109 protein-coding genes, 2 pseudogenes and 1 riboswitch (2 of these 112 only partly in view) are annotated in these 112,660 nt (G+C 75.7%); of the genes and pseudogenes, 74 read left to right on the plus strand and 37 right to left on the minus strand.

The window, feature by feature from the left end:
* On the minus strand, positions 1-176 hold the beginning of the coding sequence (locus tag B9L22_RS10660) for an MMPL family transporter (RefSeq protein WP_338031504.1). The gene continues 2,071 nt to the left of window position 1, outside the view; 176 of the gene's 2,247 nt are visible here — the first part of the coding sequence; it begins with the start codon at positions 174-176; its stop codon lies off the left edge, out of view.
* Positions 177-297: 121 nt separating this feature from the next.
* Between B9L22_RS10660 and B9L22_RS10665 the strand changes: the two genes are divergently transcribed.
* From B9L22_RS10665 to B9L22_RS10700, 8 genes are all read left to right on the plus strand, one after another.
* Positions 298-1,791, plus strand: coding sequence for a replication-associated recombination protein A (locus B9L22_RS10665; protein WP_086150366.1), 1,494 nt, complete (start codon positions 298-300; stop codon positions 1,789-1,791).
* Positions 1,792-1,989: 198 nt separating this feature from the next.
* Positions 1,990-2,616, plus strand: a complete 627-nt coding sequence (rpsD, locus tag B9L22_RS10670; protein WP_021483439.1) for a 30S ribosomal protein S4 — start codon at positions 1,990-1,992, stop codon at positions 2,614-2,616.
* Between the two features lie 245 nt (positions 2,617-2,861).
* Positions 2,862-3,260, plus strand: coding sequence for a DUF948 domain-containing protein (locus B9L22_RS10675; RefSeq protein ID WP_034650677.1), 399 nt, complete (start codon positions 2,862-2,864; stop codon positions 3,258-3,260).
* Positions 3,260-3,619, plus strand: coding sequence for a hypothetical protein (locus B9L22_RS10680; RefSeq protein ID WP_086150367.1), 360 nt, complete (start codon positions 3,260-3,262; stop codon positions 3,617-3,619). The genes B9L22_RS10675 and B9L22_RS10680 overlap by 1 nt, the downstream gene beginning before the upstream one ends.
* A 66-nt stretch (positions 3,620-3,685) precedes the next feature.
* Positions 3,686-6,373, plus strand: a complete 2,688-nt coding sequence (alaS, locus tag B9L22_RS10685; protein ID WP_086150368.1) for an alanine--tRNA ligase — start codon at positions 3,686-3,688, stop codon at positions 6,371-6,373.
* Complete coding sequence (gene ruvX / locus B9L22_RS10690) at positions 6,370-6,906, plus strand: Holliday junction resolvase RuvX (protein ID WP_232322572.1); 537 nt, start codon at positions 6,370-6,372, stop codon at positions 6,904-6,906. Before alaS ends, ruvX begins: the two co-directional genes overlap by 4 nt.
* Positions 6,903-8,057, plus strand: a complete 1,155-nt coding sequence (gene mltG, locus B9L22_RS10695) for an endolytic transglycosylase MltG (RefSeq protein WP_034654989.1) — start codon at positions 6,903-6,905, stop codon at positions 8,055-8,057. The genes ruvX and mltG overlap by 4 nt, the downstream gene beginning before the upstream one ends.
* Positions 8,054-8,932 (plus strand): shikimate dehydrogenase, encoded by an 879-nt coding sequence (locus tag B9L22_RS10700; RefSeq protein WP_086150369.1) that lies wholly within the window; start codon positions 8,054-8,056, stop codon positions 8,930-8,932. Before mltG ends, B9L22_RS10700 begins: the two co-directional genes overlap by 4 nt.
* A gap of 15 nt (positions 8,933-8,947) precedes the next feature.
* Here the strand turns inward: B9L22_RS10700 and B9L22_RS10705 are convergent, their stop codons facing one another.
* Positions 8,948-9,658, minus strand: coding sequence for an A24 family peptidase (locus B9L22_RS10705; RefSeq protein ID WP_086150370.1), 711 nt, complete (start codon positions 9,656-9,658; stop codon positions 8,948-8,950).
* Positions 9,659-9,828: 170 nt separating this feature from the next.
* On the opposite strand from B9L22_RS10705, the gene aroC reads away from it, so the two are divergent.
* From aroC to aroB, 3 genes are read left to right on the plus strand one after another with little or no spacing between them, the layout of a single operon-like run.
* Entirely contained in the window at positions 9,829-11,046 is a 1,218-nt protein-coding gene (aroC, locus tag B9L22_RS10710; RefSeq protein WP_086150653.1) for a chorismate synthase, read from the plus strand.
* Positions 11,046-11,672: a shikimate kinase gene (locus B9L22_RS10715; protein WP_083385036.1), complete on the plus strand. Its 627-nt coding sequence runs from the start codon at positions 11,046-11,048 to the stop codon at positions 11,670-11,672. The genes aroC and B9L22_RS10715 overlap by 1 nt, the downstream gene beginning before the upstream one ends.
* The gene (aroB, locus tag B9L22_RS10720) at positions 11,669-12,844 is read left to right on the plus strand and encodes a 3-dehydroquinate synthase (RefSeq protein WP_086150371.1); all 1,176 of its coding nucleotides are present in this window, start codon (positions 11,669-11,671) and stop codon (positions 12,842-12,844) included. Before B9L22_RS10715 ends, aroB begins: the two co-directional genes overlap by 4 nt.
* A gap of 16 nt (positions 12,845-12,860) precedes the next feature.
* Here the strand turns inward: aroB and B9L22_RS10725 are convergent, their stop codons facing one another.
* Positions 12,861-13,628, minus strand: a complete 768-nt coding sequence (locus B9L22_RS10725; protein ID WP_061267279.1) for a glycerophosphodiester phosphodiesterase family protein — start codon at positions 13,626-13,628, stop codon at positions 12,861-12,863.
* Between the two features lie 197 nt (positions 13,629-13,825).
* On the opposite strand from B9L22_RS10725, the gene B9L22_RS10730 reads away from it, so the two are divergent.
* The 25 genes from B9L22_RS10730 to B9L22_RS10850 all read left to right on the plus strand — a co-directional run bounded on the left by B9L22_RS10730 (position 13,826) and on the right by B9L22_RS10850 (position 39,534).
* Positions 13,826-14,281: a type II 3-dehydroquinate dehydratase gene (locus B9L22_RS10730; RefSeq protein ID WP_086150372.1), complete on the plus strand. Its 456-nt coding sequence runs from the start codon at positions 13,826-13,828 to the stop codon at positions 14,279-14,281.
* A gap of 60 nt (positions 14,282-14,341) precedes the next feature.
* Positions 14,342-14,980 (plus strand): hypothetical protein, encoded by a 639-nt coding sequence (locus B9L22_RS10735; protein ID WP_086150373.1) that lies wholly within the window; start codon positions 14,342-14,344, stop codon positions 14,978-14,980.
* Complete coding sequence (locus B9L22_RS10740; RefSeq protein WP_233139998.1) at positions 14,977-15,459, plus strand: hypothetical protein; 483 nt, start codon at positions 14,977-14,979, stop codon at positions 15,457-15,459. The genes B9L22_RS10735 and B9L22_RS10740 overlap by 4 nt, the downstream gene beginning before the upstream one ends.
* Positions 15,460-15,566: 107 nt before the next feature.
* A complete protein-coding gene (efp, locus tag B9L22_RS10745) occupies positions 15,567-16,130 on the plus strand; it encodes an elongation factor P (RefSeq protein WP_021482610.1) in 564 nt (187 codons plus the stop codon).
* 33 nt (positions 16,131-16,163) lie between these two features.
* Positions 16,164-16,583 carry a transcription antitermination factor NusB gene (gene nusB, locus B9L22_RS10750; RefSeq protein WP_021482611.1) on the plus strand — a complete coding sequence of 140 codons (420 nt, stop codon included), beginning with the start codon at positions 16,164-16,166 and terminating at the stop codon, positions 16,581-16,583.
* A gap of 180 nt (positions 16,584-16,763) precedes the next feature.
* Positions 16,764-17,444 carry a bifunctional pyr operon transcriptional regulator/uracil phosphoribosyltransferase PyrR gene (gene pyrR / locus B9L22_RS10755; protein WP_086150374.1) on the plus strand — a complete coding sequence of 227 codons (681 nt, stop codon included), beginning with the start codon at positions 16,764-16,766 and terminating at the stop codon, positions 17,442-17,444.
* Positions 17,441-18,532: an aspartate carbamoyltransferase catalytic subunit gene (locus B9L22_RS10760; protein ID WP_086150375.1), complete on the plus strand. Its 1,092-nt coding sequence runs from the start codon at positions 17,441-17,443 to the stop codon at positions 18,530-18,532. Before pyrR ends, B9L22_RS10760 begins: the two co-directional genes overlap by 4 nt.
* Entirely contained in the window at positions 18,529-19,890 is a 1,362-nt protein-coding gene (locus tag B9L22_RS10765) for a dihydroorotase (protein WP_051028381.1), read from the plus strand. The genes B9L22_RS10760 and B9L22_RS10765 overlap by 4 nt, the downstream gene beginning before the upstream one ends.
* Complete coding sequence (locus tag B9L22_RS10770; protein WP_086150376.1) at positions 19,887-20,585, plus strand: hypothetical protein; 699 nt, start codon at positions 19,887-19,889, stop codon at positions 20,583-20,585. Before B9L22_RS10765 ends, B9L22_RS10770 begins: the two co-directional genes overlap by 4 nt.
* A 44-nt stretch (positions 20,586-20,629) precedes the next feature.
* A complete protein-coding gene (carA, locus tag B9L22_RS10775) occupies positions 20,630-21,868 on the plus strand; it encodes a glutamine-hydrolyzing carbamoyl-phosphate synthase small subunit (protein WP_233140003.1) in 1,239 nt (412 codons plus the stop codon).
* Positions 21,869-21,870: 2 nt separating this feature from the next.
* Positions 21,871-25,242, plus strand: a complete 3,372-nt coding sequence (gene carB / locus B9L22_RS10780; RefSeq protein ID WP_086150378.1) for a carbamoyl-phosphate synthase large subunit — start codon at positions 21,871-21,873, stop codon at positions 25,240-25,242.
* The gene (pyrF, locus tag B9L22_RS10785; RefSeq protein WP_085387981.1) at positions 25,239-26,108 is read left to right on the plus strand and encodes an orotidine-5'-phosphate decarboxylase; all 870 of its coding nucleotides are present in this window, start codon (positions 25,239-25,241) and stop codon (positions 26,106-26,108) included. The genes carB and pyrF overlap by 4 nt, the downstream gene beginning before the upstream one ends.
* Before the next feature lie 89 nt (positions 26,109-26,197).
* The gene (locus tag B9L22_RS10790) at positions 26,198-27,073 is read left to right on the plus strand and encodes a tyrosine-protein phosphatase (protein WP_086150379.1); all 876 of its coding nucleotides are present in this window, start codon (positions 26,198-26,200) and stop codon (positions 27,071-27,073) included.
* Positions 27,074-27,339: 266 nt separating this feature from the next.
* Entirely contained in the window at positions 27,340-27,651 is a 312-nt protein-coding gene (gene mihF, locus B9L22_RS10795; protein WP_021482878.1) for an integration host factor, actinobacterial type, read from the plus strand.
* 103 nt (positions 27,652-27,754) lie between these two features.
* Entirely contained in the window at positions 27,755-28,366 is a 612-nt protein-coding gene (gene gmk / locus B9L22_RS10800; protein ID WP_198947292.1) for a guanylate kinase, read from the plus strand.
* Positions 28,367-28,541: 175 nt separating this feature from the next.
* Complete coding sequence (gene rpoZ, locus B9L22_RS10805; RefSeq protein ID WP_031316460.1) at positions 28,542-28,820, plus strand: DNA-directed RNA polymerase subunit omega; 279 nt, start codon at positions 28,542-28,544, stop codon at positions 28,818-28,820.
* A gap of 121 nt (positions 28,821-28,941) precedes the next feature.
* Complete coding sequence (locus B9L22_RS10810) at positions 28,942-30,255, plus strand: phosphopantothenate--cysteine ligase family flavoprotein (RefSeq protein ID WP_086150380.1); 1,314 nt, start codon at positions 28,942-28,944, stop codon at positions 30,253-30,255.
* A gap of 63 nt (positions 30,256-30,318) precedes the next feature.
* Complete coding sequence (gene metK / locus B9L22_RS10815; RefSeq protein ID WP_034653075.1) at positions 30,319-31,515, plus strand: methionine adenosyltransferase; 1,197 nt, start codon at positions 30,319-30,321, stop codon at positions 31,513-31,515.
* A gap of 145 nt (positions 31,516-31,660) precedes the next feature.
* Positions 31,661-34,024, plus strand: a complete 2,364-nt coding sequence (locus tag B9L22_RS20035; protein WP_158097193.1) for a primosomal protein N' — start codon at positions 31,661-31,663, stop codon at positions 34,022-34,024.
* Positions 34,021-34,755, plus strand: a complete 735-nt coding sequence (locus B9L22_RS10825) for an HAD family phosphatase (RefSeq protein WP_233140006.1) — start codon at positions 34,021-34,023, stop codon at positions 34,753-34,755. Before B9L22_RS20035 ends, B9L22_RS10825 begins: the two co-directional genes overlap by 4 nt.
* Positions 34,756-34,785: 30 nt before the next feature.
* Positions 34,786-35,160: a hypothetical protein gene (locus tag B9L22_RS10830; protein WP_086150381.1), complete on the plus strand. Its 375-nt coding sequence runs from the start codon at positions 34,786-34,788 to the stop codon at positions 35,158-35,160.
* A gap of 99 nt (positions 35,161-35,259) precedes the next feature.
* Positions 35,260-36,213 (plus strand): methionyl-tRNA formyltransferase, encoded by a 954-nt coding sequence (gene fmt, locus B9L22_RS10835; protein ID WP_086150382.1) that lies wholly within the window; start codon positions 35,260-35,262, stop codon positions 36,211-36,213.
* Positions 36,210-37,892 (plus strand): RsmB/NOP family class I SAM-dependent RNA methyltransferase, encoded by a 1,683-nt coding sequence (locus B9L22_RS10840; protein WP_086150383.1) that lies wholly within the window; start codon positions 36,210-36,212, stop codon positions 37,890-37,892. The genes fmt and B9L22_RS10840 overlap by 4 nt, the downstream gene beginning before the upstream one ends.
* A gap of 131 nt (positions 37,893-38,023) precedes the next feature.
* Positions 38,024-38,251 (plus strand): helix-turn-helix domain-containing protein, encoded by a 228-nt coding sequence (locus B9L22_RS10845; protein ID WP_031316417.1) that lies wholly within the window; start codon positions 38,024-38,026, stop codon positions 38,249-38,251.
* Entirely contained in the window at positions 38,248-39,534 is a 1,287-nt protein-coding gene (locus B9L22_RS10850; RefSeq protein ID WP_086150384.1) for a type II toxin-antitoxin system HipA family toxin, read from the plus strand. The genes B9L22_RS10845 and B9L22_RS10850 overlap by 4 nt, the downstream gene beginning before the upstream one ends.
* Positions 39,535-39,636: 102 nt before the next feature.
* Here B9L22_RS10850 and B9L22_RS10855 read toward each other — a convergent pair whose 3' ends face one another.
* A complete protein-coding gene (locus B9L22_RS10855) occupies positions 39,637-40,248 on the minus strand; it encodes a GNAT family N-acetyltransferase (protein ID WP_086150385.1) in 612 nt (203 codons plus the stop codon).
* A 51-nt stretch (positions 40,249-40,299) separates the two neighbouring features.
* Here B9L22_RS10855 and rpe point away from each other — a divergent pair, with 51 nt between their 5' ends.
* From rpe to B9L22_RS10895, 8 genes are all read left to right on the plus strand, one after another.
* On the plus strand, positions 40,300-40,968 hold the full coding sequence (rpe, locus tag B9L22_RS10860; protein WP_009863278.1) for a ribulose-phosphate 3-epimerase: 669 nt from the start codon (positions 40,300-40,302) through the stop codon (positions 40,966-40,968).
* Positions 40,969-41,250: 282 nt separating this feature from the next.
* Positions 41,251-41,376, plus strand: a riboswitch (FMN riboswitch).
* Between the two features lie 158 nt (positions 41,377-41,534).
* The gene (ribD, locus tag B9L22_RS10865; RefSeq protein WP_233140007.1) at positions 41,535-42,680 is read left to right on the plus strand and encodes a bifunctional diaminohydroxyphosphoribosylaminopyrimidine deaminase/5-amino-6-(5-phosphoribosylamino)uracil reductase RibD; all 1,146 of its coding nucleotides are present in this window, start codon (positions 41,535-41,537) and stop codon (positions 42,678-42,680) included.
* Entirely contained in the window at positions 42,680-43,303 is a 624-nt protein-coding gene (locus B9L22_RS10870; RefSeq protein WP_086150386.1) for a riboflavin synthase, read from the plus strand. Before ribD ends, B9L22_RS10870 begins: the two co-directional genes overlap by 1 nt.
* Entirely contained in the window at positions 43,300-44,730 is a 1,431-nt protein-coding gene (ribB, locus tag B9L22_RS10875; protein WP_233140009.1) for a 3,4-dihydroxy-2-butanone-4-phosphate synthase, read from the plus strand. Before B9L22_RS10870 ends, ribB begins: the two co-directional genes overlap by 4 nt.
* Entirely contained in the window at positions 44,727-45,194 is a 468-nt protein-coding gene (gene ribH / locus B9L22_RS10880) for a 6,7-dimethyl-8-ribityllumazine synthase (RefSeq protein WP_043651624.1), read from the plus strand. The genes ribB and ribH overlap by 4 nt, the downstream gene beginning before the upstream one ends.
* A gap of 73 nt (positions 45,195-45,267) precedes the next feature.
* A complete protein-coding gene (locus B9L22_RS10885; protein WP_024839663.1) occupies positions 45,268-45,531 on the plus strand; it encodes a phosphoribosyl-ATP diphosphatase in 264 nt (87 codons plus the stop codon).
* Positions 45,532-45,640: 109 nt separating this feature from the next.
* On the plus strand, positions 45,641-46,495 hold the full coding sequence (gene hisG / locus B9L22_RS10890; protein WP_086150387.1) for an ATP phosphoribosyltransferase: 855 nt from the start codon (positions 45,641-45,643) through the stop codon (positions 46,493-46,495).
* A gap of 46 nt (positions 46,496-46,541) precedes the next feature.
* Positions 46,542-47,024 carry a PH domain-containing protein gene (locus B9L22_RS10895; protein ID WP_086150388.1) on the plus strand — a complete coding sequence of 161 codons (483 nt, stop codon included), beginning with the start codon at positions 46,542-46,544 and terminating at the stop codon, positions 47,022-47,024.
* A gap of 126 nt (positions 47,025-47,150) precedes the next feature.
* On the opposite strand, the gene B9L22_RS10900 is transcribed toward B9L22_RS10895, so the two are convergent.
* The gene (locus B9L22_RS10900) at positions 47,151-49,052 is read right to left on the minus strand and encodes a DEAD/DEAH box helicase (RefSeq protein ID WP_086150389.1); all 1,902 of its coding nucleotides are present in this window, start codon (positions 49,050-49,052) and stop codon (positions 47,151-47,153) included.
* Between the two features lie 409 nt (positions 49,053-49,461).
* Here B9L22_RS10900 and B9L22_RS10905 point away from each other — a divergent pair, with 409 nt between their 5' ends.
* The 10 genes from B9L22_RS10905 to B9L22_RS10950 all read left to right on the plus strand — a co-directional run bounded on the left by B9L22_RS10905 (position 49,462) and on the right by B9L22_RS10950 (position 60,113).
* On the plus strand, positions 49,462-50,082 hold the full coding sequence (locus B9L22_RS10905; protein WP_034656174.1) for a CDP-alcohol phosphatidyltransferase family protein: 621 nt from the start codon (positions 49,462-49,464) through the stop codon (positions 50,080-50,082).
* The gene (locus B9L22_RS10910; protein ID WP_233140010.1) at positions 50,079-51,047 is read left to right on the plus strand and encodes a DUF881 domain-containing protein; all 969 of its coding nucleotides are present in this window, start codon (positions 50,079-50,081) and stop codon (positions 51,045-51,047) included. The genes B9L22_RS10905 and B9L22_RS10910 overlap by 4 nt, the downstream gene beginning before the upstream one ends.
* On the plus strand, positions 51,044-51,376 hold the full coding sequence (locus B9L22_RS10915) for a small basic family protein (RefSeq protein WP_021483549.1): 333 nt from the start codon (positions 51,044-51,046) through the stop codon (positions 51,374-51,376). The genes B9L22_RS10910 and B9L22_RS10915 overlap by 4 nt, the downstream gene beginning before the upstream one ends.
* Positions 51,377-51,378: 2 nt before the next feature.
* Positions 51,379-52,812, plus strand: coding sequence for a DUF881 domain-containing protein (locus B9L22_RS10920; protein ID WP_086150390.1), 1,434 nt, complete (start codon positions 51,379-51,381; stop codon positions 52,810-52,812).
* A 177-nt stretch (positions 52,813-52,989) separates the two neighbouring features.
* Positions 52,990-53,472 carry an FHA domain-containing protein gene (locus B9L22_RS10925; protein ID WP_021483194.1) on the plus strand — a complete coding sequence of 161 codons (483 nt, stop codon included), beginning with the start codon at positions 52,990-52,992 and terminating at the stop codon, positions 53,470-53,472.
* 2 nt (positions 53,473-53,474) lie between these two features.
* Complete coding sequence (locus B9L22_RS10930) at positions 53,475-54,230, plus strand: MerR family transcriptional regulator (RefSeq protein ID WP_086150391.1); 756 nt, start codon at positions 53,475-53,477, stop codon at positions 54,228-54,230.
* Positions 54,231-54,355: 125 nt separating this feature from the next.
* Positions 54,356-54,829 (plus strand): bifunctional nuclease family protein, encoded by a 474-nt coding sequence (locus B9L22_RS10935; protein ID WP_024839673.1) that lies wholly within the window; start codon positions 54,356-54,358, stop codon positions 54,827-54,829.
* A gap of 213 nt (positions 54,830-55,042) precedes the next feature.
* Positions 55,043-55,633 (plus strand): MerR family transcriptional regulator, encoded by a 591-nt coding sequence (locus B9L22_RS10940; RefSeq protein ID WP_021482353.1) that lies wholly within the window; start codon positions 55,043-55,045, stop codon positions 55,631-55,633.
* A gap of 187 nt (positions 55,634-55,820) precedes the next feature.
* A complete protein-coding gene (locus B9L22_RS10945) occupies positions 55,821-59,219 on the plus strand; it encodes a pyruvate carboxylase (protein WP_086150661.1) in 3,399 nt (1,132 codons plus the stop codon).
* Between the two features lie 51 nt (positions 59,220-59,270).
* The gene (locus tag B9L22_RS10950) at positions 59,271-60,113 is read left to right on the plus strand and encodes an MBL fold metallo-hydrolase (protein ID WP_086150392.1); all 843 of its coding nucleotides are present in this window, start codon (positions 59,271-59,273) and stop codon (positions 60,111-60,113) included.
* Positions 60,114-60,170: 57 nt separating this feature from the next.
* Here B9L22_RS10950 and B9L22_RS10955 read toward each other — a convergent pair whose 3' ends face one another.
* From B9L22_RS10955 to B9L22_RS20745, 7 genes are all read right to left on the minus strand, one after another.
* Positions 60,171-61,418: a phosphatidylserine/phosphatidylglycerophosphate/cardiolipin synthase family protein gene (locus B9L22_RS10955; protein WP_228087359.1), complete on the minus strand. Its 1,248-nt coding sequence runs from the start codon at positions 61,416-61,418 to the stop codon at positions 60,171-60,173.
* A gap of 129 nt (positions 61,419-61,547) precedes the next feature.
* Positions 61,548-61,817 carry a Rho termination factor N-terminal domain-containing protein gene (locus B9L22_RS10960; protein ID WP_086150663.1) on the minus strand — a complete coding sequence of 90 codons (270 nt, stop codon included), beginning with the start codon at positions 61,815-61,817 and terminating at the stop codon, positions 61,548-61,550.
* Positions 61,804-63,432 carry a PQQ-binding-like beta-propeller repeat protein gene (locus B9L22_RS10965; protein WP_086150393.1) on the minus strand — a complete coding sequence of 543 codons (1,629 nt, stop codon included), beginning with the start codon at positions 63,430-63,432 and terminating at the stop codon, positions 61,804-61,806. Before B9L22_RS10965 ends, B9L22_RS10960 begins: the two co-directional genes overlap by 14 nt.
* A 70-nt stretch (positions 63,433-63,502) precedes the next feature.
* On the minus strand, positions 63,503-64,564 hold the full coding sequence (locus tag B9L22_RS10970; protein ID WP_086150394.1) for a tyrosine-type recombinase/integrase: 1,062 nt from the start codon (positions 64,562-64,564) through the stop codon (positions 63,503-63,505).
* 103 nt (positions 64,565-64,667) lie between these two features.
* Entirely contained in the window at positions 64,668-65,375 is a 708-nt protein-coding gene (locus B9L22_RS10975) for a histidine phosphatase family protein (protein ID WP_233140012.1), read from the minus strand.
* A 240-nt stretch (positions 65,376-65,615) separates the two neighbouring features.
* Entirely contained in the window at positions 65,616-66,095 is a 480-nt protein-coding gene (locus B9L22_RS10980) for a hypothetical protein (protein WP_086150396.1), read from the minus strand.
* Positions 66,092-66,625, minus strand: a complete 534-nt coding sequence (locus B9L22_RS20745; RefSeq protein ID WP_369824826.1) for a putative immunity protein — start codon at positions 66,623-66,625, stop codon at positions 66,092-66,094. The genes B9L22_RS10980 and B9L22_RS20745 overlap by 4 nt, the downstream gene beginning before the upstream one ends.
* Before the next feature lie 249 nt (positions 66,626-66,874).
* Here B9L22_RS20745 and B9L22_RS10990 point away from each other — a divergent pair, with 249 nt between their 5' ends.
* Positions 66,875-67,633, plus strand: coding sequence for a DinB family protein (locus tag B9L22_RS10990; RefSeq protein ID WP_086150397.1), 759 nt, complete (start codon positions 66,875-66,877; stop codon positions 67,631-67,633).
* A 30-nt stretch (positions 67,634-67,663) separates the two neighbouring features.
* Here the strand turns inward: B9L22_RS10990 and B9L22_RS10995 are convergent, their stop codons facing one another.
* Both B9L22_RS10995 and B9L22_RS11000 read right to left on the minus strand, forming a co-directional pair.
* Complete coding sequence (locus tag B9L22_RS10995) at positions 67,664-68,137, minus strand: hypothetical protein (protein ID WP_086150398.1); 474 nt, start codon at positions 68,135-68,137, stop codon at positions 67,664-67,666.
* Between the two features lie 12 nt (positions 68,138-68,149).
* Positions 68,150-68,494, minus strand: a pseudogene (locus B9L22_RS11000) (SAM-dependent methyltransferase); the annotation flags it as partial.
* 68 nt (positions 68,495-68,562) lie between these two features.
* On the opposite strand from B9L22_RS11000, the gene B9L22_RS11005 reads away from it, so the two are divergent.
* Positions 68,563-69,003, plus strand: a complete 441-nt coding sequence (locus B9L22_RS11005) for a pyridoxamine 5'-phosphate oxidase family protein (RefSeq protein ID WP_086150399.1) — start codon at positions 68,563-68,565, stop codon at positions 69,001-69,003.
* Between the two features lie 26 nt (positions 69,004-69,029).
* Here the strand turns inward: B9L22_RS11005 and B9L22_RS11010 are convergent, their stop codons facing one another.
* The 3 genes from B9L22_RS11010 to B9L22_RS11020 all read right to left on the minus strand — a co-directional run bounded on the left by B9L22_RS11010 (position 69,030) and on the right by B9L22_RS11020 (position 71,903).
* Positions 69,030-69,773, minus strand: a complete 744-nt coding sequence (locus B9L22_RS11010) for an SHOCT domain-containing protein (RefSeq protein ID WP_086150400.1) — start codon at positions 69,771-69,773, stop codon at positions 69,030-69,032.
* A 153-nt stretch (positions 69,774-69,926) separates the two neighbouring features.
* Positions 69,927-70,565, minus strand: a complete 639-nt coding sequence (locus B9L22_RS11015) for an FMN reductase (RefSeq protein ID WP_034656126.1) — start codon at positions 70,563-70,565, stop codon at positions 69,927-69,929.
* A 150-nt stretch (positions 70,566-70,715) separates the two neighbouring features.
* Positions 70,716-71,903 (minus strand): LLM class flavin-dependent oxidoreductase, encoded by a 1,188-nt coding sequence (locus B9L22_RS11020; protein ID WP_034656123.1) that lies wholly within the window; start codon positions 71,901-71,903, stop codon positions 70,716-70,718.
* 366 nt (positions 71,904-72,269) lie between these two features.
* Between B9L22_RS11020 and B9L22_RS11025 the strand changes: the two genes are divergently transcribed.
* Complete coding sequence (locus B9L22_RS11025; RefSeq protein WP_021483180.1) at positions 72,270-72,614, plus strand: RNA polymerase-binding protein RbpA; 345 nt, start codon at positions 72,270-72,272, stop codon at positions 72,612-72,614.
* 86 nt (positions 72,615-72,700) lie between these two features.
* On the opposite strand, the gene B9L22_RS11030 is transcribed toward B9L22_RS11025, so the two are convergent.
* The 10 genes from B9L22_RS11030 to B9L22_RS11075 all read right to left on the minus strand — a co-directional run bounded on the left by B9L22_RS11030 (position 72,701) and on the right by B9L22_RS11075 (position 85,017).
* Positions 72,701-73,519 (minus strand): polyprenol monophosphomannose synthase, encoded by an 819-nt coding sequence (locus tag B9L22_RS11030; protein ID WP_086150401.1) that lies wholly within the window; start codon positions 73,517-73,519, stop codon positions 72,701-72,703.
* Complete coding sequence (gene lnt, locus B9L22_RS11035; RefSeq protein WP_369824829.1) at positions 73,516-75,066, minus strand: apolipoprotein N-acyltransferase; 1,551 nt, start codon at positions 75,064-75,066, stop codon at positions 73,516-73,518. Before lnt ends, B9L22_RS11030 begins: the two co-directional genes overlap by 4 nt.
* A 491-nt stretch (positions 75,067-75,557) precedes the next feature.
* Positions 75,558-77,198, minus strand: coding sequence for an amidohydrolase (locus tag B9L22_RS11040; protein ID WP_086150402.1), 1,641 nt, complete (start codon positions 77,196-77,198; stop codon positions 75,558-75,560).
* A gap of 191 nt (positions 77,199-77,389) precedes the next feature.
* Positions 77,390-80,362, minus strand: coding sequence for an RNA helicase (locus B9L22_RS11045; RefSeq protein WP_086150403.1), 2,973 nt, complete (start codon positions 80,360-80,362; stop codon positions 77,390-77,392).
* A 51-nt stretch (positions 80,363-80,413) separates the two neighbouring features.
* The gene (locus tag B9L22_RS11050; protein ID WP_086150404.1) at positions 80,414-81,484 is read right to left on the minus strand and encodes a diacylglycerol kinase family protein; all 1,071 of its coding nucleotides are present in this window, start codon (positions 81,482-81,484) and stop codon (positions 80,414-80,416) included.
* A gap of 43 nt (positions 81,485-81,527) precedes the next feature.
* Positions 81,528-82,271 carry a twin-arginine translocase subunit TatC gene (gene tatC, locus B9L22_RS11055; RefSeq protein ID WP_043660075.1) on the minus strand — a complete coding sequence of 248 codons (744 nt, stop codon included), beginning with the start codon at positions 82,269-82,271 and terminating at the stop codon, positions 81,528-81,530.
* Positions 82,272-82,307: 36 nt separating this feature from the next.
* A complete protein-coding gene (gene tatA, locus B9L22_RS11060) occupies positions 82,308-82,601 on the minus strand; it encodes a Sec-independent protein translocase subunit TatA (protein WP_043660072.1) in 294 nt (97 codons plus the stop codon).
* A 125-nt stretch (positions 82,602-82,726) separates the two neighbouring features.
* On the minus strand, positions 82,727-83,053 hold the full coding sequence (locus B9L22_RS11065) for a hypothetical protein (protein ID WP_086150665.1): 327 nt from the start codon (positions 83,051-83,053) through the stop codon (positions 82,727-82,729).
* A gap of 10 nt (positions 83,054-83,063) precedes the next feature.
* Positions 83,064-84,071, minus strand: a complete 1,008-nt coding sequence (locus B9L22_RS11070) for a YafY family protein (RefSeq protein ID WP_086150405.1) — start codon at positions 84,069-84,071, stop codon at positions 83,064-83,066.
* Positions 84,064-85,017, minus strand: coding sequence for a YafY family protein (locus B9L22_RS11075; protein WP_233140017.1), 954 nt, complete (start codon positions 85,015-85,017; stop codon positions 84,064-84,066). Before B9L22_RS11075 ends, B9L22_RS11070 begins: the two co-directional genes overlap by 8 nt.
* Before the next feature lie 155 nt (positions 85,018-85,172).
* On the opposite strand from B9L22_RS11075, the gene B9L22_RS11080 reads away from it, so the two are divergent.
* The 8 genes from B9L22_RS11080 (at position 85,173) to B9L22_RS11115 (ending at position 91,885) form a co-directional block, all read left to right on the plus strand.
* The gene (locus B9L22_RS11080) at positions 85,173-86,342 is read left to right on the plus strand and encodes a DUF3866 family protein (RefSeq protein ID WP_086150406.1); all 1,170 of its coding nucleotides are present in this window, start codon (positions 85,173-85,175) and stop codon (positions 86,340-86,342) included.
* Entirely contained in the window at positions 86,339-87,112 is a 774-nt protein-coding gene (locus B9L22_RS11085; RefSeq protein ID WP_086150407.1) for a DUF4129 domain-containing protein, read from the plus strand. Before B9L22_RS11080 ends, B9L22_RS11085 begins: the two co-directional genes overlap by 4 nt.
* Positions 87,109-87,645: a hypothetical protein gene (locus B9L22_RS11090; protein ID WP_086150408.1), complete on the plus strand. Its 537-nt coding sequence runs from the start codon at positions 87,109-87,111 to the stop codon at positions 87,643-87,645. The genes B9L22_RS11085 and B9L22_RS11090 overlap by 4 nt, the downstream gene beginning before the upstream one ends.
* Positions 87,642-88,640, plus strand: a complete 999-nt coding sequence (locus B9L22_RS11095) for a MoxR family ATPase (protein ID WP_085387947.1) — start codon at positions 87,642-87,644, stop codon at positions 88,638-88,640. Before B9L22_RS11090 ends, B9L22_RS11095 begins: the two co-directional genes overlap by 4 nt.
* Positions 88,637-89,986, plus strand: coding sequence for a DUF58 domain-containing protein (locus tag B9L22_RS11100; RefSeq protein ID WP_086150409.1), 1,350 nt, complete (start codon positions 88,637-88,639; stop codon positions 89,984-89,986). Before B9L22_RS11095 ends, B9L22_RS11100 begins: the two co-directional genes overlap by 4 nt.
* A gap of 2 nt (positions 89,987-89,988) precedes the next feature.
* Positions 89,989-90,537, plus strand: a complete 549-nt coding sequence (locus tag B9L22_RS11105) for a hypothetical protein (RefSeq protein ID WP_086150410.1) — start codon at positions 89,989-89,991, stop codon at positions 90,535-90,537.
* A 111-nt stretch (positions 90,538-90,648) separates the two neighbouring features.
* Complete coding sequence (locus B9L22_RS11110) at positions 90,649-91,227, plus strand: Dps family protein (RefSeq protein ID WP_021483850.1); 579 nt, start codon at positions 90,649-90,651, stop codon at positions 91,225-91,227.
* Positions 91,228-91,396: 169 nt separating this feature from the next.
* On the plus strand, positions 91,397-91,885 hold the full coding sequence (locus B9L22_RS11115) for a VOC family protein (protein ID WP_086150411.1): 489 nt from the start codon (positions 91,397-91,399) through the stop codon (positions 91,883-91,885).
* A 27-nt stretch (positions 91,886-91,912) separates the two neighbouring features.
* Here B9L22_RS11115 and B9L22_RS20750 read toward each other — a convergent pair.
* Positions 91,913-92,512 (minus strand): annotated as a pseudogene (locus tag B9L22_RS20750) (hypothetical protein); the annotation flags it as partial.
* 127 nt (positions 92,513-92,639) lie between these two features.
* Between B9L22_RS20750 and argG the strand changes: the two are divergent.
* Both argG and B9L22_RS11130 read left to right on the plus strand, forming a co-directional pair.
* Positions 92,640-94,085, plus strand: a complete 1,446-nt coding sequence (gene argG, locus B9L22_RS11125; protein WP_086150413.1) for an argininosuccinate synthase — start codon at positions 92,640-92,642, stop codon at positions 94,083-94,085.
* A gap of 71 nt (positions 94,086-94,156) precedes the next feature.
* Positions 94,157-94,813 carry a YigZ family protein gene (locus B9L22_RS11130; protein ID WP_086150414.1) on the plus strand — a complete coding sequence of 219 codons (657 nt, stop codon included), beginning with the start codon at positions 94,157-94,159 and terminating at the stop codon, positions 94,811-94,813.
* Between the two features lie 114 nt (positions 94,814-94,927).
* Here B9L22_RS11130 and B9L22_RS11135 read toward each other — a convergent pair whose 3' ends face one another.
* Positions 94,928-96,349 (minus strand): UTP--glucose-1-phosphate uridylyltransferase, encoded by a 1,422-nt coding sequence (locus B9L22_RS11135; RefSeq protein WP_086150415.1) that lies wholly within the window; start codon positions 96,347-96,349, stop codon positions 94,928-94,930.
* Positions 96,350-96,441: 92 nt separating this feature from the next.
* Here B9L22_RS11135 and B9L22_RS11140 point away from each other — a divergent pair, with 92 nt between their 5' ends.
* Positions 96,442-97,983 carry a lipase maturation factor family protein gene (locus B9L22_RS11140; RefSeq protein WP_086150416.1) on the plus strand — a complete coding sequence of 514 codons (1,542 nt, stop codon included), beginning with the start codon at positions 96,442-96,444 and terminating at the stop codon, positions 97,981-97,983.
* A gap of 60 nt (positions 97,984-98,043) precedes the next feature.
* Here B9L22_RS11140 and B9L22_RS11145 read toward each other — a convergent pair whose 3' ends face one another.
* Entirely contained in the window at positions 98,044-98,664 is a 621-nt protein-coding gene (locus B9L22_RS11145; protein ID WP_061268434.1) for an L-threonylcarbamoyladenylate synthase, read from the minus strand.
* A gap of 74 nt (positions 98,665-98,738) precedes the next feature.
* Positions 98,739-99,719: a threonine/serine dehydratase gene (locus B9L22_RS11150; RefSeq protein ID WP_086150417.1), complete on the minus strand. Its 981-nt coding sequence runs from the start codon at positions 99,717-99,719 to the stop codon at positions 98,739-98,741.
* Positions 99,720-99,813: 94 nt separating this feature from the next.
* Between B9L22_RS11150 and B9L22_RS11155 the strand changes: the two genes are divergently transcribed.
* Complete coding sequence (locus tag B9L22_RS11155; RefSeq protein ID WP_233140023.1) at positions 99,814-100,743, plus strand: LysR substrate-binding domain-containing protein; 930 nt, start codon at positions 99,814-99,816, stop codon at positions 100,741-100,743.
* 6 nt (positions 100,744-100,749) lie between these two features.
* On the opposite strand, the gene B9L22_RS11160 is transcribed toward B9L22_RS11155, so the two are convergent.
* Positions 100,750-101,604: a UbiA family prenyltransferase gene (locus B9L22_RS11160; RefSeq protein ID WP_086150418.1), complete on the minus strand. Its 855-nt coding sequence runs from the start codon at positions 101,602-101,604 to the stop codon at positions 100,750-100,752.
* Positions 101,605-101,712: 108 nt separating this feature from the next.
* Between B9L22_RS11160 and B9L22_RS11165 the strand changes: the two genes are divergently transcribed.
* The 5 genes from B9L22_RS11165 to B9L22_RS11185 all read left to right on the plus strand — a co-directional run bounded on the left by B9L22_RS11165 (position 101,713) and on the right by B9L22_RS11185 (position 105,602).
* The gene (locus tag B9L22_RS11165) at positions 101,713-102,885 is read left to right on the plus strand and encodes a type III polyketide synthase (protein WP_086150419.1); all 1,173 of its coding nucleotides are present in this window, start codon (positions 101,713-101,715) and stop codon (positions 102,883-102,885) included.
* On the plus strand, positions 102,882-103,433 hold the full coding sequence (locus B9L22_RS11170; RefSeq protein WP_074806491.1) for an isoprenylcysteine carboxyl methyltransferase family protein: 552 nt from the start codon (positions 102,882-102,884) through the stop codon (positions 103,431-103,433). Before B9L22_RS11165 ends, B9L22_RS11170 begins: the two co-directional genes overlap by 4 nt.
* Positions 103,430-104,560 carry an NAD(P)/FAD-dependent oxidoreductase gene (locus tag B9L22_RS11175; protein WP_086150420.1) on the plus strand — a complete coding sequence of 377 codons (1,131 nt, stop codon included), beginning with the start codon at positions 103,430-103,432 and terminating at the stop codon, positions 104,558-104,560. The genes B9L22_RS11170 and B9L22_RS11175 overlap by 4 nt, the downstream gene beginning before the upstream one ends.
* 105 nt (positions 104,561-104,665) lie before the next feature.
* Positions 104,666-105,028, plus strand: coding sequence for an ACT domain-containing protein (locus B9L22_RS11180; RefSeq protein WP_034652603.1), 363 nt, complete (start codon positions 104,666-104,668; stop codon positions 105,026-105,028).
* 55 nt (positions 105,029-105,083) lie between these two features.
* Complete coding sequence (locus B9L22_RS11185) at positions 105,084-105,602, plus strand: hypothetical protein (RefSeq protein WP_143317248.1); 519 nt, start codon at positions 105,084-105,086, stop codon at positions 105,600-105,602.
* Positions 105,603-105,668: 66 nt separating this feature from the next.
* Here B9L22_RS11185 and B9L22_RS11190 read toward each other — a convergent pair whose 3' ends face one another.
* The 5 genes in view from B9L22_RS11190 to B9L22_RS11210 are tightly spaced (at most 1 nt apart) and all read right to left on the minus strand, a layout consistent with a single transcriptional unit that may run on beyond the window.
* The gene (locus B9L22_RS11190) at positions 105,669-106,304 is read right to left on the minus strand and encodes a GNAT family N-acetyltransferase (protein WP_086150422.1); all 636 of its coding nucleotides are present in this window, start codon (positions 106,302-106,304) and stop codon (positions 105,669-105,671) included.
* Positions 106,301-108,520 carry a penicillin acylase family protein gene (locus B9L22_RS11195; RefSeq protein WP_233140025.1) on the minus strand — a complete coding sequence of 740 codons (2,220 nt, stop codon included), beginning with the start codon at positions 108,518-108,520 and terminating at the stop codon, positions 106,301-106,303. The genes B9L22_RS11190 and B9L22_RS11195 overlap by 4 nt, the downstream gene beginning before the upstream one ends.
* Position 108,521: 1 nt before the next feature.
* Positions 108,522-111,050 carry a GNAT family N-acetyltransferase gene (locus B9L22_RS11200; protein ID WP_086150423.1) on the minus strand — a complete coding sequence of 843 codons (2,529 nt, stop codon included), beginning with the start codon at positions 111,048-111,050 and terminating at the stop codon, positions 108,522-108,524.
* On the minus strand, positions 111,047-112,597 hold the full coding sequence (locus tag B9L22_RS11205; protein ID WP_086150424.1) for a lysine N(6)-hydroxylase/L-ornithine N(5)-oxygenase family protein: 1,551 nt from the start codon (positions 112,595-112,597) through the stop codon (positions 111,047-111,049). The genes B9L22_RS11200 and B9L22_RS11205 overlap by 4 nt, the downstream gene beginning before the upstream one ends.
* A protein-coding gene (locus tag B9L22_RS11210; RefSeq protein WP_086150425.1) for a pyridoxal-dependent decarboxylase crosses the window boundary here: on the minus strand, positions 112,594-112,660 show its final stretch. It continues 1,499 nt past the right edge of the window; 67 of the gene's 1,566 nt are visible here — the last part of the coding sequence; the start codon falls outside the window, past its right edge; it ends in the stop codon at positions 112,594-112,596. Before B9L22_RS11210 ends, B9L22_RS11205 begins: the two co-directional genes overlap by 4 nt.

The following is a 112,660-nucleotide window of genomic DNA, read 5'->3' on the forward strand; positions in this document are numbered from 1 at the left end:
GCCCGCTCGCTGTCCGAGCCCGGGATCGTCGGCGCGCCCGTCGTCACACGGTCGAACACGCTCTCCCCGTGGACGCCGAACAGCGCCAGCGCGAAGCCGAGCGCTGTCAGCAGGACCCACACGACGACGGTGAGACGCGGGTGGCGGGCGACACGACGACCGAGGCTCGAGAACACGAGCGCCAGCATCCCACCCGCCCGCGCCGCGTGTCAGATCCCCCACGCCCCGGGGCGGGACGTTCACCCGACCACCTCGACCCGGCACCGCCGCGTGGGCGGCGGTGCGTAGGCTCGAGCCATGTCCACCGGTGATCTCTTCGGCGGCGACCTCTTCGGTGCCGCCACGTCCGGCGCTCAGGGCACGCCGCGACCCGGACCGGGGGCCCCGCTCGCCGTGCGCATGCGCCCCGCCACCCTCGACGAGGTCGCGGGCCAGTCCCACCTCCTCGTGCCCGGCTCGCCCCTGCGGCGGCTCATCCGGTCCGGCAGCGAGAGCGACGCGTCCGGCGGCCGCGCCGCGCCCGGATCCGTTATCCTCTGGGGCCCGCCCGGCACCGGGAAGACGACGCTCGCTTACCTCATCGCGACCGCCTCCGGCCGCCGCTTCGTCGAGCTCTCCGCCGTCACCGCGGGCGTCAAGGACGTGCGCACCGTCGTCGAGGACGCCCGGCGCCGCCTCGCCACCGGCGGCGAGGAGACCGTCCTCTTCATCGACGAGGTGCACCGCTTCTCCAAGTCCCAGCAGGACGCGCTCCTGCCCAGCGTCGAGAACCGCTGGGTCACGCTCGTCGCGGCGACCACGGAGAACCCCAGCTTCTCCGTGAACTCGCCCCTGCTCTCCCGCTCGCTCCTGCTCACGCTCCAGCCCCTCGGGGACGACGACGTCCGTGCCCTCGTGCGGCGCGCCGTCGCCGACGACCGGGGGCTCGGCGGCCTCGTCGCGCTCACCGACGAGGCCGAGGACCACCTCGTGCGCCTCGCGGGCGGCGACGCGCGCAAGGCGCTCACCGTGCTCGAGGCCGCCGCGGGCGCCGCGCTGTCCGACGCCCCGGTGCCCGTGCCCGCGACGGCCGTCCCGGCCGACGACGACGCCGCGCTCCCCGAGGGCGCGGCGGTCGGCACGTCCCACGCCGGCCCCCCGCCGGTGCCCGTCGACCTCGACGCGGTCGAGCGCGCCGTCGACGTCGCCGCCGTGCGGTACGACCGCGACGGCGACCAGCACTACGACGTCGTGTCCGCGTTCATCAAGTCGATGCGCGGCTCCGACGTCGACGCCTCGCTGCACTACCTCGCCCGCATGATCGCGGCAGGGGAGGACCCGCGCTTCATCGCCCGCCGCATCGTCATCGCCGCCGCGGAGGACGTCGGCATGGCCGACCCCTCGGCGCTCCAGACCGCCGTGGCCGCCGCCCAGGCCGTCCAGCTCATCGGCATGCCCGAGGGACGCATCGTCCTCGCCGAGGCGGTCGTGCACCTCGCGACCGCGCCCAAGTCGAACGCCGCCTACCTCGGGATCGACGCAGCGCTCGCGGACGTGCGGGCCGGGAGGGCGGGGTCCGTCCCGCCGCACCTGCGCGACGCGCACTACCCGGGCGCCAAGCAGCTGGGGCACGGCGCGGGCTACCGGTACGCGCACGACGCGCCGCACGGCGTCGCGGCGCAGCAGTACCTGCCGGACTCCCTCGTCGGATCGCGGTACTACACGCCCACGGACCGCGGGTACGAGCGGCAGGTCACGGAGCGCCTCGGGCGCATCCGCGACATCCTCGACCAGGACGGCCCCGCGCGCTGACGAGGTTGGGGACCACGGCGCCCCACGTGCGGTAGACTGCTCAGGTTGCCTTCGCGGCGACCACCTGGGACCTCGGCCCCGACCCCTCGCCCCTCCTCGCGGTGGAGCGCGCGGTCCATCGGCTGGTCCCGCACCTGGACCCGGTTCTCGGGACCGGGTGTGACGTCAGAACCCGAACGACAGGAATGAGACACCGCTGTGACGTCTGTCAAGCGCTCGCGCCGCCAGGTCCGCCTGAGCCGCGCCCTGGGCATCGCCCTCACCCCGAAGGCCGTCAAGCACTTCGAGAAGCGCCCGTACCCCCCGGGTGAGCACGGCCGCGCCCGCCGCCGCACCGAGTCGGACTACGCGGTCCGTCTCCGCGAGAAGCAGCGTCTGCGCGCCCAGTACATGCTCCGCGAGAAGCAGCTCGCGCGTGCGTACGAGGACGCCCGCAAGGACAAGGGCCTGACCGGTGAGGCGCTCGTCGAGAACCTCGAGATGCGTCTCGACGCCCTCGTGCTCCGCGCCGGCTTCGCCCGCACCATCCTGCAGGCGCGCCAGGCGGTCACGCACCGCCACATCCTCGTCGACGGCAAGATCGTGGACCGCCCGTCGTTCCGCGTGAAGCCCGGCCAGACCCTCCAGGTCAAGCCGAAGAGCCAGGCGACGACGCCGTTCCAGGTCGCGGCCGCGGGCGCGCACCGCGACGTGCTGCCGGCCGTCCCGGGCTACCTGGACGTCCAGCTCGAGAAGCTCAGCGCGGTGCTCACGCGTCGCCCGAAGCGCGCTGAGGTCCCCGTGCAGTGCGAGGTCCAGCTCGTCGTCGAGTACTACGCTCGCTGAGTCCCGCTCCGGACGCCTCGCTCACCGCTTCGTCGGCGAGCGGGGCGTTCGTGCGTCCGGGCCGGTGCGACGGCCCGCCCCCGCGAGCGCGCCGTCGCGCCGTGCCCGACGACGGTCCCCGCCCTGGTGCGGGTAGTGTTTCGCGGAGCCGTGGGTACGTCCGCGAGGAGCCCGCGGCGACGACCGTCCCGCGCACGGCGCGCGGGTGCCGCGCCCGCGGCACCGTGACTGGCACTGGAGGAAGAATGTCCCTGGGAGATGTGGCCGGCCTCATCGCAGCCGTCGCGTTCGTGCTGCTCGTCGGCCTGCTCGCGGTGCCGCTCCTCAAGCTCGGCCGCGTGCTCGACGAGGCGCGCGCGAGCATCAAGGAGGTCACCGACCACTCGGTGCCGATCCTCGACGAGGCCGCGACGACCGTCGCCACGACGAACAGCCAGCTCGTCAAGGTCGACACCATCACCACGTCGGCCGCCCAGGTGAGCGAGAACGTCTCCGCGCTCACGGGCCTGTACGCCGCCACGTTCGGTGCGCCGCTGGTCAAGGTCGCGGCGTTCACGTACGGCGTGCGCCAGGCTGCCGCGCGCTCGTTCGGCGGCCGGCGGTCGTCGGGCAGCTCCGCGAGCCGCGCCGAGGGGTCGCGCTGATGCGCCGGGTCTTCTGGATCGGCGTCGGGGTCGCGATCACGGTCGTGGTCGTCGTGCGTGGCAAGAAGGTCCTCGCGCGCTACGCGCCGGCGTCGCTCGTGGACCAGGCGACGGAGCAGGTGAACGGCCTCGGCGAGAAGGTCGTCGAGATCGCCCGCGACTTCCGCACGGAGTTCGCGCTCGCGCGCGACGCCCGCGAGCAGGAGCTCATGGCGGCGCTGCTCGCCGAGGGCCAGGAGGACCCGGACGCCGTCCGCGCGCGTCGCGCGGCCGGACGCCACGCGCGCCCCGCCGGCGCCGACCGGGACGCCTTCGACGACGCGGACGACGTCGAGGACCTGCTCGGTTACTCCTTCTAGGACGCCGAGCCCGCGGCGCCCACCGCACCACCCCGCACGACCACCGACCTCTTTCCGAAGGACATCATGCGCACCGCCGAGATCCGCAAGCGCTGGCTCGACTACTTCGCCGACCGCGACCACACCGTCGTGCCGTCGGCGTCGCTCGTCTCCCCGGACCCGTCCACGCTGTTCACCATCGCGGGCATGGTCCCGTTCATCCCGTACATGACGGGGGAGCAGACCCCGCCGTGGGACCGCGCGACGAGCGTCCAGAAGTGCGTGCGCACCCTCGACATCGACGAGGTCGGCAAGACGACGCGTCACGGAACGTTCTTCCAGATGAACGGCAACTTCTCGTTCGGGGACTACTTCAAGGAAGGCGCGATCACCTACGCCTGGGACCTCGTCACGGGCGCGCGCGAGGAGGGGAAGTACGGCTTCGACCCCGAGAGCGTGTGGGTCACCGTCTACCACGACGACGACGAGGCGCGGCAGCTCTGGAAGCGCATCGCCGGCCTGCCGGACGAGCGCATCCAGGCTCGCGGCAAGAAGGACAACTACTGGTCCACGGGCCAGCCCGGCCCCGCGGGCCCGTGCTCGGAGATCTACATCGACCGCGGTCCCGAGTTCGGCCAGGAGGGTGGCCCCGTCGTCGACGAGGACCGCTACCTGGAGATCTGGAACCTGGTCTTCATGCAGTACGCGATCGACGACGTGAAGTCCAAGGAGGAGTTCCGGATCGTCTCGGAGCTCGCGCGCAAGAACATCGACACGGGCATGGGCCTGGAGCGCGTCGCCTACCTGCTCCAGGGCAAGGACAACCTCTACGAGATCGACGAGGTGTTCCCCGTCATCACCGCGGCCGAGGCGCTCTCGGGCAAGCGCTACGGCGCGAACCACGAGGACGACGTCCGCATGCGCGTCGTGGCCGACCATGTCCGCTCGGCGCTCATGATCATGAGCGACGGCGTGCGCCCGTCCAACGAGGGCCGCGGCTACGTGCTGCGCCGTCTGCTGCGCCGCTCGGTGCGCGCGATGCGCCTGCTCGGCGTCGAGGACCGCGCCATGCCCGCGCTGCTCCCGGTGAGCCGCGACGCGATGGCGCCGTCGTACCCGGAGGTCGCGACGGACTTCGCGCGCATCTCCGACGTCGCCTACACCGAGGAGGACGCGTTCCGTCGCACGCTCACGGCCGGCACGACGATCCTCGACACCGCCGTGTCGCGGGCGAAGGCCGCGGCCGGCTCGGGCGGGACGCCGCTGCTCGGCGGCGACCAGGCGTTCGCGCTGCACGACACCTACGGCTTCCCGATCGACCTCACGCTCGAGATGGCCGCCGAGCAGGGCGTCCAGGTCGACGAGAAGGCGTTCCGCGCGCTCATGACCGAGCAGCGCCAGCGGGCGCGCGCCGACGCGCTCGCGAAGCGCTCCGGCGGCGTCGACACGGCCGCGTACGAGTCGCTCGCGTCCGAGCTCGCGGCGCCCGTGGAGTTCCTCGGGTACACCGAGTCGTCCGCGGCGGTGCGCGTCGCCGGTCTGCTGGTCGACGGCGTCCCCGCCCCGGCCGCGACGGCCCCGGCGGACGTCGAGGTCGTGCTCGACCGCACCCCGTTCTACGCGGAGGCCGGTGGCCAGCTCGCCGACCACGGCACGATCGTGCTCGACGGCGGCGCGACCATCGAGGTCGACGACGTGCAGCGCCCGATCAAGGGCCTGTCGGTGCACCGCGGCCGCCTGGTCGAGGGCACCGCGGCGCTCGGCGACCCGGGCACCGCGACGATCGACCGCGACCGCCGCAAGGCGATCAGCCGCGCCCACTCGGCGACGCACATGATCCACAAGGCGCTCCAGGAGTCGCTCGGCAAGGACGCGACGCAGGCCGGGTCGGAGAACGCGCCCAGCCGCATCCGCTTCGACTTCCGTCGCTCGTCCGCCGTGCCCTCGGGCGCGCTCTCGGAGATCGAGGAGCGGGTCAACACCCAGCTCCAGGAGAACCTCGAGGTCACGGACCAGCTCATGCCGATCACCGAGGCGCGCGCCCTGGGGGCGATGGCGCTGTTCGGCGAGAAGTACGGCGACACGGTGCGTGTCGTCTCCATCGGCGGCGACTGGTCGCGCGAGCTCTGCGCGGGCACGCACGTGCAGCGCACGGGCCAGCTCGGTCTCGTCACGCTGCTCGGCGAGTCGTCGATCGGCTCGGGCGTGCGGCGCGTCGACGCGCTCGTCGGGGACGGCGCGTACGGGTTCCAGGCGAAGGAGCACGCGCTCGTGGGCCAGCTCACGGGCCTGCTCAACGTGCGGACCGAGGAGCTGCCCGACCGCGTGAGCACGCTCGTGTCGCGCCTGCGCGACGCCGAGAAGGAGCTCGCCCAGCTCCGGCAGGCGCAGCTCCTCGCGGCGGCCGGCACGCTCGCCGCCGGGGCGGAGCTCGTGGACGGCACGCGCGTCGTCGTGCACGACGCCGGCGAGGTCGCGTCCGCGGACGACCTGCGCGCGCTCGCGCTCGACGTGCGCGGCCGGCTCGGCGAGGCGGAGCCTGCGGTCGTCGCCGTCGGCGGCGTCGCCAAGGGCCGCCCGCAGGTCGTCGTCGTGACGAACGCCTCCGCGCGCGCGGCCGGGCTGCGCGCCGGCGTGCTCGCCAAGGCCGCGGCCCAGACGCTCGGCGGCGGTGGCGGCGGCAAGGACGACATGGCCCAGGGCGGCGGCACGGACGTGTCCGCGCTGCCCGCCGCCCTCCGGGGCGTGCGCGACGGCGCCGCGGCCGGCGCGTGACCGGCCTGCCCGTGCAGCCCGCCGACGACGGGCGCGCCCCCCTCCCGCGGGGGGCGCGCCTCGGCGTCGACGTGGGCAGCGTCCGCGTCGGCCTGGCTGCGAGCGACCCCGACGGGCTCGTCGCGACCCCCGTCGAGACCCTCGCGCGCGACACCCGCGGCGGCGCGGCGGTCCCCGCCGACGTCGCCCGCATCGCGGCCGAGGTCGACGAGCGCAACGCCCAGGTCGTGTACGTGGGCCTGCCGCGGCACCTCTCGGGCGGGGAGGGCGCCGCCGCCCAGGGCGCGCGGGCGTACGCTGGTGCGGTGGCTCGCGTCGTCGCACCGGTGCCGGTGCACCTCGTCGACGAGCGGATGACGACCGTCAGCGCCCACCAGGCGCTGCACGCGTCGGGACGCGCCGGTCGCAAGCACCGGAGCGTCGTCGACCAGGCCGCCGCCGTTATCATTCTGCAATCCGCTCTCGAGGCCGAGCGGGGCGCGGGGGTGCGCGCCGGAGAACCTGTAGACCCGACAGGAGACCACCGACCGTGACCGACCTGTTCGAACGGCCCGCAGTCCAGGGCGAGCAGCAGCCCGCGCGCTCCTCGCGCGCCGAGCAGCGCGCGCGCCGGGCCGCGAAGAAGCGACGCCAGCGCCGGCGCCGCCGGGCCCTCGTGGTCCTGCTCGTCTCGCTCCTCGTGGTGGGCGGAGCGGGCTACCTCCTGCTCAACAACGCCTCCGACCTTTTCGGGTTCGCGAACCCGCTCGAGGCGAAGGACTTCGACGGCCCGGGGACCGAGCCCGTCGACGTCGTGATCGAGCCCGGGTCCACGGGCCGCGACATGGGGGCCGTGCTCACCGAGGCGGGCGTCGTCGCGAGCTCCGCGGCGTTCGCCAGCGCGTTCGAGGAGAACCCGAACGCCGGGAAGATCCAGCCGGGCACGCACACGCTGCTCCTCGGGATGTCCGCGAAGGACGCCGTCGCGCGTCTCGTGGCGAACGACTCGCGCGTCGAGACGAAGATCACGATCCCCGAGGGCTACACCGTCAAGCAGATCCTCGAGCGGTCGTCCTCCGTCACGGGAATCTCCGTCGCGGAGTTCGAGGCGGCCATGGCCGACACCGCCGCCACGGGGCTGCCCGCCGAGGCGAACGGCAACTACGAGGGTTGGCTCTACCCGACGACGTACGTCCTCGAGCCGGGCGACGTCACCGCCACGGGGATCATCCAGGGCATGGTGAGCCAGACCACGAGCGAGCTCGCCGAGCTCGGCGTCGCGCCCGAGCGCTTCCAAGAGGTGCTCACGATGGCGTCGATCGTCGAGTGGGAGGGCAAGAACGCGGAGCAGCGGCAGAAGGTCGCTCGAGTGATCTACAACCGCATCGAGGACGGCATGCCGCTCGGCATGGACGCGATCGACGTCTACGGGCTGGGCAAGCCGGCCGGCCAGATCACGACCGAGGAGTTCCAGAACCCCGACCTCCCGTACGCGTCGCGCGTCCACAAGGGGCTGCCCCCGACCCCGATCGGGAGCCCGAGCCGGGAGAGCGTCGAGGCCGTCCTCAACGCGCCGGAGGGTCCGTGGCTCTGGTACGTCACCGTGAACCTGGACACCGGAGAGACGAAGTTCACCGACAAGTACGCGGAGTTCGAGCAGTTCAAGCAGGAGTACCGGCAGTGGTTGGAGGAGAACGAGGGGTGAGCGCGACGCGCCCGCCGCGACGGGCGGCCGTCCTCGGTCACCCCGTCGCGCACTCGCTGTCCCCGGTGCTGCACCGTGCCGCGTACGACGCGCTCGGGCTGGACGGGTGGTCGTACGAGGCGATCGACACGACCGAGGAGCAGCTCCCGGCCTTCGTCAACGGCCTCGACGCCTCGTGGGCGGGTCTGAGCCTGACCATGCCGCTCAAGCACGCGGTGATCCCGCTGCTGGACCACGTCGACCCGCTCGCGAACGTCGTCGGGGCGGTCAACACGCTCGTGGTGCAGCCCACGGGCGGGACGCGACCGACGTTCGTCGGGACGAACACCGACGTGCACGGCCTCGTCGCGGCGCTGCGCGAAGGGCTGGGGGAGCGGGAGGTCCGTTCCGCCGTCGTGCTGGGCGCCGGCGCGACCGCCGCCTCGACGCTGGCCGCGCTCGCGCAGCTGGGCTGCACGGCGCCGACCGTCCTCGTGCGCTCGCTCGGGCGCACGGGCAGCCTCCAGCGCGCCGCGCACCGGATGGGCGTCGAGCCGCGGTTCGAGGTGCTGGACCCGGCGTCGCCCGCGCTCGTCGGCCGCCTCGCGCGCACGGACGCCGTCGTGGCCACCCTGCCGTCGCGTGCCGCCGACCCGGTGGCGGACGCGCTGTCCCGGGCCGGGGCGACGCCCGGCGGGGTCCTCCTCGACGTCGTCTACGACCCCCGGCCCACCGCGCTGTCCGTCGCCTGGACCGCGGGCGGCGGCACCGTCGTCGGCGGCGAGCGCATGCTCCTGCACCAGGCGGCCGAGCAGGTTCGGCTCATGACCGGCAGGACGGCGCCGCTGGCGACGATGGACCGCGCGCTCGGCTCCGCGCTCGGCGCCCCGGTCTGAGCCCGCCGGGGGCGCTCAGCCGCCGAGGACCGCGCCGGTCGTCGTCTGCCCCCAGCCGGCGGCAACGCCCGCGCCGAGCACCATGAAGGGGCCGAAGGCCACCGCGGTGTCGCGGCGAGCGCGCCGCGAGACCACCAGGCCGAGCGCCCACGCCCCGCCGAGCAGGAACGGCACGAGGAGCCCGGTGACGAGCTCGGCCCACCCCAGCCACGCGAGCGGGGTGCCGAGCGTGCCGGCGAACTTCACGTCGCCGAACCCCAGCCCGGGCGGGTGCGCGAGCCGCAGCGCGGCGTAGGCGCAGAAGCCCACGGCGCCCCCGGCGAGCGCGCGGACGAGCGGCTCCCCGTCGCCCGCCGCGAGCGACGCGACCGCGAGCAGCACGACGACCGCGACCCCCGTCGGGAGCACGATCACGTCCGGCAGGCGGTGGGTGCGCGCGTCGACCACGGCGAGCAGCGCACCGGCCGCGGCGACGACCACGACGGCGGGCGTCGCCCACGACGGGCCCGACCACCACGCCGCGGCCAGTGCCGCGAGCAGCGCGAGCGCCCCACCCGCCTGGCCCGCGACCCGGAGCTCCCGGGCGAGGTCGGCGCCACGGCGTCGTCCCCACGACCTCGGCGCGCCCGCGGTGACCACGGCCCTCCGTGCCTCGTCCGGTTCGTCGTCACCCGACCCGCGGAGCGATGCCGCGGCGTGCCTCGTCCCGTCCCCCTGCTGGACCATGCGCGGCACCGTAGCGCGCCCGCGGTGGCGTGGGACGTCGTCGTCCACAGACCGCCGCGTCGGCGGGCACGGCGCGGGCCGCGGCGTCACCTCAGCAGCCCTCGACCGCCGTCGGTCCGTACTGCGGGCGCCCGCCGGGACGGGCGCGCCGACGTGGGAGGATGGCGATCATGCTGCGTTGGTTGACATCGGGTGAGTCGCACGGCGAGGCGCTGGTCGGGATCCTCGACGGGCTGCCCGCGGGCGTCGAGCTCACGACGGACGACGTGCGCGCCGCGCTCGCGCGCCGCCGCCTCGGGTACGGCCGCGGTTCGCGGCAGAAGTTCGAGCAGGACGAGCTGCGCGTCCTCGGCGGCCTGCGCCACGGCGTGACCCAGGGCGGGCCGCTGGCCATCGAGATCGCGAACTCCGAGTGGCCCAAGTGGGTCGACGTCATGTCGTCGGACCCGGTGCCGCCCGAGGCTCTGCTCGTCGACGCCGGGACGGGCGACGTCCGGGAGATCGCGCGCAACCGCCCGCTCACCCGGCCCCGCCCGGGGCACGCCGACCTCGTCGGCATGCGCAAGTACGGCTTCGAGGACGCGCGCCCCGTGCTCGAGCGCGCCTCGGCACGCGAGACGGCGACGCGCGTCGCGCTCGGCACGGCCGCGGCGAAGTTCCTCGAGCAGGCGCTCGGCGTCCGGCTCGTGTCGCACGTCGTCGCCATCGGGCCGGTCGAGGTCCCCGAGGACGGGCCGGTGCCCGGCCCCGACGACGTCACGGCGCTCGACGCGGACCCGGTGCGCTGCTTCGACCCGGACGCCGCCGCGGCCATGGTCGCGGAGATCGACGAGTGCCAGAAGGCGGGCGACACCCTCGGCGGCGTCGTCGAGGTGCTCGCGTACGGCGTCCCCTCCGGCCTGGGCACCTACGCGCAGAGCGACCGTCGCCTCGACGCGCGCCTCGCCGCCGTGCTCATGGGGATCCAGGCGATCAAGGGCGTCGAGGTCGGCGACGGCTTCCGCACCGCGCGCCGCCGCGGTTCCGCCGCGCACGACGAGATCGAGCGCGGCGCCGACGGCCGCATCCACCGTCGCAGCAACCGCGCCGGCGGCGTCGAGGGCGGCATGTCGAACGGCGAGGTGGTGCGCGTGCGCGCCGCCATGAAGCCGATCTCGACGGTGCCGCGCGCGCTCGCGACGGTCGACGTCGTCACCGGCGACGTCGCCAAGGCCCAGCACCAGCGCTCCGACGTGTGCGCGGTCCCGCCCGCGGCGGTCGTCGCCGAGGCGATGGTCGCGCTCGTGCTCGCCGAGCAGGCGCTCGAGAAGTTCGGCGGCGACTCCGTCGCGGAGGTCCGCCGGAACGCCGAGGCGTACCTCGCTGCGATCCCCGAGCTGCAGCGCTGATGACGCCCGTCGCCCCGGGGACCCGCCCGGTCGTCGTGCTGGTCGGCCCGCCCGGCAGCGGGAAGTCGACCGTCGCGCGCCACCTGGCCGAGCTGCTCGGCCTCGCGCAGCGCGACACGGACGTCGACGTCGAGACCACGGCCGGGAAGCCGGTCGCGGACATCTTCGTCGACCACGGCGAGCCGCACTTCCGCGAGCTGGAGCGCGAGGCCGTGACGACCGCGCTCGCGACGCACGACGGCGTCCTCGCCCTGGGCGGCGGCGCGGTGCTCGACGAGCACACGCAGACCGCGCTCGCGGCGTACGTCGCCGCGGGCGGGACGGTCGTGTTCCTCGACGTGAGCCTCGCGCACGCCGCGCCGCGCGTCGGCCTCAACCAGGCGCGCCCGCTCCTGCTCGGCAACCCGCGGGCGCGCTGGGCCGCCCTCATGGAGGCGCGTCGGCCCGTCTACGAACGGGTCTCGACGCTGCACGTCGTCACCGACGCGCGCACGCCCGCCCAGGTCGCGCGCGAGATCCGCGGGCACCTCGCGGGCGACGCCGCGCCCGGCACCCCGGGGCGCACGACGCCCGCACCCGCGCCGGCCGACCCCGCCGGCACCCCGGTCGAACAGGAGAACGCGTGACCCCCGACGCCACCACCCCCGCCCAGGACCCGGCCGCGGCCGCGCCGACGCGCGTCCGGGTCGCGGGCGAGCAGCCGTACGACGTCGTCGTGGGGCGCCACCTGCTCGGCGAGCTGCCCGCGATGCTCGGCGGCTCGGTGCGCCGGGTGCTCGTCGTGCACCCCGCGGCCCTCGCCGCGACGGCCGAGGTCGTCCACGAGGACCTCAAGGCGTCGGGCTACGAGGCGTACGTCGCGGAGGTGCCGGACGCCGAGGAGGCCAAGACCGCTCAGGTCGCCGCGTTCCTGTGGGGCGTGCTCGGGCAGCTGGACTTCACGCGCACGGACGCGGTCGTCACGGTCGGCGGCGGCGCGACGACGGACCTCGGCGGCTTCGTCGCCGCGACGTGGCTGCGCGGCATCCGCGTGGTGCACGTGCCGACGACGCTCCTCGCGATGGTCGACGCCGCGGTCGGGGGCAAGACCGGCATCAACACCGCCGAGGGCAAGAACCTCGTCGGCGCGTTCCACCCGCCGGCGGGCGTCCTGTGCGACCTCGCGGCCCTGGAGTCGCTCGGTCGCTGGGACTTCGTCGCGGGGCTCGCGGAGGTCGTCAAGACGGGGTTCATCGCGGACGAGCGCATCCTCGAGCTCGTCGAGGAGCACGGCGACGCGCTCGCCGCGTGGGGCACCCGGCCGACGGCGGACGAGACCTGGGCCGTCGTCGCCGAGCTCGTCGAGCGCTCGGTCGCGGTCAAGGCGCGCGTCGTGGGGGAGGACCTCAAGGAGGCCGGGCTGCGCGAGATCCTCAACTACGGCCACACCCTGGGCCACGCCGTCGAGCTCACCGAGCGCTACCAGTGGCGCCACGGCGCGGCCGTCTCCGTCGGCATGGTGTTCGCCGCCGAGCTCTCGCGCCTCGCCGGGAAGCTGGACGACGCCGTCGTCGACCGCCACCGCGCGATCCTCGGCTCGCTCGGGCTGCCCCTCACCTACCGGGGCGACCGGTGGGAGCAGCTGCTGTCCGCCATGCGCCGCGACAAGAAGTCGCGCGGCGACCTCCTGCGCTTCGTCGTGCTCGACGACGTCGCCCGCCCGACGCGCCTCGAGGGCCCGGACCCGACGCTCCTCGCCGCGGCCTACGCCGAGATCGCGGCGGACGCTCCGGTGGGCCGGGGGCCGATCGCCCTCTGACGGATCCTCGGCGGGGTCAGGCCCAGAGCCCCCGGCCGCGGAGCACGTCGCGCAGCACGTCCGAGCGGTCGGTGACGATCCCGTCGACGCCGAGGTCGAGCAGCCGGTGCATCGTCGGCGCGTCGTTGACCGTCCAGGCGTGCACCGCGACGCCGGCCCGGTGCGCGGCCCGCACGAACGCCGAGTCCACGACCCGGACCCAGCCCTCGCGTACCGGCACCTGGAGACAGTCGACCGAGCGGGCCGCGAGGCGGGCGAGCGCGTCCGCCCGCGCGCGCCCCGCGAGCAGCATGCCCACGACCGCGCCCCGCGCGCCGGACACGGTCACCGGGCGCGAGAGCCGCGCCACGGTCGCCTCCCGCCGCGACGCGGCGAACGACGCGACGCACACGCGGTCGTGCGCGCGCGTGCGCTCGATCGCGCGCGCGACGGGCTCGGCCGCCGCGGCAGACTTGACGTCGACGTTCACGCGGAGGTCCGGCCACGTCCCGAGGACGTCCTCCAGCGACGGCACCGGCTCGCGACCGCCGATCCGGGCGGTGCGCACCGTGCGCCACGGGAGGTCGGCGACCAGGCCGCGCGCGTCGGTCGTCCGGTCCAGCGAGGCATCGTGGAGCGCCACCGCGACGCCGTCCGACGTCGCGTGCGCGTCCGTCTCGACGTACCGGAGCCCCAGCTCGCGGGCCGCCGCGAACGCCGCCATCGAGTTCTCCAGGCCGTCGCGCGAGAAGCCGCGGTGCGCGAGCGCCGCGAACGGGGCGTCGAGGTAGCGCGTGGCGCTCATGCGGCTGTCCGTGGACGAGCGCCGGACGGCGCGGCGACAGGCGCGGAGCGCAGGTGCGGGTGCCGTGCCGGCGGTCGGGGGCGGGCGGCGCTGAGGGTCACCCCGCCAGCCTGCCCGAGGCCGTGGTCCGTCGCCCGTCGGGAGCGGCCCCGGACGTGTCGCCGTCGCTCGCTCCGGCACGGCTAGGCTCAGGCGCCATGGAACGCGTGCTCGTCCTCAACGGACCCAACCTCGGCCGGCTCGGCGTGCGCGAGCCGGAGATCTACGGCTCGGCCTCGATGGCGGACCTCCGCGAGTCGGCGACGACGTGGGGGAGCGCGCTCGACCTCGCCGTCGACGTGCGGCAGACCGACGACGAGTCCGAGCTCGTCGGCTGGCTGCACGAGGCCGTCGACGCGCGGGCCCACGTCGTGCTCAACCCGGCCGCGTTCACGCACTACTCCTACGCGGTGCGCGACGCCGCCGCGCAGGTCACGACGTCCGGCCTGCTGCTGGTCGAGGTCCACCTCAGCAACCCGGCGGCGCGCGAGGCGTTTCGCAGCCACTCCGTCGTGGGGGCGGTCGCGACCGGCACGGTCGCAGGCTTCGGCTTCGACTCCTACCGGCTCGCGCTCGAGGCCGTCGCCGCGCGCCTGCGCGCGACCCCGGCTTGATCTGCTCTGATCAAGCCTCTGGGCTTGATGATCGACGAACAAGGGTCTAGCCTTGATGCCATGTACGTGCTGACCGTCGACCAGCGGGGGAGCACCGGTCGCCCCGACCGCGTCCCCGAGGTGCTCGCGCGCCTCGACGAGATGCTGGCAGGCCGCGGCGGCGTCGTCGTCCCGTTCGCCCGGACGGTCGGTGACGAGGTCCAGGGGGTCCTCGACGACCCGGAGGCCGTGGTCGAGGTCGTGCTCGACCTCCTGCGCGACGGCGGCTGGAGCGTCGGCCTCGGCGTCGGGCCGGTCGACGAGCCGCTGCCCGCGGTCTCGCGCGAGGCGTCGGGCACGGCGTTCGTGCGCGCCCGCGAGGCGGTCGAGCAGGCGAAGTCGCGCGCGGCCACGGCGCCCGTCGCCGTCCGCGGGGAGCCCGCGACGCGCGCCGCGGAGGTCGAGGCGCTCCTGCGCCTCCTCGCGGCGGTCGTGGACCGGCGCACCGCGCCCGGGTGGGAGGCCGTCGACGCGCTGGCGCGTGTGGGTGGGACCCAGAAAGATGTGGCTCGCGCGCTCGGCGTGTCCGAGCAGGCGGTCAGCCAGCGGCTGCGCACCGCGCTGTGGCCCGAGGAGGCGGCGGCGCGGCCCGTGGTCGCGAGGCTGCTGGGCGAGCTCCACGAGGGGCCGCCGGCGGATCGGCAGGAGGAGAAGGCGTGACGGACCCGGTGACGGTCGTGCTCGTGGTGCTCGTCTGGGTGGTCGCGCTCGCCGCGAGCGTCCTCGGCGGCGGCCCCGTGACCCAGGGGGTCCTGCGCGCGGCGGCGCGCGCGGGCGGCTCCGCCGCCCCGGGTCGCGCCGGGCGGCCTCGGCGTGGTGCCCCTGCGGACCCGGCGGCCGTCCCGGTGCCCCCGCCGCCCCCTCCGACGACGGGACCGATCGGGACGGAGGCCGTCAAGGCCCTGCGCGGCGGGACGTGGATCGGGATCCTCGAGCGGTTCGCGATCACGGGCTGCCTCCTCGCGGGCGAGCCGGGCGGCATCGCCTTCGTCGTCGCGATCAAGGGCCTGGGCCGCTACCCCGAGCTGCGCGAGCACCCCGTCGCGTCGGAGCGCTTCGTCATCGGGACGCTCGCCTCGATGTGCTGGGCGGCGACCCTGGGCGTCGTGGCGAACGCGGTCCTCGCCGTGCTCCGGTAAGATCGTCAAGGCCCATTTCCGCATCCCGCTCTCGTGGCCCCGTCGTGCCGTCCCGGCACGCGGCAGCGCGTCGACGGGACCGCTGACCCTCCGACAGGAAGACGAACGTGGCGACCACCAACGACATCAAGAACGGCACCGTGCTGCGACTCGACGGCCAGCTGTGGACCGTGATCGAGTTCCAGCACGTCAAGCCCGGCAAGGGTGGCGCGTTCGTCCGCACCAAGATCAAGAACGTCATGACGGGCAAGACGATCGACAAGACGTTCAACGCCGGCCTCAAGATCGAGACCGCCAACGTCGACCGCCGTGACTTCCAGTACCTGTACCAGGACGGCGCGGACTACGTGTTCATGGACACCTCGACGTACGACCAGATCACGGTGGGCGCCGAGATCGTGGGCGACGCCAAGGACTACATGCTCGAGAACCAGAACGTGCTCATCGCGTCGAACGACGGCCAGCCGCTCTACATCGAGCTGCCCGCCTCGGTCGTCCTCGAGATCACGTACACCGAGCCGGGCCTGCAGGGCGACCGCTCGACGGGCGGCACCAAGCCCGCGACGCTCGAGACGGGCGCGCAGATCCAGGTCCCGCTCTTCCTCGAGCAGGGCACCAAGGTCAAGGTCGACACGCGTGACGGGTCGTACCTCGGCCGCGTGAACGACTGACCGCCGGCACCGACGGACAGACGACGGACTGACATGGCCGCACGCACTAAGGCGCGCAAGCGCGCGCTCGACGTCCTCTTCGAGGCGGAGCAGCGTCACGTGGACCCGACGACCCTCCTCGCGGAGCGCGTCGCCGACCCCGGGACGGCGCAGACCGCGCTGCCGCAGTACGCGGTCGACATCGTCGAGGGCGTGCTCGCCCACCGCGAGCGCATCGACGAGCTGCTCGAGACGTACTCCCACGGGTGGACGCTCGAGCGCATGCCCGCCGTCGACCGGGCGCTGCTGCGCATCGGCGGCTGGGAGATCCTCTTCAACGACGACGTCCCGGACGTCGTCGCGATCGACGAGGCCGTCGACCTCGCGCGCTCCCTGTCGACGGACGACTCGCCGTCGTTCGTCAACGGGCTGCTCGCGCGCATCGTCGAGATGAAGCCGACGATCACGGCCTGACCGCGGCGCCCGGCCCCGGCCGGGACGACGCCTCGCGCGGCGTCGGTCACGGGTGTGACCGACGCCGCGTCCCACCGGGCGGGACGCGCACCCGGCCGCCGGACCACCGGCGGTAGGGTGGGTGACCGTCAGACATCCTTTAAGGCCCGTCCTGTGAGGCGGGGAAGGAGGTCGCCGGACATGAGCTCTGGCGCTGCTGTGCCCACACCATCCGTACCCCGGCCGGGGTCGGACCCCGAGACGGGGCCGACCGCCGGGACCGTCGTCCTCACGGCGGCGGACATCTCCCGCGCGCTGACGCGCATCGCCCACGAGATCGTGGAGCGCAACAAGGGAGCCCACGACCTCGTCCTCCTCGGCATCCCGACGCGCGGCGTCCCGCTCGCGGCCCGGCTCGCCGAGCGCCTCGCCGCGATCGAGGGAGACGGCGCGCCCGACCCGCACGCGATCGTCGGCGAGCTCGACGTGACGATGTACCGCGACGACCTGCACCGTCACCCGACGCGCACGATCGGCGCGACGCGCCTGCCCGCGTCGGGGATCGACGGCAAGGTCGTGGTCCTCGTCGACGACGTCCTGTACTCCGGCCGCACGATCCGGGCCGCGCTCGACGCGATCAGCGACCTCGGCCGCCCGCGCGCGGTGCAGCTCGCGGCGCTCGTCGACCGCGGCCACCGGGAGCTGCCGATCCGCCCGGACTTCGTGGGCAAGAACCTGCCCACGTCGACGTCCGAGCGCGTGAGCGTGCGCCTCGCCGAGATCGACGGCGCCGCGGCGGGCGACGCGTCCGCCGACGCGGTCGTCATCCGGTCCGCACCCTCGCAGGCGGGCGCCTCCGAGGACGGGGAGGCCCGCGCATGAGGCACCTGCTCTCGACCCAGGACCTCGGGCGGGCCGACGCGGTCCGCATCCTCGACACGGCCGCCCAGATGGCCGCGACGCAGTCGCGCGAGATCAAGAAGCTCCCGACGCTGCGCGGTCGCACCGTCGTCAACCTCTTCTACGAGGACTCCACGCGCACGCGCATCTCCTTCGAGACCGCGGCGAAGCGCCTGTCGGCGGACGTCATCAACTTCTCGGCCAAGGGGTCGAGCGTGTCCAAGGGCGAGTCGCTCAAGGACACCGCGCTGACGCTCCAGGCGATGGGCGCGGACGCGGTCGTCGTGCGGCACCAGGCGTCGGGCGCCCCGCACCTGCTCGCGCACGCGGGCTGGCTCGACGCGGCCGTGGTCAACGCGGGCGACGGCATGCACCAGCACCCGACCCAGGCGCTCCTCGACGCGTACACGCTGCGCCGCCACCTCACCGGGACGGGACTGACGTCGCCGGGGGCGAGCGGTCCCGACGACGCCGCGGCGCGCGGCGCGGGCCTCGACGGGCGCCACGTCGCGATCGTCGGCGACGTGCTGCACTCGCGGGTCGCGCGCTCGAACGTCCACCTGCTGCACACGCTCGGGGCCCGCGTGACGCTCGTCGCGCCGCCCACGCTGCTGCCGGTCGGCGTCCAGACGTGGCCGTGCGAGGTCTCCTACGACCTGGACGCGGCCCTCGCGGGCGACACGGCGCACGGCGGCCCCGACGCCGTGATGATGCTGCGCGTGCAGCGCGAGCGCATGAGCGGCGCCGGCGCGGGGGGCGGGGCCTTCTTCCCGAACCCGCTCGAGTACAGCCGCAAGTACGGGCTCGACGCCCGGCGCCTCGGGCTCCTCGCCGAGCACGCCGTCGTCCTGCACCCCGGCCCCATGAACCGCGGCCTCGAGATCTCCGCGCAGGCGGCGGACTCGCCGCGCGCGGTGATCGTCGAGCAGGTCGCGAACGGCGTCGCCGTGCGCATGGCCGTGCTCTACCTCCTCCTCGCGGGCAGCGACGAGGCCGACGCCGCGGCGTCGGCCGCGCCCCTGCCCTCCGCCCAGCCCGTCCCCGCCGTCGAAAGGGTCTCCGCCTCGTGAGCAGCGCCGCAACCACCACGTACGTCCTGCGCGGCGCGCGCCCGCTGGGTGGCGACCCCGTCGACCTCGTCCTCGCGGACGGCGTGGTCGCTGAGCTCGCCCCGGTCGGCGCTGCACGCGCCGCGGACGACGACGGCACGGTCGTCGTCGACGCGACGGGCCTCGTCGCCCTGCCCGGGCTGGTCGACCTGCACACCCACCTGCGCGAGCCGGGGCGCGAGGACGCCGAGACGATCGCGTCCGGCACCCGCGCCGCGGCGGCGGGCGGCTTCACGGCCGTGCACGCGATGGCCAACACGACCCCGGTCGCGGACACGGCGGGCGTCGTCGAGCAGGTATGGCGCCTCGGGCGCGACGCGGGCTGGGTCGACGTGCACCCCGTGGGCGCCGTCTCCGTCGGGCTCGCGGGCGAGCAGCTCGCCGAGCTCGGCGCGATGGCCGACTCCGCGGCCCGCGTGCGGGTGTTCTCGGACGACGGGAAGTGCGTCGACGACCCGATCCTCATGCGCCGCGCCCTCGAGTACGTCAAGGCGTTCGACGGCGTCGTCGCCCAGCACGCGCAGGAGCCGCGGCTGACCGAGGGCGCCCAGATGAACGAGGGCGTCGTGTCGGCCGAGCTGGGCCTCGCGGGCTGGCCCGCGGTCGCCGAGGAGGCGATCATCGCGCGCGACGTGCTCCTCGCGGAGCACGTGGGCTCGCGCCTGCACGTGTGCCACCTGTCGACCGCCGGCTCGGTCGAGATCGTCCGCTGGGCCAAGGGGCGCGGGATCGACGTCACGGCGGAGGTCACGCCGCACCACCTCGTGCTCACCGACGACCTGGCGCGCGGCTACGACCCGACGTTCAAGGTCAACCCGCCGCTGCGCACGGCAGCGGACGTCGAGGCGGTGCGCGAGGGCCTGGCCGACGGCACGATCGACATCGTCGCGACCGACCACGCGCCGCACGCGCGCGAGGACAAGGACTGCGAGTGGGCCGCGGCCGCGTTCGGCATGACGGGCCTCGAGACGGCGCTGAGCGTCGTGCAGCAGACCATGGTCGACACGGGCCGCATGACGTGGGCCGACGTCGCGCGCGTGCTGTCGAGCGCGCCCGCGCGCATCGGCCGCATCGACACGGGGGAGCGTGCCCAGGGCCGCCCGCTCGAGGTCGGCGAGCCCGCGAACGTCACGCTCGTCGACCCGGCCGCGCGGCGCGTGGTCGACGGCGCCGGGCAGGCCACCGCGAGCACCAACACGCCCTTCCAGGGCCGCGAGCTGCCCGGTGCGGTCGTCGCGACGTTCCTGCGGGGCCGGGCCACCGTGCTCGACGGCGCGCCCGTCGAGGCGGTCGCGGCCGGTCGGGGGGTGGGGGCGTGAACCTGCCGCAGCCCGTCGCGGCCGGGATCTGGGTCGTCCTCGGCGTCGTCCTGCTGACGCTCGTGCTCGTCGGCCGCCGCCGGCTCGTGCGCCGCTCCGCGGGCTTCGTCCCGACGCCGCCCGCCGTGCCGGCGGAGGCCGCGCGCGGCGGCGTCGTGCTCGGGCCGCTCGACGCGCTGTACGTGTCGAGCACGCTCGCGGGCGACTGGCTCGCGCGCGTCGGCGCCCACGGCCTCGGCGACCGGGCTCAGGCCCAGGTCACCGTGCACGACGCCGGCCTGCACGTCGCGCGCCGCGGCGCCGACGACGTGTGGGTCCCCGCGGCGGCCGTCGAGGACGTCGCCCTCACCCCGGGCATGGCGGGGAAGTTCGTCGGGAAGGAGGCCATCGTCGTGGTGACGTGGTCCGTCCCGGCCGAGCCGGTTCCCGCCGACGCCCCCGAGGCCCCGGCGCACCCCGAGGTCCGGCTCGACACCGGCCTCATGCCGCGCCACGACCACGACGTCCCGCGTCTCCTGGAGGCCGTGCGCGACCTCGCCGGCCGCCCCCGGAGCGCGGGCGCCGACGGCACCCGCGAACGACGAACCGGGGCGCCGAGCAGCGCCACCGACGCACCCACCGACCAGGACGGCCCGGCGCCGACGCGCGACAGCGCGGCACCCGGCACCGACGAGAACGACGAGGAAGCACCTTGACCGCCTCAGCGAACGCAGTGAGCTCACCGACCGCAGTCACCTCGGTGACCGGCGCACCCGCCCCCGACCGGGCCCTGATCGTCCTCGAGGACGGCACGGTGCAGCCCGGCCGCGCGTACGGCGCGCGCGGCACGACCGTCGGCGAGATCGTCTTCAACACCGGCATGACCGGCTACCAGGAGACCCTCACCGACCCCTCCTACCACCGGCAGATCGTCGTCATGACGGCCCCCCACATCGGGAACACGGGCGTCAACGACGAGGACCCGGAGTCCGGCAAGATCTGGGTCGCCGGGTACGTCGTGCGCGACGCGGCCCGTCGCGCGTCGAGCTGGCGCGCGCAGCGCACCCTCGACGAGGAGCTCGCGGCCCAGGGCGTCGTCGGCATCAGCGACGTCGACACGCGCGCCCTCACGCGCCACCTGCGCGAGCTCGGCGTGATGCGCGCGGGCATCTTCTCCGGCGACGCGCTCGTGCGCGACGGCTACCCGCGCACCGTGGAGGACCTCGTGGCCGAGGTGAAGGCGGCGCCCGCGATGGCCGGCGCCGACCTCGCCCGCGAGGTGAGCACGGACACGGCGTACGTCGTCGAGCCCTTCGAGGGCACGACGCCGGACGGCGAGCCCGTCGCCACCGTCGTCGCCGTGGACCTCGGCATCAAGTCGATGACGCCCCAGCGCCTCGCCCAGCGCGGCGTGCGCGTGCACGTGGTGCCCGCGGCCTCGACGATCGCGGACATCGAGGCGTACGCGCCCGACGGCGTGTTCTTCTCCAACGGCCCGGGCGACCCGAGCGCCGCGACCCACGAGGTCGAGCTGCTGCGCGGTGTGCTGGACCGCGGCACGCCGTTCTTCGGCATCTGCTTCGGCAACCAGATCCTCGGGCGCGCGCTCGGCTACGGCACGTACAAGCTCGCGTACGGCCACCGCGGCATCAACCAGCCCGTCATGGACCGCCGCACCGGCAAGGTCGAGGTCACGGCGCACAACCACGGGTTCGCGGTCGACGCGCCGCTCGACGGCGAGTCCGTCGCCCCGCACGACGGCGGCCGCTACGGGCGCGTCGTCGTGTCCCACGTCGGGCTCAACGACCAGGTGGTCGAGGGGCTCGAGTGCCTCGACCTGCCCGCCTTCTCCGTCCAGTACCACCCCGAGGCCGCGGCCGGCCCCCACGACGCCGCGTACCTCTTCGACCGCTTCGTCGAGCTCATGACGTCGCGTCGCGCCGCCGGCGCGGCGGGCGCGGGCTCCGACGCCGTCGAGCAGACCACCAAGGAGAGCTGACCGTGCCTCGCAGAACCGACATCTCCAGCGTCCTGGTCATCGGGTCCGGCCCGATCGTCATCGGCCAGGCGTGCGAGTTCGACTACTCCGGCACCCAGGCGTGCCGCGTGCTCAAGGAGGAGGGCCTGCGGGTCGTCCTCGTGAACTCGAACCCGGCGACGATCATGACCGACCCCGAGTTCGCCGACGCGACCTACGTCGAGCCGATCACGACCGAGGTCCTCACGTCGATCATCGCCAAGGAGCGCCCCGACGCGCTGCTGCCGACGCTCGGCGGTCAGACGGCGCTCAACGCGGCGATCGCGCTCGACGAGGCGGGCGTCCTCGCCGAGTACGGCGTCGAGCTCATCGGCGCGAACATCGCGGCGATCCAGAAGGGCGAGGACCGTCAGCAGTTCAAGAACGTCGTCGAGACGTGCGGCGGCGAGTCCGCGCGCTCGGTCATCGTCCACACGGTCGACGAGGCGATCGCGGCCGCGGGCGACCTCGGCTACCCGATGGTCGTGCGCCCGTCGTTCACGATGGGCGGCCTCGGCTCGGGCTTCGCGTACGACGAGGACGAGCTGCGCCGCATCGTCGGCCAGGGCCTGCACTACTCCCCGGTGACGGAGGTGCTCCTCGAGGAGTCGATCCTCGGCTGGAAGGAGTACGAGCTCGAGCTCATGCGCGACAAGAACGACAACGTCGTGGTCGTGTGCTCGATCGAGAACGTCGACCCCGTCGGCGTGCACACGGGCGACTCGATCACGGTCGCGCCCGCGCTCACGCTCACCGACCGCGAGTACCAGAAGCTGCGCGACATCGGCATCGCCGTCATCCGCGAGGTCGGCGTCGACACGGGCGGCTGCAACATCCAGTTCGCCGTCGACCCGGACACGGGCCGCGTCATCGTCATCGAGATGAACCCGCGCGTCTCGCGGTCGTCCGCGCTCGCGTCCAAGGCGACCGGGTTCCCCATCGCGAAGATCGCGGCGAAGCTCGCCGTCGGCTACACGCTCGACGAGATCCCCAACGACATCACGCAGGTCACGCCGGCCTCGTTCGAGCCGACGCTCGACTACGTGGTCGTCAAGGTGCCGCGGTTCGCGTTCGAGAAGTTCCCGGCCGCGGACCCGACGCTCACGACGACCATGAAGTCGGTCGGCGAGGCGATGGCGCTCGGGCGCAACTTCACGGAGGCGCTGGGCAAGGCGCTGCGCTCGATCGACAAGGGCGGCTCGGTCTTCCACTGGGACGGCGAGCCCGTCTCCGGCGCGGAGCTCGACGAGCTGCTCGTGCGCATCGCGCGCCCCACGGAGAACCGGATCATCGGCGTCCAGCAGGCGCTGCGCGCCGGGGCGAGCGTGGAGCAGGTGTTCGAGGCCACGAAGATCGACCCGTGGTACCTCGACCAGATCCAGCTGGTCAACGAGGTCGCGGCGGCCGTCGCCGACGCGCCCGCGCTCACGGAGGACGTGCTGCGCGAGGCGAAGAAGCACGGCCTGTCCGACGCGCAGGTCGCGCGCCTGCGCGGCATGGGCCCGGCGGGCGAGGCGACCGTGCGCGAGGTCCGCTACGCGCTCGGCGTCCGGCCCGTCTACAAGACGGTCGACACGTGCGCGGCCGAGTTCGCCGCCCGCACGCCGTACCACTACTCGTCGTACGACCTGGAGACCGAGGTCGCCCCGCGCGAGCGCGAGGCCGTGATCATCCTCGGCTCGGGCCCGAACCGCATCGGCCAGGGCATCGAGTTCGACTACTCGTGCGTGCACGCGGCCCTCACGCTGCGCGAGCGCTACGAGACGGTCATGGTCAACTGCAACCCGGAGACGGTCTCGACCGACTACGACACGTCCGACCGCCTCTACTTCGAGCCGCTGACGTTCGAGGACGTGCTCGAGGTCTACCAGGCGGAGCTCGCCGCGGGACCGGTCAAGGGCATCATCGTCCAGCTCGGCGGCCAGACGCCGCTCGCGCTCGCGCAGCGCCTCGCCGACGCGGGCCTGCCGATCCTCGGCACGAGCCCCGAGGCGATCGACGCCGCCGAGGACCGCGGCGAGTTCGGCCGCGTGCTCGTCGAGGCGGGTCTGCCCGCCCCGGCGTTCGGCACGGCGCGCTCGCTCGACGAGGCGAAGGACGTCGCGGCCGGCATCGGGTACCCGGTGCTCGTGCGCCCGTCCTACGTGCTCGGCGGGCGCGGCATGGAGATCGTGTACTCGGCCGAGCAGCTCACGGGCTACGTCGAGCGCGCCCTCGTGGCGGCCGCGGCGGAGGACCGCACGGCAGGGACGCTCCCCGCGCCGCTGCTCATCGACCGGTTCCTGGACGATGCCATGGAGATCGACGTCGACGCGCTCTACGACGGCACCGAGCTCTTCCTCGGCGGCGTGATGGAGCACATCGAGGAGGCGGGCATCCACTCGGGCGACTCGGCGTGCGTCCTGCCGCCCGTGTCGCTCTCGGAGCAGGAGATCGAGCGCATCCGCCGCTCGACCGAGGCCATCGCGAAGGGCGTCGGCGTGCGCGGCCTGCTCAACGTCCAGTACGCGCTCGTCTCCGACGTGCTCTACGTCCTCGAGGCCAACCCCCGCGCGTCGCGCACGGTGCCGTTCGTCTCGAAGGCGACGGGCACGTCGCTCGCGAAGGCCGCGGCGCGCGTCATGGCGGGCGAGTCGATCGCGGAGCTGCGCGCCGCGGGCGTGCTGCCCGCCGAGGGCGACGGCGGCACGCTCCCGCTCGACGCGCCGATCGCGGTCAAGGAGGCGGTCCTGCCGTTCAAGCGCTTCCGCACCGCGGACGGCGTCGTGGTCGACACGGTGCTCGGCCCGGAGATGCGCTCGACGGGCGAGGTCATGGGCTTCGACCGCGACTTCCCGCACGCGTTCGCCAAGTCGCAGGCCGCCGCGTTCGGCGGGCTGCCGACGTCGGGTCGCGTGTTCGTCTCGGTCGCGGACCGCGACAAGCGTTCGATCGTCTTCCCGGTCAAGCGCCTCGCGGAGCTCGGCTTCGAGATCCTCGCGACGGACGGCACGTCGAGCGTGCTGCGCCGCAACGGCATCGCGTCGCGCGTGGTGCGCAAGTTCTCCGCGGGCCGCGGGGCGGACGGCGAGCCGACGATCGTCGACCTCATCACGGCCGGCGAGGTGGACATGGTCATCAACACGCCGTCCGGGCAGGGCGCGCGCGCCGACGGCTACGAGATCCGCGCGGCCACGACGGCGGCCGACAAGCCGATCGCGACGACGGTCGACCAGCTCGCCGCCGCGGTGCAGGGCATCGAGGCGGTCCTCGCGGGGCCGTTCGCGGTCGCGAGCCTCCAGGAGCACATGGCGGGCGAGGGCCTGACCGACGGCGTCGAGCTGCCCGCTCCCGCCGCGGAGCGGGTGGGCGCGTGAGCGCGGGCTTCGGCGCGCGCCTCGCGGCGGCGACGGCGGACCACGGGCCGCTGTGCGTGGGCATCGACCCGCACCCGGGCCTGCTCGCGGACTGGGGCCTGCCCGACGACGCCTCCGGGCTGCGCGAGTTCGGCCTGCGGGTCGTCGAGGCGGTCGGGGGCCGCGTGGCCGCGGTCAAGCCGCAGTCGGCGTTCTTCGAGCGCCACGGGTCGCGCGGCGTCGCGGCGCTCGAGGAGGTCCTCGCGGCGGCCCGGGCGGCGGGGACGCTGACGATCATGGACGCCAAGCGCGGCGACATCGGCTCGACCATGGCCGCGTACGCCGACGCGTACCTGCGCGACGGGTCGCCGCTCGCGGCGGACGCGCTGACCGTGTCCCCGTACCTGGGGTTCGGGTCGCTGCAGCCCGCGGTGGACGCGGCGCTGGAGACGGGGCGCGGCCTGTTCGTGCTGTGCCTGACGTCGAACCCCGAGGGCGCCGAGGTGCAGCACGCGCGCCGGGGCGCCGGGGCGGGCGTGGAGTCCGTCGCGGCGCACGTCGCGCGCGAGGCGGCGCAGGTGAACGCCCCGGTCGTCGCCGCGGGCGACGCACTCGGGCCGGTCGGGCTCGTGGTGGGCGCGACGATCGCGGACGCCGCGGCGCGCACGGGGACCGACCTCGCGGCCGTGCGCGGGCCGCTCCTGGCGCCCGGCGTGGGCGCGCAGGGCGCGGGCGCGGCCGAGCTCGCCGCCGTCTTCGGCGACGCGCGGCGCCAGGTGCTCGCGTCGTCGTCGCGCGGGGTGCTGCGCGCCGGGCCGGACGCGGACGCGCTGCGCGCGGCGGCCCGCGCCGCCACGGACGAGGCGGCGCAGGCCCTGCGCGGTTGAGACCCCCACCTCGCGGGACCGGGCCGGCACCCTCGCGGGTGCCGGCCCGGTCGCCGTCGTGCCCCGCGGTCCCGTGCCAGACTGCGCCCATGACCTCCCGCGACGAGACGACCGACCCCGCCCCGACCGCTGCCGGTACGCCTCCGGAGCTGCCCCCGCCGGGCGCCGTGCCGGGCGCCCTGGACGTGCCGGGCACGTGGAACGCGCGCGACGTGGGCGGTCGGGCGGTGCCGGCCGGTCACGACGAGCCGCTGCGGACGGGCGTGCTGCTGCGCACGGCGAGCCTGTCCCGGCTCACCCCCGCGGGCCAGGCCGCGCTCGTCGACCTGGACGTGCGGACGGTCGTGGACCTGCGCGGCGGGGACGAGCTCGCGCGCGACGGCGCGGACGCCGTCCCGGGCGGCGTACGCGTGCTGCGCCGGGGCATGGACCCGACGCCGGGCCTGGTCGACGGGGGAGCGGGCGCGGGCGCCTCGGCGGACCCGGCGGCGCTCGTCGCGGGCCTGCTCGCGGCCGACGACCCGGCCGCGGTCGCGCGGCGCCTCATGCACGGCGTGTACGCGACGTTCGTCACGGACCCGGGCATCCGGGAGACGGTCGGCCACGTCCTGGCGGACGTCGCCGCGGCCGACGGCGCGAGCGTCGTGCACTGCTCGGCGGGCAAGGACCGCACGGGCTGGGTCGTGGCCCTCGTGCAGTACGTCGCGGGAGTACCGGAGGAGGAGCGCATGGCCGAGTACCTCGCGAGCGCGGCGGCGGCCGAGGGGCTCGCCGCGCTCGTGCCCCCGCTGCCGGGGCTGTCGCCCGAGGCGCTGGCGCCGGTCCTCACCGTCGAGCCCGCGTACCTGGAGGGCGCGTGGGAGCTCGCGGTGCGCGAGCACGGGAGCATCGACGACTACCTCGTGGCGTGCGGCGTGACGACGGCGGTGCGCGACGCGCTCGTGGCGCGCCTCGTGGCGTCCTGAGCCGCCCCCGATCCGCGTCCCGCCCTCGTTCCGCCGTCGTTCCGGGCCCGCCGCCGGGGCCGTTGCGGAGACCGTCCCGGGTACGGCTGCGGACGACGCGCCATGCCCAGTCGTTGCCCGATCGCCCGAGGCTCGCTACTTTCGAGGGGTCGGCTCCGTGCGTCGGCGCAGGTCGCCCGGGTGATTCACCCGGTCGGGGCTCCACCTGCGGGCACGCCGGGACGACTGAGTGGGCCCATCCGCCTGACGACGAGTAGGTGACTTGCGTGGCACTTCCACCCCTGACCCCAGAACAGCGCGCGGCGGCGCTCGAGAAGGCCGCGGAGGCACGACGCGTGCGCGCCGAGGTGAAGAACCGGCTCAAGTACTCCCAGGGCTCCCTGAAGGAGGTCATCGAGCGCGGCCAGACGGACGACATGATCGGCAAGCTCAAGGTCGTCTCGTTGCTGGAGTCCCTGCCCGGCGTGGGTAAGGTGAAGGCTCGGGCGATCATGGAGGAGATCGGGATCGCCGAGACACGTCGTGTCCGCGGCCTCGGCCCCCACCAGTCCGCGGCCCTCATCGAGAGGTTTGGCTGACATTTCCGCGCACCCGTCCGAGCCGACGCCGTCCGTCCCCGCCGGGGAGACCACGGGGCCGGCGTCGCCGCCCGTCGTCCCCGGCCCCGCCCGCCTGACCGTCCTGGCCGGCCCGACCGCCGTCGGGAAGGGCACGGTGTCGGCCGACATCCGAGCCCGCTACCCGGAGGTGTGGCTGTCCGTGTCGGCGACGACGCGCGACCCGCGCCCGGGCGAGGTGGACGGCGTGCACTACCTGTTCGTCGGCCCGGACGAGTTCGCGCGCATGGTCGCGGACCGTGAGCTGCTGGAGTGGGCCGTCGTGCACGGGCGCAACAGCTACGGCACGCCCCGGCGCGCGGTCGAGGAGAAGCTTGCCGCGGGCGTGCCGGCGCTCCTGGAGATCGACCTCCAGGGTGCGCGGCAGGTCCGCGCGTCGATGCCCGAGGCCCGGTTCGTGTTCCTGGCGCCGCCGAGCTGGGACGAGCTCGTGCGTCGCCTGGTCGGCCGCGGCACGGAGGACGCGGAGGAGCGGGAGCGCCGTCTGACGACGGCGCGGGTCGAGCTCGCGGCGGAGTCGGAGTTCGACCACGTCATCGTCAACGACGAGGTGCACCGCGCGACGGACGAGCTGGTGCGCGTCATGGGGCTCGAGCCCCGTCCCGTCCCGGCGGAGGGCTCGTCCCCGGCGTCGTCCCCCGTGCCGTCCGGGCACGTCGAGGGGCACAGCGAGTAGACTGTCCTGCGGTGCCCGTGCGCGGGCGTTCCCCCGTGGGCCCGAGGCCCGGTCGGCGGCCCGTCCTGCGACGTGGTGCCGCGGCCGCCCGGTCCCGGACGGGGGCGCCGTGCGCGCCGCCGCCATCGACCAGCTGCAGCGCCCGCTGCAGACCCTTGAACCCACGGAGCGAACTGTGTCCGGAACCGTCGCCGCCCCCGAGGGCATCACCGACCCGCCCATCGACGACCTGCTCGAGCACGTCGACTCGAAGTACGCGCTGGTCATCTACTCGGCCAAGCGTGCGCGCCAGATCAACGCGTACTACTCGCAGCTCAGCGAGGGCCTGCTGGAGAACGTCGGGCCGCTGCTCGAGACGCGCAACCAGGAGAAGCCGCTCTCGATCGCGATGCGCGAGATCAACGCGGGCCTGCTGACGATCGAGGCCGAGCCCGACGAGGCCCCCGAGGCCTGAGCCCGCACGCCGCGCACCTCCACCGGAGGGCGCGGCGTTCGTGCGTCCGCGCCCGGGTGCGCGGGCCCCTGTCCCGCCGCGGTCGGCGGCGGGTCTGAGCCGGACCTCCAGGAGGAACGACATGCGGATCGTGCTCGGTGTGAGCGGCGGGGTCGCGGCGTACAAGGCCGTGCTGCTGCTGCGGCTGCTGCGGGAGCAGGGCCATCGGGTGCGGGTGGTGCCGACGGCGTCCGCCCTGCGCTTCGTGGGCGCGCCCACGTGGGAGGCGCTGTCGGGCGAGCCGGCCACGGACCAGGTGTTCGAGGACGTCGAGCACGTGCCGCACGTCGCCCTGGGCCAGGGTGCCGACCTCGTGGTCGTGGCGCCCGCCACGGCAGACCTGCTCGCGCGCGCGGCGGCCGGGCGCGCGGACGACCTGCTGACCTCGACGCTGCTCACCGCGCGCTGCCCGGTGGTCATGGCGCCCGCGATGCACACGGAGATGTGGGAGCACCCGGCGACGGCCGCGAACGTGGCGACGCTGCGGGCGCGGGGCGTGCACGTGATCGAGCCGGCGTCCGGCCGCCTCACGGGGGCGGACACCGGGCCTGGCCGTCTGCCCGAGCCGGACGAGATCGCGCGCCTCGCGCTCGCTGTCGTGGAGGACGCGTCCCGCGCGACCGCCGCCGACGCGGGCGCGGAGCCGGGCCACGGGCCGGGCAGCGGGCCCGCGCAGGATCTCACGGGCCGGCGCGTCGTGGTGTCGGCGGGCGGCACGCGCGAGCCGATCGACCCGGTGCGGTTCATCGGCAACCGGTCGAGCGGGCGTCAGGGCGTCGAGCTCGCGCGGGCCGCGGCGGCGCGCGGCGCGCACGTCACGCTCGTGGCGGCGAACCTGTCCCCGGACGTGGCCGCGCTCGTGCGCGCGCCCGGGGGCGTGCCCGACGCCGTGGTGGAGGTCGAGACGACGGCGCAGCTGCGCGACGCGGTGCGGTCGGCGGCGGCCGGGGCGGACGTCGTCGTCATGGCGGCGGCCGTCGCGGACTTCCGCCCGGCCCACGCGCCCGACGCGAAGATCAAGAAGGTGCCGGGCCAGGGGCCCGAGCCGATCGCGCTCGTGGAGAACCCGGACGTGCTCGCCGAGCTCGCCCGCGACCGGCTGCGCCCGGGCCAGGTGGTGGTCGGCTTCGCGGCGGAGACCGGTGACGCGCACGGGTCCGTGCTCGACCACGGCCGGGCCAAGGCGCGGCGCAAGGGCGCGGACCTGCTCGTGGTCAACGCCGTGGGCGAGGGGCGCGGGTTCGCGGTCGACGCGAACGACGTGACCGTGGTCGACGGCGCGGGGGACGTCGTCGCGACGGCGAGCGGGTCGAAGAGCGAGGTCGCGGGCGCGGTGTGGGACGTCGTCGTGCCGCGCGTGGCGCCGTCGGACGAGCGGGCCGGGGCCGACGAGTGACCCGCGTCTCGTCTCGCCTGCCGGATATGCTCGCCCACCTTTCGGGACAGTAGGCTGTGCGCCATGGCTGAGCTGCGTCTCTTCACGTCCGAGTCCGTCACCGAGGGGCACCCGGACAAGGTCTGCGACCAGATCTCCGACGCGATCCTCGACGCGCTCCTCGCGCAGGACCCGACGTCCCGCGTGGCGGTGGAGACGATGGTCACCACAGGCCTGGTGCACGTCGCCGGCGAGGTGACGACCGACGCGTACGTCGAGATCCCGCAGATCGTGCGAGACGTCGTGCGCCGGATCGGGTACACGTCGTCGGTGATCGGCTTCGACGCGGACTCGTGCGGCATCTCGGTGTCGATCGGCCAGCAGTCGCCGGACATCGCGCAGGGCGTCGACAAGAGCCTCGAGGAGCGCGACGACCAGGGCGACCACGACCCCCTCGACGCGCAGGGCGCGGGCGACCAGGGCCTGATGTTCGGGTACGCGAGCGACGACACGCCGAGCCTCATGCCCCTGCCGGTGTGGCTCGCGCACCGTCTCGCCGAGCGCCTGGCGGCGGTGCGCCGGGACGGCACGGTGCCGGGCCTGCGCCCGGACGGCAAGACGCAGGTCACCGTCGGGTACGACGGCGACCGCGCGGTCAGCCTCGACACGGTGGTCCTCTCGACGCAGCACGACCCGGACGTCCGTCAGGACGAGCTGCACCGGCAGGTCGCGGCGCAGGTCGTGGCCCCCGTGCTGGACGCCGCGGGCCTCGACCTCGACGTGCGCGCGACGCGCCTGTTCGTCAACCCCACCGGCACGTTCGTCGTGGGCGGCCCGCAGGGCGACGCGGGCCTGACGGGCCGCAAGATCATCGTCGACACGTACGGCGGCATGGCCCGCCACGGCGGGGGCGCGTTCTCCGGCAAGGACCCGTCGAAGGTGGACCGCTCGGCCGCGTACGCGACGCGCTGGGTCGCGAAGAACGTCGTCGCCGCGGGTCTGGCGCGGCGCTGCGAGGTGCAGGTCGCGTACGCGATCGGCAAGGCGCACCCCGTCGGCCTGTACGTGGAGACGTTCGGCACGGAGAAGGTCCCGGTCGAGCGCATCACGGCCGCGATCCGCGAGGTGTTCGACCTGCGCCCGGCGGCGATCATCCGCGACCTGGACCTGCTGCGTCCCATCTACGCCCCGACGGCGGCCTACGGGCACTTCGGGCGCGAGCTCGAGCAGTTCACGTGGGAGCGCACGGACCGCGTCGCGGACCTGCAGTCCCAGGTGTGAGGAGCGTCGTCGCGCCGGTCGCGGGCGACGGCCGCGTACCCGGGCGGCACGGCACCGCGGGTGCCGGGCGCACTGCCCGGTGCCCTGTCGTGAGCGAGGTCGTGAGCGCGCCGGTCGTGACGGCGGCGCGTGGTTCGATGGCGTCGTGAGCGAGCCGGAGGACACGTCGCGGGCGGTGCAGGACACCCTGCTCACCGTCGCGCCCACCGCGCCGCGCCGGGGGCCCGCGCCGCCGGCGTCGCACCAGATCGCCGCGCACCTGCCGGTGGCGCGCCTCGCGCTCGACCTCGCGCCCCCGCACCTGGACCGCCCCTTCGACTACCTCGTGCCCGCCACGATGTCCGACGACGCGCGCCCGGGGGTGCGGGTCAAGGTGCGGTTCGCGGGCCGGGACGTCGACGGGTACGTGCTGGAGCGCGTCGACCGCTCGGACCACGACGGGCGCCTGCTGCCGCTGCGGCGCGTCGTGTCGGCCGAGCCCGTGCTCGCACCCGCCGTCGCCCGGCTCGCGCGCACGGTCGCCGACCACTACGCGGGCACGCTCTCGGACGTGCTGCGCCTCGCCGTGCCGCCGCGGCACGCGCGCGCCGAGCAGTCCTTCGCGGCACGGTCCGCCCCCGGCGCGGTGCCCGCGCCGGGATCGTCCCCGGCCGGGGACGCCCCGGTCGCCTCGAGCGAGGGCGCCGTCGCCGCCGAGGCGGCTCCTGCGGGTCCTCCCGTCGACGAGCCCGTTCCCGCGCCTGCCGAGCCCGTTCCCGGGTCGCTGCCCGCCCCGGCGCGGGCGCCGCACCAGGAGTCCGTGTGGGCCCCGTACCGGGCCGGCGCCGCGTTCCTCGCGCACGTCGCGGGCGGCGGGGCGCCCCGGGCCGTGTGGACCGCGCTCCCCGGGCTCGCGCCCCCGGCGCCCGAGGCGGCGTCCGAGGGTCGGCGCGGCGCGGGCCGCTCGCGCAAGGAGCCCGACGCGCTGCCCGTCACGCACTGGGCGGCGGCGGTCGCCGAGGCGGTGCGCGCGGTCCGGTCGGGCGGGCGGGGCGCGCTCGTCGTCGTGCCGGACGCGCGCGACGTCGACCAGGTGTGCGCCGCGCTCGCGGCCGCCGGGCTGCCCGCGTGGGACGCGGCGACCGGGGGCGAGGTGGTGCGACTGACGGCCGACGAGGGGCCCGCGCCGCGCTACCGCGCGTTCCTCGCCGTCCTGCACGGTGACGCGCGCGTCGTCGTGGGGACCCGTGCGGCGGCGTTCGCACCCGTGGTCGACCTCGGGCTGGTGGTCTGCTGGAACGACGGCGAGGACACCCTCGCGGAGCCGCGCGCCCCGTACCCGCACGCGCGCGAGGTGCTCGCGCTGCGCAGCGACCAGGAGGGCGCGGCGTTCCTGCTGGGGTCGCACGGGCGCACGGTCGCGGCGCACGCGCTCGTCGTACGGGGCTGGGCGCACGAGCTCGCGGCGCCGCGCGACGTCGTGCGGGCCCGGGCGCCGCGCGTGCGGGCGCTGACCTCGGTCGAGCTGGCGGCGGAGGGCCCGGGCGCCGCGGCGCGCATCCCGACGGCCGCGTGGCGCACGGCGCGCGCGGCGCTGGAGCAAGGGCCGGTGCTGGTGCAGGTGCCGCGGTCCGGGTACGTGCCGGTCGTGGCGTGCGGCCGGTGCCGCACGCCCGCGCGCTGCACGGTGTGCCACGGGTCGCTCGCGCTCTCCGGTCCGCAGGCGACGCCGCAGTGCGCGTGGTGCGGGGCGCTCGCGGGCGGGTGGTCGTGCGCGGAGTGCCACTGGACGGGGCTGCGGTCGGTGCGCGTGGGGTCACAGCGCACCGCGGAGGAGCTCGGGCGCGCGTTCGCGGGGGTCCCGGTGCAGGTGTCGGGTGCCGCGGCGGCGGGCGGGGTACTAGGGGCGGTGTCCGGGCGTCCCGCGCTCGTGGTCGCGACGCCGGGTGCCGAGCCGGTCGCCGAGGGTGGGTACGCGGCGGCGCTGCTGCTGGACGCGGCGGTGAGCACGGCGCACGTCGGGCTGGACGTGGCGCAGGACGCGCTGGCGCGCTGGCTCGCCGCGGCGGCGCTCGTGCGGCCCGCGACGGAGGGCGGGCAGGTGCTGCTCGTGGGCGACGCCGCGCCCGCGCCGACGAACGCGCTCGTGCGCTGGGACCCGGCGCTCCTCGCGGACCGGGAGCTGGACGAGCGGGTGGAGCTGTCGCTGCCGCCGGCGGTCCGGGTGGCGGCGGTGACGGGCGACCGTCCCGCGGTCGCGGCGGTGCTGGGCCGGGTGGCGCTCGCGGGCCCGGAGACGGTGCTGGGTCCGGTGGAGGTGGCGGCGTCGCCGCGCGGGCGGGGTGCCGACGGGGCGGACGGCGCGGCGCCCGGGCTGGTGGACGCCCCGCCCGTGCGGGCGGTGGTGCGGGTCCCGGTGCGCGACGGCCGCCGGCTGGCGCGCGAGCTCGGTGCGTCCGTCGCGGTCCGGTCCGCGCGGCGCGAGCCGGGTAGCGTGCGGGTGGAGCTCGACCCGAAGGAGATCCTGTGACGCACCGCCCCGTGACGCACGGCCCCGTGCCCGCCGCCCCGACCATCGCCCCTGTCACCGAGGCGTCCGCCGACGTGACCCCCGACCGGGGTCCGGCACCCGCCGCCCGCGCGATCGACGCCGTGCTGTACGACTTCGGCAACGTCCTGGTGGGCTGGGACCCGTACGGCGCGTACGACGGCGTCGACCGGCGGGACGTGGACGCGTTCTTCGCCGACGTGGACTTCCGCGTGCTCAACCACGAGCGGGACGCGGGTGCGACGTGGCAGGACGCGCGCGACCGCGTGGCGGCGACCCACCCGCACCACGTCGCGCTCCTGGACCGGTACGTCGAGCGGTTCCCCGCGACGCTCACCGGCCCGGTCGAGGGCTCCGAGGAGCTCGTGCGCGAGCTGCGCGACCTGGGCCTGCGGCTGTACGGGCTGACGAACTGGTCCGCGGAGCTCTTCGCGCACGCCGCGCCGGCCGCTCCCGCCACGGCCCTCATGGAGGACGTGCTGGTCTCCGGGCGCGAGGGGCTGGCCAAGCCCGACCCGGCGATCTTCGCGCTCGCGGTCGAGCGGTTCGGGCTCGACCCGGCCCGGACGCTGTTCACCGACGACAGCCCGGCCAACGTCGACGCGGCGGCGCGTCTCGGGCTGCGCACCCACCTGTTCGAGGGCACGGCGGGCCTGCGCGCGGCGCTGCGCGACCTGGGCGTGCCGGTCGGCCCCGAGGGCGCCGGGTCGTGATGGGCGCCGGGTCGTGACGGGCGCCGCGTCGTGACGGGTGCCGGGGTGCCGCGCGCGCTCACGGCCCTCGAGCGCGACGTGCTCGTCTGGATGCTCCGCCACGGGTGCCGCGGGGAGGCGGTCGCACCGGACCGGGACGCGGCCGACCGTCGGCGCTGGCTCGCCCAGGTCGACGCGGTGCGCGTGCACGGCGCGTGCGCGTGCGGGTCCTGCCCGACGATCGACCTGGGCGACGACGACGGTCCCGTCCCCGCGCAGGGCCCGCGCGTCGTGCTGGAGGCGGGCACGGACCGCTTCCTCCTGCTGCTGTTCGTCGACGACGACCGGCTGAGCTGCCTCGAGCTCGCCCCGGTGGACGACGAGGCGTTCCCCGCGTTCCCGCCGGTCGCCACGCTGGCGACCTGACCCCGGGCCCGACCGGGCGCCTGCGCGTGCCGGCGCATGACCCGTGCACCGGGCCGCTCCCGGGTCTGCCGCCCTGCCCGGCCACCTAGAATCGGGCCCATGCGCCTGCTGTTCGCGGGGACCCCGGATACCGCGGTCCCGTCACTCGACGCCCTCCTCGACTCCCGCCACGAGGTGGTCGCCGTGCTCACGCGCGCCGACGCGCCGTCGGGCCGCGGACGGCGCCTGACCCCCAGCCCCGTCCGCGTGCGTGCCGAGGAGGCCGGGATCCCGGTCCTCACGGACCGGCCCCGCGGCGAGGACTTCCTCGCGCGCCTCGCCGCGCTCGACGTCGACGCGGCACCCGTCGTCGCGTACGGGGAGATCCTGCGCCCCGACGTGCTCGCCGTGCCCCGGCACGGGTGGGTCAACCTGCACTTCTCCGTCCTGCCCGCCTGGCGCGGCGCGGCGCCCGTGCAGCGCGCGATCATCGCGGGCGACGAGGTGACCGGGGCGACGACGTTCCTCATCGAGGAAGGACTGGACTCCGGCCCCACGCTCGGCACCACGACCGAGACCATCCGCCCCCGGGACACCGCGGGCGATCTCCTGGGCCGCCTCGCCGTCTCCGGTGCCGGCCTCCTCGTCGCCACCCTCGACGCCCTCGAGGACGGCACCCTGCGCCCGCAGCCCCAGCCCGCCGACGGCGTCTCGCACGCCGCCAAGCTCGCGACCGCCGACGCGGAGGTCCGCTGGGACCACCCGGCGCTCGCGGTCGACCGTCTCGTGCGCGGCTGCACCCCGGCCCCCGGGGCGTGGACGACCCTGCCCGGCGCCGACGGCACGCCCGCGCGCCTGGGGCTGGGCCCCGTCACCCTGCGACCCGACGTCGTCGACCTCGCCCCCGGGCGCGTGCGCGCCGGGAAGAAGGAGGTGCTCGTCGGGACCGCGACCCACGCCGTCCAGCTGGGGGAGGTGGCGCCCGTGGGCAAGAAGCACATGGCCGCCGCGGACTGGGCGCGCGGTGCCCGGCTCGACGACGCCACGGTCCTCGGTGCGGAGACGGCCCGATGAGCGCCGAGCGCCGCGACCGCGATGGTTCGAACGCGCGTTCGAACAGGAACGAGCGACCGCAGAGCCGGGAGGGCGCCGCGTCGAACAGGCGTTCGAGCGGTGGCGGCCCGGGCGGGGGCAGCGACGCGAACGCACGTTCGAATCCTGGTGCGGGGCCCGTCGGCGGGGGAGGCGAGCGCCGCGACGCCCGGGGGCGGCAGCGCGGCGCCGCCCGCTCCCGCGGAGAGGTGCACCGCGGCTCCGCAGCACCCTCCCAGCGTCGCAAGGGCACCGACCCCGCACGGGCCGTCGCGTACGACGTCCTGCGCCAGGTCGACGGCTCCGACGCCTACGCCAACCTCGTCCTGCCGCCTCTGCTGCGCGAGCGCGGCATCCGCGGGCGCGACGCCGGCTTCGCAACCGAGCTCGCCTACGGCACCCTGCGCCTGCGCGGCCGCTACGACGCGATCCTCGCGCACTGCCTCGACCGCCCCCTCGACCGCCTCGACCCGCCCGTCCTCGACGTCCTGCGCCTCGGCACCCACCAGCTCCTCGCCATGCGCGTCCCGCAGCACGCCGCCGTCTCCGAGACCGTCGGCCTCGCCCGCGAACGCACCGGCGCCGGCAGCGCCCAGCTCGTCAACGCCGTCCTGCGCCGCGTCGCCCGCACCCCCCTCGACGACTGGCTCACGACCCTCGCCGACGACGCCCCCGACCCCCTCGCGGCGCTCGCGGCCACCCAGAGCCACCCCGTGTGGATCGCCCGCGCCCTGCGCGACGCCCTCGCCGGCAACGGACGCCCCGTCGACGAGCTCGGCGCCCTCCTCGCCGCCGACAACGACGCCCCCCGCGTCACGCTCGTCGCGCGCCCCGGTCTCGCCGACCCCCACGAGCTCGCCGACGGCGACGGCCGCGTCACCCCTGCCCGCTGGGCGCCCACCGCGCTCACCCTCGACGGCGGCGACCCCGCCGCGTTCGGCGCCGTGCGCGACGGCCGCGCCGGCGTCCAGGACGAGGGCAGCCAGCTCGTCGCCCTCGCGCTCGCCGCCGCACCGCTCGCCGGACCGCAGCCCGGCTCCACCGGCGACGACGCTCGCTGGCTCGACCTGTGCGCCGGCCCCGGCGGCAAGGCCGCGCTCCTCGCGGCGCTCGCGGCCGAGCGCGGGGCACGCCTCGTCGCCAACGAGGTCCAGCCGCACCGCGCGCGCCTCGTGGAGAAGGCGCTCGCCGCCGTGCCCGCCGACGCCGTGGAGGCCGTGCGCACGGGTGACGGTCGCGCCGTCGGGCAGGACGAGCCGGGCGCCTACGACCGCGTGCTCCTCGACGCCCCCTGCACGGGCCTCGGGGCCCTGCGCCGCCGGCCCGAGTCGCGGTGGCGCCGCACCCCGGCGGACCTCGCGACCCTCACCGGGCTCCAGCGCGAGCTCCTCGACTCCGCGCTCGACGCCGTCCGGCCCGGGGGAGTGGTCGGGTACGTCACGTGCTCGCCCCACCTCGCCGAGACCCAGGTCGTCGTCGCCGACGTGCTGCGCCGCCGCGACGACGTCGAGGTCCTCGACGCCCCGGACGTCGTGCGCGACGTCGTGCGCCCCCAGGTGCGCGACACCGTCGAGCTCGGGGACCGTCAGGACGTCCAGCTCTGGCCGCACGTCCACGGCACCGACGCCATGCACCTCACGCTCCTGCGCCGCACGGTGTGAGTGCCGCGCCACGCGTCGTGATGTCGTCATATCTCGACAACGCTGGGGTGTCGGAGTAACCTGACAACGTCTCGTGTCGGAGAATCCCGACATTACAGCACGTCAGCGCACCCCACGGCAGGAGAGCCAGCATGGCCGACACCTGGACCACCCCCCGCAGCCCCCGCGACCTCGGCGCCTACCTCAGCCGCGTCCGCCGAACCCGCGGACTCACTCAGGCCCAGGTCGCCGACGAGCTCGGCATCACGCGCCAGTACCTCTCCGAGCTCGAGAACGGCGTCGAGAACCTCTGGGTCCAACGCCTCTTCGAGCTCCTCGACACCCTCGACGTCGACCTCCGACTCCAGGAACGCCGATGACCACCCTCACCGCCTGGCTCTACGGCACCCCCGTCGCGACCCTCGCACCCACCGGCCTGCGCACCACCGACGGCACACCCCGCGTCACCCTCACCTGGACCGCCGACGCCCTCGACCGCTGGGGGCACGACGCCCGCGTCCTGTCTCACCTGCTCCCCATCACCCCACCCGACGAAACCCCGCCCCACCCCGCGCGCGTCGCCGCCTGGCTCGACGGACTCCTCCCCGAGGGCCGCACCCGCGACGCCATGGCCATCGACGCCGGCATCGACCCCGACGACGCCCTCGCCTTCCTCGTCCACTACGGCCACGACACCGCCGGCGCCGTCCTCCTCGCACCCGAAGGACAACCTCTCCCCACCCCCGGCACCCCCGAACGCCTCGACGACGCCGCCGTCGCACGACTTCTGCGCGCCGCCGTCGCACGCAGCGGGGGAGAAGGACGCACCGACCACCTCACCAGCTCCCTGCCCGGCATGGAACCCAAGATCACCCTCCTCCACGACGAGCACGGCTGGGCCCGGCCCCACGGCACCGCACCGACCACCCACATCCTCAAGGTCGCCCGCCCCTCCGACTCACCCACCGCCGACCTCGTCAACACCGAGGCCGCGGCCCTCGACCTCGCCCGCCGCATCGGCCTCACCACCGTCGACGCCCACGTCACCGAGCTCGACGGCGAACGCGCCATCGTCGTCACCCGCTACGACCGCGTCCCCGACCCCGCCGACCCCACCGGCACCGCACGCCTCCACCAGGAGGACGCCGCCCAGGCCCTCGGCATCAACACCCGCGACCCCGAACGCAAGTTCCAGCACGGCCGCCGCTTCCCCTCCCTCGCCGCCATCGCCCGCACCCTGCGCGACGACGGCACCCGCCCCGACCCCCTCCTCGCCCTCACCACCCTCAACCTCGCCCTCGGCAACACCGACGCCCACGCCAAGAACATCTCCGTCCTGCGCCACGCCGACGGCACCGTCCGCCTCGCCCCCGCCTACGACATCGCCATGCACCTCCATCACGACCACGCCTCCCGCGTCTTCGCCATGGACGTCGCCGGCGAACGCGACATGGACCGCCTCACCGCCGACCACCTCGTCACCGAGGGCACCACCTGGGGACTGCCCCGCCGACGCGCCCAGCGCGCCGTCGCCCAGACCCTCGACGGACTCCTCGCGGCGCTCGCGGACATCGACCGCGACGCCCACCCCGGCGTGAGCCGTCACGCCTGGCGCACGGTCGAGCGCCGCACCACCGACCTCCGCCGAACCCTGGTCGTCTAACGGCCCCCTTCTCCCGTCGAGCAGGTGGTCGTGGCGGGTCCGGGCGCCCCCACCCACCAGGACCGCCTGCTCGACCGAGTGGGTCGGGGCGCACCAGGGTGCTCAGAGGGTGCGCTGGAGCAGGATCGTGTCGACCCAGCGGCCGTGCTTGAACCCCACGGCGGTGAGGCGGCCGGTCTCGACGAAGCCGAAGCGGCGGTGCAGCGGGAGCGACCCGGCGGCCTCGGGGACGTCGGCGACGACGGAGACGACCTGGCGGACCCCCGCGGCGGCCAGCGCCTCCAGGAGCGCGGCGAGCAGCGCGGTGCCCACCCCGCGCCCGGCGTGCTCCGGGTCGAGGTAGATCGTGTCCTCGGCGGTGTGCCGGTAGGCGGGCTTGGGGCGCCAGGCCGACGCGTACGCGTAGCCCGCGACGACAACGCCGGTCGGGGAGCCCGGGGCGTCGACCTCGGCGACGAGGAACGGCAGGCCGCGCGCGACGACGTCGTCGAGCTTGCGGTGCCACGCCGGGACGTCCCAGACCTCCTCCTCGAACGTCACGCACGTGTCGCGCACGAACGGGGCGGCGATCTCGGCGACCCGCGGCAGGTCGTGCACCGTGGCCAGGCGCACCGTCACGGCGGGCGCGGAGGCGCGCGGGTCCCCGGGGCGGTGCGGCGCGCCGGGAACGGAGGCAGGGGCCGGGCCGGGGGAGGGGGAGGAGAGGTCGCTCACGCGACGAGGGTACGAGCACCGGGCTCCGGCACGCGCCCCTAGGCTGGGCCCATGGCAGCCCTCATCGCACCGAGCATCCTGTCCGCCGACTTCGCGAACCTCGAGCGCGACCTGAACGCGATCGCCACCGCGGACTACGCGCACGTCGACGTCATGGACAACCACTTCGTGCCGAACCTCACGCTCGGGCTGCCGGTGTTCGAGCGCCTGGCGCAGGTGTCTCCCGTCCCGATCGACGCCCACCTCATGATCGAGGACCCTGACCGCTGGGCTCCGGCCTACGCGGAGGCGGGCGCGGCGTCGGTCACGTTCCACGCCGAGGCCGCTGCTGCCCCTGTGCGGCTCGCTCGCGAGCTCCGCCGCCTGGGAGCCCGCGCAGGCGTCGCGCTGCGCCCTGCGACGCCGGTGGAGCCCTTCCTGGACCTGCTGACCGAGGTGGACATGATCCTCGTCATGACGGTCGAGCCGGGCTTCGGCGGGCAGTCCTTCATCGAGGGGACGCTGCCGAAGATCCGGCGGGCGCGCGAGGCCGTGAGCGAGTCGGGTCTCGACGTGTGGATCCAGGTCGACGGGGGAGTGTCGCGGTCGACGATCGAGCGGGCCGCGGACGCGGGGGCGAACGTCTTCGTCGCCGGGTCGGCGGTCTACGGGGCGGAGAACGTGCCCGAGGAGATCCAGGCGCTGCGCGAGCTGGCGGAGGCGTCGGCGCACGCCCACTGACGTCAGGACGAGAAGGGGCCTACTACGGGCCCCTTCTTCGTTCCATGTAAAATAGTGTGCCAAGCGCACATCCTCCATCCACGAGACTGCGAGAACCTCACCACCGAGCAAGGAGAAGAGGGTGGAGCCAGCCGTCGGACGGCGAAGCTCGACAGCTCAGGGGCAGGCGGTGCTCGCGAGCGGCGACCTCGACGGGGCGGGCGGGGCCGCGTCGGACCGCCGGTCGCACCCGCGCGGGGCGCACCCGGAGTAACATCGGCGGTTGCAGAACGCAGTACGCACGAACGTGCTCCGGGGTCGGTGCAATTCCGAGCCGGCGGTGACAGTCCGCGACCCGCGCCCACGCGCGGTTGACCTGGTGGAACTCCAGGACCGACGGTGAAAGTCCGGATGGGAGGAAGCACGTGCGGCGTGGCCACGCCTCGGCGCGTGGTGCTCCGGCGACCCGCCGGCGCACCCGTCCAGGACGGTGACGGCCTCGCCGTGGTGAGCGACGCCGTCGGGCCCTCGTGGCTCGACCCGCCGCCCGCCCTCACCCCGGAGCGCCCGTGCCCGGGAGGAGGACGATGGGCGAGCACCCCCGCACCCTGACGGCCGACGCCGCGATGACGCGCGCGCTCGAGCTGGCGGCCCGAGGGCCGGCGCACGGGCCGAACCCGCGTGTCGGGTGCGTCCTGCTGGGCCCTCCGCCCGGCGCACCCTTGCCCGACGGCGCGGCGCCGGGCTCGCTCGCCCCGCACCCGCGGCCCGTGCTCGCCGAGGGGTGGCATCGTGGCGCGGGGACGCCGCACGCCGAGGCGGCGGCCCTCGCGGACGCCCGGGCGCGCGGCGTCGACGTGGCCGGCGCGACGGCGGTCGTGACGCTCGAGCCGTGCGCCCACACCGGTCGCACCGGCCCGTGCGCCGACGCCCTCGTCGCCGCGGGCGTGGCAGAGGTCGTGCTCGCCGTCGACGACCCGAACCCCGTCGCCACGGGCGGCACGCACCGGCTGCGGGCCGCGGGGGTCCGCGTCGTGCGCGGCCTGCGCGCCGCCGAGGGCGAGGAGCTCCTGCGGGTGTGGCTCACGGCCGTCCGGCGCGGCACTCCGTACGTGACGCTCAAGACGGCCACGACGCTCGACGGCTACGTCGCCGCCGCGGACGGGACGAGCCGGTGGATCACCGGGCCCGCGGCGCGCGAGCACGCGCACCGCGTGCGGGCGGAGGTGGACGCGATCGTCGTCGGCACGGGCACGCTCCTGGCCGACGACCCCGAGCTCACCGCGCGGGTGCGTGGCCACGGTCCCTCCCACGACGCGGCGCACGAGGCCGCGAGCGCCGTGCGTCTGGCGGAGCACCAGCCGTTGCGCGTGGTCGTGGGGTTGCGGGGTGTCCCGCCGGCGGCGCGGGTCCGCGGGGAGGGTGGCGAGCTGGTGCACGTGCTGACGCGGGAGGTCGGTGAGGTGCTGGAGCGGCTCGCGGAGCGCGAGGTGCGGCACGTGCTGGTGGAGGGCGGTCCGACGCTGGCGACGGCGTTCCTGGCCGCGGGTGCGGTGGACGAGCTGCACGCGTACGTGGCCCCGGTGCTGCTGGGGAGCGGGCGGCGGGCGGTGGACGGGTTGGGTGTGGCGACGATCGCCGACGCGCACCGGTTCCGCACGGTGGAGGTGAGGCGTGTCGGGGACGACGCGCTGGTGGTGTCCAGGAAGAGCACGGAAGGACGGGTGGGTTGATGTTCACGGGGATCGTGGAGGAGATCGGCAGGGTCCGGGGGATCGGGTTCCCGGGCGGCGCGGGGGAGGACGCGGTGCTCACGGTCGAGGGGCCGCTCGCGGCGTCGGACGCGGGGCTCGGTGACTCGATCGCGGTGAACGGGGTGTGCCTGACGGTCACGAGCCTCGGTGGCGACGGGTCGTTCACGGCGGACGTGATGCCGGAGTCGTTGCGTCGGACTGCGCTGGGTGACCTCGTGGCGGGGTCGCCGGTGAACCTGGAGCGGGCCGTCCGGGCGGACGCGCGGCTGGGCGGTCATGTGGTGCAGGGCCACGTGGACGGCGTCGGGACGCTCGTGAGCCGCGCGCCGGGGGAGCGGTGGGACGACCTGGTGCTCTCCGCGCCTGGGGGTCTGACGCGGTACGTGGCGGAGAAGGGCTCGATCGCGGTGAGCGGGGTGTCGTTGACGGTGACGCACGTGGACGACGAGACGTTCGGCGTCTCGCTGATCCCGACGACGCTCGAAGCGACGATCCTCGGGCGACTGGTGCCGGGCGACCGGGTGAACCTCGAGGTGGACGTGCTCGCGAAGTACGTCGAACGCCTGCTGGTGTCCGGCGTGGTCCCCGGGAGCGCGTCGTGACGGGCGCGGGGTCCGCGAGCGCCGCGGTGCCGGAGGGGTCGGAGGGCGTGCGGCTGGGGTCGGTCGAGGAGGCGTTGGCGGCGATCCGGGCGGGGCGTCCGGTGCTGGTGGCGGACTCGCCGGACCGGGAGAACGAGGCGGACGTGGTGTTCGCGGCGCAGGGGGTGTCGGCGGAGTGGGTGGCGTGGACGATCCGGCACTCGTCGGGGTACCTGTGCGCGCCGATGCCGGCGGTGCGGGCGGACGCGTTGGAGCTGCCGTTGATGGTGCCGCACAGCCAGGATCCGCGGCGGACGGCGTACACGGTGACGGTGGACGCGGCGACGGGGGTGTCGACGGGGATCTCGGCGGAGGACCGGGCGCGGACGTTGCGGGTGCTGGCGGACCCGGCGTCGGGTCCGGTGGACCTGATCCGGCCGGGTCACGTGCTGCCGTTGCGGGCGGTGCCGGGGGGTGTGCTGCATCGTGCGGGGCACACGGAGGCCGCGGTGGACCTGGTGCGGTTGGCGGGGAGGGGTGAGGTCGGGGGTATCGCGGAGCTGGTGCACGACGACGGGACGATGATGCGGCTGGGGGACGCGGCGGCGTTGGCGGAGCGTGACGGGTTGGTGCTGATCACGATCGCGGACCTGGTGGCGTGGCGGCGGGTGCACGACCCTGCGCCTGCGGTGGCCACGGAGGTGCCGGATCGGGAGGCGGTGGCGCGGCGGGTGCACCGCACGTCGTCGGCGGAGCTCCCGACGGTGCACGGCCGGTTCCGGGTGGTGGGGTACCGGGACCTGCGTACGGGGGCGGAGCACGTGGCGCTGGTCCCTGCGGTCGCCCCTGCTGGTGCGTCGGGTCGGGGTGAGGCTGGTGCGGAGGCCGCGAGCGCCGTCGGGCGGGGCGGGGTGCCGGTGGTGCGGGTGCACTCGGAGTGCTTGACGGGGGACGCGTTCGGGTCGTTGCGGTGCGACTGCGGTCCGCAGCTGGGGGCGGCGTTGGGGCGGGTCGCGGCGGAGGGGGGTGCGGTGGTGTACCTGCGGGGGCACGAGGGTCGCGGGATCGGGCTGCTGGCGAAGATCGGGGCGTACGAGCTGCAGGACGCGGGTCTGGACACGGTGCAGGCGAACCTGGAGCTGGGGTGGCCGGTGGATCGTCGGGAGTACGGGGCGGCGGCGGCGATCCTGGCGGACCTGGGGTTGTCGCGGGTGCGGTTGCTGACGAACAACCCGGCGAAGGTGACGGGTCTGGTGGCGTCGGGCATCGACGTGGTGGGGACTGAGCGGATCGAGGTGGGTCATGGGGAGCACAACCGGGCGTACCTGGTGACGAAGAAGGTGGCGATGGGTCATCTGCTGGACACGGTGGCGGTCCCGGACGGGGTCGTGCTGGGAGGGCCGGGCGACGGGTCCGGTGCCGAAGAGACGAAGGAGGACGAGGGATGAGCGGGGCGGGTGCGCCGACGGTGCGCGTGGACGGGTCGGGGCTGCGGGTGACGGTGGTCGCGGCGAGCTGGCACACGGAGGTGATGGACGGGTTGCTGGCGGGCGCGCGGCGGGCGTTGGCGGCGGCGAACGTGTCGCACGTGAGCGTGGTGCGGGTGCCGGGGTCGTTCGAGCTGCCGGTGGCGGCGGCGCGTGCGGTGGAGCACGGTGCGGACGCGGTGGTGGCGCTGGGGGTGGTGATCCGTGGGGGGACGCCGCACTTCGAGTACGTGTGCCAGGCGGCGACGTCGGGTCTGACGGACGTGAGCGTGCGCACGGGGGTGCCGGTGGGGTTCGGTGTGCTGACGTGCGACGACGAGCAGCAGGCCCTGGACCGGGCGGGCCTGGAGGGGTCGCGCGAGGACAAGGGTGCGGAGGCCGCGGAGGCGGCGGTCGCGACGGTCGTGGCGCTGCGCGACCTGTGACGGGGACGGTCGGGGCGTGCCCGCTGGGCGGACACGCCCCGGCCGGGTCCGGGTGGCGGATACCCTGGAGCCCGTGAAGACGTTCGAGTCCCTGTTCGCGGAGCTGTCCGAGAAGGCCACGACGCGACCTGCCGGTTCCGGCACGGTCGCGGAGCTGGACGCGGGCGTGCACGCGATCGGGAAGAAGGTGGTCGAGGAGGCCGCCGAGGTGTGGATGGCCGCCGAGTACGAGGGCGACGTGAAGACGGCGGAGGAGATCTCCCAGCTCCTCTACCACCTGCAGGTCCTCATGCTGGCGAAGGGTCTGAGCCTGCAGGACGTGTACGAGCATCTGTGAGCGGCCGCGCCGGTGAGCGTCCCTGCTCCCGGCCGCGAGCGCCGCTCGCCCCTCGCTCGTCCCTGCTGTTCCCCGCTCCCTGCCCGATCCCCTGAACGAAGGTCCTGTCATGCTGCGTATCGCCGTCCCCAACAAGGGGTCCCTGTCTGAGCCCGCCGTCGAGATGCTGCGCGAGGCGGGGTACCGCCAGCGTCGTGACCCGCGCGAGCTGGTGCTGGCGGACCCGGACAACGACGCCGAGTTCTTCTTCCTGCGCCCGCGCGACATCGCGGTGTACGTGGGGTCGGGCACGGTCGACGTCGGGATCACGGGTCGGGACCTGCTGCTGGACTCGGGCGCGGACGCGGTGGAGCACATGCAGCTCGGGTTCGGGGGGTCGACGTTCCGGTACGCGGCGCCGGCGGGGACGATCACGTCGTTGGAGCAGGTGCAGGGGCTGCGGGTCGCGACGTCGTACGAGGTCCTCGTGGAGGGGCACCTGCGCGCGCACGGGGTGGACGCGACGGTGGTGCACCTGGACGGTGCGGTCGAGTCGGCGGTGCAGCTCGGGGTGGCGGACGTCGTCGCGGACGTGGTCTCGACGGGCACGACGCTGCGGGGAGCGGGTCTGGAGGTGTTCGGCGACCCGATCCTGGTGTCGGAGGCGGTGCTGATCCGGCCGCGCAAGGTTGCGGAGGCGGACGTCCCGGCGGGGGTGGAGGTGCTGTCCCGTCGCCTGCAGGGGGTGCTGACGGCGCACGAGTACGTCCTCATGGACTACGACGTGCCGGTGTCGCTCGTGGACCGTGCGGTCGCGATCACGCCGGGCCTGGAGTCGCCCACGGTGTCTCCGCTGCACGACCGGGACTGGGCGGCGGTGCGGGCGATGGTGCGCCGCGACCGCACGAACCAGGTCATGGACGCCCTGTACGACGTGGGTGCGCGCGCGATCCTCGTGACCCGGATCCACGCCTCGCGCCTCTGAACCTCGGCCGCCGGTGGGTGGTCGGCGGGTGTGAGACGGTGGCGGCATGAGCACCGACCCGTTCCCCGACCCCGGCCTGCCGGGTGACCGCGACGACGACCCGTACCGCACGTTCCGGCCCCGGTTCGGCCTGGTGTCGGCCTGGGCGACGGGCGTGGTCGTCGTCGGCGGGTGCGTCGTGGTGGGGCTGTCCGCGACGGGGCCGCTCGGCACGTCGTGGGTGAACCGGCTGTCCATCGCAGCGTTCGCGCTGTTCGCGGCGTGGCTGCTGTGGCGCCTGGGCGGCGTGCACGCCGTCCCGACGCGCGAGGGCCTGCGGGTGCGCAACGTCATCTACACGCGCCGCCTCGCCTGGCCCCAGATCGTGTCGGTCCGCTTCGGCTCCGGCGACGCGTGGGTGCGTCTCGACCTCGCGGACGGGTCCACCCTCGCCGTCATGGGCATCCAACGGGCCGACGGCGCCCGGGGCGAGGAAGAGGCGCGGCGCCTCGCCGCCCTGGTGAAGGCGCACGGCGAGGCCCACGATTAAGCACCGCAGGCGCACGGCTCCCGTGCCCGCGCCACGGGTCACCCCGTACTGACGACGACGGCCCCCGGATCTCCTCGATCCGGGGGCCGTCGTCGTGCGCCGGCGGGGCTGCCGCCGGCGGAGCGGTCAGAACGCGGCGCGGTGGCGCGGCTTGCGCTCGCCCCGGTCGTCGGCACGGTCGAACCGGTCACGACGCTCGTCACGACGACCCGACGGGCCGTGCCCGGCACGCGGGCCCCGGGACGCGGGCGCGCCCTCGTCGAGACGGATGCGCAGCGCCTTGCCCGCGACCCGTGCCCGCGAGATGCGGTCCATCGTGTCCGCGTCGAGCGGCGCGGTGATGTCCACGAGCGAGAACGACGGGAAGATGTCGATCTTGCCGACGTCCGACCCGGCCAGGCCCGCCTCGTTCGTCAGCGCGCCCACGATCCCGCCGGGCATCACGCCGTCCTTGTGGCCCACCGACAGGCGGTAGCGCGTCCCGACGGCGTCGCGGCGGATGCCGCGCGTCCCGTCGCCCTCGCGCCGGCCCGACGCACGGTCGCCGCGCGACGGACGTTCGCCCGCGCGCTCCGTACGACGCGCCTTCGACTGCTCGCGCGCCGCGGCCCGCTCCGCCTCGAACCGCTCCTGCTCCTCACGGGCACGCGGCCCGTCGTCACCGACCGCGAGCGCCGCCATGGCCGCGGCGAGGTCGACCGGGTCGACGTCGTGCTCGGCGAGGAAGGTGCGCACCATGTCGGCGTACATCGACAGGCGGCCTGCCTCCTGGCGGGCGGGGACCTGCCCGAGCAGGGCCCGCACCTTGTGCGCGGACACGTCCGCGGGGGAGGGGATCTCGATCTCCTGCAGCGGGGTGCGGGTCGTGCGCTCGATCGCGCGCAGGCGCCCGCGCTCGTGCGGGGTGACGAAGCTCAGGGCCTCGCCGGTGCGGCCCGCGCGGCCGGTGCGGCCGATGCGGTGCACGTACGCCTCGGGCTCGCCCGGCAGGTCGAAGTTCACGACGAGACCGATGCGGTCCACGTCGAGGCCGCGCGCGGCGACGTCGGTCGCGACGAGGACGTCGAGCGCACCGGAGCGCAGGCGCTCCACGATCCGCTCGCGCTCCTTCTGCGCGACGTCGCCCGAGATGGTCGCGGCCGAGATGCCGCGCTCGACGAGCGCGGACCCGACCTCCTCCGCGGCGCCGCGCGTGCGGGTGAACACGATCGCGGCCTCGGCGTCGGACGTGGCGAGCACGCGCACGAGGGAGCCGGTCTTGTGGCGGAACGGCACGACGGCGTACGTCTGGCGCACGCTCGTCACCGTGGAGGACTGGCGGGCGACGGCGATCTCGACCGGGTCGCTGAGGTGCTCGTTCGCGACGCGGCGGATCGGGGCGGGCATCGTCGCGGAGAACAGCGCGACCTGACGCTCGCGCGGCGCGCGGGAGAAGATCGTGTCGACGTCCTCCGCGAAGCCCATGCGCAGCATCTCGTCGGCCTCGTCGAGCACGAGGAAGCGCACGTCGTCGAGCACGAGGGTGCCGCGCTCGATGTGGTCGATGACGCGCCCGGGCGTGCCGACGACGACCTGCGCCCCGGCCGCGAGCGCCCGCTGCTGCGGCTGGTAGGGGGAGCCGCCGTACACGGCGACGACGTCGACCTTGGGCAGGTGCGCCGCGAACGACTCGACGGCGTCGGCGACCTGCATCGCGAGCTCGCGCGTCGGGGTGAGGACGACGGCCTGCACGCGCCGCAGCGTGGGGTCGATCGCGGCGAGCAGCGGGAGGCCGAACGCGGCGGTCTTGCCGGTGCCGGTCTGCGCGACGCCGGTGATGTCGCGGCCCGCGAGGAGCGCGGGGATGGCCTCGGCCTGGATCGCGGACGGGGTGACGAACCCGAGGTCGGCGACGGCGCGCTCGAGGGGCGCGGGCAGGCCGAGGTCGGAGAACACGGGGCCGGTGGGAGCGGTCTGCTCCGCGACGGCGGGGGAGGTGTCGGTGGAGTGGTCGAGGGCGTGCGAGGGCGCGACGACGTCAGCAGTCATGAAAGGGTGAGGACCGTTCGTTTCGGGGTGTGGAGTGGCGTGCGGTCACCGGGTCGGTTCTCGCAGGTCGCACTCCCGAACACACCAGGCCGGCCACCGCCACGATCGGGGAGATCAGGGGGGTCGGCCACTCTCACGGACACACGCGGGACGAGCGACGAACTCCAAAGGTCCACCCATCGTACCGGAGCGCGCGGGTCGGCCGCGGGGCCGGGCCCGGTGACGTCCCTCACCCGCACCCGCCCCGCCGGTACCCGGCCCGCCCCGGACACCGGGCGAAGCGGGTGATTTCGGGCCCTGCGGGGCGCCGCGCCGCGAAATGAGGGCCCAGGTCACCGGGGCCGGTACGTAGGATGGTCGCGCGCGGCAGGTCGCCGCGACGGCGCGACGCGAGCACGGGGCGGTGGGTGTGACGGCAGGGCAGCAGGTCAGCTCGCGCGTCCTGACCGTCCCGAACGTCATCAGCCTCCTGCGGCTGCTCCTCGTGCCCGTGTTCGCGGTCCTCATCGTGCGCGGCGACGACGTGTGGGCCCTGGTCGTCCTCGCGGTGTCCGGGGCGTCGGACTGGCTCGACGGCGTGCTCGCGCGCCGCCTGGACCAGGTGAGCCGCCTCGGGCAGATGCTCGACCCCGCCGCCGACCGCCTCTTCATCCTCGTCACCCTCCTCGGGCTCGCGTGGCGCGACGTCGTGCCCGTGTGGCTCGTCGTCGCGATCGTCGCGCGCGACGTCCTGCTCGCGGGACTGCTGCCGCTGCTCGCCCGCCACGGCTACGGGCCGCTGCCCGTGAGCTTCGCGGGCAAGGCCGGCACGTTCGCCCTGCTGTACGCGTTCCCGCTGCTGCTCCTCGCGGAGATGCCCGGCTGGCTCGGCGACGTCGCCGCCGTCACCGGGTGGGCGTTCACCTGGTGGGGCGTGGGCCTGTACTGGCTCGCGGGCGCGCAGTACGTGCTGCAGACCCGGGCGCTCGTCCTGCGCGACCGCGCCGCCCGCACCGACCGGCCCGGGACCGCGACGAAGGAGACGCCGTGACCGACACGCGACCGGACCAGCCCGCCGCCGCGCGCCGCGCACCCGTGGACGCGTCCATGACCCTCCTCAACGAGGTCATGCACCGCCCCCTCGACCCCGGGTACGCCGCCGCGGCCGCGCGCCGCGCCGCCGGGCAGACCCCGCACCGCGGGCGCACCGGCACCGTCGCGCTCGTCGCCCTCGCCGTCGTCCTCGGCGTCGTCACCACCGCCGCCGCCGTGCAGCTGCGCGCCCCCCAGCCCGGCGTCATCGCCGCACGCGAGACCCTCGAGCAGGAGATCCTCGAACGCCAAACCACCGCCGAGGAGCTCTCCGCGCGCGGCGCAGAGCTGTCCGGCGAGATCGAGCAGCTCCAGGGCGCGGCCCTGAGCGGCGCGAGCGCCGACGTGCTCGACAGCCTCCAGGAGGAGGGCGCGCTCACCGGGACGCAGCCCGTCGAGGGCCAGGGCGTCGTCGTCACCCTCGACGACACCGGCGGCGGCCTGTCCTCCGGGGCCACCGACGCGAGCTCGCTCGTGCACGACTCCGACCTGCAGCGCGTCGTCAACGCCCTGTGGGCCGGCGGCGCCGAGGCCGTCGCGATCAACGACCAGCGCCTGACCGGCCTGTCCGCGATCCGCAGCGCCGGCGACGCCGTGCTCGTCGACCTGCAGCCCCTCGTCGGCCCCTACCGCGTCGAGGCGATCGGCGACCCCGACGCGATGCGCACCTCGCTCCTGCGGTCCGGCACGTCCGACTTCCTCCAGCTCCTCGGCACCCAGTACGGCATCCGCTCCGGCGTGACGACGCAGAGCCGCCTCGACCTGCCCGGCCGGTCCGCGCCCACGCTGTTCTTCGCGCACGCCCCGGAGACGACCGTAGACTCCGACGCACCCGCCGAGGAGACCGGCCCCGCGCCGGGTACGACCGACGGGTCCGGGACCCCATCCGCACCGCACGAGACAGGGCAGGAGATCGTCGAATGATCGCAGTCGTCGGACTGGTGGTGGGCATCGTCGCGGGCCTCGTCCTGCAACCCACCGTGCCCGTGTCGCTGCAGCCCTACCTGCCCATCGCCGTCGTCGCCGCCCTCGACGCCCTGTTCGGCGGCCTGCGCGCCCGGCTCGACGGCCTGTTCGACGACAAGGTCTTCCTCGTGTCGTTCCTGTCGAACGTCGTCGTCGCCGCCCTCATCGTGTTCCTCGGCGACCAGCTCGGGGTCGGCAGCCAGCTCTCGACCGCCGTCGTCGTCGTCCTCGGCATCCGCATCTTCTCCAACGCCGCCGCGATCCGGCGCCACATCTTCAAGGCGTGAGCATGAGCCGCGACCCCCGCGACCAGGCTCCGGGCGACCGGCCCGAGCACCCCACCACGCCCACGGACGGTGACGACGCCGCCGTCGGCACCCCCGCCGTCTCCGGCACCGAACCCGGGACCGACGACGATTCCCACGACGCCGAGCCCGCCCCGCCCCGCACCGACGACTCCGACGAGGACGCCACCACCCCCGCCGAGACCGACCCGGGCCCGGGTACGCCGTCCGGCGCGCCTCACGACGACCCGGACGACTCCGCCGCGGTCCCCGGCGACCCCACGACGCCGAGCGACGCGCCGGCCGCCGGCGACGAGACCGTCGCCACCGGCCATCCCGAGGGCGACGGCAGCACCGCGGCCGGCACGACCCCGACCGGTGCCGCACCGACCGACACGCCCGCGCCGAGCGACCCGGACACCAGCGCCCCGAGCACGACCGTGCCGAGCGACCCCGTCGTCCCGGGCGACGCCGCAGCAGCGGGGGAGCGCCCCGCACCCGACGACCGCACCGACCAGCCCGACGACGCGCGTCCCGCCCACACCGCGCCGGACCTCCCGACGCCGGGCGCGACGACCGACGCGACGTCGGACGCGACGACCACCCCGGAAGCCGCGGCGCCCGAGCAGGACGCCGAGACCGCGCCCACCGCCGAGCCGGACCCGGTCACCGGGGCCACGGCCGCCGTCGGGCGCCACGGCACCCCCACCCAGCCCGAGCCGCGCGGGCTGCGCGGCCTCGGCCGGGCGATGCGCCCGCGCGCGTCGCGCTCCCAGGTCATGGTCGGCGTCCTGTGCGCGCTGCTCGGCTTCGCGCTCGTCGTCCAGGTGAGCCAGACGCAGGAGGACCAGCTGTCCTCCCTGCGCCAGAGCGACCTCGTGCGCCTGCTCGACGACGTCACCCAGCGCTCCGGCGAGCTCGAGGAGCAGGTGTCCTCGCTCGAGGCCACGCGCGACGAGCTGCAGTCCGGCTCCGGCCGCGAGCGCGCCGCGCTCGAGCTCGCCGAGCAGCAGGCCGAGACGCTCGGCATCCTCTCGGGCCGGCTCCCCGCCGAGGGCCCGGGCGTCGAGATCGAGGTTGTCGAGGGTGCCGAGCCGCTCAAGGCGTTCGGGCTGTTCAACGTGCTGGAGGAGCTGCGCAACGCGGGCGCCGAGGCCATGGAGGTCAACGGCGTCCGCCTCGTCGCGAGCAGCTACTTCGAGGACACCTCCGACGGCGTCGTCGTCGACGGGCAGGTGATCTCGTCCCCGTACCGGTGGACCGCGATCGGCGACCCGTCGACGCTCGAGACCGCGCTCGAGATCCCCGGCGGCGCCATGGCCTCCCTGCGCGCCGACGGCGCGCGCACCACCGTCACCCAGCAGGACCGGGCCGAGGTCACCGCGACCGTCGAGCCCCGCGCACCCCGGTACGCGACCCCCGTCCCCGCCGACGAGTGAACCGGCTTCCCGCAGGCCCACGGGCCGGGGTAGGTTGGGACGACCGAGGGTCGCACGCACCGCGTGACCTGCAGGTGTAGTAGTTTTCGAGCACCAGTTTCCCGCACCCCGGGGGGCTCGTCCCCCGGTGCGGTTTCCGAGCTCGAGCACGACGTGCGTGAGCCCCGAGGAGGCGTGATGAGTGTCCCAGGCGGTCCTGAGGTGCCGAACCGGGCGACCAGCGACACGACGGTCAGCTTCGGCCGGATCGAGGCCCCGATCGAGGAGGGTGTGCAGCCCGGGGGCCTGAGCCCCGAGGAGCACGCCGCCGTCGCCGCCCTGCCCCGCCACTCGGCCCTGCTCATCATGCAGCGCGGCCCCGGCCAGGGCTCGCGCTTCCTCCTCGACGCCGAACGCACCGTCGCCGGGCGCTCCGAGCACGCCGACATCTTCCTCGACGACGTCACCGTGTCGCGCAAGCACGCCGAGTTCGTGCGCGAGGGCGAGCACTTCGTCGTGCGCGACGTCGGGTCCCTCAACGGCACCTACGTGAACCGCAGCCGGATCGACGCGGTCGCGCTCGGCACGGGCGACGAGGTCCAGATCGGCAAGTACCGGCTCACGTTCCACGCCAGCCCGCACGCGGCGGCGTCGGCGGGCGGCGCGGCCTCCCCGTCGTGAACATGTCGACCGGCGCCGCGCACGCCACGGCCCCGGAGCCCGCGGACGGGTCCGAACCGTGGCCCCAGGGAATCTCGCGCCGCGCGACCATGCGCATCTCCGACGTGCTGCGCGCGCTGCGGGCCGAGTTCCCCCACGTCAGCCACTCCAAGCTGCGCTTCCTCGAGGAGCAGGGCCTCATCGAGCCGGTGCGGACCGCGTCGGGCTACCGCCAGTACAGCCCCGCCGACGTCGAGCGCCTGCGCTTCGTGCTCGTCGAGCAGCGGGACCGCTACCTGCCGCTGAAGGTCATCAAGGACCGCCTCGCCGCGCTCGACGCCGGGACCGACGCCGAGACGCTCGCCCCCCGCCTCGCGACCACCGACGGCGAGCCCGGGTCGGCCGCCGTCCGCCAGCGCTACACCGTCGACGCGCTCGTCTCCGCCGCCGGGGTCGAGCGCGAGCTCGTCGAGGGCCTCATCGAGGCCGGCGTGCTCCGCCAGGCGCCGGGCGGGCAGCTCGACGCGCGCTCGCTCGACGTCGTCGTGCTCGCCGCCGGCCTCGCGGACTACGGCATCGAGCCCCGCCACCTGCGCTCCCTGCGCACCGCGGCCGACCGCCACGTGAGCCTCGTGCAGCAGGTCGTCTCGCCGTGGCGCGGCCAGCAGAGCCCGTCCGCGCGCGCCCACGCCGGCACCGTCGCGTCCGAGGTCGGCGAGCTGTGCGCGCAGCTGCACACCGTGTTCGTTCGCCAGGGCGTCGACGACCTCACCCGCTGACGCCCGCCACGCACCCCGCCGCACCTCCCGCGACGCCCTCCGCGTGTCGCGCGCACGCCCGGTGCGCACCCCCTGCCGGATGCCGGGCGGAGTCGTACGGTGGTGGAGTGAGCGACGACGTCCCGATGGTCCCGGTGGAGGTGCTGGGGGTCCGTCAGCAGCAGCGCGACCAGGAGATCGTGGTGCTGCTGCTCGACGACGCGTCCGAGCTCGTGGTGCCGATCGTCATCGGCCCGCGGGAGGCGAGCGCGATCGCCATGGCGCAGGCAGGGCTGCCCACGCCGCGGCCCATGACGCACGACCTGCTGCGGGACCTGCTCGACGCGGTGGGCGTGCGCCTCGAGCGGGCGGAGATCGTCGCCCTCGACGGCGGCATCTTCTTCGCCGAGCTCGTGCTCAGCAACGGCGTGCGGCTCGACTCGCGCGCGTCGGACGCGATCGCCGTCGCGGTGCGCACCGGGAGCCCGGTGCTGTGCTCGGCGGAGGTCGTGGCGACGGCGGGCGTCGAGGTCGTCGACGTCGCGCAGCAGGAGGAGGTCGAGAAGTTCCGCGACTTCCTCGACCACGTCCAGCCCGAGGACTTCTCGGTGGACGAGTAGGAGCGGTCCCGGTGCGCGGCGGCCCGACCCTCGGGTCGCGGTCGAGGCTTCGGGACACACCGGACAAGACAGACCTTCGACCTCAGGTCGAGGGTTCAGCGGTCGACGCGACGACGTGGCGGGCGCGACACGCCCGCACGCCCGGGGCGTCGGTCGTTGACGGCCCCCGACGGCGCCCATAGTTTGGTCGTGACATCACCCCAGGAGGCGACAGTGAACAGCAGCGGTGAGGCGAGCGTCGGTGTCGGCGCGGCAGTTCCGCAGGGCGCGCAGGGCCTCCTCTTCGGGGAGGACATCACCGAGCAGGACACCACGACCGGCTACCGCGGCCCGACGGCGTGCCGCGCGGCAGGCATCACGTACCGCCAGCTCGACTACTGGGCCCGCACCGGTCTGGTCGAGCCCACCGTCCGCCCGGCGTCCGGGTCGGGCTCGCACCGCCTGTACAGCTTCCGCGACATCCTCGTGCTCAAGGTCGTCAAGCGCCTGCTCGATACCGGGGTGTCGCTCCAGCAGATCCGCACGGCCGTCGAGCACCTGCGCGAGCGCGGCGTGGACGACCTGGCGCAGATCACCCTCATGAGCGACGGCGCGAGCGTCTACGAGTGCACCTCGCCCGACGAGGTCGTGGACCTCGTCCAGGGCGGCCAGGGCGTGTTCGGGATCGCCGTCGGGCGCGTGTGGCGCGAGGTCGAGGGCACGCTCGCCGAGCTGCCGACCGAGTCCCTCGAGGACGAGGACGGCACCGCGACGAGCCCGCAGGACGAGCTCGCCCAGCGCCGTCAGGCCCGCACCGCGGGCTGACCCCTCGCCCGGCCGGACCGCGGGCGGACCGTCCGCGAGCGCCGGGGCACCCCCGCGAGGCGTGTGGACCTCGTCACAGCGGGTGCGGTGACCCGTCCGGCGACGCCGTGGGAGGATCGCCCGGTACGCGGTGCGTGGCGCCCTCCCCGGCCCGACGACGCCGCCACGCTCGACGGATGGAGTGCCGGTGTTCTCGAAGGTCCTGGTCGCCAACCGCGCGGAGATCGCCGTCAGGGCGTTCCGCGCCGCCTACGAGCTGGGGGCCCGCACCGTCGCGGTGTTCCCGCAGGAGGACCGCAACTCCGAGCACCGGCTCAAGGCCGACGAGGCGTACCTCATCGGGGAGCCCGGCCACCCGGTGCGGGCGTACCTGGACATCGAGGAGATCGTGCGCGTCGCCCGGGAGGCGGGCGCGGACGCCGTCTACCCCGGGTACGGGTTCCTCTCGGAGAACCCCGACCTGGCGCGGGCGTGCGCGGAGGCGGGGCTGACGTTCGTCGGGCCGCCGCCGGAGGTGCTCGAGCTCGCCGGCAACAAGGTGCGGGCGCTCAAGGCGGCGCGCGAGGCGGGCCTGCCGGTGCTCGCGTCGAGCGAGCCGTCGGCGGACGTCGACGAGCTCGTCGCGGCCGCGGACGAGATCGGGTTCCCGGTGTTCGTCAAGGCGGTCGCGGGCGGTGGCGGTCGCGGGATGCGGCGCGTCGACGTGCGCGAGGACCTGCCCGAGGCGCTGGCTGCGGCGATGCGCGAGGCGGACGGCGCGTTCGGGGACCCGACGGTGTTCCTGGAGCAGGCGGTGCTGCGGCCGCGGCACATCGAGGTGCAGATCCTGGCGGACGGTGCGGGGAACGTCGTGCACCTGTACGAGCGGGACTGCTCGTTGCAGCGTCGTCACCAGAAGGTCATCGAGATCGCGCCGGCGCCGAACCTCGACCCGGCGGTCCGGGACGCGCTGTGCGCGGACGCGGTGCGGTTCGCGCGGCACATCGGGTACCAGAACGCGGGCACCGTCGAGTTCCTCGTCGACACGGTGGGCGAGCGTGCGGGGCAGCACGTGTTCATCGAGATGAACCCGCGCATCCAGGTGGAGCACACGGTGACCGAGGAGGTCACGGACGTCGACCTCGTGTCCGCGCAGATGCGGATCGCGGCAGGCGAGACGCTGGAGGACCTGGGCATCCGGCAGGAGGACGTGCGCGTCAACGGCGCGGCCCTGCAGACCCGGATCACGACGGAGGACCCGGCGAACGGGTTCCGTCCCGACACGGGCCGGATCATCGCCTACCGGTCCCCGGGCGGGGCGGGCGTCCGGCTCGACGGGGCGACGGCGACGGCGGGGTCGGTCGTGTCGGGCCACTTCGACTCGATGCTGGTGAAGCTCACGTGCCGGGGGCGGGACTTCCCGACGGCGGTGCGGCGCGCGCGTCGTGCGCTGGCGGAGTTCCGCATCCGCGGCATCCGGACGAACATCCCGTTCCTGCAGGCGGTCCTCGCCGACCCGGAGTTCGTCGCGGGCAACGTGGCGACGTCGTTCATCGACGAGCGGCCCGAGCTGCTCGCCGCACGCGAGAGCGCCGACCGGGGCACGCGCCTGCTCGCGTACGTGGGGGACACCACCGTCAACCGGCCGCACGGGGAGCCGCGGGTCACGAGCGACCCGGCGGCGAAGCTGCCGCCGTTCGACCTGACGGTCGCGCCCCCGCCCGGGTCGCGCCAGCAGCTCCTCGAGCTCGGACCAGAGGGGTTCGCGCGGGCGCTGCGGGGCGAGCAGCGGCTGCGCGTCACGGACACGACGTTCCGCGACGCGCACCAGTCGCTGCTCGCGACGCGCGTGCGCACGCACGACCTGGCGGCCGTCGCGCCGTACGTGGCGCGGGCGACGCCGCAGCTGTGGTCGGTCGAGGCGTGGGGCGGGGCGACGTACGACGTCGCGCTGCGCTTCCTCGGAGAGGACCCGTGGGAGCGGCTCGCGACCCTGCGTGCCGCGATGCCGAACCTCGCGATCCAGATGCTCCTGCGCGGGCGCAACACGGTCGGGTACACGCCGTACCCGACGCGCGTCACGGAGGCGTTCGTCGAGGAGGCCGCGGCGACGGGCATCGACGTGTTCCGCATCTTCGACGCGCTCAACGATGTCGACCAGATGCGTCCCGCGATCGAGGCCGTGCGCGCGACCGGCACGACGGTCGCGGAGGTCGCGCTGTGCTACACGGGCAACCTGCTCGACCCGGCCGAGGACCTGTACACGCTCGACTACTACCTGCGCCTCGCGGACCGCATCGTCGACGCCGGTGCGCACGTCCTCGCGATCAAGGACATGGCCGGGCTGCTGCGCCCCGCCGCCGCGAGCCGGCTCGTGACCGCGCTGCGCGAGCGGTTCGACCTGCCCGTGCACCTGCACACCCACGACACGTCCGGCGGGCAGATGGCCACGCTGCTCGCCGCCGCCGCGGCGGGCGTCGACGCGGTCGACGCCGCGAGCGCCGCGATGGCGGGGACGACGAGCCAGCCGCCGCTGTCGGCGCTGGTCGCCGCGCTGGAGCACACCGAGCGCGACACCGGGCTGTCGCTGGCGGCGGTCGCGGACCTCGAGCCGTACTGGGAGGCGGTGCGCCGCGTGTATGCGCCGTTCGAGTCGGGTCTGCCCGGTCCGACGGGGCGCGTGTACGAGCACGAGATCCCGGGAGGTCAGCTGTCGAACCTGCGTCAGCAGGCGATCGCGCTGGGCCTGGGGGACCGGTTCGAGCAGATCGAGGCGATGTACGCGGCCGCGGACCGGATCCTCGGGCGGCTGGTGAAGGTGACGCCGTCGTCGAAGGTCGTGGGCGACCTCGCGCTGCACCTCGTGGCGGCGGGCGCAGACCCGGCGGAGTTCGCGGCGGACCCGCAGTCGTTCGACATCCCGGACTCCGTGGTCGGGTTCCTGGGCGGCGAGCTGGGCGACCCGCCCGGTGGCTGGCCGGAGCCGTTCCGGTCGCGTGCGCTCGCCGGCCGTGCGGCGCGGGCCGGGGTCACGCCGCTCTCGGCCGAGGACGAGGCGGAGCTCGCGCAGGAGGGCGAGGTGCGCCGTCGTCGGCTCAACCACCTGCTCTTCGCGGGGCCGACGAAGGAGTTCGAGCAGGTGCGCCAGGCGTACGGCGACGTGTCGGTGCTCGACACCCCCACGTACCTGTACGGGCTGGAGCCGGGCCAGGAGGTCGCGGTCGGGCTCGGCAAGGGCGTGCGTCTGCTCGTGGGCCTCGAGGCGATCGGCACGCCCGACGAGCGCGGGATGCGCACGGTGATGTTCACCCTCAACGGCCAGCTGCGCCCGATCCAGGTGCGCGACCGCGCGGTGGATGTGGACGCGCGCACCGCCGAGAAGGCGGACCCGACCCAGCCGGGCCAGGTCGCGGCGCCGTTCGCGGGTGCGGTGACGCCGGTCGTCGTCGTGGGCGACGTCGTCGAGGCGGGGCAGACGGTCGCGACCGTCGAGGCGATGAAGATGGAGGCGGCGATCACGACGCCCGTCGCGGGCACGGTCCAGCGGGTCGCGATCGGCGCGGTGCAGCAGCTGGAGGGCGGCGACCTCGTCCTCGTGGTGGGCTGAGGGGCCGGCCCCGCACGGGCGGGCCGGGCAAGGACGACTCGAGGAGGTTCCATGCAGGTCACGTTCCACGGGCACGCGTGCGTCACGGTGCGCCACGGCGGTCAGGTCGTCGCCATCGACCCCGGCACGTTCAGCGACGCCGCGGCCGCGCTGGCGGACGCCGGCACGGTGCTCCTCACCCACCAGCACCCCGACCACGTGGACACCGGCGCCCTCGGCGACGCCCTCGCGGCCCGGCCGGAGCTCACGGTGTGGGCGCCCGAGGAGGTGGCCGCCGCGGTGCGTCCCGCGCTGCCCGACGGCGCGGCGTCGCGCGTGCACGTCGTCGCGCCGGGGGACGGCCTGGACCTGGGCGGTCTGGAGGTCGTGGTGGGCGGAGGCCGGCACGCGGTGATCCACCCGGAGGTCCCGCGGATCGCGAACGTCACGTACCTCGTGCGCGGGGACGGTGCGACGCTCCTGCACCCGGGCGACTCGTTCGACGCCCCGGACGCGGGCGTGCTGGGCGGACGGCGGCTCGACGTGCTGCTCGCGCCCGTCTCGGCGCCGTGGCTCAAGCTCGCCGAGACGATCGACTTCGTGCGCGCGCTCGACCCGCGGGTCGTGGTGCCGGTGCACGACGCGCTGCTGTCGGACGTCGGGCACGGCCTCGTGAACCGGCTCCTGGGCGAGCAGCGCACCGGCGGCACGTACGAGTACCGACCCCTGGCGACCGGGGAGTCGATCGACGTCGCCGCGGGCGCCCTGGACGGCGCGGCGGACGCCGTCGCGCGCGAGCTGCGCGACGAGCACCCCGAGTTCGGGGAGGTCGCGCTGCTCGAGACCGACGAGACCGTGCCGCCGCGGCCGGAGGAGGAGGCAGCCGACGTGCTGCGCTCCGACCCGGCCCGCTGAGCCGCGGACCCGCCCGCCGTCGTCGTCGCCCGAAGGACGGCGACGACGACGGCGCTGCTACAGCAGCGGGCGCAGGGGAGTGAGGACGACCTCGCTGAGCTTCGCCGCCACCGAGCGCGAGTCCCACTCGTCGAGCGTCAGCTCGCGCGAGTTCGACAGGTCGACCTCGAACACCTTCTCCATCTGCTCGGCCACCCCCGGGTCCGTGATCTCGAGGTTCACCTCGTAGTTCCCCGTGAGGGACAGCCGGTCGATGTTCGCCGTGCCGATCGTGGTCCACGCGCCGTCGATGGTCGCGGTCTTCGCGTGCACCATGGCGTTGCGGTACAGGTGGATGCGGACCCCACCCTTGAGCAGCGCCGTGTACAGACCGCGCGACAGCCAGTCGGCGAGCACGTGGTTCGAGCGCTCGGGCACGAGGACCCGCACGTCGACGCCGCGCGCCGCGGCCGCGAGCAGCGCGGCCAGGATCTCCCGGTCGGGGATGAAGTACGCCTGCGTGATGTAGACGTGCGAGCTCGCGCGGTCGATCGCGTCGAGGTAGATCCCGCGGATCGGGAACACGAGGTGCGCCGGCGCGTTGCGGGCCGCGCGCAGCCGCGGCTCCCAGTGCACCGATCCCGGGTCGGCGAGCAGCGGCTGGTCCGACGCGCGGTTCGCGTTCCAGAAGTCGACGAACGCGTTGCGCAGCTCCCACGCGCTCGGCCCCACGAGGCGCACGTGCGTGTCGCGCCACTGCGTCGCGTACAGGGCGCCGATGTTGTACCCGCCCACGAACGCGATCTCGTCGTCGACGACGAGGATCTTGCGGTGGTCGCGGCCGGACTTGCGCACGTTGAGCATGAGCACGCCCGGGCGGAACACCGGGTACCGGATGACGTGGATCGGCTCGGGCAGGTCGAAGAACGCCTGCGGGACGACGAGGTTCGCGAAGCCGTCGTACACGACGAACACCTCGACGCCGCGCTCGCTCGCCTCGACGAGCGCCTGCTTGAACTCCTCGCCGAGCGCGTCGGCCTTCCAGATGTACGTCTCGAGCAGGATGCGGCGCCGTGCGCCGCGGATCGCACCGAGCATCTCCCGGTACACGTCCTCGCCGTACGTGAAGACGGTCGTCGTGGTGCCCGCGACCTCGACGTCGGCGGGGGCCGAGCGCGGGAACGACGCCTCGGTGGTGTTGCGACGCTTGCGGATCGCGTCCGCGGTGACGAGCACGCCCGCGACCGTCACGGGCGCCGCGACGGCGACCACGAGCGCACGGGAGAGCAGACGGCGGGCGGTGCGCAGGGCGGAGTCGGCGGACAGGTGCACGCACTCACCGTAGCGGGCGGCACCCCGGGCGCGACCGGAAGACGGTCGCGCCGCGGGTGAGATCCCGCACGGGCCCGTCCCCGGCGGGTCCTGACCCGTCCTCGGTGCGTCCTCGGCGCGTCCTCAGTGCGAGCGCAGCGCGCGGACCAGCTCCGCCTTGCGCATGGAGGACCGCCCCTCGATGCCGATCTCCGCGGCGCGCTTGCGCAGCTTCTCGACGGTCCAGTTCTCGTAGTCGCCGGCCTTGCCGCCCTTGCGGCCCACGCTCGTGCGCGACGAGCCCGCCGCGGCGTTCGCGATGCGGGCCGCCTTCTCCTTCGAGTCGCCCTCGTCCCGCAGCTTCTCGTACAGGTCGGGGTCCTTCACGCTCGGACCCGGGTCACGCTTCGGCACGACGGCCTCCTTCACCTCGGTCCGGCGGCCCGGACGGCAGCGCCGGTCTCCCGACAGGCTCTCGCCCTCCTCGCCCTCTCGCACGCGGACGACTCCTCGCGCGCGGACGACGTTCCAGCACGACGACGCGCGACGACCCTGCGTCCACGTGCCCCACGTACCCCGCCAGGGCGGTGAACCCCGACGGGTCGCCGTCACCGACGACGTCCCAGCGCACGTCCCCGTCCTCGAGCGAGAGGGCGACCGTCCGCGAGCGCCGCGACGACCCGTCGGGGACGACCAGCGCGAGCGTGGCGCCGTCAGTGAAGGCGGCCGCGACGCCACGGGTGAGATCGACCCGGACGCCCGTGGTGCCCGGGCCGTCGTCCGCCGTCGTGGTGGTGCCCGCGGGCGCCGTGCCGACGCCCGGCGCGGCAGGGCGACCGGCGGGGGAGCTGCGCGGCCACGACCACACGGGCTCGCCCGAGCGCGCGTCCAGGGCGACGACGCGCTCACCGGTGACGACGACGGCGCGGTCGGCGGCGAGCGCGACGACCTGGGCGACGGGCTGCGCGAGGCGCCACCGCTCGCGCAGCCCGTCGCCGGAACCGTCCGCGGCCGCGAGGGCGCGCACGCCGTCCGCGGTGGCGACCAGCCACGGGGCTGCGTCGTCCTCGGGGCCGACGAGCGGCCGCAGGAGCCGACCGTCGACGGCGGCGAGCACCGCCGCGTCCGGGGTGACGAGCTCGGTCGTCGCCTCGCGCCCGGGCGGCAGGACGCGGGTGCGCAGGAACGTCCCGTCGGGCAGCGGGACGACGTCGGTCGTGACGGCCGGGCCGGGGGCGTCGAGACGGGTACCCCCAGCGGTGAGGACGGCGCTGACGCGACATCCCCGCACGACGAGCAGGCCGTCCTCGACGGTGGCGGCCGCCTGCCCGGCGACCTGGGGCCGGCACATCGGGGTGCGTTCCGCGTCGTCGGGCGGGACGTCGTGCCGCCAGCGCACGCGCGCCGTGCGGGCGTCCTGGAGCGCGAGGTGCACGACCCCTCCGGTGCGGGCCCACCGCAGCACGGTCCCGTCGGGCGCGGGGACCGCGCGGCCGAGCGTGTCGCCCAGCGGCACCGGCCCGGTGACCGGGCCGTCGGGGCCGACGACGTGCGCGACCGGGGCGAGCGCGGGTCCCGTGAGGCACACGAGCACGTCGGTCACCGGGCCCGCCGACTCGTCGGGGGTCGGTCCGCACGTGGCGGTGGCGTCGAGAGCGAGCCAGCGCCGGTCGCCCGAGGCGGCGTCGCGCCCCTCGACCCCGGCGGCGGTGACCGTGACGACCACGTCGTCGACGACGGCGACGCGCGGGGTGGCGGCGTCCGCGGACCAGGCGGGGGCCGGGGGCACGGCGAGCGAGCGGACGGCGCCGGGGTGGGCGAGGCGGGCCTGCTCCGCCGTCGAGGCGCGCCACGAGCCGACGGCGCCGAGCGCGACGGCGAGCGCGAGCAGGGGCGCCCCGACGCGCGCGAGGAGGGTGCGTCGTCGGGCAGGGGCCGCGCGCCCGGGTGCCCCCTCCGCGGGTGTGCCGCGCCCGCCCGGCGCGGGCTCGTCGTCGGGGACGAGCTCCACCCGGTGGAGCGGGGCCATGCCTGCGACGCTACGCCCCGCCGGGCCGGGTGTCAGCGCCCTTCAGGTCACCGCCCGCGTGGTGGGCCGGTCAGGCCTCGCTGGGTTCGAGCGCCGCGGAGAGCGGGTGGGCCCGGATCGCGGCCGCGAGCTCGCCCTCGATGCGGTCGAGGTAGACGCCGGTGGTCGCGATGGACGCGTGCCCGAGGAGCTCCGCGACGACCTTGACGTCCCAGCCCTCCGCGGCGAGCAGCGTCGCGGTCGTGTGGCGCAGCGCGTGCGGCGTCGCCTCGCGACGGTACTGCGCGGGCATGCGTTCGACGCAGCGCCGCAGCAGCCCGCGCACGGCCTGGGCGTCGATACGGCGACCCCGCCACGACAGCAGGAGGGCGCGCTGCGCGTCCGGGTCGTCGGGCCGGCGGGCGAGGAGCGTCGGGCGCAGGCGCGCCAGGTACTCCTCGAGCGCGTCCGCGAGCGGGGGAGAGAGCGTGACGGTGCGGACGTGGCCGCCCTTGCCCTGGATGCGCCACCGCGTCTGGTCCGGTTCGCGGGAGAAGTCGTCGAGGTTCGCGCGCTCGAGCTCGGACACGCGCGGGCCGAGGACGAGGAGGAGCGCGACGACGAGGCGGTCACGGAGCTGGAGGTCCTGGTCGCGGCGCGAGACGGCGGGCTCCCCGGGTGCGCGGGCGGCGGACACCTCGAGCAGCGACGCCGCCGAGCCCGCGGACAGCGCGGTGCGCGCGACACGCAGACCGTCGCGCAGCCGGGCCGGGGGAGCGGCCCACTGCATCGGGTCGGCCTGCACCCAGCCCTCGCGCGCGGCGTGCCCGAAGAAGCGCGTCACCGACTGCCGGAACCGGTTCACCGTCGCTGCCGAGCGGCCCGTGCTGCCGGGCTTGCGCGACGCGTCGGCGTACCGGCCGTCGGGCGTGGTCTGGTAGCGCAGCAGCACGTCGTCGACGTCCTCGCCCGTGACGTCGTCCAGGATGCGCGCAGGTCCCGCGAGGCGCGCGAACTCCGCGACGTCCCGCTCGTAGCTGCGGCGCGTCGTGGGGGACAGGATGCCGCGCAGGGTCTGCGCGGCGACGGACGCGAGGTAGCGGTCGGCTGCCTCGGCGACGGTGATCCGCTCGAGGCGGGGCGGGGCGACCATGGTGCGGGCCTCCTGGGGGACGGGTCGCCGCCAGCCTAGGACGCGCCACCCACAGCGCTGCCCGCCTGCGGCGCTCTGACCTGCGCGGACGTGCTCGTCGTCGTCAGCCGCGCGGGCCGGGCACCGGGGCGAGGTGCGCGACGTCGCCCAGGGCGACGACGGCGCGGTTGTGGAAGTAGCCGTCCTCGCGCAGCGTCGTGATGCTGCCCGAGGGCACCGGGAAGGCGACGTGCCCCGCGGCGTCGACGGGCATGCCGATCCAGGCCGCGACGACGAACGTGGCGGCGAACCCGTGCGTCACGACGACCTGGTGGTCCACGTCCCGCCGCAGGAGGTCCGTCGTCGCCGCGTACACGCGCAGCGCGACGTCGAGGCGGGTCTCGGCGCCGGCGACACCGACGTCGTGCCGCAGGCGGTCGCCCGTCGCGGGCGGCGGGACGAACCGTGCGTCGAGCCACGCCTGGGGGCGACCGCCGGCCTCACCGTAGGACGCCTCGCGCAGTCGCGGGTCGAGGCGCACCGCCGCGCCGAGCGCGTCGGCGACCGCGGTCGCGGTGCGGCGCGTGCGCAGGAGGTCGGACGTGACGACGTCCGTGCTCGCACCGGCCGGGACACGCGCGCGCAGCGCCGCCGCGACGAGGTGCGCCTGCCGCAGCCCGGCGGGCGTGAGGTCGGAGTCGTGCTGGCCGCCGACGAGTCCGTCGACGTGGTGCGTCGCCTCCGGGTGGGTCACGACGTGCACGGTGCGTTCGCGCACACCGACCAGGTCGGGCAGCGGGGGAGCGAGGAGTGGTCGGGGAGCGTCGGGCACCGGGACAGGGTGGCACATAGGGCGGACAGGACGGCGGTGGCGAGGGGAGCGTCGTGGTGGGCGTGCACGGTGACGCAGGGGCAGCCTCGCCTGGAGCGGGGGGATCGATGACTCCGGCGCACCCGGCAGCAGGATGGTGATCCGAGAAGCGGCGGACGACCTGATGCGCGGTCACCGCGGGCACTCGTGCGTCACCATGGTGTTGACCTAAACACAATGGTTTGGGAACTATGTCCGATTCTAGGCATCGTAGCCGATGGTGCGGTCTCGAACCACCCGTCGGCTGCTGGGCGCTGCGACGGGTCGCGGCGAGCTCGCGGACGACGGTCGGTCGGCACGCTCGTCGGCATGGTCCGTGGGCCGGGCCTGCACGGGGGACACCGTGCGCCAGGTCCACACGCCGGCCGCCGCGAGGCCGCCGATGGCGCCGACCAGGAGGAACGCCAGGACGGTCAGCACGAGCACCGGCAGCCAGACGAGCGTCGCGCACGTCGTCAGGAGGCGTCCAGACCGACGGGCGTCCGGTGCGACGGCGGTGAAGACCGGCGTCGCCGATCCGGAAGTCACCGAGACGGAATCTGAGGACGTCGGTGCGACCGCCGCGTCGATGCCGGGCCGCGACGCACGCTGCAGGGATCGCGCGGCGCGGCCAGTCGCGCGGGAGCCGGTGCTGCGCGTGGCGGGACCGAGAAGCTGCGGTGCGTACGTCGTCGTGCTCATGACGAAGGGGAGTCCACCAGGGCGCCTCGTGATGCGTGGGGGGACGCTTCCTTCCCGCGAGATGACATAATGTACATTATCGGCGCCGTGATGGTGAGTGTTATCCATGGATCGACGGGCTCCTGCCAGCACGGGTCCGGATCCTGTTCGACGGCTCCCTCTGATCTGACATCATCGCCGCATGGAGCTCGTGTGCCGCCGGTGTCATCGAAGCGTGCGCGTCGGCGCGGCCGAGTACGAGACGTTCGAGCGGATGCACTACGTCTGCTTCCACTACGAGTTCGGTTGGCGATGAAGGCGGTGGTGTGGGCGGTCTTCATGGGGACGTCGCCGCGGATCCAGGCGCGGGCGACGTCGAGGGCGTCCCGGGGTCGGGTGTCGTGGGGTCGTGCGCGTTCGAAGATCGGCAGGACGTGCTCGGCGCAGTCGACGGCCCACCGGGCGATCTGGTGGTGGTGCTCGTCGGTGAGGGTGCCTCCGCGTCGGATGGTGACGAGGCGGGGGTCTCGGTCGGTGGGCAGGATCGGCATGGTGCGATGCTCCCCCGGTCCGGTGTCGGGGCACCAGCCCTGGGGGCGCGCGGGCTGGCGGCCGGGGGTGCTCTGGTGGGGCGGGGGCCGGGCGGCGTACGGTGCGAACGTCCCCGTTCGTCGTCCGTCCGGGAGGTGCTGGCGCCTCTCCCCCGGGCCGGGACCTTCGTGCCGTGTCGTCGGCGCGATGGGTCCTCTCCCCCGGGTCTGGCGTGTCCTGTCGGGCGGGCCGTTCTCGAGGAGGCGCTCATGGTCCGGTTCACTCGCTCCGACGATCTGCGGGGTGCGACGTTCGAGGGTGTGGATCTGCGGGGTGCGCGGTTCGTGGAGCCGGACCTGTCCGGGGTCGTGGTGCGGGGTGCGCAGGTGGAGGGTCTGGACGTCGATGCGCCGTGGTTGTCGGACGGCGATGCTCCGGTGCTGGTGAACGGGGTGGACGTGCGGGGGTTCGTGGAGGCGGAGCTGGACCGGCGGTTCCCGGGCCGGGAGCTGCGGCGGGCGGCGGATCCGGAGGGTCTGCGGGTGGCGTGGGCGGCGCTGGAGTCCACGTGGGCGGCGACGCTGGAGCGGGTGGCGGCGTTGCCCGCGAGCGCCGTGGACGTGTCGGTGGACGGTGAGTGGTCGTTCGCGCAGACGGTGCGGCACCTGGTGCTGGCGACGGACGCGTGGCTGGGGCGTGCGGTGCTGGGGGTGGAGCAGCCGTTCCATCCTCTGGGGCAGCCGGGCCCGCAGGCGGCGGAGGACGGGTTGGACCTGTCGCTGTTCGTTGTGGGGACGCCGTCGTTCGGCGAGGTGCTGGAGGCGCGGGCGGGACGGGTGGGGATGGTGCGGGACTTCCTGGCGGGGGTGACGCCGGAGTCGTTGGGGGTGGTGCGTCGCAACCCGTGGTCGCCGGAGTATCCGGAGACGACGTTGTCGTGCCTGCACGTGATCCTGGAGGAGGAGTGGGAGCACCATCGGTTCGCGGTGCGGGACCTGGCTGTGGTCGAGGCGTCGTTGGCGGGGTGAGCGCGGGCGTTCCTGCTGTGGTGCGTGGAGTCAGGTGGTGCGTGTCACCTGGGCGGCGATGTTGGGGGTGAGCCGGGTGAGGTCGGGGTCGGTGGGGAGCCCGTCGGGGACGAGGGTGGCGGTGACGAGGGTCTGGGCGTCGCCGTACTCCACGCGGAGGTGGCCGTCGTCGAGGTCGGTGACGAGGCCGCAGGTGGAGGCTCCGGCGTCGCCGCCCGGGGTGTCGCCTTCGACGACGGTGACGAGGCAGACGACGTCCTGCCCGTCGCGGGTGCCCGACCCGGCGTAGAAGGTGGCGCCGTCGAGCTCGCCGAGGCGTCGTGCCGTGCCGGGGTCCATCTCGTCGGGCGTCATCGTGTCGGCGAGGGCGTCGTCGGGGGTGGCTGGGTCGGCGAGGCGGGTGACGAGGTCCTGGGGTGTCACGGGCCCGGAGCAGGCGGCGAGGGCCAGGAGCGCGGCGCCGACGAGGAGGACGGGTCGGGTCCGGCGGCGGGACAGGTCCATCGAGGATGGATATCACGTCGCGGGGGCTGGTCGGGGTGGGCGCCGGTACACGGACACGTGGGAGGGCGACTCTGCAGTGAACGGCTCCCCCGCCCATCCGGCGTGGCGGGTCTCGAGCTCGAGGCCGGCGAGGCGGGCCATGAGGTCGAGCTCGGGGGGCCAGACGTACCGGTGGGGTGTGCGGCCCACGGTGGCGTGGCCGTCGTCGTCGAACCGGACGTGGTGGGACACGACGCGCTGGTGCAGGACGTCGTAGGTGTCGACGCCGAGGTGGCCGGGCTCGGCGAGCCAGACGGTCGCGGTGCGCCCCGGCGGCAGGTCGCGCAGCTCGGGGACCCAAAGCTCGACGACGAACCGACGTGTCGTGGGGTCTTCGGTGTCCTCGGTGTCTCTGCTCGGGGGGCACCGGGCGCTACGGTGGCGGCATGGATCGTGGGGCGTTCGTCGGCTTCGTCCGTTCTCAGGGGTGGGGGGTCGTGGCGTCCGTCGGTCATGGCGGTGGCCCGCAGGCGGCGTTCCTCGCGGTGGCGGCGACGGACGCGGGTGAGCTGGTGTTCGACGCGCGCGCGTCGTCGCGCAAGGTGGCGAACGTGGCCCGGGACCCGCGCGTCGCCGTGACGGTCGGCGGGACGGACGGGACGACCGTGCAGTGCGAGGGCGTCGCGGACGTCCCGGCCGGTGCGGACCGGCGGCGCTGCGCCGCGGCGTACGCGGCGGCGTTCCCGCAGTTCGCGGGGTCGTTGCTGGACGACGGCATCGTGCTGCTGCGGGTGACCCTGGCGTGGGCGCGGTACGGGGACTTCCGCGACGGCCGGTCGGTGATGACCGAGGTCGACGTGACCGGGTGGGGGCCGGCCAGGGATTGACGTGCTCCCCCGTCGGGTCGGGCCGGTCAGTCGAGCAGGGCCTGCTTGGCGCGGGCGTACTCGGTGTCGGTGAGGTCTCCGGCGCGGTGGAGGGCGGCGAGGCGTTCGAGCCGGGTGACGAGGTCCGCTTCCCTGCCGGTGGGCGCCGGGTCGGTGGTGGCGCGCCCGACGACGCGCCACAGGGCGCGGGTGAACACGCCGGGTCGGCGGGTGGTCCCGGCACGGTCGGGGCGCAGGTGCGGGACGCGGGCGGAGGGCACGGTGCGGTCGTCGAGCTCGATGGCGCCGGGGCGGGTGGCGGCGAGCGAGCGGGCGAAGCGCGCGAACCGGGCGGAGGAGCCCTCGAGCAGGACGGCGCGCGTGGCGCGGGCGGTGGGGTGCTGGTCGTCGCGCCAGGTGACGGCGACAGTGGGGCCGTCGCCGGTGACGGTGACGACGGGCCGCCCGGCGGGTTGCAGGACGGTGTCGTCGCCGCGCACGAGGCGCAGGCTGGTGCCGTCCCACACGAGGCGACCCCCGGCGACGTGGAACATGGCGGGGTACCGGGGTGCGGCGGTGAACCGGGCGGCGTCGGGGGTGGGCTGCGGTGCCCGGACGATGCCGACGGGTCGGCGCCGGGGCGGGGGCGCGACGTCCTGGTCGGGGCGGGGCGCGTGGTCGGCGAGGGCTTCGACGACGGGGACGGCGAGGGTCTGCGGGGCGGCGGGGCGCGCGGCCGGTTCCGGGTCGCCGGGTCGTGCGGCCTGGTCCTCGGTGGTGCTGCGGCTCATGGTGCTCCCCCGTCGTCGTCGGTCCCCCGATCCTGCCGCGACGGGCCTGCCGGGGGCAAGGCGGGTCGCGGTGCGGGTGGGGTGTCGTCGCAGGTCGGGCGGGGGTGCGCGCCCCGGCCGGAGCACCGGTGGCCGGGGCGCGCGGTCAGGGGGTCACAGGCCGCCGAGCAGGGCGGTGAAGTCGGGCGTCCCGGCGAACGGGTCGGCGGGGCCGGTGTTCTTGCGCAGCGCGACCTTCTCCGCGAGCTCGCGGCCCGCGCGGGCGATGCGGGCGGGCAGGCCGCCCCCGGAGTCGCCCTCGGCGGCCGCCCAGTCGTCGGTGGCGGCGAACACGGACGTCGTGGCGACGTCGGCCCGCAGGTAGGTGAACAGGGGGCGCAGCGAGTACTCGAGCGCGAGCGAGTGGCGGGCGGTGCCGCCGGTCGCGCCGAGCAGGACGGGCGTGCCGGTGAGCGAGTCCTTGTCGAGGACGTCGACGAACGACTTGAGCAGCCCGGAGTACGTGGTGGTGAACAGCGGGGTGGTCACGACGATCCCGTCGGCGGCGGTGAGGCGCTCGAGCACGCCCGCGAGGTCGCCGGTCGGGAAGCCGGTGAGCATGGCGTCGACGACGGCGTGCGCGTGGTCGCGCAGCTCGACGGTCTCGATCTCGGCGCTCACGCCGAGGCCCTGCAGCTCGCGCAGCGTGGCCTCGCCGAGCCGGTCGGCGAGCAGGCGCGTGGAGGACGGCTTGGACAGCCCGGCGGACACCACGACGAGGCGGCGGTCCGGGGCGGGGGTGCTGGCGGTCATGCGGTGCTCCTGAGGTGCTGACGTGCGGTGCGGGGTGCGGCCCGTCGTGGGCCGGGTGCTGGCGTGCCCGACGGCGGCCGGTCGCGGGTGCGGGGCACTCCTCGACCGTACGCCGTCGGGCGGGTGGTCACGGCGCGGGTGTCGCGGGCGTCACAGGCCGAACGCTGCACCGGCGGTGGCGGTGCGGGTGTCGTCCTCGGCGGTGCGCCCGGTCCAGAGGTCCTCGGTGCCGCCGACGTGCGCGGCGCCCTCGGTCCCGGCGGCGCGGGCGGCCGCGACGCGCTCGGCGTGGCTCGGCGGGTTCGCCGGCACGTGCGCGGGGCGGACGGCCTCCATCTCCTTGCGCAGCACGGGCACGACCTCGCCCGCGAGGAGGTCGATCTGCTCGAGCACGGTCTTGAGCGGCAGGCCCGCGTGGTCGACGAGGAACAGCTGGCGCTGGTAGTCGCCCACGTGGTCGCGCATCGCGGCGTACCGGTCGATGACCTGCTGCGGCGAGCCGACGGTGAGCGGCGTCTCGCGCGTGAAGTCCTCCATGGAGGGCCCGTGCCCGTAGACGGGCGCGTTGTCGAAGTAGGGGCGGAACTCGTCCCACGCCTTCTGGGAGTCCTTGCGCATGAACACCTGACCGCCGAGCCCGACGATCGCGGTGTCCGCGGGGCCGTGGCCGTGGTGCTCCCAGCGCTGACGGTAGAACTGCACCATCTGCTTGGTGTGGCTCATGGGCCAGAAGATGTTGTTGTGGAAGAACCCGTCACCGTAGTAGGCGGCCTGCTCGGCGATCTCGGGGCTGCGGATCGACCCGTGCCACACGAACGGCGGGACGCCGTCCAGCGGCCTCGGCGTCGAGGTGAAGCCCTGGAGCGGGGTGCGGAACTTGCCCTCCCAGTCCACGACGTCCTCGGTCCACAGCCGGCGCAGCAGCGCGTAGTTCTCGATCGCGAGCGGGATGCCCTGCCGGATGTCCTGCCCGAACCACGGGTACACCGGGCCGGTGTTGCCGCGGCCCATCATGAGGTCCATGCGGCCGTCGGAGATGACCTGGAGCATCGCGTACTCCTCCGCGAGGCGCACCGGGTCGTTCGTCGTGATGAGCGTGGTCGAGGTCGACAGGACGATGTTCTTCGTCACGCCCGTCAGGTAGCCGAGCATGGTCGTCGGCGAGGACGGGACGAACGGCGGGTTGTGGTGCTCCCCCGTGGCGAAGACGTCCAGCCCCGCCTCGTCCGCGTGCTTCGCGATCGTCAGCATGGACCGCACGCGCTCGGTGTCGTCGGGGGTCCGGCCCGTCGTGGGGTCCGTCGTGACGTCGCCGACGGTGAAGATGCCGAACTGCATGGTGTGCTCCCGGTGAGTCCTAGGTCGATGCGTTTGCATGTACATGCCGCTCAACCGGGCTCCCCCCGGGTTTGTTCCCGCACCCTGGGCCGCGAGGTGTGAGCGTGCACACGTCCGGGGCCGGGCGGGGGCCGCGGAGTTGCGCGGGGCATCGAAACCCGGGAGCCTGGGACGGCGCGCCGAGGCGGGCCGGCACGACGCACCGCGGGGGCCACCAGGTCGTGAGGCCCCGCGACGTTCACCGGACCTTCACGGCGTGTCGGAACACCGACCGCACGTGAGGCGTTGCCTCTCGTAGACCGGGCCGCTGCCCGCACCCCCACCGGGCGCGCCCACCCACCCCCGAAGACCCCTCAGGAGGACACCATGGCCGACCGTTCGCTGCGCGGGATGAGCATCGGTGCGAAGAGCATGGAGTCGGACGAGGGCGTCGACTTCGCCCCCCGCTTCCAGGCGCACTACGACTGCCCCAACGGGCACACCATCATCCTGCCGTTCTCGACCGACGCCGAGGTCCCCCCGGTGTGGGAGTGCCGCTGCGGCGCCGAGGCGCTGCTGCGCGACGCGGAGCGCCCCGAGCCCAAGGCCGGCAAGCCCGCCCGCACCCACTGGGACATGCTGCTCGAGCGCCGCACCATCTCCGAGCTCGAGGAGCTCCTCGACGAGCGCCTCGGCCTGCTGCGCGCCGGCAAGCTGCGCCGCAGCGCCTGACGCCTCGCCGCACCCGGCACGAGAGGCCCGGACCCCGCGAGGGGGTCCGGGCCTCTCTGCGTCGCAGGCAGCACCGCGGCGACGCCTCAGCGCGTGCCGCGCCGCCCCGCGACCGACCGCGCGAGGCTCGCGAGCTGGGCCGCGCGCCGTCGGGCACCCCAGACCGTGACCTTCCACAGCGCCTCGGTGACGATCGCGCGGCTCATCTTCGACCGCCCCGCCGTGCGCTCGACGAACGTGATCGGCACCTCCGTCGCGCGGCCACCCGTCCGCACGACCCGCCACGCCAAGTCGACCTGGAAGCAGTACCCGTGCGACTCCACGCTCGCGAGGTCGACGGCGCGCAGCGCGGACGCGCGGTAGGCGCGGTAGCCCGCCGTCGCGTCGCCAAGGTGCAGCCCCAGCGCGAGGCGCACGTACGCGTTGCCCGCGCGCGAGAGCACCTCGCGGTGCCGCGGCCAGTTCTCCACGCGCCCGCCCGGGACCCAGCGCGACCCGATGACGAGGTCCGCGCCGTCGTGCGCGCCGTCCACCGTGGCGGGGCCGAGGGCGGCGAGCAGGGACGGCAGCTGCTCCGGCTGGTGGGAGCCGTCGGCGTCCATCTCCACGAGCACGTCGTACCCGGCGTCCAGGCCCCACCCGAACCCCGCGACGTACGCGGCGCCCAGGCCCTCCTTCCCGGCCCGGTGCAGCACGTGCACGCCCGGGTCGACGGCGGCCGCGGCATCGGCGAGGTCGCCCGTCCCGTCCGGGCTCGCGTCGTCCACGACGAGCACGTCCGCGTCCGGGACCGCAGCGCGCAGGCGCGCGAGCGTGCCCGGCAGGGTCAGCGCCTCGTCGTACGTGGGCACGACGACGAGCACGCGCCCGCCCGGGACGCCGCCCTCCCCCGCGCGCGGGCTCACGAGGCCTCGTCCCCGGCCGGCGCCGGGGCGGTCCGGGTGCGGCGCTCGCGGACGACGGTGACGACGCCCGCGGCGAGGAGCCCGAGGGCGAGGAGCTCGACGACGCGACCCGGCCAGTCCCCGGCCCGCACGGCGGGCGTGAGGCTCGTGCGCAGCGGCAGGTCCGCGACCATTTGATCGGCGGTGAACAGGCCCGTGCTCTGCAGGAGCGTGCCGTCGGGGGCGATGACGCCGCTCACGCCGACGGTCGAGACCTGCACGGTCGCGCGGCCCGTCGACACGGCGCGCAGCCGCGACATCGCGAGCTGCTGCGTGGACTCGGCGGTGTACCCGAACGAGGCGTTGTTGGTCGGCACGACGAGCAGCTCGGCGCCCGCGTCGACTGCATCGTTCACGAGGCCGTCGTAGGCGACCTCGAAGCAGATGACGACGCCGAGCGGCACCGTGCGCCCCAGCCGGGGCGCGTCGAGGTCGACGACGCCGGTCTCGGTGCCCGCGATCATGTCGATGCTCACGCGGTCGACCTGGTCGGAGAACACGCGCAGCAGGGAGCGCAGCGGGATGTACTCGCCGAACGGCGCCGGGTGCTGCTTGGCGTAGCGGTCGACGACGCCGGTGCCCGGCTCCCACAGGAGCGACACGTTGTACCGGCCGCCGGTCTCGGGGTACTCCTGCGCGCCGACGAGGATCGGTGCGCCGACCTCCTGCGCGACCTCGTCGATGGCGCGCGCCACCTCGGGCGTGGTCTGCGGGTCGAGGTCGGACCCGTTCTCGGGCCACAGCACGACGTCGAGGTCGCCCGGCTCGACGTCGTCGAGGAGCGCGAGCGTGCCCTGCAGGTGGTTGTTCAGCACCTCGGCCCGGTTCGCGAACGACCCGAGGCCGGGCTCGCCCACGTTGCCCTGCACGGCCCCGACGGCGAGCGTGCCCGCCTCGGCGCGCGTGTCGAGCGGCACGAGCAGCGGTGCGACCACGAGCGCGGCCCCGACGGCCACGGGCACGACGGCGCCGGTCACGACGTCGCGGCGGCGCACCACGGCGAGCACCGCGACCGCGAGCAGCGACCCGGCGAGCGCGACGAGCAGCGACACGAGGACCTCTCCCCCGAGCCACGCCGCGCGACCCAGCGGGGAGTCCGCCTGGGAGAACGCGAGCCGGCCCCAGGGGAACCCGCCGAACGGCACCTCGGTGCGCGCCTGCTCGGCCCCGACGAACAGCACCGCGAACGCGACGGCCTGCCGCCCGGGGTGCCCCGTGAGCCACGACCAGCGGCGCGCCCAGACCCACGCGGCACCGAGCAGCCCGACGAAGCACGCCTCCATGGCGGACAGCGCGAGCCACGGCACGGTCTCGGTCGCGTAGTTCGCCCACCACAGGTGCGGCAGGAAGAACGCCAGGCCCCACACCAGGCCGACGAGGAAGCCCCAGCGCGCGCCGTCGCGGCGCAGCGCCCAGAACAGGGCGGCCACGCCGACGAACGCGAGCGGCCACCACCCGCGGTCGGGGAACGCGGTGTCGGTGAGCAGGCCGCCCGCGAGGGCGAGCAGGAGCGTCAGGGGCCGCGACGGGACGGCGGTCGACGAACCCGCGGGGACCTCGCGCCCGGGGCGGCCGTCGGGCCGTGTGTCCGGCCCGGCGTCCGGCCTTGCGTCGGGCTGCCGGTCGCGGGGCGTGCCGGGCTCGGGCGCACGGGCGGCCGTGCCTGCGGGGCGGGATCGCCCGGCGGGAGCGGCCGGGGGCTCGGGGGCGTGCACGGGTGCACCCTACGCCACGGACCTGCACGAAGACCTGGCGGGCCGATGCCGTCCGCGCAGCGTCGGCGGGTGCCGGGAGGGAGTGTGTGCGGGCTCGCGCGCCCTTCGGCCCGTACGACGCCGCCACCGGCGGAGCACGTTTTCTACTGAGCGCGCGAGCCCGGCCAGGTACCCGGCGCGGCACGCCGAGGGGTCGTCGTCGGTGGCTGATCCCCCTGCGGCCACGGGGGCCGGAACACCCTGTCGAAACTACTCCGGCTCACCGCCCTGTCAAGCGGGAGCGATCAGACGAAGGTGTCGAACAGGGGCACTCCGGCCCGCACGGTCTGCAGGCACCGCGGTCGCGGCACGTCCGGCCCGAGCTCGGGCAGCAGCGGCTGCCCCGCGCGCGCGTCCGTGCTCCACGACGACGTCGTGCGGCCCAGCGCGCCCTGCACCACGAGGTGCTCCCCGCGCCACACCGCGAGGTGCGCGGGCGCCCCCACGCGCAGCTGCCCGGCGCCGGTGTGGTCGAGCCCGGCGATGCGCCACCCGCCGCGCGTGTGCGCACGGAACGCGGCACGGGCCGAGATCTGCTGGTCCGGGTCGACGTGCGACATCGCGGCGAGCACGCCCGCCCACGGGTCGATCCGCGTCACCGGCGCGTCCGATCCGAACGCGAGCGGCACGCCCGCACCCGCGAGGTCGGCGAAGGGGCTCAGGCCCTGCGCCCGCATCGCCCCCACGCGCGCCGCGTACATGCCGTCGGGGCCGCCCCACGCGGCGTCGAACGCGGGCTGGATGCTCAGGCTCACCCCGTACAGCAGGAGCGTGGCGAGCGCGGTCGCGTCGACGAACAGCGCGTGCTCGACCCGGTGCCGCGCCGCGCGCACCGCGCCCTGCCCGTGCGCCTCGGCCGCCAGGCCGAGCCCGAGGACGAGCTCGTCCATCGCACGGTCCCCGATGACGTGGAACCCGCCCTGCGTGCCGGCCGCAGCGACCGCGGACAGGTGGTCCGCGATCTGCTCCGCCGCGAGGTAGAGGTTCCCGCGGTCGCCGCGGACCGGCCCGTCCTGGTAGGGCAGCCGCATCGCCGCCGTGCGGGACCCGATCGACCCGTCGACGTTGAGGTCGCCCGCGATGCCCGCGAGGCCGGGCACGTCCGCGAGGAGCGCGCGGGCGTCGTCGGCCGTGGCGCACAGCTCGCCCCGGTACCCCACGACGTGCGGCAGGCCCGACGACGCGTCCGCCGTGAGGGCGAGGATCTCCCGCAGCCCGGCGCGCGTGTCGATGTGCGGGGCGCTCATCTCGTGCACCGACACCACGCCCTGCTCGGCCGCGGCCCGCAGCGCCGTGCGGTACAGGTCCGTGCGCCGCGCCGGGGACACCGCCCGGGCGACGTCGCGCGCGACGTGGTGCGCCTCCCCCGCGACCCAGCCCGACTCGTCCCACCCGGGCCGCGTCTCGAGCGCGCAGCGGCGCGCGAGCGTCGTGGACACCACCGCGGAGTGCACGTCGACCCGCGCCGCGTACACCGCGCGGCCGCCCGCCGCGGCGTCGAGCTCCTCGCGCGTCGGGGGCCGCCCCTCGGGCCAGGACCGCTCGTCCCACCCGAACGCGAGCACGACATCGTCCTCGTGCGCGCCGGCCGCCGCCTTCGCGACGGCGTCGAGCGCGGCCGCGAGCGACGTCACGCCGGCGCTCGCGGACAGGTCGACGCCGGCCAGGGCGAGCCCGACCTCGAACAGGTGGACGTGGGCGTCGACGAACCCGGGGGCGACGAGCGCCCCGTCGAGGTCGATGACGCGGTCGGCGCGGGCGGCGAGCCCGTCGGCCGTGTCGTCGGCGCCGATCCAGGCGATGACGCCGTCGTCGACGAGGAGTGCTTCCGCGAACGGGTCGGCCGGGGAGTGGATCACGCCGCCGCGGTACAGGGTTGAGGCCACAGTCCTTCACGATACCGCCACAACCCGCCGTGCTTCACCGCCCGGTGGCGGCGTCGGCGCAGGTCCGGGCGCGGGTCGTGCACGTCACGCCGCACGGCCGCAGCGCCGGCATCCTGAGCCGACCTCGCGAGCCGGCCTCGCGAGGTGCCCCGCGCGCCGACGGCGGGTGGTGCCGCCGGGGCGGGGTGCGCTCAGACGCTGGAGTAGGCGACGACGCCGCGGCGCAGGCGGTCGATCGCCTGGCGTGCGGTGCGGCGCACCTCGGGGGTGGGGGCGGCGCCCGCGACCTGGTCGAGGACGTCGATGACCTGCTTGCACCAGCGCACGAAGTCGCCGGCCGCGATCTCGGAGCCGCGCAGCACGGCGTCGAGGCTGCGCCCGACGGCCCAGCGGTGCACGGCGGTGACGAGGCCCTCGTCGAGCGGCCCGGTCGCGTCGATGTCGTGCTCGTCCTCGAGGTCGTCGACCTCGGACCACACGCGCGTGGTGGCCTCGAGCGCGCGCGCCAGCCTGCCCTGGGGGCCGCCGGGGACGTCGGGCTCGCCGTGGTCCTCGCGGCGCCCGGCGTACACGCACGTGGACACGACGGCGGCCAGGGCGGGGGCGTCGAGGTCCTCCCACACGCCGCGGCGCAGGCACTCGGCCAGGAGCAGGTCGTTCTCGGCGTAGAGGCGCCGCAGCCACTGCCCGTCGGGCGTGACCTGCAGCCCGGTGCGCGCGGCCTCGCGGGCGGCGCGACCGGTGGGCGGGGCACCGGGGGCCTCCTCCTCGTCGAGGGCGTCCTCGAGCGGTGCGGCCGGGTCCTGCGCGGGCTCGGCGGGCGCGAGGTAACCGAGCGTGACGAGGACGTCGCAGATGCGGTCGAAGACGCGCGCGATGGAGCCGGTGCGGCCCTCGACGCGCCGCACGAGCTGGTCGTGCTCCTTCTTCAGCCGCGCCCACCGCTCGGCCCAGCGGGCGTGGTCCTCCCGGTCGGGGCAGTCGTGGCACGGGTGGGCGCGCAGCTGGGCGCGCAGGCGCGCGAGCTGGGCGTCGTCGGCCGCGCCGGACCGGGCACGGGTGGTGCGGCCGGGGCGCGTGCCCGGCTCGTCGAGCGCGCCGAGCGCGTTGCGCAGGGTGGAGGCCAGGTCGCGCCGCTGGGCGGGCACGCGCGCGTTGAACGTCTTGGGGATGCGCACGCGCGCGACGGTGCGGATCCCGCCGGGCGCGTCGGCGACGGTGAGCTTCTTCACCTGACGGTCCTGCGTCAGCACGGTGGGGCGCGGCCCGTCGAACCCGGCACCCTCCCCCGGGTCGAGCACGACGACGTACCCCGCGCGCCGCCCGGACGGCACCTCGACGACGTCGCCGGGTCGCAGCCGCTCGAACGCGGCGACGACCTCGGCGCGGCGCGACCGGCTCGCGGCGCGCGACAGGTCGCCCTCGCGCGCGGTGATGCGCCGCCGCAGCGCCGCGTACTCGGCGAAGTCGCCGCGGTCGCACGTCATCGCCTGCGCGTACCCGTCGAGGGCCTCGGCGTGCGCCTGCGCCTGCTTGGCCAGGCCGACGACGCCGCGGTCGGCCTGGAACTGCGCGAACGACGTCTCCAGGACCTCGCGCGCCCGGTCGCGCCCGACCTGCGCGACGAGGTTGACCGCCATGTTGTACGTGGGCCGGAAGCTCGAGCGCAGCGGGTACAGGCGCTTGGACGCCAGGCCCGCGAGGTGCACCGGGTCCAGGCCGGCGTGGTCGACGACGACGGCGTGCCCCTCGACGTCGATGCCGCGCCGCCCGGCGCGCCCGGTGAGCTGGGTGTACTCCCCCGGGGTGACGTCGACGTGCGCGGTGCCGTCCCACTTGACGAGCTTCTCCAGCGCGACGGACCGGGCGGGCATGTTGATGCCGAGCGCGAGCGTCTCGGTGGCGAACACGACCTTGATGAGGCCGCGGCTGAACAGCTCCTCGACCGTCTCCTTGAACACGGGCAGCAGGCCCGCGTGGTGGGCCGCGATGCCGCGCGCGAGGGACTCCGTCCACGTCCAGTACCCGAGGACCTCCAGGTCCTCGGTGGGGATGGTCGCGGTGCGTTCCTCCGCGACGCGCCGGATCTCGGCCTCCTCCGCGGGCGACGTCAGGCGCAGGCCTGCGGTGAGGCACTGCTGCACGGCGCCCTCGCACCCGGCGCGGGAGAAGATGAAGTAGATCGCGGGCAGCAGCCCGTCCGCGTCGAGCGCGTCCACGACGGCGAACCGGGCGGGGGTGCGCCGCCCGACGACGGACCGGTCCGGTCCCGGGCGCCGCCCGCCGCGGCCCCGGTACCCGCGGTCGCCGGACCCGCGCCGTCCGCCCGGCCCCGGGCCGCCGGTGCGGGGCGCGGTGCGGAACGCGGCGAGCAGGTCGGGGTTGATGGGCGGGTTCACGCCCGGGTCGGTGGGGTCCACCGTCCCGGCGTACAGGTCGAGCAGGTCCGCGCCGGGCGCGCGCCCGCCGCCCGCGTGCGCGACCCCGGCCGCGGGGTTCGCGGACGCGACGAGGACGTGCTGCCACAGCGGCACGGGCCGGCGCTCGCTGACGACGACGGTCGTGTCGCCGCGCACCATCTCCAGCCAGTCGCCGAACTCCTCCGCGTTGGACACGGTCGCGGACAGGGACACGAGCTGCACGTCGTCGGGCAGGTGGATGATCACCTCTTCCCACACGGGCCCGCGGAACCGGTCGGCGAGGTAGTGCACCTCGTCCATGACGACGTACGCGAGCCCGTCCAGGGTGCGCGACCCCGCGTAGAGCATGTTGCGCAGCACCTCGGTCGTCATGACGACGACGGGTGCCTCCCCGTTGATCGTCGTGTCACCGGTGAGCAGGCCCACGGAGTCGGCGCCGTGGCGGCGCACGAGGTCGGCGTACTTCTGGTTGGACAGCGCCTTGATGGGGGTGGTGTAGAACGCCTTGCGCCCGCTCGCGAGGGCGAGGTGGACCGCGAACTCGCCCACGACCGTCTTCCCGGCGCCCGTGGGCGCGGCGACGAGCACGCCGCGGCCCTCCTCGAGCGCCTCGCACGCGCGCACCTGGAAGTCGTCGAGGGGGAAGTCGAGCACCTGCCGGAAGTCCGCGAGCCGCGTGCGGGACGCCGCCTGGCGGGCCCGGGACGCGGCGTAGCGGGCGGCGGGCGATTCGTCGGCCGTCATGCCGTCAGCCTACGGTCCACCGCCCACCTCGCCGGTCGAGAGCCCCCTTGCTCAGCGGGTAGGGGCGGCGGCGTCGAGCACGCGCAGCGCCCCGGGGACGACGTCGACGCGCAGCGGCAGCGGCCCGACGTGCTCCCCGTCGGCGAACGCGTGCGGCGGCGCGGCGCCCGCGGCGGTCGGCTCGACCGTGACCGACGTCGCGCGCACGGTCCCGACCGCGCGGTGGGCGAGGTGGCGCCCCGCGTACATGCCGGGGAAGACGCGCGCGGCGCCCCACCTCCCGAGCGGGCCCGCGACGACGACGTCCAGCAGGCCGTCGTCGGGAGCGGCGTCGGGCGCGACGCGGACCCCGCCGCCGAAGCGGGGGCTGTTCGCGACGGCGACGAGCGCGCCCGGCGACTCCCACACGAACGCCCGCCCGTCCGGGCCGCCGGCCCCGTCCGGGTGCTGCGCCGCGTCGGGCGCGGGCAGCAGGGGCGCCCCGGCGAGGACGTCCGGCACGTCGTCGCCCGCGGGCACGCCGCGCACCGTGACGCGGTACCCGTAGGGCCGGTAGCGGGTGATCTCCGTCAGGGCGGAGCGCGCGTACCGGGACCGTCCGCGCGGCCAGGTCGCGGCGTTGGCGTGCGCGTTCACCGCGGCGTCGATCCCGGCGGACAGCACGCCCGCGTACCAGCGCGCGACGGGCACGTGCTCGCCCGCGACCCGGGCGGCGTCGACCGCGCGCACGCGCGCCCCGGCGCTCGCGGCGGGCCCGAGCGCGCCCAGGAGGGCGTCGACGCAGCGGTCGGGGCGGCCGGTGGGCAGGTCGAGGGCGTGCGCGAAGTCGTTGCCGGTCCCCACGGCGACGATGCCGAGCGGCACGCCGGTGCCCGCGGTGGCGTTGACGCCGAGGTGCACCATGCCGTCGCCGCCGACGACGACGAGCGCGTCCACGCCCGCGGCCGCGCCGGTGCCGCGGACGGCGGCGTCGGCGGACTCCTGCGCGAGGGGCAGGCTGGGGGCGCTGAGGTCGAGGACGTCGTGCCCGGCCGCGGTGAGCGCCTCGGCCGTGCGTGCGCCTGCGGTGCGGCCCCGCCCGCGCCCGGCCGTCGGGTTGACGACGAGCGCGACCGTGCTCACGCGCGGCCCCCGCGCCCGGTGGGGCGCGGTCGGGGCGGGGTGCTCACAGGGCGAGCCGGGCGGCGTCGCGCTGGTCGACGCGCCGGTCGTGCAGGACGGAGATCCCGTAGGCGAGGAAGTACAGCGCGCAGATGGGCAGTGCGACGCAGAACATGGTCAGCACGTCGGGCGTGGGCGTCATGATCGCGGCGAACAGGAACGAGATCAGCACGGCCCAGCGCCACCCGGCGAGCCACGTCGCGGCGCGCACCACGCCCATCGTGTTGAGCGCGACCATGATCACGGGCACGAGGAACGCGATGCCGAACGCGAGCATGAGGCGCATGACGAACCCGAGGTACATCTGGGCGTTGATGAGGTTCGCGCTGCCGTCGGGCACGAACTCGTTGAGGAGCGCGACCGCGCGCGGCAGCATGACCCACGCGAGCGCGACGCCGGCGAGGAACAGCGGGACGGCGGCGCCGATGAACCCGAACGCGTACCGCTTCTCCTTGGACGTCAGGCCGGGCGTGATGAACGCGAAGAGCTGGTACAGCCACCACGGGCTCGACAGCAGGACGCCGAGGAACAGGGAGACCTTGACCTTCATGTCGATGGCCGTGGCGACGCCCTCGAAGTTCAGGCCCGTCAGGACGTTACGGCGCTCGGCCGCGTCGACGAGCGGCTGCTGCAGCGCCTGCAGCACCGGCTCGTACACGATCCACCCGACGACGGCACCCAGGACGATGCCGATCGCGGCGAGGAAGAGGCGCTTGCGGATCTCGACGAGATGCTCGCGCAGGGGCATGCGCCCCTCGGGGTCGCGGGGAGTGCGGGACACCGACTACGCCTTGGGGGTGTCGTCCTGCGTGGACGACGCCGTGCCCCCCGTCACGCTCGTCGCACCCGTGCCCGTCGCGCCGGTGGTGGTGCCGGTGCTCGTCGTCGCGGTGGTGCCCGACGGCGTCGTGGTCGTCGTCGTGTCGTCGTCCTCGCGCAGGTCCTTGACCTCCTTCTTGAAGATCTTCAGCGACTGGCCGACGGAGCGCGCCATGTCGGGGAGCCGCTTCGACCCGAAGAGCAGCAGGACCAGGAGGATGAGGACGACGATCGTCGCGGGGTGACGAAGGATGTTCACGGCGGGAACCTACTACCTACTCGTGGGTGGCCAGGGGCGACGTTGCTCTTCGCGCCATCATAGGTCACGGTCCTTGCGCCCCGAGGCGTCGCCCGAGCGCCGCGCACGGTCGGGACGGGTGCCCGTCAGGCGTTGAACCGCCGCCAGCGGGACCACACCTGCTCGTCGCGGCGGCGCCGCAGCACGCGCCGCTCCTCGCGGTCCGCGCGCAGCACGTCCACCCGGGCGCGCAGCTCGACCGGGTCGTCGAACAGCGTCGGCGCCGTGGAGGGCTGCGCCTCCTGCTGGGCGCGCGCCAGCTCGTCCGCCCGCGCACCGAGGTCCGCCGCGACCTGCGACGCGCGCGACAGCTCGCGCCCCAGGCCCTTGACGGAGCGCCACAGGCGCCGCGCGAGGAAGAACGCGCCCACGAGCGTGCCCACGACGAGCAGCGTCCAGACCCAGAACCACATGCCGCCCACCCTAACCAGCGGCGCGGTCGTGGCCCGACGGGTCGCCACCCGGAACGTCGGCGGGCAGGTGGGCGTACGCGGCCAGGGCGGCGCTCGCGGCCTCGCGCACGTCCTGCGCGACGGCGGCCGGCTCGACGGCCAGGACGTGGCGGGCGCGCTCGGTGAGGAGCTGGCGCAGCCACACAGGGTTGGTGACGCGCAGCCGCACCTCGAACGCGCCGCCCGGCAGGTTGCGCACCGACTCCACGGGGACCTGCTCGGCCACGGCGCGCGCAGGGCTGGCGAACGTGATGGTCGCGAGGGGCGCGTCGCCGGTGGGCGTGAAGTCCACGTCGGGGTCGACGTCGTGCCCCTCCACGGCCTGGTCGAGCTCGGTCGCGGCCAGGATGCGGTCGACGCGGAACGTGCGCCGCCCGCGGGCCCGGTGGCACCACGCGAGCAGGTAGGCGTGCTCGTCCTGGGTGTGCAGGGACACGGGGTCGACCTCGCGCTCGGACTCCTCGTCCGCGGCGGTGACGTACCGGATGCGCAGCCGGTGGCCCGCGACGAGCGCGCTCGTGATGGCCGCGACCACGCGCGGGTCGCCCTCGGGTGCCAGCTGCACGTCGAGCGCCGCCGCGGCCTCCCCGGTCGCGTCGGTCAGCTTGCGCAGCACCGACTCCACGACGCCCGCACGCTCCGGGTCGGCCTGCACGGCCGCCGTCTCGCGCATCGCGCGCAGCGCCGCGATGAGCGCGACCGCCTCGCGCGTGCCGAGGCGCAGCGGACGGGTCATGCCGCGGGCCTCGGTGAGGCGCACGACGCCGCGCTCGATCGAGTCCGCGTCGAAGTCGATGAGGTCGTCGGGCCAGTACCCGGGCGTGCCCGACACCCACAGGGCGTCGACGTCGTCCAGGACCTGGCGCTCGCTGACGCCGAAGTGCCGCGCGAGCTCGCCCACCGGCACCGGGCCCGCCCCGTCGAGGTACGCCACGATGCCCAGCAGGCGCACCAGCCGGTCGTCCGCGCGCTCAGCCACGCTCCACCTCCGCCTGTCCGCCGCCGTCGGCCGGGCCCGTCGCCAACGCTGCCGCGTCGCGCAGCCGCCGCACGACCGCCTCGCGCAGGTCCGGCGGGCCCAGCACCAGCACCGCGTCCCCGTACCCCACGACCTCGTCCGCCATCGCGTACCGCACGTCGTACGCCACCTCGATCACGTCGCGGCCCGCGCCGTCGCCCGCGCGCGCGTCCGGCACCGAGCCCACGACCGTGCCGCGCGCCCGCAGCGCCCCCGCGCGCTCGGGCACCACCGCGAGGCGCGCCAGCCCGCCCGCGTCGCGCGTGCCCAGCGCCGCGTCCACGTCCACGTGCGCCGGCACCTCGAACGCGTCCCGCGGCCCCGACGCCCGCACCCGGCCCTCCACCCGGCTCAGCCGGTAGGACCGCGGCGCACCCCGGTCCAGGTCCAGGCCCACCAGGTACCAGCCGCCGCGCCGCGCCGCGATGCGCCACGGCTGCACCCGGCGCGGCCGCACCTCGCCCGTGCTCGCCGCCCGGTACGTGAACGACACCACGCGCCGCGCCGAGATCGCGTCCATGAGCGTCGCGTACGCGTCCCCCACCGCCCGCACCCGCGGCGCCAGACCCGCCACGACGTCCATCGCGGTCTCCCCCGCGCCCGCCGCCCGCAGCTTCGTCAGCGCCCGGGAGATGTCCGTCCGCAGCGTCTTGTCCTGCCAGAACTGCGCCGCCAGCGCCAGCACCCCGAGCTCCGCCGGCGTGAGGTCCACCGCCGGCAGCGCGTACGCGTCCTGGTCGATCCGGTACCCCACCTCGTCCGCGTGCCCGCCCGCGTCCACCGTGACGATCGGGATACCGAGGTCGCGCAACGTGTCCTTGTCCCGCTCGAACATCCGTTCGAACGCGTCGGGCGAGGGGGCGTCCCCGTACCCCGCCACGCTCGACCGGATCTGCTGCTTCGTCATCGACGCGTTCGTGTTCACCAACGCGATCACCAGGTTCAGCAGACGCGCCGCAGGGTTCGTCGACGAACCCCCCGACGACGACGCGACGGAGGGCGCGGAGGCAGCAGTGGGCTCGGACATCGGCACCACGCTAGTCGGTCGATAGGGTGTGCCGCGTGATCACGTGGCGGACCGCGACCGTGGTGTCGCACGCGAAGGCCTGGACCGGAGCCCAAGAGCTCAACGTCAAGCTCCACACACCCCTGCCCGGACGGCCCGACGACCCTCACGCCACCGTGCGCGCCCTCGCCTACACCCAGCTCGTCGGCACCCCCCACCCCGGCGACCACGTCCTCCTCAACGTCTCCGCCCTCGCCCGCGGCCTCGGCACCGGCGGCTACGCCCTCGTCGTCGGCCCCGCCCAGCCCGCCACCCCCCTCCCGCCCGACCCCACCCCCGGACCCGGCCACCTCGTCAAGGCCCGCTACACCCCCCTGCAAGCCCTCGTCCTCGGCGTCGACGAGCAGGAGTCCCCCCACCACGACACCCTGCGCGACGCCGACGACCTCGCCCACACCCCCGTCGTCGTCGCCGACCTCCACTCCGCCCTGCCCGCCGTCGTCGCCGGCGCCCGCCACGCCGCGGCGCTCGCAGGCCGCCCCACCCCCCGCATCGCCTACGTCATGACCGACGGCGGCGCCCTGCCCGCCGCGTTCTCCCGCACCATCGCCACCCTGCGCGACACCGGCTGGATCGACACCTGCATCACCGTCGGCCAAGCCTTCGGCGGCGACCTCGAAGCCGTCACCGTCCACACCGGCCTCCTCGCCGCCCACCACGTCACCGGCGCCGACCTCGTCGTCATCGCCCAAGGACCCGGCAACCTCGGCACCGGCACCCGCTGGGGCTTCTCCGGCGTCGCCGCCGGCGAAGCCCTCAACGCCGTCGCCACCCTCCGCGGCCGACCCGTCGCCTCCCTGCGCGTCTCCGGCGCCGACCCCCGCGACCGCCACCTCGGCATCTCCCACCACTCCCTCACCGCCTACGGCCGCGTCGCCCTCGCCCCCAGCGACCTCCCCCTGCCCGTCCCCACCCCCGACATCGAGAACCTCCCCGGCTGGGGCCCCGACCTCACCGCCCGCATCACCCACCAGGCCCACACCCTCGCCGCCCCCACCGGCCGCCACCACCCCGTCCGCGTCCCCGCCGGACCCGACCTCCTCCACGCCCTGCACGACACCCCCGTCCGCCTGTCCACCATGGGCCGCGGACTCGACACCGACCCCGCCGCCTTCCTCACCGCCGCCGTCGCCGGCGCCCACGCCGAGTCGCTCAGACCCGCATGACCACCACGCAGGGGGACGACCACCACCACCACCGCGGGCCGGGCCCGGCCCGCTTCGCCGCCGTCACCGCCCTGGCGCTCGCCGCCGTCCTCGCCGCCGCGACCAGCGCCCCCTGGAGCTGGGACGCACCCGCCTGGCTCAGCAGCCTCGCCCGCGACCCCACCGGCCCGCCGCCCGAGAACGTGCCCCAGGAAGCCGCCACCGCACCGCAACGGATCGAGATCCCCGTCGACGCGACCGGCATGTCCTTCGACACCTACCTCCTGTGGTTCCTCGGCGCCGTCGTCCTCGTGGTCCTCGTCGTCCTCGCACGCCGCCACCTCCCACGGCTCCTCGTCCGACGACGCCACCGCGACCTCCTCCTCGCCCCACCCGGCGACACCGCACACCTCGCGCAGGACCAGGTCGTCCCCGAGCTCCGCGACGCCGTCGACCGCGTCCGCGCCCACCTGCGAACCCCCGACGCCGACCCCCACGACGCCGTCGTCGCCGCCTGGGTCGCCCTCGAGCACGCCGCCGCCCGCGCCGGCACCCAACGAGACCCCGCCCAGACCCCCACCGAGTTCACCACCGCCGTCCTCACCAGCACACCCGCCGACCCCCACGCCGTCGCCACCCTGCGCCGCCTCTACCACCGCGCACGCTTCGGCGAGAACCCCCTCGGCACCACCGACCTCGACGCCGCCCGCCACGCCCTCACCCGCATCGCGACCGACCTCGGCGCCCCACCCGACACCGCCGCCCCCACCGACCACCGAGCACGACCATGAACCCCCGCGCCCGCCGGGCCCGCCTCCGCCCCACCGACCGGACCACCCTGCGCACCGCCGCCACCGTCGTCGGGCTCGGCATCCTCCTCACCACCCTCGGCGCCTCCCCCGCCCACACCCTCACCCTCACCGCCCTCGGCATCGCCGCCACCCTGCTCCGACACCGCACCGGCTACGCCGGCGACACCGTCTGGCCCCACCTCCCCACCCTCCGACGCGACGGCAACCGACGCGACGTCTCCGACCTCGGCTGGTCCGTCCTCGGACGCGACGGACGCGTCACCCCCTCCGCAGCACGCCGCATGCGCCACCTCACCGACCAGACCCTCCACCGCCACGGCACCGGACCCCTCCACGACCCCACGGCAGCACCCGACATCGCCCGCCTCCTCGGCCCCCGCGTCGCCCGCACCACCCACGACCTCACCACCACCGGACGCCTCCCCACCCCCGCCGAGCTGCGCGCCTGGCTCACCGCCCTCGACCGCCTGCCCACCACCCCGGACCGCCCCGACGAAGGGACACCCCGATGACCACCCACCCCGGCACCACGCCGCCCGCGACCCTCGACGTCCCCACCGTCGCCGCGCACGGCCACGCCGTCCTCGACGAGGTCGCCACCGCCGTCGTCGGAGCCCGCGAACCCCTCACCCTGGCGCTCGCGGCCGTCCTCGCCGGGGGCCACGTCCTGTTCGAGGACGTGCCGGGGCTCGGCAAGACGCTCGCCGCGCGCAGCCTCGCGCGCGCCCTCGGTCTCGACTTCACGCGCCTGCAGTGCACGCCCGACCTGCTGCCCTCGGACGTCACCGGCTCCTCCGTGTACGACCCCGCGACCCGGACCTTCGAGTTCCGGCCCGGGCCCGTGTTCACCGGGCTCCTGCTCGCCGACGAGATCAACCGCACCGCCCCCAAGACCCAGTCCGCGCTGCTCGAGTCCATGGCCGAGCGCCAGGTCACCGTCGAGGGCACCACGTACCCGCTGCCCCGGCCCTTCCACGTCGTCGCGACGTCGAACCCCGTCGAGCACGAGGGCACCTACCCGCTCCCGGAGGCTCAGCTCGACCGCTTCATGGTCCGGCTGTCCGTCGGGTACCCGGGCCGCGACGAGGAGCGCGAGGTCCTCGCCCGCCGCATCGCGCGCCGGCACGACGACCCCGTCGTGCGCCAGGTGGTCGACCGCGACACCGTCCTCGCCATGCAGGCCGCCGTCGAGCAGGTCGACGTCCACCCGGACGTCCTCGCCTACTGCGTCGACCTCGCCGCCGCGACCCGCACCCACCGCGACCTCGAGGTCGGCGCGTCGCCCCGCGGTTCCCAGAACCTCGCGCTCCTCGCGCGCGGCGTCGCCGTGCTCGACGGACGCGACGTCGTGCTCCCCGAGGACGTCAAGCGCGTCGCCGTCCCCGTCCTCGCGCACCGCCTCACCCTCACGCCCGGCGCCTGGGCCGCCGACCTGCGCCCCGAGGCGCTCGTCGACGACCTCCTGCGCACCGTCCCCGGACCCGCCACCGTCGGCCGGGCCGCATGACCGGCCCCGGGACGCCGGACCCCGACGCGCCGCCGCCGTGGCGCACCACCGTCCACCTCGGGGCCGGCGTCCTCCTCGGCACCACGCTCCTCGCGCTCGGCGTCCTCGTGCGCCGACCCGACGTGGCGCTCCTCGGCGTCGCGCCCCTCCTCGCCGCGGTCTGGGGCTGGACCCACCGGCCGCGAGGGCCCGTCACGCTCCGCGTCGCCCTCGACCCCGCCGCGGCTCCCGGTACCGTCACCGCGCGCACGCACGCCCACGTCCTTCCGGGCGTCGAGCTGCTGCGCCTGCGCGGCGCCGCCCCCGGCGGCCTCGTCACCGAACGCCTCGTCGACGTCACGCGCGGCTCGCGCGACCTCGCCTGGCACGCCCCGTCGGTCCGCACCGGCCCGACCGACACCCTGCGCGTCGACCTCGCCGCCTACGGGCCCGACGGCGTCGAGGAGCAGCCTCCGCACGTCGCCGCCGGGCCGCGGCGCCTCGTGCTGCCCCGCGCCACGCCGCTCGGCCGCACGCCCCTGTCCTCCCGCCTGCGCGGGCTCTCCGGTCCCCGCACCTCCGGCCGGCCCGGAGACGGGACCGAGCTCCGCGACGTCGACGCGTACCGCCCCGGTGACCGTCTGCGCCGCATCGACTGGCGCGCCACGGCCCGCCGCGCACCCGACCTCGACGCCCTGTACGTCCGCCGCACCTACGGCACGGCCGAGGCCACCGTCGTCCTCGTCGTCGACTCCCGGGACGACGTCGCCCCCGACCTCGCCACCTGGAACGGCGTCGGCGAGCAGCGCCCCGACGAGCCCACGTCCCTCGACCTCGCGCGGCACGCCGCCGCGTCCGTCGCGCACGCCGTCCTCACCGACGGCGACCGCGTCGCCCTGGACGACCTCGGTCGCCTCGCCCGGCCCGTCCGCCCCGGCGGCGGACGGCGCCACCTGCGCCGCATCCTCCACGGGATCGCCGTGGCCCGGCCCGTCGGCGACCCCACCGCGCGCCACCGACCGCCCCAGGTCCCGGCTGGCGCCGCCGTCTACCTCTTCTCCACCCTCCTCGACGACGAGGCGCCCCGCCTCGCCCACCAGTGGCACGACACGGGCCACGTGGTCGTCGTCGTCGACGTCCTCCCGCCCGTCAGCGTCGCCGACGTCGACGAGCACGTCGCCGTCGCCTGGCGCATCACCCGCCACGAGCGCGACGCCCGCATCCACGAGCTGCGCCGCCGGGGCGTCACCGTCGTCCGCTGGTACGACGGCACCGCCGACGCCGACGGCGCCCGCGGCGAGCTCGAGCTCGCCGCACGACGCCTCGACCGGCACCCCGCGGGCGCGACCCCGGGCGGTCGACCATGAGGATGCCCGCACGCCGCGAGACCGTCACCGCCGGGCCGCCGCCCCGGCTCGTCGTCGAGACGGGCCCGACGTTCCCCGCGTGGGCGGCGCGCGCCGCCCTGCTCCTCCTCGCGACCGGGTTCGCGGCCGCCGCCCTCCAGACGACCGGGCTCGCCCCGTCCTTCGTGTGGGGCGTCGCCGTCGGCCTCGGCACCGTCACCGCGTACCTCCCTGCCCCGCCTGCGCCCCACCTCCTCGTCCTCGTCGGCGGCGTCGTGCTCCTCGTGGACGGCACCGCGCCCTTCGACCCCGCCGTCTTCGCCCTCCTCCCGCTCGGGCACCTCGTGCTCCGCACCGCGTGGTGGAGCGACCACGTGCCGCCCGGAGCGCGCGCCGAGCTGCGCGCCCTCGCGCCCGACCTGCGCCGCGTCGTCGTGCTCCAGGCCGCGCTGCTCGTCGTCGCGCTCGCCGTGCGGTCGGTCTCTCTGGCCGACGTCTCGTCCGGGGTCGCGGCGGCGCTCGGCGGCCTCGCCGTGCTCGGCGTCGTCCTGCTCGTGCGGCCGCGGGACTGAGCACTCGTCCTGCGAGGACCGCGCCCCGGCACCACGATGGACGCAGACGGCACCCGAGCCGTCGTCCCGCCGCCGTCCCGGCGCGCGTCACCGACCCCGAGGAGGCAACCCATGGCTGCTCGTTCCGACCTGCCGAAGTACACGGTCCCGTCGCTCACCCCCGAGGAAGGGGCCCAGGTCGCCGGGATCCTCCAGGAGCGGCTGCACGCGCTCAACGACCTGCAGCTCACGCTCAAGCACATCCACTGGAACGTCGTCGGCCCGCACTTCATCGCGGTCCACGAGATGATCGACCCCCAGGTCGACGCCGTCCGCGCCATGGTCGACGCGACCGCCGAGCGCATCGCGACCCTCGGCGTCTCCCCGCAGGGCACGCCCGGCGCGCTCGTCGCCGCCCGCACCTGGGAGGACTACTCCCTGGGCCGCGCCTCGACGATCGCGCACCTCGGCGCCCTCGACGAGGTGTACGTCGGCGTCATCACGGCCCACCGCGAGGCCGCTGCCGCGACCGAGGAGCTCGACGACGTCACCAACGACCTGCTCATCGGGCACCTGCACGACCTCGAGCTCTTCCACTGGTTCGTCCGCGCGCACCTCGAGTCGACGGGCGGCGACCTCTCCACCGAGGGTGCGCGCACCGAGGCCGGCGCCGCGCGCAAGGCCGAGGAGGCGGCGGCCGGTCAGCCCTGATCCCGCTCCCCTCCACCGCCGTCGTCCCGACGGCGACCAGGCCCCGCCACGCGAGTCGTGGCGGGGCCCTCGCTTTTCGGGGCTGGTTGGTGAGCTGTTCGCGTGGGGTGCGGGTGGTGTTGACGCGCTTGGCACACTATTTATTTCCAGAGGAGCGTAAGGTCGCGGCATGACCGATCCGCACGCCGTACCGCCGCCCGTCCGCCAGCTCCGGCTCGTCGTCGAGGCGGAGGACTACGACGCCGCCCTCGCGTTCTACCGCGACGTCCTGGGCCTCCCCCAGCAGATCGCCTACGCGGACGGCGAGGACGACCGGGTGGCGATCCTCGACGTCGGGCGCGCGACGCTCGAGATCGCCTCCCCCGGGCACGTGCGGGCGATCGACGACCTGGAGGTCGGGCGTCGCGTCGCGGGGCACCTCCGGGTCGCGCTCGAGGTGGACGACGCCGGGGGCGCGACCGACCGGGCCGTCGCCGCCGGGGCGTCGCTCGTCGCCCCGCCGACGCGCACGCCCTGGGGCTCGCTCAACTCACGCCTCGACGCCCCCGCCGGCCTCCACCTCACGCTGTTCCAGGAGCTCGGCGGCGAGGAGGGCGTCCCGCCCGGCGTCGTCGCCGAGACCGGGCCCGGCGACGATCCCGCTCCCCGCCGGGGCTGACGCCTCGACCCACGCCCGCCGGACCTGCTCGAAGCGCGTCGGGAGCGGCGCCCGCACGGCCCCGTAGCGCGCGTTCGTGCGGTGCACGAACCGCCGCCACGACAGCACGAGGCCCTGCTTCGTGATGGGCAGGCCGCTGGACACCGTGACGCCGTTGTCGTGCGTGTGGTGGACCGTGAGCAGCAGCGCACGCGGCACCGACCCCTCGAGGTCCGCCGCGAGCAGCTCCCGCACCGCCATCCAGCGACGCAGCACGACGACGACGCTCGCGCTCAGCACGTGCTCGCGCACCGTGCGGTGCTTGCCGTGCGTGAGCACGACCCTCCCCTCCCCCGCGCGCTCCGTCGCCGGGCCGAGGTCGATCGCGTCGACGGTGCAGCGCAGCAGGTCGCCGTAGCGCGCGCCCGTGGCGCGCGTGAGGCCGGCGATCACCGCGAGGCGCACGGTCTCCGGCTTCGCGGCCTCGACCATCGCCTCCGTCGCCAGCAGGCGCCACACCCACTCGGCCTCGTCGAGCGTGACGGTGGGGCGCGGGTAGCGGGACGCGGCGCCGGTGCCGGTGCTGGCGTCGGCGGTCGCGCGGCCCGCCGTGTCCGGGCTGGTGGGTGACGTGGCGTCGTCGGGCATGGGTGGACCCTACCGCTTGGCACACTTTTTGCGTCGAGAGCGACTGGCGGGCGTGTCGCCGCCAGGCCTGCCGGGCTCCCTGACCACCGAATTGAATACGTATGCAGAATGCTGCATACTCGTGCCCATGTCCAAGGTTCTCACCTCCCTGCCCGTGGGAGAGCGCGTCGGGATCGCGTTCTCCGGGGGCCTCGACACGTCCGTCGCCGTCGCGTGGATGCGCGACAAGGGCGCGGTGCCGTGCACCTACACCGCCGACATCGGCCAGTACGACGAGCCCGACATCGGCTCCGTGCCCGGTCGCGCGACCGCCTACGGCGCCGAGATCGCGCGCCTCGTGGACTGCCGCGCCGCGCTCGTCGAGGAGGGTCTGGCCGCGCTCGCGTGCGGCGCGTTCCACATCCGCTCCGGCGGACGCGCGTACTTCAACACCACTCCCCTGGGCCGCGCGGTCACGGGCACGCTCCTCGTCCGCGCGATGCAGGAGGACGACGTCCAGATCTGGGGCGACGGGTCGACCTTCAAGGGCAACGACATCGAGCGGTTCTACCGCTACGGGCTGCTCGCCAACCCGCACCTGCGCATCTACAAGCCGTGGCTCGACGCGGACTTCGTCGCGGAGCTCGGCGGGCGCAAGGAGATGTCCGAGTGGCTGCTGGCCCACGACCTGCCGTACCGGGACAGCACCGAGAAGGCGTACTCCACGGACGCGAACATCTGGGGCGCGACGCACGAGGCGAAGACGCTCGAGCACCTCGACACCGGCATCGAGACCGTCGACCCGATCATGGGCGTGCGGTTCTGGGACCCCGCGGTCGAGATCGCGACCGAGGACGTGACGATCGGCTTCGTCCAGGGCCGTCCGGTGACGATCAACGGGGAAGAGTTCGAGTCGGCCGTCGCGCTGGTCCAGGAGGCCAACGCGATCGGCGGCCGCCACGGGCTCGGCATGTCCGACCAGATCGAGAACCGCATCATCGAGGCCAAGAGCCGCGGCATCTACGAGGCCCCCGGCATGGCGCTCCTGCACGCCGCGTACGAGCGCCTGGTCAACGCGATCCACAACGAGGACACCCTCGCGCAGTACCACGCGGAGGGCCGCCGCCTCGGCCGCCTCATGTACGAGGGCCGGTGGCTCGACCCGCAGGCGCTCATGATCCGCGAGTCGCTGCAGCGCTGGGTGAGCACCGCCGTCACCGGCGAGGTCACGCTGCGCCTGCGCCGCGGCGAGGACTACTCGATCCTCGACACCACCGGGCCCGCGTTCAGCTACCACCCGGACAAGCTGTCGATGGAGCGCACCGAGGACTCCGCGTTCGGCCCGATGGACCGGATCGGCCAGCTCACCATGCGCAACCTCGACATCGCCGACTCGCGGGCCAAGCTCGAGCAGTACGCCGGCATCGGCATCGTCGGCACCACGCACGCCGCGCTCATCGGCGCCGTGCAGGCCTCCACCGAGCTCATCGGCGCGATGCCCGAGGGCGGCGCCGAGGTCATCGCGTCGCGCGGCATGGCCGAGGGCGACGACGCGCTCCTCGACCGCGCCGCGATGGAGTCCGGCACGGACTGACCGTCACGACGCCCGTCGACGGCGCCCGGGTCGACGACCGACCCGGGCGCCGTCGCGGCTAGGCTCGCAGGGTGAGCGCGGGCACCGGGGAGCTGTGGGGGACGATCGCCGGACCCGTCGACCACGAGCTGGTCGTCAAGAAGTCCCGCTTCCTCGCGCACCTCTCCCCCGTCCCGTCCGTCGCCGCGGCCGACGCCGTCGTCGCGCGCGTGCGCAAGGAGCACTGGGACGCGCGCCACCACTGCGTCGCGCTCGTCGTCGGCCCGCACGCCGACCAGCAGCGCTCCACCGACGACGGCGAGCCCTCCGGCACCGCCGGCATCCCCATGCTCGAGGTCTTGCGGCACAGCCACGTGACCGACGTCGTCGCCGTCGTCACGCGGTACTTCGGCGGCGTCCTGCTCGGCGCGGGCGGCCTCGTGCGCGCGTACTCGAGCGCGGTGAGCGAGGCGCTCGACCTCGCGCGACCCGTGCGCCGCGCCGTGCTCACCGCGGTGCACGTCGACGTCCCGCACGCCGACGCCGGACGGCTCCACGGCGTCCTGCGCGACTGGTGCGACCACCACGACGGCACGCTCGAGGGCGTCGACTACGGCACAACGGCCGCGTTCACCGTCCTCGTCCCCCCGGCCGAGCTCGACCGGTTCGACGCCGACCTCGCCGCCGCGTCGTCCGGCGCCCTCGTCGCGCGCCGGGGCGACAGCCGCGTCGTCGACGTCCCCGCCTGACCGCGCCCGCACAGGAAACCCGCACACCGCGAGGTAGAGCCGTGGTCGCGCGAGGTAGAGCCGTGGTCACGCGCCCCGGGCTCTACCGCGGCCGAGCAGGGCTCTCCCTCGGCGTCAGGCGCTGACGCCGTCCGGGCCGACGACGGCGCCGTCGGGGACGCGGGCGGAGCCGCCCGGGTCGGCGAGCTCGGCCTCGCCGGTGACGGTCACGCCGGAGCCGAAGGTCCAGTCCCCGCGCACCGTGAGCGAGCGGGCTGCGCGCAGGGACGGGGTGCCGTCGTCGAACCGGGCGTCGAACGCGGCGATGGTCTTGTAGTGGGCCGGGTCGAGGTCCACGAACGGCGCGTCGGTGCGCGCGACGAACCGGTACGCGTCGTCGAGGTCGTAGACGTCGGAGCGGAGCACGAGGAGGTCGTTCGTCGTCTTCACCGGCAGGAACCGGTCGCGGCCCACCTCGATCGCGACGGCGCCGTCGAACACCTCGACCGCGGCCCCCATGGCGGACTCGATCTGCACGACCTCGGGCGACGACGGGTCGGTCGGGTCGACGGTCTTGGTGTTCTTGATGAGCGGGAGCTCGAGCACCCCGCCGGTGCGGTCGAGCTCGGTCGACAGCGCCTCGAGGTCGAACCACAGGTTGTTGGTGTTGAAGTACCGGTGCCGGCCGATGTCGGCGGCGGCGTCCTGGTCGTCGGCCGGGGTCTGCGCCGTCTCGCGCAGGACGAGGCGCCCGTCGCTGCGGCGCACGACGAGGTGGCCGCCCTTGCGGTCCGCGGGCGTGCGGCGCGCGACCTCGGCGGCGAACGGCGCCCCGCTCGCGGCGAACCAGCCGGCCATCGCGGCGTCGGGCGCGGCGCCGAGGTTGTCGGAGTTCGAGACGCTCGCGTAGCGGTACCCGGCGTCGAGCAGGGCGCGCAGCGCGCCGGACGCGTAGAGGGCGGTGTACAGGTCGCCGTGGCCGGGCGGGCACCACTCGAGCTCGGGGTCGGCGGGCCAGTCGACGGGCGTGAGGTCGCTCGCGAGGAGCTTGGGCTCGCGGTTCTGCAGGAAGTCGAGCGGGAGGTCGTCGACGGCGAGGTCGTCGTGCGGGGCGAGCGCGGCGAGCGTGTCGGCCTGCGTGCGGAACGAGTTCATGAGCAGCAGCGGCAGGGGCGCCCCGGTCGCGCGCCGCGCGGCGCGCACCTGCGCGACGATGACGTCGAGGAAGGTCAGCGGCCCGCCGTCGGGGTGCTGCGGGTCGGCGTCGCGCACGGTGAGGAGCGACTTGGCGCGGTCCATGCCCATCGAGGTCCCGAGGCCGCCGTTGAGCTTGATGACCGCCGTGCGGCGCAGCGCGTCGCGGGCGGCGTCCTCGGGCACCTCGAGCTCGTCGCGGTGCGTGACGTCGGTGAGCGGCTCGATGTCGGCCTCGGGGATCATGCCGGTCGCGCCGGACTCGAGGAGCCGGTAGAACCGGGCGAAGACGTCGATGGCGGCGGGCGCGACGCCCGCGTCGCGCATGCGGTCGGTGGACTGGCTCAGGCCCTGGCTGCTCATGCCCCGATGGTAGGGGCGCGACGCGGTCGTGGCCCGGCGCGGAGACGGCCGGACCGCGGGTGAGACAGGGCTCACAGCCCTACCGTGGGCAGATGGCGGACGTCCTGCCCGACGACGTGGCGACCTGGCTCGGGTCGTGGTTCTGGGCGCCCGGCTACGACGTCGCGCGCGAGGTGCTGCAGCGCGGCACGGCGGCGGTCCTCGTCGTCGCGTTCGTCGTCGTCGCGCGGCAGTGGCGCCCGCTGCTGGGCGAGCGTGGGCTGCTGCCCGCCGCGACGTTCGTGGCGCGCACGACGTGGCGCGACGCCCCGAGCGTGCTCCGGTGGCGGTGCTCGGACCGGTTCGTGATCGCGCTCGCGTGGGGCGGGGCGGCGCTGGCGGCGCTCCTCGTCGTGGGGGTCCCGCAGCGCGGGCCGTGGTGGCTGACGACGCTCGCCTTCCTCGTCCTGTGGGCCGTCTACCTGTCGGTGGTGAACGTCGGGCAGCGGTTCTACGGGTTCGGCTGGGAGTCGCTGCTGTGCGAGGTGACGTTCCTCGTGGGGTGGCTGGGCTCGTCCGGCGAGGGCGCCCCTCCCCCGCTGCTCGTGCTGCTCCTCGCCCGCTGGTGCCTGTTCCGGGTCGAGCTCGGCGCGGGACTCATCAAGCTCCGCGGGGACCGCGCGTGGCGGGACCTCACGGCCCTGGAGTACCACCACGAGACGCAGCCCCTCCCCGGCCCGTTCTCGTGGCACGCGCACCACCTGCCGCGGTGGTGGCACCGCGTCGAGGTGGCGGGCAACCACGTGACGCAGCTCGTCGTGCCGTTCGCGCTCTTCGCGCCGCAGCCGGTCGCGAGCGTCGCGGGCGGGGTCGTGGTGCTCACGCAGGCGTGGCTGCTCGTGACGGGGAACTTCGCGTGGCTGAACTGGCTGACGATCGTGCTCGGGCTCGGCGTCGTGAGCGACGGCGCGTGGGCCGCCGTCGGGTCGTGGCTCGTGCCGGCGCTCGGCCGCGGCGAGGAGCCGGTGCCCGACGGCGGGGCCGCCCTGGGCGGCCCGGTCGCCCTCGTCGTGGCGGTGGTCGCGGTGTCGGCGCTCCTGCTCGCCCTCGGCGTGCGCCCGGCGCGCAACCTCGTCGCGCGTCGGCAGCTCATGAACGCGAGCTTCGAGCCGTTCCGGCTCGTCAACGCGTACGGCGCGTTCGGCTCGGTCTCGCGGCGCCGCGACGAGGTCGTCGTGGAGGGGACGACGGCCCGTTCCCCCGGTCCCGACGACTGGGTCGAGTACGCGTTCCGCGGCAAGCCGGGCGACGTGGGGCGCCGCCCGCCGCAGGTCGCGCCCTACCACCTGCGGCTGGACTGGCAGATGTGGTTCCTCGCGCTCGGGTCGCCCGGCACGCGGTGGTTCGAGGTGCTGCTGCTCCGGCTCCTGGAGGCCGACCGCCCGACCCTGCGCCTGCTCGCGACGGACCCGTTCGCCGACGACCCCGACGGCCCCGCCCCGCGGTGGGTGCGGGCCCGCGTCTTCCGTTACCGGTACACGACGCGCGCCGAGCGGCGACGCACCGGCGACTGGTGGGTGCGCGAGGAGCGCGGGGCGCTCGTCGACCCGGTGGACCGCGAGCGGCTGCGGCTGCTCCTGGGCCCGCGGGCCTGAGCGGCCGGCGGGCGCGGCCGATCCCGTCCGGGGTGGCCGCGACGACGGCCCGGCAGTGTCCTACTCGAAGCGGGACGGGTCGCCCGCGCCGACGCGCACGACCTCGGGGGCGCCGTCGGAGAAGTCGACGACGGTCGTCGGCGCGCTGCCCCGCTCGCCGCCGTCGACGACCGCGTCGACGACGTGGTCGAGCTCCTCCTTGATGGCCCAGCCGTCGGTGAGCGCCTCGGTCGAGCCGGGAAGGATGAGCGAGCTCGACAGGATCGGCTCCCCGAGCGCGGCGACGATGGCCTGGGCGACGGTGTCCTCGGGGATGCGGACGCCCACGGTCTTCTTCTTGGGGTGCGCGAGGCGGCGCGGGACCTCCGACGTCGCGCGCAGGATGAAGGTGTACGGGCCCGGGGTGGCGGCCTTGATCGACCGGAACGCCGCGTTGTCGACCATGACGAAGTGGCCGAGCTGGGCGAAGTCGGCGCACACGAGCGTGAAGTGGTGCCGGTCGTCGAGGTGGCGGATGCGGCGGATGCGGTCGGCGCCCTCGCGGTCGTCCATGCGGCAGCCGAGCGCGTAGCCGGAGTCGGTCGGGTAGGCCACGAGGCCGCCGTCCTCGAGGAGGGCGACGACCTGCGCGATCGCGCGCGGCTGCGGGTTGTCGGGGTGCACGTCGAGGTAGCGGGCCATGGGGCGAGCCTAGGCCCGGGGCCGCGGTCCGGCCGCCGGGACCGCCGTCGTCGCGCGCCCCGACCCCGAGGCGGCTACCGGGGCAGGTGCGCGGAGACGCGGCGCAGCTCCGCCGGGCTCGCGTTCCCGCCCGAGCAGACGACGCCGACGCGGCGCCCGGCGAACCGGTCGGGGTCGGCGAGGACGGCGGCGAGGGCGGCGGCGCCCGCGCCCTCGGCGACGGTCCGGGCCGCGGTGAGGTAGAGCGCGGCGGCGCGGTCGATCGTGTCGTCGTCGACGAGGACGAAGTCGTCGAGGTGCTCGCGCAGGACGGCCTGGGTGAGCGCGAAGCCGGTGCCGGTGGCGAGGCCCTCGGCGCGCGAGGTGTTGGGCCGGGCGACGAGGTCGCGCGCGCGCCACGAGTCGTGCGCGGCGGGCGAGGCGGCCGACTGCACGGCGACGACCTCGAGCCCGGGGGCGATCGCCTGGGCGACGAGGCAGGCCGCGGCCGCGCCGCTCCCCCCGCCCACGGGGACGACGAGCACGTCGAGGTCCGGCGCGTCGGCGAGGAGCTCGAGGTACGCCGTCGCGACCCCGGCGACGAGGAGCGGCTCGTTCGCCGCGCTGACGAGCCGGGAGCCGTCCTCGCCCGCGAGCGCCGTGGCGTGCTCGCGGGCGTCGTCGAAGGTGGTGCCGGTGAGGACGAGGCGTGCGCCGAGGTCGCGGACGGCGTCGGCCTTGGTGGGGTTGGGGTGGGTGGGCATGACGATGGTGCAGGGGGTGGCGGTGGTGCGGGCGGCGTGGGCGACCGCCTGGGCGTGGTTGCCGGTGGAGAAGGCGGTGACGCCGTGGGCGCGCTCGTCGGGGGTGAGGCGCAGGAGGAGGTTGAGGGCGCCGCGGACCTTGAAGGCTCCGGTGGGCTGGTGGTTCTCGTGCTTGACGACGACGTGGGTGCCGGTGGCGCGGTCGAGCGCGGGGTAGGTGCGGGTGGGGGTGGGCTGGAGGTGGGTGGCGAGGAGGCGGCGGGCGTCGAGGACGTCGCGCAGGGTGGGCGGGGCGAGGTCTGCGGGGGGCATGGGTCCACGGTGCCGCGGGCCGTCTCATCGGTCCAATGCCTGTTCTGTGGGGACCGATCGACGGGATCTATGCTTCGCGCATGAGGGTGTGGACGTGGACCTGACGCGGTTGCGGGTGCTGGCGGCGGTGGCGCGCGAGGGCTCGGTGACGGGGGCGGCGCGTGCGCTGCACTACGCGCAGCCGTCGGTGAGCCATCATCTGGCGCGCCTGGAGGCGGAGGTGGGGGTGCCGCTGACGGAGCGGCACGGCCGGGGTGTGCGGCTGACGGCGGCGGGTCGGCTGCTCGCGGCGCGGGCGGAGGAGATCCTGGGGCGCGTGGGCGCGGCGCGCGAGGAGCTGGACGCTCTCGTGTCGTTGTCGGCGGGTCGGGTGCGGCTGGCGGCCTTCCCGTCCGCGTTGGCGACGCTGGTGCCCGACGTCGTGGGTCGCCTGGCGCGCGAGCACCCGGGTCTGGGCGTGGGGCTGGTGGAGGCGGAGCCGCCGGAGGCGCTGGACGCGCTGCGGCGCGGTGCGGTGGACGTGGCGCTGGTGTTCGAGCACGACCGGTCGCCCCTGGACGTGGAGGGGCTGCGCGCGGTGCCGGTGCTCGCGGAGGAGCTGTTCCTCGTGCGGGCGGGGACCGGCCCGCACCCGGGGACGCACCTCGGCACGCGCTCCGCCACGGACGGGGCCGCCGCGTCGTCCGAGGAGGGGGCGGTGGACCTCGCGCCGCTCGCGGACGCGGCGTGGATCGCGGGCTGCGAGCGGTGCCGGGCGGACCTGGTTGGCCGGTGCGAGCGGGCGGGGTTCACGCCGCGCGTCGCGTTCGAGACGGACGACTACGTCGCGGTGCAGGCGCTCGTGGCGTCGGGCGTGGGGGTGTCCCTGCTGCCCGCGCTGGCGCTGCGGGCGCACCGGGACCCGCGGGTGACGGTGCGGGCGCTGCCGGGGGCGGCGCGGCGCGTGCTCGCGGTGACGTACGGGGAGCGCCCGTCCCCGGGTGCGGCGGCCGTGGTCGAGGGTCTGGTGCGCGCGGCGGGCTGACGCCGGTCAGGCGGGCACGACGACGGCGGGCGCCGCGAGGACGAGCAGCACGACGCACACGCCCGCGACGGCCATGGAGAGCGCGAACGGGGCGCGGCTGCGCGGGCGCACGACCCCGACAGCGCCGGCGGCGAGGGCGAGCACGACGGCGACGGCGCCCAGCGCCCACGTCTCGGGGCCGGGGGGCGTGGGCGGTGCGGTCACGACGAGCGCGGACGCCGCGGCGAGCAGCACGGGCGCGAGCACGGAGCTCGCGCGGCGCCCGAGCCGGTGCGGCAGGCCGCGCACGCCCGTGGCGGCGTCGTCCTCGAGGTCGGGCAGCGTGTTCGCGACGTGCGCGCCGACGCCGAGCAGCGCCGCGGCCGCGACGGCCCACGGGGCGGGGCGGCCCTCCCCGGGGGCGGCGAGCACGACGAACACCGCGAGCAGCCCGAAGGAGACGGCGTACGGGGCCCAGGACCACCACGTGGCCTTGAGCAGCGCGTTGTACGACCACGCGACCCCGACGGCGACGATGTGCACCACCCCGGGCAGCAGCCCCGTGGCGAGGGACAGCACGACGCACGCGCCGAGCGCCACGAGCGCCGCGGCACGCAGGGTGGTCGCCGTGACGAGGCCCGTGACCACGGGCTTGTCGGCGCGGCCGACGGCGACGTCGCGGCGCGCGTCGAGCCAGTCGTTGGACCAGCCGACGGAGAGCTGGCCGGCGAGGACGGCGAGCGCGACGAGCGTCGTCGTGCGGGCGCCGGCGCCGATGCCCGCGGAGAGCGCGAGGGCGAACGCGGTGACCATCACGGTGGGTGGGAAGTGGCTCGCGACCACGAGGCCGCGCACGAGCCCTCGCGAGCGACCGGTCACCATGGCGGCAACCTAGCCCGCCGCCGGGTCGCGCGCCCGGCGCCCGGGCCGGTCGCCGCGGCTACCCCCTCCCCCCGCGCGGGCGGACCGGGCCGGTGGGACGATGCGGGCATGTCGCGCGTCGTCGCCGTCGGGACCTCGCTTCCCGCGCATGCGTACCGCCAGGACGAGATCTCCCGGGTCACGAGCGAGCTGCTCACCGACGACCCGGTGCGCCGCGCGCTCACGCGCCGGCTGCACGCCCACGCGGGCGTCGAGACCCGTCATCTCGCGCTGCCCCTGGAGGACTACGGCGGGCTGTCGTTCGGCTCCGCCAACGACACCTTCCTCGCGCTCGGGACCGACCTCGCGGAGCAGGCGTGCCGCGCGGCGCTCGACGACGCGGGCCTGCGCCCGGACGAGGTCGACCACGTGGTCCTCACCACCGTCACCGGCGTGGGCGCGCCGACGCTCGACGTGCTCGTCGCGGCCAGGCTCGGCCTGCGACCGGACGTGCGCCGCACGCCGTCGTTCGGGTGGGGCTGCGCCGGGGGCGCGGCGGGCCTAGCGCGGGCGGACGACCTGCTGCGGGGGCGCCCGCGGGACGTCGCGCTCCTCGTCGCCGTCGAGCTGTGCTCCCTGACGCTGCAGCGCACCGACCCGTCGACGGCGAACATCGTGGCGTCGGGCCTGTTCGGCGACGGCGCGGGGGCGGCCGTCCTCGTCGGGGACGAGCACCGCCTCGCCCGCCGCCCGGGCCCGTACGGACGGGCGGGCGCGGGCGTGCGCGCCCGGGGCGTGCGCGTCGTCGACTCGCGCTCGCACCTGCACGCGGGCACGACGGGCGACCTGGGGTGGCGCGTCGGCGACACGGGGTTCGAGATCGTGCTGTCGGCGCGTCTGCCCGAGCTCATCGGGGCGCACCTGCTGGGCGACGTCAAGGCCCTGCTCGCCGAGCACGACCTCGAGCCGGGCGACGTCGGGGCGTGGGTCGTGCACGCGGGCGGCCCGCGCGTCCTGGACGCGGTGCGCGACACCCTGGGCCTGGCCGAGGAGGAGCTCGCGCTGAGCCGGGCGTCCCTGCGCGAGGTGGGGAACCTGTCGTCGGCGTCGGTGCTGCACGTGCTCGGCGCGACCCTGGCCCGCACGGACGTGCCGCCCGGCGCGCCGGCCGTCCTCATGGCGTTCGGGCCCGGGGTGAGCACCGAGCTCGTCTTGCTGCGGCTCGACGGCCCCCGCCGGGCGCACGGGACCGGTCACGCGGGCGGGCACGCGGTCGCGCGAGCCGAGGAGGGCCAGGGATGAGCCTCGCCTGGTACGTGGTGCTCGTCGGCGCCACCGCCGTCGAACGGCTCGCCGAGCTCGTCGTCTCGGCCCGCAACGCCCGCTGGTCGTTCGCACGGGGCGGCGTCGAGTCCGGCCGCGGCCACTTCCCCGCGATGGTCGCCCTGCACACGGGGCTGCTGCTCGCGTGCGTGGCCGAGGCGTGGCTCGCCGACCGGCCGTTCCTGCCGTGGCTCGGCTGGCCCATGCTCGTCCTCGTGCTCGCGAGCCAGGGCCTGCGCTGGTGGTGCATCGCGACCCTCGGGCCGCGGTGGAACACGCGCGTCATCGTCGTGCCGGGCCTGCCGCTCGTCGCGCGCGGCCCGTACCGGTGGCTGCGCCACCCCAACTACGTCGCCGTCGTGGTCGAGGGCGTCGCGCTGCCGCTCGTGCACTCGTGCTGGATCACGGCCGTCGCGTTCACCCTGCTCAACGCCGTGCTGCTCGCCCGCTTCCGCATCCCCGCCGAGGAGCGCGCCCTCGCCCGCGCGACCGCGGCCGGCGCCGCCGCGCACCCGGCCGTGCCGTGACCCCTCCCCGGTCGACCGCACGCCGCACGACCGACCGCGACGTCGACGTGCTGGTCGTCGGCGGCGGGCCCGTGGGGCTCGCCGCCGCGCTGCACGCCCGCCGCGCCGGGCACGACGTCCTCGTGGTCGACCGCCGCGCGGGCGTCATCGACAAGGCGTGCGGCGAGGGCCTGCTCCCCGGCGCGCTGGCCGCGGTCCTCGCCCTCGGCGTCGACCCGCCGGGCCACCCGCTCGCCGGCATCAGCTACCGCGACGCCACCCGCCACGCCGACCACCCGTTCGCCGCCGGCCCGGGCCGCGGCGTGCGGCGCACCGCGCTGCACGCCGCCCTGCGCGAGCGCGCGCTCGCCGAGGGCGTCACGATCGAGCACGCCACGCTCCGGGCGCTGCGCCAGGACGCCCGCGGGGTCGACGTCGTGCTCGGCGCGGCGCGGGTACCCGCCGCGGAGGCACCCGGGCCGGACGGCGGCGCGGACGAGGTGGTGCGGGCCGCCCGCGTGCTCGGCTGCGACGGGCTGCACTCCACCGTGCGCCGCCTGACCGGCCTCGACGCCCCGCCGCACGGGCGCGCCCGGTTCGGCCTGCGCACCCACTACCGGCTCGCCCCGTGGAGCGACCTCGTCGAGGTGCACTGGGCACCGCACGCCGAGGCATACGTCACCCCGGTCGCGCCCGACGTCGTCGGCGTCGCCGTCCTCACCCACCGCGACGGCGCCCGCGGCACGCCCCGGGACGGGCACCACGGGCTCGACGCGTTCGGCGAGCTCGCGGACCGCGTGCGCGACGCCCCCGTGCTCGGGCGCGTCCGCGGCGCGGGACCGCTGCGCCAGCGGGCCCGACGCCGCACCGCCGGGCACGTGCGCCTCGTGGGCGACGCGTCCGGGTACGTCGACGCGCTCACCGGCGAGGGCGTGCGCGTCGGGCTCGCCCAGGCCGAGGCCGCCGTGCGCCACCTCGACGACCCGGCCGCGTACGAGCGCGCCTGGTCCCGCGCCACGCGCGACTATCGGGTCCTCACCTCCGGCCTGCTCGCCTGGGCGGGCAGCCCCGCCCGCCGCGCGATCGTGCCCGCCGCGAGCGCCGCGCCGTGGCTGTACGGGGCGGTCGTGGAGCGCCTGGCCCGCTGACGGGCGGCTGCGTGCCGGTCGCGGTACCCGCCCGCTGCGCTCGTCCGGCGAGCGCCCGTCGTCTCGCCACGCCCCGGTGTGGGCGCCCACCGCTACCGTGCGGCCATGACCTCGCTCGACCTGCACGTCGTCCCCGACCGATTCCTGCTCGGCCACGTCCCGGGCGCCACGTTCCCCGAGGACGACGAGTGGGTCGCGCTCGTGCGCGCCCCCGAAGGGCTCACGGTCGTGCGGCACGCGTCCCCGTTCGACGACGCGGAGCGGTGGGCGGGCTTCTACGGCTCGGCCCACGGGCTGGAGACGTCGGGCGTGCTCGCGTCCGTCGTCGGGCCGCTGGGCGAGGCGGGCGTGCCGGTGTTCGTCGCGTCCACGTTCCACGCGGACCTCGTGCTGGTCCCGGAGGTGCGGCTCGAGCAGGCCACCCGGGTGCTGCGCGACGCCGGTCACGCGGTCGCCGCTCCTCGGTGACCCCCGGGTCGCCGCTCGTCGTCGTGCGCGGTCCCCGCACCGGTAGCATGCGCGGATGCGAGCGCGAGGGTGGGTGGCGGCAGCGGCCGTGGTGCTGAGCACGGCGGTCCTGGTCGGGTGCGGGTCCGGCGGTGCGGGCACGGTGGACGGGGCCGAGGAACCGGAGGCGGCGAGCAGCGCTGCGCCGTCGCCCGCCACGGATGCCCCGGCGGATGACGGCGACCAGGACGGCGCCCCGGACGACGCCGCGACCTGCGTCGCCTCCAGCGACGTCATGACGATCGTGGAGAACGCCGACCTCGGCCTCGCCGACGGCCGCATGGCGGAGCAGGAGCGGGACGGCTGGTACAGGCTCGCCACCCGCGTGCTCGGCCGCCTGCCGTCCGGCGGGGACAGCGCCGTGCAGACGGCGGTCGGCGAGCTCCAGGCGGCCGCGCCGGCCGTCGCGGTCGGGACGTTCGCCGAGTCGACCGGCGTGGGCTCCCCGGAGTGGTCGCAGGCCCAGGCGGACCTCGGCGACGCGTGCGAGGCGCTCGGCGCTCCGCTGACGATCGCCCCGTTCACCGGCGGCTGACCCGACGCCCGGCCGCCGAGCCATTGCGCTCGGAGCCCGCCCCACCGCGCTCGGCGGCGCAGCCGGTCACGCCCGCGCCGCTGCCCTCTCCGCCCGGTCGAGCAGGTCGCGCGCGCGGTCGCGCGGCAGGAACGCGAGGAGCGCGTCCTTCTCCCCCACGCGCACCCGCTCGGCCACCTCGAAGCCGAGGGCCCGCATCCGGGCGTGCGCCCGCTCGTTCGCCGCGTCCGGCTCGACGACGATCCGGTCCACCCGCGGGTCGGCGAGGCAGAACGCGACGACCAGCGGACCGACGGCGGCCCACAGGTCCGCCCCGCGCGGGCCGCGCCCGCCGAGCAGGAAGTGCAGCCCGACGTCGCCCGGCGCCACCGCGTAGGCCTCCCCGACGGGGTCGTGCTCCGGCTCGTAGGTCTGCAGGAGCGCGACCGGGGCGTCGTCCCACCGCACGAGGAACGCGTGGTGCGTCGGCAGCGAGCCGACGTAGGCGTACAGGTCGCGCAGCTCCGTCCGGGACAGGTCCCCGAGTCCCCAGAACCGCGCCCACGGCCGGGTCACCCAGGCGTGCAGCACGTCGAGGTCCGCGTCCGGGTCGAGGACGCGCAGCGTCAGGCGGCCTCCGCCCGGCGCGCGGTGCGTGAGGAGCAGCTCCCCGGGAGCGCCGGTGCGCAGGCGGCCGGGGGCGGGCAGGTCGGTCGCGGTCATCGGGTCTCCTCGTGGCGCAGCAGGGCCCAGTCGGTCACGACGGGCACGGTCTCGGCGTCGGCCCACGCGGCGAGCCGGTCGGCGAAGTGGGGCGAGCGCGGGTCGCCGCTCGCGCCGAACGGCACGCCCCAGCGGCTCGCGTCCCGGTCGGCGAGGTCCCACACCCAGCGCGCGACCGACCCGCGCACGCACACGTCGCTGACCCCCGGCACGCTCGCGGTGCAGCGCACGGTGTCCGTGTCGCCCCCGAGCGGCACGTCCGGCACACGCGGGACCGGCGCGCCCGGCACGTCGAGGAGCACGTGCAGCCCGAGCACGCGGTGGGTGTCGCCCCACACCGGCGCGGGGCCCGGCGCGTCGTCCCGCGCCCGCACGACGTCGGCGAGCGCGGCCCACGCGAGCGCGGCGCCGTCGATCCCGAGCCACGCGGCCCCGAGCAGCGCGGGCAGCGCGTCGGCGACGCGCGCGGTGACCGACAGCCACGGCGCGAAGACCGGGTCGAGGCCGTGGGGCGCGTGCAGCGGCGCGAGCGCGGGGTGCGCCGCGACCCGGCCGACCAGCGCGCCGCGCCAGGCCGCGAAGAGCGCCGCGTCGGCGCTGCCCGCGTCCATGCGGCGGTCCCACGCGCGCAGCCGCGCCGCCGCGCGGACCGTCGCGGGATCGGGACGCGCGGTCGTGCCGTCGTCGGCGCTGGCCCCGTCGCCCGAGGCGCGGGCGTCGCGGTCGAGCCACCCGAGCAGGTCGTCCGCGCCGCCGAGCAGCGTGTCCGCGTGGACGCGCGACTGGTCCGCCGCGGTCACGTCGTCGCCCGCGGCCGCGAGGAGCGCCCGGATCCGGCGGGCGCGGTGCGGCGGGGCGTACGTGCGGCCCAGGTCGAGGCCGGGCCGCGCGGGCCGCTCGTTCGCGTCGACCGCGACGTCGTCGACGACCACGGGCGGGGGCGGCACGACCCACGGGCGGGCGCGCCCGGCGTCGGCCCACCCCGGCAGGGGCAGCGCGCGCTCGGCCGGGTCGCGGCGGGGCACGCGCCCCGCCGTCACCGACAGCACGGTCGCACGGTCCGCCGCCAGCACGCGGTCGACCGGGTCGACCCACGTCGCGAACGCGTCCGTGACGTCGCGCGCGGACCCGGCCCGCAGGAGCCGTCGCCACGCGGTGACCCCGAGGTCGGCGTCCACGCGTGCGGGCAGGCGCACCGCGAACGTCCGGCCCGGATCGTCGGGCCCACCGGTGACGACGACGCCGCGCGCCGTCTCGATCGTCTCCACGCGGTGCTCGACCGGGCCGCCGGCCGCGCGCACGCGGATCGTGGCGACGACGACGTCCGCCGGCTCCGGACCGTCCGGCCCTTCCGCGACGACACCGCCGTCCGCGGTGCGGTGCAGCCGCTCCGCGACGACGTCCACGTGGTGCGCCATCGCGTTCGTGACGCCCCACGCCGCCGCGCCCGCGTGCCCGAAGTGCGGGACCCCCGGGACGCCCGGGAACGCGAGCCCGACGACGTCGTACGCGTCGCACGCCAGGCGCACCTGTTGGTAGACGCCCGGCAGCTCCAGGAGGCGGTGCGGGTCGCCCGCGAGCAGCGGCGCCCCGCCGCGCGTGCGGGCGCCCGCGAGCGCCCACGCGTTCGACCCCGAGCCGGGGCCGCCGTCGACGGCGAGCAGGTCGAGCACCGTGGTGGGGGGAACGTCGGGCCGGGAGCGTGCGACGGCGACCCCGAGCGTGCGTGCGACGTGGTCGCGCCACAGCACGTGCGGGAAGCCGGAGAACAGGACGTGCGCGACGAGGAAGACGCCGAGCGGCGCCCACGCGGGCCACGGCTCGTGCGGGGGCAGGTCGCCCCCGCCGGGCCAGACCGGGTCGGCGAGGGCGTGCATCTCGGGCACGTCCCGCCCGCGCTCGAGGCCCTCGTCGACGCCCGCGGTGTACGCGTCGACCCAGGCGCGGTCGTCGTCCGCGAGCGCCGCGTAGGCGCGGCGCGCGGTGTCGGCGAGGCGGACGCGGTGGGCGAACCGGTCCCACGCGAGGCCCGGCTCGCCCAGGCGCTCGGCGAGCCGCCCCTCGGCGCGCCACCGGTCGACCTCGATCTGCCAGCCGCGGTCGAGCGCGGTGACGTACCCCTGGCCGCGCGCGAGCGCGAGCTCGTCCGTGGCGCGCACGTGCGGGACGCCCCACGCGTCGCGGTGCACCGAGAACCCGCCGGGGCTCGCCGTCACGTCAGCCCTCCCGCGCGGCGGGGTTGGCGAGGGTGCCCGCGTAGAGCAGGGACGCGGACTGGTCGGCGAGGTCGACCATCTGGAGCGTGTTGCGCAGCTGGAGGCGGTTGAGGCACGAGTGCGCGAACCGCGGGGCGCGCAGGTCGACGCCGCCGCGCAGGTCGGGGTGGTCGGCGCGGTGGGCGTCGAGGCACTCCGCGACGAGGCGCCAGAACCGGTCCTCGGGCAGCACGCCGTCGCCGTGGAGGATCGCGGCGAGGTGGCGCAGGACGCCGTCGAACACGTCGGTGAAGATCGCGAGCGCCTTCTCCTCGTCGTCGACGACGGCGCGCACGCGCTCGACGCCGGGCGGGAGGGGCGCGTCGCCGAGGACGGCGATCTCCTCGCCGACGTCCTTCATGACGGCGCGGACCACGACGTGGTCGCGGAGCACGAGGATGAGGTTCTCGCCGTGCGGCATGAACGCGAGGTCGTGCGCGAGGAGCGCGTGGGCCAGCGGGCGCAGGTAGGCGTCGAGGTAGGCGCGCACCCAGTCGGCGGGGTCGAGCCCGGAGGCGCGCACGAGCGCGGTCGCGTGCGCGGCGCCGTCGGGGTCGCGGTGCAGGAGCGCGGCCATGGTGGCGAGGCGCTCCCCGGGCGCGGTGCGCGGCACGGGGCTCTCGCGCCACAGGGCGGCGAGCATCTTGCGGTGCGGGGACGGCGTGGCGGTGCGGTGGTAGACGTCGCCGGTGTACCCGACCGAGGCGAGCTCGCGCAGCACGGTGAAGCCGCGGCCGCCGAGCTCCGGGTCGGCGGCGACGAGGTCGGCGACCCAGTCGTTGATGGCGGGGGTGTCGCGCATGTAGGCGGGCGACAGCCCGCGCAGGAACCCCATGTTCTGGATCGCGAGCGCCACCTTGACGTAGTGGCGGCCGGGCCGCGTGAGGTTGAACAGGGTGCGGATCGACTGCTGCGGCTGGTACTCGTCGGCGCCCGGCCCGAGCGGGACGAGGTCGCCGCGCGCGACGTCGGCCGCGAACGTGATGGGCACGCGGTGCTCCCACTGCCACGGGTGCACGGGCAGGTAGAGGTAGTCGGCCGGGTCGAGGCCGCGCGCGGCGAGCCGCTCGGCGAACGCGGCGCGCTCGTCGGGCGTGAGCTCGGCCCCGTAGTGCGTCTCCTCGTCGAGCCCGGCACCGAGCGCGAGGTGGGTGTGCTCGCGCCGCGCAGCGAGCCACAGCAGCCGCACGCGGCCCCCGTTCTCGGGCGCGTACGCGCGGTACTCCGCGAGGCCGAACCCGATGCGCCCGTTGTTCGCGACGAACCCCGGGTGCCCCTCCGTCATGGCCGCCTCGACCTGCTGGAACGACGCGCCGAGGAGGTCGGTGGCGCTCGGACCGCCGGTGCGCTCGTACCGCTCGAGCTTCGCCGTCGCGCTCGCGAGCGTGGACGACACCTCCTCGAGGTAGGTGGCGAGCAGGTCGTCCGGGATGCGCAGGTCGGGCTGGAGCTCGACGACGAGGTCGAGCGCGTCGACCGGCAGCTCACGCCGCGCGCTCGTGCCGCCCGTACCCGCGCGGTCGCCCGTACCCGCAGGGTCACCCGCCTCGGCCGTCCGGTTCGCCGCGCCGTGCCCGGCCTGCGCGGTGCGCCGGATCGACGCCTCGTCGAGCACCCAGTGCTCGAGCGCGTACCGCCGCGCGACGAACCGGTACTCCACCGAGCCGTCCGCGACGGGCAGCACGTACTGCCCCGGCCCGTCGGCATCGACCGGCCAGACCTCCGCGCGCGGCGCGAGCAGCCGCTCGTGGGTGAGCTCGGCGATCGTCTTCGCGACGAGGTGGCGGTGCGCGCGCTCGGCGAGGTCGGGGCGCAGGTGCGGGGCGTGGTCGACGCCGTCTCCCAGCGGGCTCGCGTCGAGGTCGGCGCGCGTCGCGACGGCGAGGTGCGCCGTCTTGCCGGGCAGCTCCACCTCGCGCAGCACGCGGAACCCGGCCGCGGCGTTCTTCGCCACGATCGCGGCGTTGCGCACGTCCGGCTCGACGACGACACGGCGGGCGCCACGTCCCGCGGGGTCGAGGCAGAACCGCACGACGGCGCCCATCACCGCCGAGGTGAACCCGCCGCGCGCGGGCCCGGCCGGGGGCGCGACGAGCAGGTGCATCCCGACGTCGCCCGGCTCCAGGAGCGCGACGGCCGCGGGGACGTCGGCGAGCGTGACGCGCGCCGGGTCGTACGTCTCCACGAGGAACGACGGCACGCCGTCGACCCGGCCGAGCCACGCGTCCTGGTGCGGGTCGGCGCGGACCCCCGCGAGGTAGTCCCGCACGCCGTCGACGTCGAGGTGGCCCAGCTGCCAGAACGCCGAGCGGGGGTGCGCGAGCCAGCCCTGCACGAGCGCGGCGTCGCGCACCGGGTCGACCGCCTCGAACGAGACCTCCGCGCGGCCGCTGCCGAGCCGGACCCGCACCGCGAAGGCGGCGCCCGGGCTCGCGCTCGTCGCCGGGGCGGGCGACGGCGCGGCCGCCGTCGTCGCGGTGGGGGCGCTCATCGGGCCTCCCCTGCCGTGCGCCCGGCCGCCGCTGCGTCCGCGGTGCGCGACGCGGCCGGAGGCGGGGCGGCGGCGGGGCCGGCGTCGTCGGGCAGGCCGAACGTCTGGAACGCGATGCGCTCCTCCACCGGGTACACCTCGCGGCCCGTGACGGTGCGCAGCACGACGGCGTTGCGCCACGCGGCGAACCCGAGGTCCGGGGCGGTGATGCCGTGCGTGTGCTCCTCGCCGTTGAGCACGTGGACGCGGCGCGCGTCGTCGACCGTGTAGTCGCGCGCGACGTCGAACCGCCCGAGCTCGTCGAACCGGAGCAGGTGGCGCACCGGGTCGAGGAACGCCGGGACGGAGGCGGCGTAGCCGGTCGCGACGACGAGCGCGCGCGTGCGGCGCTCGACCTCCCGCCCGAGCTGCGCGTGCCGCAGGCGCAGCACGTACTCCCCGGCCGACCCCGCCGCGTCGGGCTCCCCGGGGACGCCCGCGTCGTCGCGCCCGCGGACGGCCGGCTCGTACCGCGCGGCGACGACCTCGGTGTCGGTGAGCAGCGTCGTCGGCACCGGGCGGTCCAGGCTCAGGCGGTACAGCGCGTCGTAGATCTCGTCCACGAGGTCGCCGCTGATCCCCTTGTACAGGCCCCGCTGCTCGCGGCCGAGGAGCTGGCGCAGCTCGAGCGGCAGCGCGTGGAAGTGGTCGGTGTACTCCGGCGACGTCATCTCGAGCGTGAGCTTCGTGTACTCCATGGGGAAGAAGCGCGGCGAGCGCGTCACCCAGTCGAGCCGGTAGCCGGGGCGCCGCGCGTCGCCGTGCACGCCGTCGAGCAGGTCGCGGTAGACCTCGGCGGCCGACTGGCCGCTGCCCACGACCGTCACCGAGCCCGCGGCCGCGAGCGCGTCGCGGTGCGGCAGGTACTGCGCGCTGTGCACGAGCGGCCCGGCGCCCGGGTGCTCGCCGCGCGCGACCTCGTCCGCGAGCGTCCGCAGCGCGGGCGGCAGCACCGGCGACGTGCCGACGCCGAGCACGAGGTGGCGGCCCCGGTGCTCCTCGGTACCCGTGACGGCGCCGTCCGCGTCGAGGACCTCGGCCCGCACGACGAACGCGTCGGCGGCCGGGTCGTGCTCGACGGCGACGACGCGCCGCGACCAGCGCAGCGAGCCCAGGCGGGCCGCGACCCAGCGGCAGTACGCGTCGTACTCGGCGCGCAGCGGGTAGAACGACTCCCGGATGTAGAACGGGTAGAGCCGGCCCGTGGCCTTGAGGAACGCGAGGAACGAGTACGGCGACGTCGGGTCCGCCATCGTGACGAGGTCGGCGAGGAACGGGACCTGGATCGTCGCCCCCTCGATCATCATCCCGGGGTGCCAGCGGAACTCGGGCGCCGCGTCGAGGAACACGGCGTCGACGTCGTCGAGGGGCGCGGACAGCGCCGCGAGCCCGAGGTTGAACGGCCCGATCCCCACGCCGACGACGTCGCGCACGCGCGCCGGGTCGTGGGGCGCCGGGTCGTGGGGCGCTCGGGCGGGGCCGCTCGTCGTGGGGGCAGTCGTGGTCATCGGGTCACCGCCCCGGCGGTCGCGAGGGACGCCACGAGGTCCGCGGCGTGCGTCGCGACGTCG

This window comes from Cellulosimicrobium sp. KWT-B, from assembly GCF_002127155.1.
GTDB classification, from domain to species: Bacteria; Actinomycetota; Actinomycetes; order Actinomycetales; family Cellulomonadaceae; genus Cellulosimicrobium; species Cellulosimicrobium funkei.

What these genes read in the sequence shown, in the direction of transcription:
- B9L22_RS10665 (WP_086150366.1), top strand. Translation starts at nt 298, where the DNA reads ATGTCCACCGGTGATCTCTTCGGCGGCGACCTCTTCGGTGCCGCCACG.
- B9L22_RS10675 (WP_034650677.1), top strand. Translation starts at nt 2,862, where the DNA reads ATGTCCCTGGGAGATGTGGCCGGCCTCATCGCAGCCGTCGCGTTCGTG.
- B9L22_RS10680 (WP_086150367.1), top strand. Translation starts at nt 3,260, where the DNA reads ATGCGCCGGGTCTTCTGGATCGGCGTCGGGGTCGCGATCACGGTCGTG.
- alaS (WP_086150368.1), top strand. Translation starts at nt 3,686, where the DNA reads ATGCGCACCGCCGAGATCCGCAAGCGCTGGCTCGACTACTTCGCCGAC.
- B9L22_RS10705 (WP_086150370.1), bottom strand. Translation starts at nt 9,658, where the DNA reads ATGGTCCAGCAGGGGGACGGGACGAGGCACGCCGCGGCATCGCTCCGC.
- aroC (WP_086150653.1), top strand. Translation starts at nt 9,829, where the DNA reads ATGCTGCGTTGGTTGACATCGGGTGAGTCGCACGGCGAGGCGCTGGTC.
- B9L22_RS10715 (WP_083385036.1), top strand. Translation starts at nt 11,046, where the DNA reads ATGACGCCCGTCGCCCCGGGGACCCGCCCGGTCGTCGTGCTGGTCGGC.
- B9L22_RS10725 (WP_061267279.1), bottom strand. Translation starts at nt 13,628, where the DNA reads ATGAGCGCCACGCGCTACCTCGACGCCCCGTTCGCGGCGCTCGCGCAC.
- B9L22_RS10730 (WP_086150372.1), top strand. Translation starts at nt 13,826, where the DNA reads ATGGAACGCGTGCTCGTCCTCAACGGACCCAACCTCGGCCGGCTCGGC.
- B9L22_RS10735 (WP_086150373.1), top strand. Translation starts at nt 14,342, where the DNA reads ATGTACGTGCTGACCGTCGACCAGCGGGGGAGCACCGGTCGCCCCGAC.
- nusB (WP_021482611.1), top strand. Translation starts at nt 16,164, where the DNA reads ATGGCCGCACGCACTAAGGCGCGCAAGCGCGCGCTCGACGTCCTCTTC.
- pyrR (WP_086150374.1), top strand. Translation starts at nt 16,764, where the DNA reads ATGAGCTCTGGCGCTGCTGTGCCCACACCATCCGTACCCCGGCCGGGG.
- B9L22_RS10760 (WP_086150375.1), top strand. Translation starts at nt 17,441, where the DNA reads ATGAGGCACCTGCTCTCGACCCAGGACCTCGGGCGGGCCGACGCGGTC.
- B9L22_RS10790 (WP_086150379.1), top strand. Translation starts at nt 26,198, where the DNA reads ATGACCTCCCGCGACGAGACGACCGACCCCGCCCCGACCGCTGCCGGT.
- B9L22_RS10810 (WP_086150380.1), top strand. Translation starts at nt 28,942, where the DNA reads ATGCGGATCGTGCTCGGTGTGAGCGGCGGGGTCGCGGCGTACAAGGCC.
- metK (WP_034653075.1), top strand. Translation starts at nt 30,319, where the DNA reads ATGGCTGAGCTGCGTCTCTTCACGTCCGAGTCCGTCACCGAGGGGCAC.
- fmt (WP_086150382.1), top strand. Translation starts at nt 35,260, where the DNA reads ATGCGCCTGCTGTTCGCGGGGACCCCGGATACCGCGGTCCCGTCACTC.
- B9L22_RS10840 (WP_086150383.1), top strand. Translation starts at nt 36,210, where the DNA reads ATGAGCGCCGAGCGCCGCGACCGCGATGGTTCGAACGCGCGTTCGAAC.
- B9L22_RS10845 (WP_031316417.1), top strand. Translation starts at nt 38,024, where the DNA reads ATGGCCGACACCTGGACCACCCCCCGCAGCCCCCGCGACCTCGGCGCC.
- B9L22_RS10850 (WP_086150384.1), top strand. Translation starts at nt 38,248, where the DNA reads ATGACCACCCTCACCGCCTGGCTCTACGGCACCCCCGTCGCGACCCTC.
- rpe (WP_009863278.1), top strand. Translation starts at nt 40,300, where the DNA reads ATGGCAGCCCTCATCGCACCGAGCATCCTGTCCGCCGACTTCGCGAAC.
- ribD (WP_233140007.1), top strand. Translation starts at nt 41,535, where the DNA reads ATGGGCGAGCACCCCCGCACCCTGACGGCCGACGCCGCGATGACGCGC.
- B9L22_RS10870 (WP_086150386.1), top strand. Translation starts at nt 42,680, where the DNA reads ATGTTCACGGGGATCGTGGAGGAGATCGGCAGGGTCCGGGGGATCGGG.
- ribH (WP_043651624.1), top strand. Translation starts at nt 44,727, where the DNA reads ATGAGCGGGGCGGGTGCGCCGACGGTGCGCGTGGACGGGTCGGGGCTG.
- hisG (WP_086150387.1), top strand. Translation starts at nt 45,641, where the DNA reads ATGCTGCGTATCGCCGTCCCCAACAAGGGGTCCCTGTCTGAGCCCGCC.
- B9L22_RS10895 (WP_086150388.1), top strand. Translation starts at nt 46,542, where the DNA reads ATGAGCACCGACCCGTTCCCCGACCCCGGCCTGCCGGGTGACCGCGAC.
- B9L22_RS10900 (WP_086150389.1), bottom strand. Translation starts at nt 49,052, where the DNA reads ATGACTGCTGACGTCGTCGCGCCCTCGCACGCCCTCGACCACTCCACC.
- B9L22_RS10915 (WP_021483549.1), top strand. Translation starts at nt 51,044, where the DNA reads ATGATCGCAGTCGTCGGACTGGTGGTGGGCATCGTCGCGGGCCTCGTC.
- B9L22_RS10920 (WP_086150390.1), top strand. Translation starts at nt 51,379, where the DNA reads ATGAGCCGCGACCCCCGCGACCAGGCTCCGGGCGACCGGCCCGAGCAC.
- B9L22_RS10925 (WP_021483194.1), top strand. Translation starts at nt 52,990, where the DNA reads ATGAGTGTCCCAGGCGGTCCTGAGGTGCCGAACCGGGCGACCAGCGAC.
- B9L22_RS10930 (WP_086150391.1), top strand. Translation starts at nt 53,475, where the DNA reads ATGTCGACCGGCGCCGCGCACGCCACGGCCCCGGAGCCCGCGGACGGG.
- B9L22_RS10935 (WP_024839673.1), top strand. Translation starts at nt 54,356, where the DNA reads ATGGTCCCGGTGGAGGTGCTGGGGGTCCGTCAGCAGCAGCGCGACCAG.
- B9L22_RS10950 (WP_086150392.1), top strand. Translation starts at nt 59,271, where the DNA reads ATGCAGGTCACGTTCCACGGGCACGCGTGCGTCACGGTGCGCCACGGC.
- B9L22_RS10965 (WP_086150393.1), bottom strand. Translation starts at nt 63,432, where the DNA reads ATGGCCCCGCTCCACCGGGTGGAGCTCGTCCCCGACGACGAGCCCGCG.
- B9L22_RS10970 (WP_086150394.1), bottom strand. Translation starts at nt 64,564, where the DNA reads ATGGTCGCCCCGCCCCGCCTCGAGCGGATCACCGTCGCCGAGGCAGCC.
- B9L22_RS10980 (WP_086150396.1), bottom strand. Translation starts at nt 66,095, where the DNA reads ATGAGCACGACGACGTACGCACCGCAGCTTCTCGGTCCCGCCACGCGC.
- B9L22_RS20745 (WP_369824826.1), bottom strand. Translation starts at nt 66,625, where the DNA reads ATGCCGATCCTGCCCACCGACCGAGACCCCCGCCTCGTCACCATCCGA.
- B9L22_RS10990 (WP_086150397.1), top strand. Translation starts at nt 66,875, where the DNA reads ATGGTCCGGTTCACTCGCTCCGACGATCTGCGGGGTGCGACGTTCGAG.
- B9L22_RS10995 (WP_086150398.1), bottom strand. Translation starts at nt 68,137, where the DNA reads ATGGACCTGTCCCGCCGCCGGACCCGACCCGTCCTCCTCGTCGGCGCC.
- B9L22_RS11005 (WP_086150399.1), top strand. Translation starts at nt 68,563, where the DNA reads ATGGATCGTGGGGCGTTCGTCGGCTTCGTCCGTTCTCAGGGGTGGGGG.
- B9L22_RS11010 (WP_086150400.1), bottom strand. Translation starts at nt 69,773, where the DNA reads ATGAGCCGCAGCACCACCGAGGACCAGGCCGCACGACCCGGCGACCCG.
- B9L22_RS11015 (WP_034656126.1), bottom strand. Translation starts at nt 70,565, where the DNA reads ATGACCGCCAGCACCCCCGCCCCGGACCGCCGCCTCGTCGTGGTGTCC.
- B9L22_RS11020 (WP_034656123.1), bottom strand. Translation starts at nt 71,903, where the DNA reads ATGCAGTTCGGCATCTTCACCGTCGGCGACGTCACGACGGACCCCACG.
- B9L22_RS11025 (WP_021483180.1), top strand. Translation starts at nt 72,270, where the DNA reads ATGGCCGACCGTTCGCTGCGCGGGATGAGCATCGGTGCGAAGAGCATG.
- B9L22_RS11045 (WP_086150403.1), bottom strand. Translation starts at nt 80,362, where the DNA reads ATGACGGCCGACGAATCGCCCGCCGCCCGCTACGCCGCGTCCCGGGCC.
- tatC (WP_043660075.1), bottom strand. Translation starts at nt 82,271, where the DNA reads ATGCCCCTGCGCGAGCATCTCGTCGAGATCCGCAAGCGCCTCTTCCTC.
- B9L22_RS11065 (WP_086150665.1), bottom strand. Translation starts at nt 83,053, where the DNA reads ATGTGGTTCTGGGTCTGGACGCTGCTCGTCGTGGGCACGCTCGTGGGC.
- B9L22_RS11075 (WP_233140017.1), bottom strand. Translation starts at nt 85,017, where the DNA reads ATGACGAAGCAGCAGATCCGGTCGAGCGTGGCGGGGTACGGGGACGCC.
- B9L22_RS11085 (WP_086150407.1), top strand. Translation starts at nt 86,339, where the DNA reads ATGACCACCACGCAGGGGGACGACCACCACCACCACCGCGGGCCGGGC.
- B9L22_RS11090 (WP_086150408.1), top strand. Translation starts at nt 87,109, where the DNA reads ATGAACCCCCGCGCCCGCCGGGCCCGCCTCCGCCCCACCGACCGGACC.
- B9L22_RS11095 (WP_085387947.1), top strand. Translation starts at nt 87,642, where the DNA reads ATGACCACCCACCCCGGCACCACGCCGCCCGCGACCCTCGACGTCCCC.
- B9L22_RS11100 (WP_086150409.1), top strand. Translation starts at nt 88,637, where the DNA reads ATGACCGGCCCCGGGACGCCGGACCCCGACGCGCCGCCGCCGTGGCGC.
- B9L22_RS11105 (WP_086150410.1), top strand. Translation starts at nt 89,989, where the DNA reads ATGCCCGCACGCCGCGAGACCGTCACCGCCGGGCCGCCGCCCCGGCTC.
- B9L22_RS11110 (WP_021483850.1), top strand. Translation starts at nt 90,649, where the DNA reads ATGGCTGCTCGTTCCGACCTGCCGAAGTACACGGTCCCGTCGCTCACC.
- B9L22_RS11115 (WP_086150411.1), top strand. Translation starts at nt 91,397, where the DNA reads ATGACCGATCCGCACGCCGTACCGCCGCCCGTCCGCCAGCTCCGGCTC.
- argG (WP_086150413.1), top strand. Translation starts at nt 92,640, where the DNA reads ATGTCCAAGGTTCTCACCTCCCTGCCCGTGGGAGAGCGCGTCGGGATC.
- B9L22_RS11135 (WP_086150415.1), bottom strand. Translation starts at nt 96,349, where the DNA reads ATGAGCAGCCAGGGCCTGAGCCAGTCCACCGACCGCATGCGCGACGCG.
- B9L22_RS11140 (WP_086150416.1), top strand. Translation starts at nt 96,442, where the DNA reads ATGGCGGACGTCCTGCCCGACGACGTGGCGACCTGGCTCGGGTCGTGG.
- B9L22_RS11145 (WP_061268434.1), bottom strand. Translation starts at nt 98,664, where the DNA reads ATGGCCCGCTACCTCGACGTGCACCCCGACAACCCGCAGCCGCGCGCG.
- B9L22_RS11150 (WP_086150417.1), bottom strand. Translation starts at nt 99,719, where the DNA reads ATGCCCCCCGCAGACCTCGCCCCGCCCACCCTGCGCGACGTCCTCGAC.
- B9L22_RS11160 (WP_086150418.1), bottom strand. Translation starts at nt 101,604, where the DNA reads ATGGTGACCGGTCGCTCGCGAGGGCTCGTGCGCGGCCTCGTGGTCGCG.
- B9L22_RS11165 (WP_086150419.1), top strand. Translation starts at nt 101,713, where the DNA reads ATGTCGCGCGTCGTCGCCGTCGGGACCTCGCTTCCCGCGCATGCGTAC.
- B9L22_RS11170 (WP_074806491.1), top strand. Translation starts at nt 102,882, where the DNA reads ATGAGCCTCGCCTGGTACGTGGTGCTCGTCGGCGCCACCGCCGTCGAA.
- B9L22_RS11180 (WP_034652603.1), top strand. Translation starts at nt 104,666, where the DNA reads ATGACCTCGCTCGACCTGCACGTCGTCCCCGACCGATTCCTGCTCGGC.
- B9L22_RS11185 (WP_143317248.1), top strand. Translation starts at nt 105,084, where the DNA reads ATGCGAGCGCGAGGGTGGGTGGCGGCAGCGGCCGTGGTGCTGAGCACG.
- B9L22_RS11190 (WP_086150422.1), bottom strand. Translation starts at nt 106,304, where the DNA reads ATGACCGCGACCGACCTGCCCGCCCCCGGCCGCCTGCGCACCGGCGCT.
- B9L22_RS11200 (WP_086150423.1), bottom strand. Translation starts at nt 111,050, where the DNA reads ATGAGCGCCCCCACCGCGACGACGGCGGCCGCGCCGTCGCCCGCCCCG.
- B9L22_RS11205 (WP_086150424.1), bottom strand. Translation starts at nt 112,597, where the DNA reads ATGACCACGACTGCCCCCACGACGAGCGGCCCCGCCCGAGCGCCCCAC.